The organism is Sphingobacterium sp. BIGb0116, assembly GCF_024808035.1.
In the GTDB taxonomy this organism is placed as follows: domain Bacteria; phylum Bacteroidota; class Bacteroidia; order Sphingobacteriales; family Sphingobacteriaceae; genus Sphingobacterium; species Sphingobacterium paramultivorum.
This window is the reverse complement of the sequence record NZ_JANUDT010000005.1, coordinates 346028-461370: the sequence shown is the minus strand read 5'-3', so window position 1 is coordinate 461370 and position 115343 is coordinate 346028. Positions and strand designations below refer to the sequence as shown.

Annotated in this window: 95 protein-coding genes, 4 tRNA genes, 1 other RNA gene and 1 pseudogene (2 of these 101 running past the window's edge); 55 read left to right on the top strand and 46 right to left on the bottom strand. The window is 38.8% G+C overall.

Going from position 1 to position 115343, the window contains the following annotated elements:
* From ccoG to M2419_RS14875, 5 genes are all read left to right on the top strand, one after another.
* Positions 1-354: the end of a cytochrome c oxidase accessory protein CcoG gene (gene ccoG, locus M2419_RS14895; RefSeq protein WP_153846104.1), read on the top strand. The gene continues 1035 nt to the left of window position 1, outside the view; 354 of the gene's 1389 nt are visible here — the last part of the coding sequence; the start codon falls outside the window, past its left edge; it ends in the stop codon at positions 352-354.
* A gap of 11 nt (positions 355-365) precedes the next feature.
* Complete coding sequence (locus tag M2419_RS14890; protein WP_153846105.1) at positions 366-788, top strand: FixH family protein; 423 nt, start codon at positions 366-368, stop codon at positions 786-788.
* A gap of 9 nt (positions 789-797) precedes the next feature.
* Positions 798-1487, top strand: a complete 690-nt coding sequence (locus M2419_RS14885) for a sulfite exporter TauE/SafE family protein (RefSeq protein ID WP_153846106.1) — start codon at positions 798-800, stop codon at positions 1485-1487.
* Positions 1488-1544: 57 nt separating this feature from the next.
* On the top strand, positions 1545-3008 hold the full coding sequence (gene cls / locus M2419_RS14880) for a cardiolipin synthase (protein WP_153846107.1): 1464 nt from the start codon (positions 1545-1547) through the stop codon (positions 3006-3008).
* A 128-nt stretch (positions 3009-3136) separates the two neighbouring features.
* Complete coding sequence (locus M2419_RS14875; RefSeq protein WP_259255300.1) at positions 3137-5860, top strand: carboxypeptidase regulatory-like domain-containing protein; 2724 nt, start codon at positions 3137-3139, stop codon at positions 5858-5860.
* A 257-nt stretch (positions 5861-6117) separates the two neighbouring features.
* Here M2419_RS14875 and M2419_RS14870 read toward each other — a convergent pair whose 3' ends face one another.
* Entirely contained in the window at positions 6118-6699 is a 582-nt protein-coding gene (locus tag M2419_RS14870) for a thymidine kinase (protein WP_075991734.1), read from the bottom strand.
* A 216-nt stretch (positions 6700-6915) separates the two neighbouring features.
* Here M2419_RS14870 and M2419_RS14865 point away from each other — a divergent pair, with 216 nt between their 5' ends.
* Complete coding sequence (locus M2419_RS14865; protein ID WP_153846109.1) at positions 6916-7953, top strand: hypothetical protein; 1038 nt, start codon at positions 6916-6918, stop codon at positions 7951-7953.
* Between the two features lie 71 nt (positions 7954-8024).
* On the opposite strand, the gene M2419_RS14860 is transcribed toward M2419_RS14865, so the two are convergent.
* Positions 8025-8651 carry a hypothetical protein gene (locus tag M2419_RS14860; protein WP_159729071.1) on the bottom strand — a complete coding sequence of 209 codons (627 nt, stop codon included), beginning with the start codon at positions 8649-8651 and terminating at the stop codon, positions 8025-8027.
* Between the two features lie 186 nt (positions 8652-8837).
* Here M2419_RS14860 and M2419_RS14855 point away from each other — a divergent pair, with 186 nt between their 5' ends.
* A complete protein-coding gene (locus M2419_RS14855) occupies positions 8838-9152 on the top strand; it encodes a YbaB/EbfC family nucleoid-associated protein (RefSeq protein ID WP_153846111.1) in 315 nt (104 codons plus the stop codon).
* Between the two features lie 10 nt (positions 9153-9162).
* Entirely contained in the window at positions 9163-9846 is a 684-nt protein-coding gene (locus M2419_RS14850) for a metal-dependent hydrolase (protein WP_159729067.1), read from the top strand.
* An 80-nt stretch (positions 9847-9926) separates the two neighbouring features.
* On the opposite strand, the gene M2419_RS14845 is transcribed toward M2419_RS14850, so the two are convergent.
* The 3 genes from M2419_RS14845 to M2419_RS14835 form a co-directional block, all read right to left on the bottom strand.
* Positions 9927-10745, bottom strand: a complete 819-nt coding sequence (locus M2419_RS14845; RefSeq protein WP_046671898.1) for a UDP-2,3-diacylglucosamine diphosphatase — start codon at positions 10743-10745, stop codon at positions 9927-9929.
* A 424-nt stretch (positions 10746-11169) separates the two neighbouring features.
* Complete coding sequence (locus M2419_RS14840; protein ID WP_046671899.1) at positions 11170-12033, bottom strand: N-acetylglucosamine kinase; 864 nt, start codon at positions 12031-12033, stop codon at positions 11170-11172.
* Between the two features lie 241 nt (positions 12034-12274).
* Entirely contained in the window at positions 12275-14002 is a 1728-nt protein-coding gene (locus tag M2419_RS14835) for an MFS transporter (protein ID WP_075991739.1), read from the bottom strand.
* Between the two features lie 303 nt (positions 14003-14305).
* Between M2419_RS14835 and rho the strand changes: the two genes are divergently transcribed.
* A complete protein-coding gene (gene rho, locus M2419_RS14830; RefSeq protein WP_153846113.1) occupies positions 14306-15805 on the top strand; it encodes a transcription termination factor Rho in 1500 nt (499 codons plus the stop codon).
* A gap of 74 nt (positions 15806-15879) precedes the next feature.
* Positions 15880-16566 (top strand): CDP-diacylglycerol--serine O-phosphatidyltransferase, encoded by a 687-nt coding sequence (pssA, locus tag M2419_RS14825; protein ID WP_153846114.1) that lies wholly within the window; start codon positions 15880-15882, stop codon positions 16564-16566.
* Here the strand turns inward: pssA and M2419_RS14820 are convergent.
* Together M2419_RS14820 and folK are read right to left on the bottom strand one after the other, a co-directional pair.
* On the bottom strand, positions 16563-16907 hold the full coding sequence (locus tag M2419_RS14820) for an Hpt domain-containing protein (protein WP_153846115.1): 345 nt from the start codon (positions 16905-16907) through the stop codon (positions 16563-16565). The two genes, pssA and M2419_RS14820, sit on opposite strands and share 4 nt — an antisense overlap.
* Positions 16888-17391, bottom strand: coding sequence for a 2-amino-4-hydroxy-6-hydroxymethyldihydropteridine diphosphokinase (gene folK / locus M2419_RS14815; protein WP_153846116.1), 504 nt, complete (start codon positions 17389-17391; stop codon positions 16888-16890). Before folK ends, M2419_RS14820 begins: the two co-directional genes overlap by 20 nt.
* A 222-nt stretch (positions 17392-17613) precedes the next feature.
* On the opposite strand from folK, the gene sppA reads away from it, so the two are divergent.
* The 3 genes from sppA (at position 17614) to M2419_RS14800 (ending at position 21822) form a co-directional block, all read left to right on the top strand.
* Positions 17614-19380, top strand: a complete 1767-nt coding sequence (gene sppA, locus M2419_RS14810) for a signal peptide peptidase SppA (RefSeq protein ID WP_159729065.1) — start codon at positions 17614-17616, stop codon at positions 19378-19380.
* Between the two features lie 216 nt (positions 19381-19596).
* Complete coding sequence (locus M2419_RS14805; RefSeq protein ID WP_153846118.1) at positions 19597-20787, top strand: phosphoglycerate kinase; 1191 nt, start codon at positions 19597-19599, stop codon at positions 20785-20787.
* A 180-nt stretch (positions 20788-20967) separates the two neighbouring features.
* Positions 20968-21822, top strand: a complete 855-nt coding sequence (locus tag M2419_RS14800) for an endonuclease/exonuclease/phosphatase family protein (protein ID WP_159729063.1) — start codon at positions 20968-20970, stop codon at positions 21820-21822.
* Here the strand turns inward: M2419_RS14800 and M2419_RS14795 are convergent.
* A complete protein-coding gene (locus tag M2419_RS14795) occupies positions 21819-24506 on the bottom strand; it encodes a hypothetical protein (RefSeq protein WP_259255299.1) in 2688 nt (895 codons plus the stop codon). The two genes, M2419_RS14800 and M2419_RS14795, sit on opposite strands and share 4 nt — an antisense overlap.
* A gap of 805 nt (positions 24507-25311) precedes the next feature.
* On the opposite strand from M2419_RS14795, the gene mgtE reads away from it, so the two are divergent.
* From mgtE to M2419_RS14770, 5 genes are all read left to right on the top strand, one after another.
* The gene (gene mgtE / locus M2419_RS14790; protein WP_075991745.1) at positions 25312-26688 is read left to right on the top strand and encodes a magnesium transporter; all 1377 of its coding nucleotides are present in this window, start codon (positions 25312-25314) and stop codon (positions 26686-26688) included.
* Positions 26689-26934: 246 nt separating this feature from the next.
* A tRNA-Asn gene (locus M2419_RS14785) sits at positions 26935-27008 on the top strand.
* A 50-nt stretch (positions 27009-27058) separates the two neighbouring features.
* Positions 27059-27132: transfer RNA gene (locus M2419_RS14780), tRNA-Asn, on the top strand.
* 88 nt (positions 27133-27220) lie between these two features.
* Positions 27221-27294: transfer RNA gene (locus M2419_RS14775), tRNA-Asn, on the top strand.
* A gap of 57 nt (positions 27295-27351) precedes the next feature.
* Complete coding sequence (locus M2419_RS14770; protein WP_075991746.1) at positions 27352-28266, top strand: PfkB family carbohydrate kinase; 915 nt, start codon at positions 27352-27354, stop codon at positions 28264-28266.
* Here M2419_RS14770 and M2419_RS14765 read toward each other — a convergent pair whose 3' ends face one another.
* The 3 genes from M2419_RS14765 to murB all read right to left on the bottom strand — a co-directional run bounded on the left by M2419_RS14765 (position 28267) and on the right by murB (position 30332).
* Positions 28267-28512 carry a cytochrome b5 domain-containing protein gene (locus tag M2419_RS14765; protein ID WP_120334911.1) on the bottom strand — a complete coding sequence of 82 codons (246 nt, stop codon included), beginning with the start codon at positions 28510-28512 and terminating at the stop codon, positions 28267-28269.
* A gap of 31 nt (positions 28513-28543) precedes the next feature.
* The gene (locus tag M2419_RS14760; protein WP_159729059.1) at positions 28544-29053 is read right to left on the bottom strand and encodes an RNA polymerase sigma factor; all 510 of its coding nucleotides are present in this window, start codon (positions 29051-29053) and stop codon (positions 28544-28546) included.
* 262 nt (positions 29054-29315) lie between these two features.
* The gene (gene murB, locus M2419_RS14755; RefSeq protein ID WP_159729057.1) at positions 29316-30332 is read right to left on the bottom strand and encodes a UDP-N-acetylmuramate dehydrogenase; all 1017 of its coding nucleotides are present in this window, start codon (positions 30330-30332) and stop codon (positions 29316-29318) included.
* Positions 30333-30436: 104 nt separating this feature from the next.
* On the opposite strand from murB, the gene M2419_RS14750 reads away from it, so the two are divergent.
* Positions 30437-31054 carry a TetR/AcrR family transcriptional regulator gene (locus M2419_RS14750; protein ID WP_153846124.1) on the top strand — a complete coding sequence of 206 codons (618 nt, stop codon included), beginning with the start codon at positions 30437-30439 and terminating at the stop codon, positions 31052-31054.
* Here M2419_RS14750 and M2419_RS14745 read toward each other — a convergent pair.
* A complete protein-coding gene (locus M2419_RS14745) occupies positions 31047-32027 on the bottom strand; it encodes a YpdA family putative bacillithiol disulfide reductase (RefSeq protein ID WP_159729055.1) in 981 nt (326 codons plus the stop codon). The genes M2419_RS14750 and M2419_RS14745 overlap by 8 nt on opposite strands.
* Before the next feature lie 31 nt (positions 32028-32058).
* The gene (locus tag M2419_RS14740) at positions 32059-34251 is read right to left on the bottom strand and encodes an FUSC family membrane protein (RefSeq protein ID WP_220801481.1); all 2193 of its coding nucleotides are present in this window, start codon (positions 34249-34251) and stop codon (positions 32059-32061) included.
* A gap of 387 nt (positions 34252-34638) precedes the next feature.
* Between M2419_RS14740 and M2419_RS14735 the strand changes: the two genes are divergently transcribed.
* The 6 genes from M2419_RS14735 to M2419_RS14710 all read left to right on the top strand — a co-directional run bounded on the left by M2419_RS14735 (position 34639) and on the right by M2419_RS14710 (position 41457).
* A complete protein-coding gene (locus M2419_RS14735) occupies positions 34639-37215 on the top strand; it encodes a phosphoenolpyruvate carboxylase (RefSeq protein WP_153846127.1) in 2577 nt (858 codons plus the stop codon).
* 75 nt (positions 37216-37290) lie between these two features.
* Positions 37291-37833, top strand: coding sequence for a hypothetical protein (locus M2419_RS14730; protein ID WP_159729053.1), 543 nt, complete (start codon positions 37291-37293; stop codon positions 37831-37833).
* Between the two features lie 365 nt (positions 37834-38198).
* Positions 38199-39077, top strand: a complete 879-nt coding sequence (locus M2419_RS14725; protein WP_120334907.1) for an exopolyphosphatase — start codon at positions 38199-38201, stop codon at positions 39075-39077.
* A gap of 74 nt (positions 39078-39151) precedes the next feature.
* Positions 39152-39235: transfer RNA gene (locus M2419_RS14720), tRNA-Leu, on the top strand.
* Between the two features lie 661 nt (positions 39236-39896).
* Positions 39897-40211 (top strand): hypothetical protein, encoded by a 315-nt coding sequence (locus tag M2419_RS14715; protein ID WP_145331062.1) that lies wholly within the window; start codon positions 39897-39899, stop codon positions 40209-40211.
* Between the two features lie 220 nt (positions 40212-40431).
* Positions 40432-41457: a hypothetical protein gene (locus tag M2419_RS14710; RefSeq protein WP_153846130.1), complete on the top strand. Its 1026-nt coding sequence runs from the start codon at positions 40432-40434 to the stop codon at positions 41455-41457.
* Between the two features lie 133 nt (positions 41458-41590).
* Here the strand turns inward: M2419_RS14710 and M2419_RS14705 are convergent, their stop codons facing one another.
* Both M2419_RS14705 and M2419_RS14700 read right to left on the bottom strand, forming a co-directional pair.
* Positions 41591-42043: an SRPBCC domain-containing protein gene (locus tag M2419_RS14705; RefSeq protein ID WP_153846131.1), complete on the bottom strand. Its 453-nt coding sequence runs from the start codon at positions 42041-42043 to the stop codon at positions 41591-41593.
* 4 nt (positions 42044-42047) lie between these two features.
* Entirely contained in the window at positions 42048-42716 is a 669-nt protein-coding gene (locus M2419_RS14700) for a DinB family protein (protein WP_259255298.1), read from the bottom strand.
* Positions 42717-42985: 269 nt separating this feature from the next.
* Between M2419_RS14700 and M2419_RS14695 the strand changes: the two genes are divergently transcribed.
* On the top strand, positions 42986-44971 hold the full coding sequence (locus M2419_RS14695) for a glycoside hydrolase family 97 protein (protein ID WP_182332896.1): 1986 nt from the start codon (positions 42986-42988) through the stop codon (positions 44969-44971).
* A 101-nt stretch (positions 44972-45072) separates the two neighbouring features.
* Here M2419_RS14695 and M2419_RS14690 read toward each other — a convergent pair whose 3' ends face one another.
* A complete protein-coding gene (locus M2419_RS14690) occupies positions 45073-47436 on the bottom strand; it encodes a glycoside hydrolase family 127 protein (protein ID WP_153846134.1) in 2364 nt (787 codons plus the stop codon).
* A gap of 283 nt (positions 47437-47719) precedes the next feature.
* Here M2419_RS14690 and M2419_RS14685 point away from each other — a divergent pair, with 283 nt between their 5' ends.
* Both M2419_RS14685 and M2419_RS14680 read left to right on the top strand, forming a co-directional pair.
* Positions 47720-48310, top strand: coding sequence for a TIGR00730 family Rossman fold protein (locus tag M2419_RS14685; protein WP_153846135.1), 591 nt, complete (start codon positions 47720-47722; stop codon positions 48308-48310).
* Positions 48311-48425: 115 nt separating this feature from the next.
* Complete coding sequence (locus tag M2419_RS14680; RefSeq protein WP_259255297.1) at positions 48426-48842, top strand: hypothetical protein; 417 nt, start codon at positions 48426-48428, stop codon at positions 48840-48842.
* A 255-nt stretch (positions 48843-49097) separates the two neighbouring features.
* On the opposite strand, the pseudogene M2419_RS14675 reads toward M2419_RS14680, so the two are convergent.
* From M2419_RS14675 to M2419_RS14630, 10 genes and pseudogenes are all read right to left on the bottom strand, one after another.
* Positions 49098-49342: pseudogene (locus M2419_RS14675) on the bottom strand (heterodisulfide reductase-related iron-sulfur binding cluster); the annotation flags it as partial.
* Positions 49343-49770: 428 nt separating this feature from the next.
* Positions 49771-50565 (bottom strand): (Fe-S)-binding protein, encoded by a 795-nt coding sequence (locus tag M2419_RS14670; RefSeq protein WP_153846190.1) that lies wholly within the window; start codon positions 50563-50565, stop codon positions 49771-49773.
* 7 nt (positions 50566-50572) lie between these two features.
* Complete coding sequence (locus M2419_RS14665; protein ID WP_153846137.1) at positions 50573-51871, bottom strand: 4Fe-4S dicluster domain-containing protein; 1299 nt, start codon at positions 51869-51871, stop codon at positions 50573-50575.
* Between the two features lie 192 nt (positions 51872-52063).
* The gene (locus M2419_RS14660) at positions 52064-52738 is read right to left on the bottom strand and encodes a TetR/AcrR family transcriptional regulator (RefSeq protein WP_153846138.1); all 675 of its coding nucleotides are present in this window, start codon (positions 52736-52738) and stop codon (positions 52064-52066) included.
* 361 nt (positions 52739-53099) lie between these two features.
* Positions 53100-53669, bottom strand: coding sequence for an OmpH family outer membrane protein (locus M2419_RS14655; protein WP_153846139.1), 570 nt, complete (start codon positions 53667-53669; stop codon positions 53100-53102).
* Positions 53670-53772: 103 nt separating this feature from the next.
* Positions 53773-54306, bottom strand: a complete 534-nt coding sequence (locus M2419_RS14650; protein WP_046671928.1) for an OmpH family outer membrane protein — start codon at positions 54304-54306, stop codon at positions 53773-53775.
* 423 nt (positions 54307-54729) lie between these two features.
* Positions 54730-57294 (bottom strand): outer membrane protein assembly factor BamA, encoded by a 2565-nt coding sequence (bamA, locus tag M2419_RS14645; protein ID WP_153846141.1) that lies wholly within the window; start codon positions 57292-57294, stop codon positions 54730-54732.
* A 113-nt stretch (positions 57295-57407) separates the two neighbouring features.
* Positions 57408-58145, bottom strand: coding sequence for an isoprenyl transferase (locus M2419_RS14640; protein ID WP_153846191.1), 738 nt, complete (start codon positions 58143-58145; stop codon positions 57408-57410).
* Between the two features lie 310 nt (positions 58146-58455).
* Positions 58456-59340: an NAD kinase gene (locus M2419_RS14635; protein WP_153846142.1), complete on the bottom strand. Its 885-nt coding sequence runs from the start codon at positions 59338-59340 to the stop codon at positions 58456-58458.
* Between the two features lie 46 nt (positions 59341-59386).
* Positions 59387-60049, bottom strand: a complete 663-nt coding sequence (locus M2419_RS14630; RefSeq protein WP_153846143.1) for a CBS domain-containing protein — start codon at positions 60047-60049, stop codon at positions 59387-59389.
* A 254-nt stretch (positions 60050-60303) separates the two neighbouring features.
* On the opposite strand from M2419_RS14630, the gene M2419_RS14625 reads away from it, so the two are divergent.
* Together M2419_RS14625 and M2419_RS14620 are read left to right on the top strand one after the other, a co-directional pair.
* Positions 60304-61137 carry a 1-acyl-sn-glycerol-3-phosphate acyltransferase gene (locus M2419_RS14625; RefSeq protein WP_153846144.1) on the top strand — a complete coding sequence of 278 codons (834 nt, stop codon included), beginning with the start codon at positions 60304-60306 and terminating at the stop codon, positions 61135-61137.
* Between the two features lie 5 nt (positions 61138-61142).
* A complete protein-coding gene (locus tag M2419_RS14620) occupies positions 61143-62102 on the top strand; it encodes a GNAT family N-acetyltransferase (RefSeq protein ID WP_153846145.1) in 960 nt (319 codons plus the stop codon).
* Positions 62103-62164: 62 nt separating this feature from the next.
* Here the strand turns inward: M2419_RS14620 and M2419_RS14615 are convergent, their stop codons facing one another.
* From M2419_RS14615 to M2419_RS14600, 4 genes are all read right to left on the bottom strand, one after another.
* A complete protein-coding gene (locus M2419_RS14615) occupies positions 62165-62905 on the bottom strand; it encodes an MIP/aquaporin family protein (protein ID WP_259255296.1) in 741 nt (246 codons plus the stop codon).
* A gap of 9 nt (positions 62906-62914) precedes the next feature.
* Positions 62915-64414: a glycerol kinase GlpK gene (glpK, locus tag M2419_RS14610; RefSeq protein ID WP_153846146.1), complete on the bottom strand. Its 1500-nt coding sequence runs from the start codon at positions 64412-64414 to the stop codon at positions 62915-62917.
* 36 nt (positions 64415-64450) lie between these two features.
* Entirely contained in the window at positions 64451-66028 is a 1578-nt protein-coding gene (locus M2419_RS14605) for a glycerol-3-phosphate dehydrogenase/oxidase (RefSeq protein WP_182332892.1), read from the bottom strand.
* Positions 66029-66247: 219 nt separating this feature from the next.
* Positions 66248-66382 carry a hypothetical protein gene (locus M2419_RS14600; RefSeq protein WP_259255295.1) on the bottom strand — a complete coding sequence of 45 codons (135 nt, stop codon included), beginning with the start codon at positions 66380-66382 and terminating at the stop codon, positions 66248-66250.
* Positions 66383-66477: 95 nt separating this feature from the next.
* On the opposite strand from M2419_RS14600, the gene M2419_RS14595 reads away from it, so the two are divergent.
* A complete protein-coding gene (locus M2419_RS14595) occupies positions 66478-66984 on the top strand; it encodes a thioredoxin family protein (protein ID WP_227550184.1) in 507 nt (168 codons plus the stop codon).
* 536 nt (positions 66985-67520) lie between these two features.
* On the opposite strand, the gene M2419_RS14590 is transcribed toward M2419_RS14595, so the two are convergent.
* Entirely contained in the window at positions 67521-68912 is a 1392-nt protein-coding gene (locus M2419_RS14590) for an arginine decarboxylase (protein WP_153846148.1), read from the bottom strand.
* Positions 68913-69020: 108 nt separating this feature from the next.
* On the opposite strand from M2419_RS14590, the gene argS reads away from it, so the two are divergent.
* Genes argS through M2419_RS14575 form a run of 3 tightly spaced genes read left to right on the top strand, consistent with a single transcriptional unit; the run spans position 69021 to position 73092 of the window.
* Complete coding sequence (gene argS / locus M2419_RS14585) at positions 69021-70805, top strand: arginine--tRNA ligase (protein WP_153846149.1); 1785 nt, start codon at positions 69021-69023, stop codon at positions 70803-70805.
* Positions 70806-70809: 4 nt separating this feature from the next.
* Entirely contained in the window at positions 70810-71886 is a 1077-nt protein-coding gene (locus M2419_RS14580; protein ID WP_153846150.1) for an oxidoreductase, read from the top strand.
* 15 nt (positions 71887-71901) lie between these two features.
* Complete coding sequence (locus M2419_RS14575) at positions 71902-73092, top strand: aminoacetone oxidase family FAD-binding enzyme (protein ID WP_259255301.1); 1191 nt, start codon at positions 71902-71904, stop codon at positions 73090-73092.
* Positions 73093-73181: 89 nt separating this feature from the next.
* On the opposite strand, the gene M2419_RS14570 is transcribed toward M2419_RS14575, so the two are convergent.
* A complete protein-coding gene (locus tag M2419_RS14570; protein ID WP_153846151.1) occupies positions 73182-74234 on the bottom strand; it encodes a YafY family protein in 1053 nt (350 codons plus the stop codon).
* A gap of 151 nt (positions 74235-74385) precedes the next feature.
* Here M2419_RS14570 and rnpB point away from each other — a divergent pair.
* An RNA gene (rnpB, locus tag M2419_RS14565) (RNase P RNA component class A) lies at positions 74386-74765 on the top strand.
* 67 nt (positions 74766-74832) lie between these two features.
* The gene (locus M2419_RS14560) at positions 74833-76224 is read left to right on the top strand and encodes a sigma-54 dependent transcriptional regulator (RefSeq protein WP_153846152.1); all 1392 of its coding nucleotides are present in this window, start codon (positions 74833-74835) and stop codon (positions 76222-76224) included.
* A gap of 161 nt (positions 76225-76385) precedes the next feature.
* Here the strand turns inward: M2419_RS14560 and M2419_RS14555 are convergent, their stop codons facing one another.
* The 4 genes from M2419_RS14555 to M2419_RS14540 all read right to left on the bottom strand — a co-directional run bounded on the left by M2419_RS14555 (position 76386) and on the right by M2419_RS14540 (position 81442).
* Complete coding sequence (locus M2419_RS14555) at positions 76386-77102, bottom strand: HAD family phosphatase (protein ID WP_227550185.1); 717 nt, start codon at positions 77100-77102, stop codon at positions 76386-76388.
* A 28-nt stretch (positions 77103-77130) separates the two neighbouring features.
* On the bottom strand, positions 77131-79032 hold the full coding sequence (locus M2419_RS14550; protein ID WP_153846153.1) for a DUF3857 domain-containing protein: 1902 nt from the start codon (positions 79030-79032) through the stop codon (positions 77131-77133).
* Positions 79029-81002 carry a DUF3857 domain-containing protein gene (locus M2419_RS14545; RefSeq protein WP_153846154.1) on the bottom strand — a complete coding sequence of 658 codons (1974 nt, stop codon included), beginning with the start codon at positions 81000-81002 and terminating at the stop codon, positions 79029-79031. Before M2419_RS14545 ends, M2419_RS14550 begins: the two co-directional genes overlap by 4 nt.
* A gap of 65 nt (positions 81003-81067) precedes the next feature.
* Positions 81068-81442, bottom strand: coding sequence for a hypothetical protein (locus M2419_RS14540; RefSeq protein ID WP_153846155.1), 375 nt, complete (start codon positions 81440-81442; stop codon positions 81068-81070).
* Between the two features lie 478 nt (positions 81443-81920).
* Between M2419_RS14540 and M2419_RS14535 the strand changes: the two genes are divergently transcribed.
* Both M2419_RS14535 and M2419_RS14530 read left to right on the top strand, forming a co-directional pair.
* Positions 81921-82445, top strand: coding sequence for a hypothetical protein (locus M2419_RS14535; RefSeq protein WP_120334876.1), 525 nt, complete (start codon positions 81921-81923; stop codon positions 82443-82445).
* Between the two features lie 103 nt (positions 82446-82548).
* The gene (locus M2419_RS14530) at positions 82549-83448 is read left to right on the top strand and encodes an OmpA family protein (protein WP_153846156.1); all 900 of its coding nucleotides are present in this window, start codon (positions 82549-82551) and stop codon (positions 83446-83448) included.
* 54 nt (positions 83449-83502) lie between these two features.
* Here M2419_RS14530 and M2419_RS14525 read toward each other — a convergent pair whose 3' ends face one another.
* From M2419_RS14525 to M2419_RS14515, 3 genes are all read right to left on the bottom strand, one after another.
* Positions 83503-84135, bottom strand: a complete 633-nt coding sequence (locus tag M2419_RS14525; RefSeq protein WP_153846157.1) for a gluconate 2-dehydrogenase subunit 3 family protein — start codon at positions 84133-84135, stop codon at positions 83503-83505.
* Between the two features lie 4 nt (positions 84136-84139).
* Positions 84140-85876 (bottom strand): GMC family oxidoreductase, encoded by a 1737-nt coding sequence (locus tag M2419_RS14520; protein WP_153846158.1) that lies wholly within the window; start codon positions 85874-85876, stop codon positions 84140-84142.
* A gap of 287 nt (positions 85877-86163) precedes the next feature.
* Positions 86164-87759, bottom strand: a complete 1596-nt coding sequence (locus tag M2419_RS14515) for an ABC-F family ATP-binding cassette domain-containing protein (protein ID WP_259255294.1) — start codon at positions 87757-87759, stop codon at positions 86164-86166.
* Between the two features lie 228 nt (positions 87760-87987).
* Here M2419_RS14515 and M2419_RS14510 point away from each other — a divergent pair, with 228 nt between their 5' ends.
* Entirely contained in the window at positions 87988-89325 is a 1338-nt protein-coding gene (locus tag M2419_RS14510; RefSeq protein WP_153846160.1) for a sigma-54 dependent transcriptional regulator, read from the top strand.
* Positions 89322-91067 (top strand): ATP-binding protein, encoded by a 1746-nt coding sequence (locus M2419_RS14505; RefSeq protein WP_153846161.1) that lies wholly within the window; start codon positions 89322-89324, stop codon positions 91065-91067. The genes M2419_RS14510 and M2419_RS14505 overlap by 4 nt, the downstream gene beginning before the upstream one ends.
* Before the next feature lie 91 nt (positions 91068-91158).
* Here the strand turns inward: M2419_RS14505 and yiaA are convergent, their stop codons facing one another.
* Positions 91159-91626, bottom strand: coding sequence for an inner membrane protein YiaA (gene yiaA / locus M2419_RS14500; protein ID WP_046675653.1), 468 nt, complete (start codon positions 91624-91626; stop codon positions 91159-91161).
* 141 nt (positions 91627-91767) lie between these two features.
* Between yiaA and M2419_RS14495 the strand changes: the two genes are divergently transcribed.
* Positions 91768-93270 carry a hypothetical protein gene (locus tag M2419_RS14495; protein WP_153846162.1) on the top strand — a complete coding sequence of 501 codons (1503 nt, stop codon included), beginning with the start codon at positions 91768-91770 and terminating at the stop codon, positions 93268-93270.
* A 16-nt stretch (positions 93271-93286) separates the two neighbouring features.
* Here the strand turns inward: M2419_RS14495 and M2419_RS14490 are convergent, their stop codons facing one another.
* Positions 93287-93910, bottom strand: a complete 624-nt coding sequence (locus M2419_RS14490; protein ID WP_153846163.1) for a murein L,D-transpeptidase catalytic domain-containing protein — start codon at positions 93908-93910, stop codon at positions 93287-93289.
* A 61-nt stretch (positions 93911-93971) separates the two neighbouring features.
* Positions 93972-95075, bottom strand: coding sequence for a DUF695 domain-containing protein (locus M2419_RS14485; RefSeq protein ID WP_153846164.1), 1104 nt, complete (start codon positions 95073-95075; stop codon positions 93972-93974).
* Positions 95076-95308: 233 nt separating this feature from the next.
* Between M2419_RS14485 and M2419_RS14480 the strand changes: the two genes are divergently transcribed.
* The 5 genes from M2419_RS14480 (at position 95309) to M2419_RS14460 (ending at position 100646) form a co-directional block, all read left to right on the top strand.
* Positions 95309-95815, top strand: a complete 507-nt coding sequence (locus M2419_RS14480; protein WP_088160876.1) for a BON domain-containing protein — start codon at positions 95309-95311, stop codon at positions 95813-95815.
* Positions 95816-95827: 12 nt separating this feature from the next.
* Positions 95828-96247 carry an SH3 domain-containing protein gene (locus M2419_RS14475; protein WP_153846165.1) on the top strand — a complete coding sequence of 140 codons (420 nt, stop codon included), beginning with the start codon at positions 95828-95830 and terminating at the stop codon, positions 96245-96247.
* Positions 96248-96475: 228 nt separating this feature from the next.
* A complete protein-coding gene (locus M2419_RS14470; protein ID WP_153846166.1) occupies positions 96476-97315 on the top strand; it encodes a hypothetical protein in 840 nt (279 codons plus the stop codon).
* 240 nt (positions 97316-97555) lie between these two features.
* Positions 97556-98755 (top strand): tyrosine--tRNA ligase, encoded by a 1200-nt coding sequence (gene tyrS / locus M2419_RS14465; RefSeq protein ID WP_153846167.1) that lies wholly within the window; start codon positions 97556-97558, stop codon positions 98753-98755.
* 133 nt (positions 98756-98888) lie between these two features.
* Positions 98889-100646: an aromatic amino acid hydroxylase gene (locus M2419_RS14460; RefSeq protein ID WP_259255293.1), complete on the top strand. Its 1758-nt coding sequence runs from the start codon at positions 98889-98891 to the stop codon at positions 100644-100646.
* 117 nt (positions 100647-100763) lie between these two features.
* On the opposite strand, the gene M2419_RS14455 is transcribed toward M2419_RS14460, so the two are convergent.
* Entirely contained in the window at positions 100764-101663 is a 900-nt protein-coding gene (locus M2419_RS14455) for a flavin reductase family protein (RefSeq protein WP_159729010.1), read from the bottom strand.
* Positions 101664-101673: 10 nt separating this feature from the next.
* The gene (locus M2419_RS14450; RefSeq protein ID WP_159729008.1) at positions 101674-102648 is read right to left on the bottom strand and encodes a fumarylacetoacetate hydrolase family protein; all 975 of its coding nucleotides are present in this window, start codon (positions 102646-102648) and stop codon (positions 101674-101676) included.
* A gap of 317 nt (positions 102649-102965) precedes the next feature.
* Between M2419_RS14450 and M2419_RS14445 the strand changes: the two genes are divergently transcribed.
* The 8 genes from M2419_RS14445 to M2419_RS14410 all read left to right on the top strand — a co-directional run bounded on the left by M2419_RS14445 (position 102966) and on the right by M2419_RS14410 (position 112904).
* Positions 102966-104123, top strand: coding sequence for a homogentisate 1,2-dioxygenase (locus tag M2419_RS14445; protein WP_075991796.1), 1158 nt, complete (start codon positions 102966-102968; stop codon positions 104121-104123).
* A 31-nt stretch (positions 104124-104154) separates the two neighbouring features.
* Positions 104155-105282 (top strand): 4-hydroxyphenylpyruvate dioxygenase, encoded by a 1128-nt coding sequence (gene hppD, locus M2419_RS14440; protein ID WP_153846175.1) that lies wholly within the window; start codon positions 104155-104157, stop codon positions 105280-105282.
* Positions 105254-106540: a Glu/Leu/Phe/Val dehydrogenase dimerization domain-containing protein gene (locus M2419_RS14435; protein ID WP_228280317.1), complete on the top strand. Its 1287-nt coding sequence runs from the start codon at positions 105254-105256 to the stop codon at positions 106538-106540. The genes hppD and M2419_RS14435 overlap by 29 nt, the downstream gene beginning before the upstream one ends.
* An 818-nt stretch (positions 106541-107358) precedes the next feature.
* On the top strand, positions 107359-108138 hold the full coding sequence (locus tag M2419_RS14430; protein ID WP_259255292.1) for an N-formylglutamate amidohydrolase: 780 nt from the start codon (positions 107359-107361) through the stop codon (positions 108136-108138).
* Complete coding sequence (locus tag M2419_RS14425; protein ID WP_259255291.1) at positions 108128-109960, top strand: flavohemoglobin expression-modulating QEGLA motif protein; 1833 nt, start codon at positions 108128-108130, stop codon at positions 109958-109960. The genes M2419_RS14430 and M2419_RS14425 overlap by 11 nt, the downstream gene beginning before the upstream one ends.
* A gap of 13 nt (positions 109961-109973) precedes the next feature.
* Complete coding sequence (locus M2419_RS14420; RefSeq protein ID WP_159729000.1) at positions 109974-110978, top strand: glutathione synthase; 1005 nt, start codon at positions 109974-109976, stop codon at positions 110976-110978.
* 132 nt (positions 110979-111110) lie between these two features.
* Positions 111111-112094 carry a lipoate--protein ligase gene (locus tag M2419_RS14415; RefSeq protein ID WP_259255290.1) on the top strand — a complete coding sequence of 328 codons (984 nt, stop codon included), beginning with the start codon at positions 111111-111113 and terminating at the stop codon, positions 112092-112094.
* A gap of 42 nt (positions 112095-112136) precedes the next feature.
* Entirely contained in the window at positions 112137-112904 is a 768-nt protein-coding gene (locus M2419_RS14410; protein WP_259255289.1) for a methyltransferase domain-containing protein, read from the top strand.
* Between the two features lies 1 nt (position 112905).
* Here the strand turns inward: M2419_RS14410 and ybaK are convergent, their stop codons facing one another.
* Together ybaK and M2419_RS14400 are read right to left on the bottom strand one after the other, a co-directional pair.
* Complete coding sequence (gene ybaK, locus M2419_RS14405; RefSeq protein WP_159728994.1) at positions 112906-113382, bottom strand: Cys-tRNA(Pro) deacylase; 477 nt, start codon at positions 113380-113382, stop codon at positions 112906-112908.
* 3 nt (positions 113383-113385) lie between these two features.
* Positions 113386-115047 (bottom strand): DNA polymerase/3'-5' exonuclease PolX, encoded by a 1662-nt coding sequence (locus tag M2419_RS14400; protein WP_159728992.1) that lies wholly within the window; start codon positions 115045-115047, stop codon positions 113386-113388.
* 260 nt (positions 115048-115307) lie between these two features.
* On the opposite strand from M2419_RS14400, the gene M2419_RS14395 reads away from it, so the two are divergent.
* Positions 115308-115343: the 5' end (the start) of a peptidoglycan bridge formation glycyltransferase FemA/FemB family protein gene (locus M2419_RS14395; protein WP_159728990.1), read on the top strand. Its footprint extends 1089 nt past the window's final position; 36 of the gene's 1125 nt are visible here — the first part of the coding sequence; its start codon is at positions 115308-115310; the stop codon falls past the right edge of the window.

Genomic DNA, 115343 nt, shown 5'->3' with positions numbered 1-115343 from the left:
CTATTGTTCAATCGTTCTCAGGTGGATGGAAGATTGCTCCGGGCAAAGGGAAGCACCTACCAACTTCGTGATGATAAGACAATAAGCAACCTGTATTCTTTGGAATTGATTAATAAGTCTGGTAAAGAAATGCCTTTTAAATTGGTCTGTGATGATCCGCGTTTAAAGATTCAACTGGTCAATCCTATTCAAAAATTGAGTAAAGATGGGCATGCGACACTGAGCTTTTTTCTAATTATCGCGAATAAGGATGTTGAGACCTATAAAAGTAATATAAAATTAGCTATCTATTCGGGAGATAAGAAAGTGGAGAGTTTAAAAACCACTTTTATAGCACCTCCGGGTATGAATTAAATTGAAAAACAATGAATTGGGGTACAAAGATTTTTTTAACCTTGGCGGTATTTATGTTGTGTATAGTCGGAGCAGGAATATACATGGTGAGTCACGATTCGGATAGTCTGGAAGAAGATGACTATTACGAGCAGGGACTGAATTATGATCAAGCTTACGATAAAAAGCAAAATGTATTGATTATGAAGGAATCACCGACAATAGAAATCAGGCAAGATACCTTGTATATTCATTTTGTCTCCAAAGAAAATAAAGGAAAATTGCTGTTTCGAAAACCTTCGGATAATCGATTGGATAAAGAATTACCATTTCAGACAACCAGTAATTTATATACACTGCCCATTTCCACGTTCGATAAAGGAATGTGGAATTTGTATATTGACTGGAAGAGTGTAGGTAAAGATTTTTTGTTTGAAGAGCATATTTTATTTTAGTTTAAGGAAATGAGCTATACCTATTTTGCATTTTTCATGGGATTGTTTGGAAGCATACATTGTGCGGTAATGTGTGGTCCATTAATTTTTGCTATTGAAGGAAGGCAGGGTTTCGGTTGGAACGTTTTCTTAAATAAGATACTGTATCAATCCGGCAGGGTACTGACTTATGGTTGTTTAGGACTTTTACTCGGTACGATCGGGACATTTGCGCAAATTCAAGGTTGGCAGCGAAGTTTGAGCTGGGCCACAGGTATTATCCTGATCGGAATTGCTTTATTCCAGCTTATTGGTAAGCATAATAGAAAAATCGCTAGCTGGCAGACGAAGGCTGTGCAGCCAATTGTACGCTTATTGTCGAAATGGCTCTATAAACCGGGAGGGAGTTTTATTGCCGGCGTACTGAATGGCTTATTGCCCTGTGGTATGGTCTACATGGCACTCATGTCGTCCATAAATGCAGACAGCCCACAGCAAAGTTTCTTTTTTATGTTGTATTTTGGCTTAGGAACTATCCCGCTATTGTTTGCGTTTTCTTTTCTGGGAAATTTCTCCAGATCTTTCAAAATCGGATTTTCGAAATGGGTTCCCTTTCTCTATTTCTTATTGGGAATATGGTTTATACTCCGGGGTGCCAATTTAGACATTCCGTATTTAAGTCCATTCATTCATGTCGATGGTGCAATAAACTGTGTTTAACGACAAACAATATGTCGATGCTAAGTATTATATTTGGTAAAACCCTTAGCACACAATATGGAGGTACTTCATCATATTTTACAGATTGCATTAGAATATTATTGGATTCCCTTACTCATCCTTTATATTGGTGTAATCGGGACGATTTTGATCGAAAACCGTAATCCATCCAAGACCATTGCCTGGATTATGGTCATTGTTTTCTTACCTGTCGTCGGTTTGCTCAGTTACTATTTCTTTGGTCAGAAGTTTAAGAAGGTCAAAAGGATGAAACGCGTGTATCGCGAGCAGTCCAAAAAGCTACTGGATGCCTGGCGTAAGGAATCCGAAATTATGGAGGAACATATTGATACGTTAAATGAGCGGATCGGTAGTTTGGCCATGGTGTACCGCTACCTTAAAAATCAAAAGATCTCTACATTTTCCCTCAACAACGATGTAACCCTGTTTATCAATGGGGAGGAAAAGTTTCCGGTACTTATTGATCGCCTTAAAGCTGCGCAGCATTCCATTCACATGGAATATTATATCTGGGAAATGGATGGAATAGGGCAGGAAATCTTACATATTCTAGAAGAAAAAGCAAAAGCTGGGGTCACCGTACGTCTGATATTGGATAGTTTTGGTGCTCCTGATGTAATTAAATATTTACGGCGGCATAAACCCGATTTTGTGTTTCAAGCTTTTCTTCCAGTAACCTTCAGTTCCTTGGCGAATAGCAACTACCGAAATCACCGCAAGATAGCGGTGATCGATGGGAAAATAGGCTTTGTCGGCGGAATCAATATTTCAGATCGATATATCAATAATGGAAAAAATGAGGTTTATTGGCGGGATACAGCTATGATGGTTGTCGGCGCGGCCGTAAATACGTTGCAAATCCAGTTTTGGAACAGCTGGAACCAGACAGATGCGGAATCGTTTGAATTGGGCCGAGGTTATTTAAACCGATTTCCACTTACCGATGAAGATGCGAGTGGAGTAGGATTTACAGCCAGTGATCCTGGATCGCCAGCGCCCTTTAATATGGAAGCAATTATTGCCGGTATCAACGAAGCAAAAGAATATGTACAGTTGTGTACGCCATATTTTATTCCCAGCGATCAATTGACGACCGCTTTAATGCTCGCGGTATCTTCAGGTGTCCGTGTGGACTTGATGTTGCCGGCCCAGTCTGATTCGTTTTTTGTACAGCATGCCTCATTCTCATTTATAAAACCACTACTGGAAAGAGGAGTCAATGTATACCTCTATACAAAGGGATTTCTGCATGCCAAAACCATCTGTATTGATGGGAAGCTTGCCTATATCGGTACGACAAACTTAGATATTAGAAGTTTTTATATCAATTTTGAAATCTCGGGAATTGTCTCGGATAAAGCGCTTTGCGACCGTCTTAATGCGCAATTTTTGGCTGATATCGACTTATCAGATCTGATTACAATCCGAAAATGGATGCAGCGAAGCCGCTGGAAAAGAGGAGTTGATTCCATCTGTAGGCTTTTGGCTCCATTGCTTTAAATTATTTTTAAAGAGTCGGTAATGACCCTATGAATAGGTATAATAAATGTTAAAAATACCCCAATAGGGTTGGTCTTTGCTCAAAATTGAATATATTTAGCTATTCATTTTTTATTCTAAGACTTTCAATGAAGCACATAAAACTATTGACTTTATCGATAGGACTGTTAGGGATGGGGACCACTTATGCCCAGACTACACCTACGTTGCCTATTAATACGATCGTAGAACGAGTTCAGAAATATTTTCAGGTCTACCCAGTTGAAAAGGTACATTTACATTTCGATAAGCCATATTATGCGGTGGGGGATACCCTCTGGTTTTCGACCTATTTATCCCGCAATTTGGCCGAATATGAGCCGAGTAAAATAGCTTATGTGGAAGTACTGAACAGTCGTGATTCCCTGATTCAGACACTAAAAATTCCATTGGATAAAGGGGTAGGAAATGGGCAGATTGTACTTGATCCTCAATTTATGTCTCAGGACAATTATCGATTTAGAAGTTACACAAAATGGATGGCCAACTTTGATAATGCCTACTTTTTTAATAAGGTGGTGCCAATCGGTGATGTTATCAATAAGAAATTGATTACGAACATTGAATTTCAAAATAACATTGGTGGCAATAAAACCCAAGCTGTCATACAGTTCCGCGATCGTACGGGAAAGCCGATGATCAATTCAAAAATCAATTGGGAGTTTGTCTCGGGATGGGAAACGTTCGACAAGGGTAAAGGTGAGACTGATGGTCTAGGGAAAGTAACGATAAATTTGTCTGCGAAGGAAAAAGCAAATTTGGAGAAAGGACAATTGAAGATTAGCATTCAAGAGAATAAAAATGAAAAACCTTTGTCTAGTTCTTTCTTGCTAAAAAATGCCTTATGGGATGCGGATGTGCAATTCTTTCCTGAAGGGGGAGATATTATCGCCGGATTGGCAAAAAAAGTGGCATTTAAAGCCCTCGGATCCGATGGAAAGGGTCTAAAGGTAAAAGGAATTATTTTAGATTCTAAGGGTAAATCTGTAGCAGAGTTTGCGGACTTCGGAACTGGAATGGGCTATTTTTCTCTTCTACCGCTCGCAGGAGAAAATTATCAAGCAGTTGTGAAGTTTGAGAATGGACAGGAACGCAAATACAAATTGCCGGCTGTTGTCAATGACAAGGCAAATGTTGTTTTTGTAAAACAGGATGCAACAAATGCTGAGTTTGCCGTGGTAACCAGTGAAGAGAATTTTTCAAAAAACCAGGGGCAATCCTATTATGTTTTAGTTCAGTCGAATGGACATCTCTGTTTTGGCGCGCAAGTGAATTTAAAATCTTCATCAGCATTGGTCAATATTCCGAAAGAGCGTTTACCAAATGGTATTGTCCAGGTAACTTTATTGAGTCCTGATGGAAAGCCTCTCAGTGAGCGTCTGGCATTTGTTCAAAGTGAAAAGCTTTTAAATATTCAGGTTACGAGCGATAAGCAAAGTTATAAGGCCAAAGACTTGGTCAATCTTAAACTTGCTGTAGACAACAATGGACAGAAGTTCCCAGGAAGCTATTCAGTAGCTGTAATAGACGAATCCAAAGTTCCTTATAATGATCAGGCAGATCTATCGATTGTGAGCAACTTTTTGTTGACTTCGGACCTCAAAGGAAATGTAGAGAACCCAAATTCATATTTTGATGAAAAAAATCCCAACCGGGATAAAGCTTTGGATGCTTTATTAATGACGCAGGGCTATCGTCGATTTGACTACCCGACGCTTATATCGGAGAAGTTGCCGCAGATTAGTTTTCTTCCTGAGCAAGGAATCGAATTGTCAGGTATACTTCGGATGAATACGGGACGTCCTTATCCAAATGGTGGGTTACTTTTATCGGTACCTTCCCGTAATATTAAGAAGGACGTTTATACGGATCAAAATGGACGATTCACATTTAAAGATCTTGTGTTCCCGGATTCGTCCAAAGTAACGGTTAATGCCCGATCGAATGACAATTACCGAAGCTTGGTTATTAATATGGACCAGAGCTTTTACCCCGAGATCGATAAGAATAATGGTTATAAGAGTTATTTTGTACCTAATATAGACCAAGCTTTTGCTCCTTATTTGGCGAATAGCCGAAAAGAATATCGAAAATCGATTCTCTTGGATGAGGTCGAAGTGACAGCGGTAGTGAAGAAAGTAATCACCAATAAAGATTTTCCTTCTATTTCGGGGCTGTCCATGCCGGAACACCGTATTGAACCCGAACGTTTGACCGGTTGTAACGTGTTGACCATGTGTCTTCAAACGGTATTGACGGGCATTACTTATGATCCACAGACATTGAAATATTATGTTTCTCGTGATTATAATGCGGGTGGGCGTACACCTGTTCAATTCTTTCTGAACGGTATGGCTATTGATGAGCCCGGATTGAATAGCATCAATGTCGCGGATATCGAAGGTATCGAAATCTTCTTACGTGATGAATTGGGTACAGTCTCCAGAATGTATCAAAATAATGGTGTTGTGTCAATCTATACGAAGAAAGTGGAAGCGAAGAAACCACGGATGTCATTGAGTGAGATTGAAAGCTTATTGCCTAAATCAAATGTAATCGATATGTATCCATTGGGGTATATTAAAGAGCGGAAATTCTATGTTCCAAAATATGATACGCCGGAAAGAAAGGCTGCAAACGATTTGAGAACGACCATTTACTGGAATCCGAAAGTCTCGATCACAGAGACCGGGGAGGCTGCCATTCAGTTTTATAATGCCGACGGAAATGGAAATTACAAGGTAATCGTCGAGGGAATGGATCAAACAGGGAATATCGGCCGTAAGGTAATAAACTACGGTGTTCAGCCTTAAACCTTGTATATAGGAGTTGATCAAAAAAAGAACGCTGTTCTCAGTCAAAGAGAGCAGCGTTCTTTTTTTTGTTAAAAAAAACACCTCCTTGATGGGCAAGGAGGTGCTAACTAACCAATTATAAACCTAAATTATGAAAAGTATTTTGTCGCTATTAATAGCGCTAATCTTCTTATTTATAAAGTATATTTCAAATCCTATGCCAAATAGTGTTTATAGCACTTTTGGCAGATTTTTAGTTGACTTTTTTGATCAGGCTATTTATTCAAGTGGAAATAACAGGGTCTACAACGTGGTTCATAAGCGTCTTTTTCACCTAAAAGTACGGTTTCCGTATCCTTGGTCAGGCGATAGGAATAATTCGCTGGAGCGCCACATTGCATGCAAACCGCATGTACTTTCGTAACGTGTTCGGCTACTGCCATTAGATTGGGAATTGGGCCAAATGGTTGCCCTTGAAAATCCATATCGAGCCCGGCAACAATTACCCGAATACCACTGTTTGCCAATTTGACACACACCTCTGTCAAACCGTCATCAAAAAATTGTGCTTCATCGATTCCGACAACTTGGGTAGATGAGCTTAAGAGTAGGATCGCTGAAGAATGATCAACGGGTGTTGACGGGATGCTATTACTATCGTGAGAAACGACCAACTTTTCATCGTATCGTTTGTCAACAGATGGTTTAAAGATTTCGACATTCAGACGTGCATATTGTGCTCGTTTTAGCCTGCGAATCAATTCTTCTGTCTTGCCTGAGAACATCGAGCCACAGACAATTTCAATGCTACCATATTGAGCGGGGCGCAAAGCCAAATTATGTTCGGAAAAAAGCATTTGATTAATTTAATTTTGTCGGAAGGTCTGCAAATAAGGTGATTTTTGTAAAATGACCTCCCATTATATTCTGTTTTTGACACTGCTAATATCAGAATTAAATATTAAATTTGGGTAGCAAAAAAGTGAACGTAAATCCAAATATTTCTAAATCAAAGGATTGAGTTTTCCACTTTTCGGTCGGTTGAAGGTATAAGTATTATAAATGATTAATTGGTGATTTCAAATAGAATTATGGGTACTAAAGAGGAAATTTTTAATAAGATAGGCGATTTATTACAGGATTTAAATGGACAGTATCTAAGCTTGTCAGAGCAGGGGAGTTTGTCCGAAATTAACGAATTAGTAACACTGGAAGCGAAAGCACAGGCTGTGGCAGCATACATAACTTTACTAAAGACCAAGGCTGTTCTTCAGGAAGGTCAATCGCAGCATGCTTTAAGTACTGCTGCCTTGGACAGTAAGAAGATTGCTTTCAACGATTATTTTACCCCACCTTCTACCATTAGAACATCAGCGCAACAAGTTGTTGCTGAACAGCCTCAAAAAGAGGTTCAAGACGCTCAGCCAGTTGAAGATTTCAGCCGTGGAAATGAAGAAAGCATTGTGGTAAATGAAGAAACTATCGTGGCGGAAAAAGAAGTCCCATTTGTTTCTGAAAGTGAACCTGCAAAATCGGAGGAACCTAGTCCTGAAATTGTTGAACCTGTCATTCCTCCAGTTGCTGCAATTCCCCCGGTTTTTGCAGCTGCCCCAGTGGAGGAATTAGCTTATCAGGCAGAAAAGGACGTCACTGAGCAAGTCGAAGAACCGACTGTCTTCGTTACAGAAGTAATCGAAGAACCAAAAGAAGTCGTTATCGAACAGCCGCAAGAAGTTTTTATTCAGGAAGAAATCAATACGGTCATTGAGGAAGCTCCAGCAAGACCATTGACCTTAAATGAAATTATCTCTCAACAGAAACAAGCCGGCGTGCAGAATCGTGTTTATCAGGTGAATCAATCTGGACATACCGATAAACTCACGGATATTAAAGCAGGGATAAGCTTAAATGACAAACTCTTATTTATTAAGGATTTGTTTAATGGGTATAGTTTAGCGTATAGTGAGGCTGTCGAATTATTGAATAGGTTTACAAGCTACGCAGAAGCGGACGCATTTTTGCAGACAAATTATGCTATTAAAAATAAATGGGCAGATAAGCCGCATACCGTTGAAAAATTATACGACGTCCTGCGCAGAAGATATAACTAAAATCATAAAACATAAAAAAAACAGCTCTTGTTCTACTGGAGCTGTTTTTTTATGCCGATATTTTTGGTTTTTTAGCTTAGTTGAAATTGTAGCCAATCGTTCCCTTCATGACCATATACAAAATACTTTGGCTGAAGAATTTCGGCTAAGGATTCGAGTTCGCTCAAGTAATTGTATCCGGGAATCTTTGCAAATTGTTCACTGGTCATAATAAAGACTTGATCTAGCTCGATAGCTTTGGATGATGCGATAGCTGCCGTATTCAACAATTGTGGGATTTGGATAAATGTCTGTTCCCCATGACCGATGACAATGATTTTATCGGCTTCATTTTCTGTCGTAACTGGAATACCACCTGCAATTTTTATGGCTTCCTGCAGATAGGCAGAACGGTTTATTTCAAGGGGCTGTATTTGGTCCAGTACCAATACCTTGGGCCTGTCAGTAGCCGAAATAAACTTAAGCTTATGGATTAGAATACTTGTTTCGTCTTCAATTTTTTCAACCAGTTCAACTGTTTTATCGATGGCATCGAGATCAGTCCCGATACGTTTGATATAGGAGACCATATCATCGATGTCGACAAGTTGAGGGCGATCTGAAATCAATGTGTCGTAGGTTTCAGCTGGAATAGCTGCCGGATTTAGGTCCAACTGGTCCAAAATATGGGCGACTAGTTTTTCTTGATTGCTTTGCATGTTGCAAAAATACAAAACCTTCCTGACTTCGCAGACACCAAGAGCAATGAAAGCGAACTGAAGGTTCTTTTTGGCCAATAAGATCAGACACTTTCAGAAATAAAAGGGAAGCATTAGCGAAAGTAAATTAGCAATAGTAGGTATGCACAGATTTTTGTAAATTGGCATCAAATAAATGATATAAATATGTTTGACAAATTATTTCAAGCCCAGCAAAAGGCGGAGGAAATCAAAAAAAGATTGGATTCAATTTCTGTGTCTGGTGAAGCGGAAGGTGGTTTAATCCGTGTGATAGCGACAGCAAATAAAGAGATAAAAGAGGTTACCATCGATCCTATATTTTTATCAAACGCAGATAAAGAAGAATTGGAGGAGTTGCTTGTGGTTGCTCTGAATAAGGCAATTGCTCAAGCTGAGAATATCAGCCAGGCTGAAATGCAAGCAGCAAGCAAGGATATGTTGGGTGGACTAGGAGGACTAGGCGGATTATTTAATCAATAGCAATATTATCATGAAAGCGACTTATTACGGACAATCTTGTGTGGAGTTTGATTTTGACGGCACGAAGGTTCTTTTAGATCCATTTGTAAGCTATAATCCACTTGCAAAAGAAATCGATGTAAATACAATTAAACCGGATTATATCTTTTTAAGTCACGGGCATCAGGACCATGTAGCAGATATGGCGACGATTCAAAAAAACAGCGGTGCCACTGTTTTAGCGATTGTTGAAACTGCAGGCTGGGTGAGAAGACAGGGAGTGCCTGACGATAAAGTTATCGAGTTTAACTTGGGCGGAACAGTTCAACTGCCTTTTGGTTCGGTAAAGATGGTATATGCCGCACATACCAATAGTACACCTGATGGTCAATACGGTGGGTTTCCTGTAGGTTTTGTCTTTAATGTAAAAGGCAAGCGAATTTATTTTGCTGGAGACACTGCGTTAACCATGGAAATGAAATTGCTGGCAGACATGAAGCTGGATTGGGCATTTTTGCCTATTGGTGGGCATTATACAATGGACGTGGATGATGCAATTAAAGCCGCTGAATTTGTGAATTGTGCTCGGGTAGTTGGTATCCATTACGATTCATTTCCGCCAATAACGATCGATAAACAACAAGCTTTGGATAAATTCCAAAATGAGGATATTTCATTGTCATTGCCGGAAATCGGTTCGACATTTGAGTTATAAACAATACAACAAAAAGCCGAGCTAGCTCGGCTTTTTGTTGTATTGTTTTCCTGATTTTATGCAGATCTGCGTTGTGTCCATTAAGATATGACAATCTTTTTAAGATCTTCCAGGCTGAAAAGAGGGATATCGATGATTTTATTCTTCAGGATTTGTTCTTTGTTTTCTTCAAAGTAGAACAGCTTCCATTCCCCATTTTTATATTCTAAACTACTGAGATTTTCAATCCAGTCCCCTGAGTTCATATAGGTGCAGGTTCCTTTTCGGGTAATAACTTCTTTGATTTGAGGTTGATGGATGTGTCCACAGATAACGAAATCGTAATTTTTTTCAATCGCTAGTTCAGTAGCTGTATGTTCAAAATCCGATATATACTTGACGGCCTTTTTAACAGAGTTTTTGATCTTTTTAGAAAGAGAGTATTTCTCCTTACCCATTTTATCCAGGCAATAATTAATGATATTATTGAGCTGGATTAATTTGTCATATCCCCATCCACCCAGTTTGGCCAACCATTTAGAATGATGAATGGATGCGTCGAAAACATCCCCATGAAAGATCCACACTTTTTGATTATTGAGTGAGAGAAGTAGTTTATTGCTCAGCTTGATATTACCTAATTTTAGATCGGTAAATTTGCGCAACATTTCATCGTGGTTGCCCGTGATGTAATGCACTTCTGTACCAGAAGAGCTCATGTCAATAATCTTTTTGATGACTTTGAGATGTTCCTGTGGGAAATAGCTTTTTTTAAATTGCCAAATGTCTACGATGTCTCCATTGAGTATCAGTATTTTGGGAGATACGGACTCTAGGTAAAGTAAAAGCTCTTTAGCTCTACTACCGTAGGTACCTAGGTGTAAATCTGAGATTACAAGTATATCAAGGCTTCTTTTCATTTGCAATAAATTTGTTTATTCATCTATGTCTACAAAGATTTATCAACCTTTGTTGATTTTGTTGTCTGTCCGTCTGTTGAGGACTATATTTCACCTTTGACGGATTTGTCTGAAATGAATCGATCATGAACGATCTATTTTACCGTTTTTTGTGTTATTGTATGCCACGATTTTTCATTCAATAAATCTGTTATCTTCTTTTACAAAAAAAAGATACTTTTATTTTGTACCGATGAAATTCCTGTTATTAAATCATTAAAATATCTTGTAAAACGGTATGAATTAGTTTATTGGAAATTAATATTAGCAGGAAATTTTCGTTGAGGAGACGATCAGAAAGACAATGGAGTGGGGTAAGGGCCACAAAAAAAGGTATCCAATTTTATTGAACACCTTTCATTATGTTAAAGATTATTTTTCTTTTTTATTTGGCAGTTGCTGCCGCTCTATCGATGTGGAATTGTACTAAATCGTCAATAGGGGAACGTAAGATCTTACCTACTTTCATTCCATATTGCTCAGCTTTTTCAGCTAATACATTTCTGAAATTATAACCTACTGAACCGATACAGTTGAAAGTATAACTTTGATAATTAGGGTATTTGCTAACAAGGTTTCTGAAAAATGCTTCAAAAGCTTCATCAACGATATTACGTGTATATTCGATATTTACATTGTTGTCATAGACAAATTTGCTAAAGCTAGCACAGAAACGATTTGGCATAGGTTTGGTATAAACCGCGTCCATAATTTCATCTTTTGTCATTTTATACGTGTTGTAGAATACCTCTTTAACATCTTTAGGCATCAAATTACGAACATAATCTGCCAGTAATTTTTTACCGATATAACTACCAGAACCTTCATCACCTAAAATGTAAGCACCTGAGTCGATGTTTAATGTGATTTCTTTGCCGTCGTAGAGACAAGAGTTTGTTCCTGTTCCTAAGATCGCAGCGAATCCGGCTTGAGTTCCTAATAATGCTCTTGCTGCTGCAAGAAGATCGTGTCCTACTTCAACTTCAGCTGTCGTAAATACTTGTTTTAAGGCATCAACTACAATTTGTGCTTTTTCCTTGTTATGAACACCTGCACCATAATAGTTTACTTCTGAGATTTTTTCAAAAGGTAAATCTTGCGGTAGTCCTTTTTTTAGGGAGTTTACAATGTATTCACTATCAACAAAATAAGGGTTATATCCTTCTGTGTTGAAGTAGATTTTTTTATTCGAATCGTCTAACAAACACCAGTTTGTTTTTGTTGATCCCCCGTCAGCAATGATTATCATTATTGAGTAGTTTTAATTGTGTTTATCGTTATAAAATGAGTAATCAATTCATTAATCAATTCCCCGAAAATACATTTTTTAATTTTAAATATCATAATTTATCCACGTATTTTTCAAAAAATAAATTTTTGTACTTTGGTGACTATATAAAAAAACTGGCTTAACGATATTGTTAAGCCAGTTTTTGAGCTGTGTAATAAAATTGTTTAAATAGTGTACTATTTACAATTAGTGAGGGGTGTTAATGTCCCCCTTCAGCCTCTATTTCGTCAATATTGATTCCTTGTTTTGTTAATATTCCCTTAACAAATATCGCAAAGAAAACAACATAACAGAATCCGATTAATGGTAGAATATACGAATTATGAATGCCGATAATATCCGCTAATTTTCCTTGAATCGGAGGAAGAACACCACCACCAAGAATCATCATGACAAGAAATGCCGAACCTTGAGCGGTATATTTACCTAAACCTACAATGGATAAACTGAAAATCGAAGACCACATAATTGAACAAGCAAGACCGCCTGATAAGAAAGCATAGATTGCAATAGTACCCGATGAGAATAGGCCAATTAACATCGCGATGATTCCAAATAATCCGAAAATAATCAATGTACGAGCAGGTTTTTCTTTACTTAGGTAGAATGCTACAATCTGAAGAAGAATACATACTACGTAATAATAGAGATGCGACATTTCAAATCCTGCAAGCGTATTGACTCCGATGATAATGGAGAATGCAATCAGAGGAACGATAATCAATAATCCATTTTTAGCCGATTTACTCAAGTTAAAGGCTGTAATTGCACCGGCCCAACGACCAATCATCATACTCCCCCAATACATGGATACATAAGGTGTAATTTGCGATGATTGCAAGTGACCAAATTCCTTCAATGTCAATAATTCGCCGAGGTTACTACCGATAGCAACTTCGATACCGACATAGATAAATAGGGCGAGCATACCCAAAGCCAATTGTGGATATTTCATCGCACCCCAGCCTTCTGGATTTTTTTGCGCGCTCTTATTGGAGAACAATAAACCACCGATCACAACGACCAATGCTCCAGCCAACCATAACATACGTTGCATTTCGAGTGGTTTGGCAACTTCTTTAATGTGCAATTTGAGTTGGTCAATCTGAACCTGATCCGTTAAACTTGAAACCTGTTTGTGTAACTGCTCTACCTGCAAGGCTAAGTCACTCTTGTAGCTTAAAAAAACAGGTGTGAACATACCAAAAAGTAGTACGGTCATAATGATCAATGTACGTAAAGCTTTATTAGCCTTTTCCATCGGTTCATCACTAATGCCAGCAGGAACTTTTTTACTGAAATTAAATAATGCTGCAGCAAGCAGGAACAATAGACCAACACCTATGTAAAGATACACAACCTTGTTTAGAGGAAGGTTGGCGATCTCGGAGTCAGAAATAGGTTCAAAAGTTCCGAATAAGGAAAATCCGATAACAAGAGGTCCTATTGTTGTACCAAATGAGTTGATACCACCGCCTAGGTTCACGCGGGAAGCACCCGTTTTTGGATCGCCCAATAAAACGGCAAATGGATTTGCTGCAGTTTGTTGTAATGAAAAACCAAGGGCTACAACGAATAGTCCCAACAACATACCAACATACAAATTTACTTCGACAGCAACAATCATGGCTGCTGCACCCAAGGCCGAGAAAAGTAAACCGTAAACGATACTCTTTTTATATCCCCATTTTCCAACCAGGTCCTTTCCTCCGATTGAACTGAAAATAAATAGTAACAATGCACCAATATAATAGGCTGTATAAAAAGCAAAGTCTATTAACTGGGATTGAAACTGGTCTAAATGAAAGTAATTTTTGCAGAACGGTATAAAAACACTGTTCCCTGCCGCAATGAACCCCCAAAAGAAAAACACAATAATCAATGTGTAGAGTGCGGGGTAATTGGTTTTAGTTTGTTGCTGTTCCATATAAGGGATCTAAAAACTTAAATTTTGAAAGGTACGAACTTATGAAAAAAAATATAAAATTCAATCTAAAAATGTTGTTAAATCGTTTTACTAGCTACAATAGTAAATATTTTTTTTGAAATATTTTGAAATAACAAAATTTGTTTTTTTCTTTGTCTAGGTTCTCAATATTTAATCCACTTCGGGTTTAAAAGAAATCATTAAGTTCTTCATCACACTTAATCATGGAAACTTGTTTAAGTGTGTAATCAGAATTCAGAAAAAAGCTCAAAAAAAAATCCAAAAATCATACACAACACATTAATGGATATTAACGAATTAAACGCTAAACTCGTATCGGAATTGCGCGAGATTGCTAAATTGATCGGTATCGCAGATGCTGATAAATTGCGTAAACAAGAATTAATCGAAAGAATTAGCAATACTGGTGGGGAAGAGGAAGCAGCTCCAGCGCCAGCTGAAAACGCAGCTAAAGTAGAGGAAGATAATCAGGAACATGCTGAACGTACACGTAAACGTGTCCGGACTGTAAAAACAGCGGAACCTGTCACGGTAAGAAAACGTGAGGTTTCTGAGCATGACGAAACTCCGGTTGTAACCGAAGATGCTCCATCAGCAGATAAAGGTCCCCAACCTGAAAAAGCAACACAAACTCCTAAAGCAGAAAACACTTCTTCAAGTACAGATTTCGATAATGTGATCGTTAATGAGGGTGTATTGGAGATCATGCCTGATGGTTATGGCTTCTTACGTTCATCAGATTATAACTATTTGACTTCTCCTGATGATATTTATGTATCACAATCTCAGATCAAATTATTTGGTTTGAAAACGGGAGATACGGTACGTGGTTGTATCCGTCCACCTAAAGAGGGTGAAAAATACTTCCCTTTGGTACGGGTTGAGGCTATCAATGGGCAAAATCCTGCTGAGGTTCGTGACCGTGTGCCATTTGATTATTTGACACCATTGTTCCCTGATGAGCGTTTAAATTTGGATATGGGCGTTGGAAATTACTCTACGCGCATCATGGATTTATTTACGCCTATAGGTAAAGGCCAACGTGGATTAATCGTTGCTCAACCGAAAACGGGTAAAACAAACTTGTTAAAAGAGGTTGCAAATGCTATTGCAAAGAATCACCCAGAAGTTTATTTGATTATCTTATTAATCGATGAGCGTCCTGAGGAGGTTACTGATATGGCGAGAAGCGTACGCGCTGAAGTTGTTTCTTCGACATTTGATGAGCCAGCTGACCGCCACGTGAAAATCGCGAATATCGTGCTTGAGAAAGCGAAACGTATGGTAGAGTGTGGACATGATGTCGTTATTTTGTTAGACTCAATCACAAGATTGGCTCGTGCATATAACACGGTTGCGCCTGCGTCAGGTAAAATTTTGTCAGGTGGTGTGGACGCTAACGCTTTACATAAGCCAAAACGTTTCTTTGGTGCTGCCCGGAATATCGAAAACGGTGGTTCATTGACAATTTTAGCAACAGCATTAACAGATACAGGTTCTAAAATGGATGAAGTTATCTTTGAAGAATTCAAAGGTACAGGTAATATGGAATTACAGTTGGATCGTAAGTTGGCTAACAAACGTATCTTCCCTGCGATCGATATCACAGCTTCCAGTACACGTCGCGATGATCTATTGACTGACAAAGATACATTACAACGTATTTGGGTACTTCGTAACCACCTATCTGATATGAATTCTACAGAGGCCATGGAATTTTTACAAGGTCAATTGCGTGGAACTAAATCAAATGAAGAATTTTTGATCAGTATGAATGGGTAATCCCATCAAATTTTGATATTTTAGCCATCATTTTTAATCGAATGATGGCTTTTTTTATAAAATAGATCCTGTAAATGAAAAAACATATCCCAAATCTACTGACTTGCCTAAATTTATTTAGTGGCTGTATCGCTGTATTGATGGCATTGCAAGGCAATATTCAAGTGGTTACTATTTGTGTCTTTGCGTCCGGGATATTCGATTTTTTTGACGGAATGGTGGCGCGGCTTCTTCATGTTAAATCGCCAATCGGAAAGGAGCTTGATTCGTTGGCCGATATGGTCAGTTTTGGTTTTTTACCTGGGACAATCATGTTTACCTTATTGACAAAGGTATTTCCTGATGGCTCTCTGTTGCCTTATTTAGGGTATATCATTACTGTTTTCTCAGCCTTACGTTTAGCAAAGTTCAACCTGGATGAGCGTCAAACTTCTGATTTCATTGGTTTGAATACGCCAATGAATACATTTTATGTGCTTTCATTGCCTTATATAGCAGACAAGTATCCGCAATTGGTTTTAAATCCGATTGTATTACTCGTTAGTATTCTTCTAACCAGTTATCTTTTGGTGAGTGAAATTAGGTTGTTTTCGATGAAATTTAGTTCGATGGACTGGAAAACGAATAAGTTTCGCTTTATATTTTTGATCTTGACGCTGATCTTGTTTGTTGTTGGTCAATTTATGGCTTTACCGATTATTTTAGTTTTATATTTCCTATTGTCGGCATTGCATTTCAATAAAAAAAACGATCTGGTTTAGATCGTTTTTTCATATTGTTCCAATTCAAAAAGGAGCTCTTTCATTTCGATATCTATAATATCAAAGGTGGCTTGAAGCCCCTCGAGAGATTCCTCATTTTTTGCATTGGCCTCTAATTCCTCAAATTTTTCTTTTAAGTGAAAGGCACCGATATAGTCCATTGTCGGTTTGATATGATGGGCTGTATCACCAATCTTTTGAAGATCACCTTCAGCCAGCGCTTGTCGGAGCTTGTCGAGATCTACAGGTGTTTGAATAAGATACATGGATACAAATTGTTTGATTAATTCGTGGTTGTCAAACATGTTTTGGCGGATCAGTTCAATGTCGATATGGTTCATCGTCGCTAATTTTCTTTACAGGTAAGTCGTCTGTGCATTTATCCAATAAATATACGTTATTTTTTTTGTAAACGGGGTGGATATAGCCAGGGGCTATTTCTACTAATGGTTCGAGCGTGAACCTCCGTTCGGCGATGTAAGGGTGTGGAATCTGCAGTGAGGGCAAGTCGATGATTTCCTGGTTAAAGTAGAGAAGGTCGATGTCAATTACTCTTTCTCCCCATTTTTTGAAACGTATACGTCCTAATTCTTGTTCGATATGTTGTGTTAGATTTAAGCATGCCAAAGGCTGTAACTCGGACGTTACTAAAACGACCTGATTCAAAAAGGCCGGTTGGTCTTCAACTCCCCAAGCCGCTGTTTCATAGATCGACGATGCTTCAATAATTGCTCCAACGTGTGTTTCAAGTTGTTTTCTTGCTAGATTAAGCTGTTGAAAACGGTCTCCAAGGTTAGTGCCCAAAAGTATATAAATCTTATTCATAATGCTAAATTAAGCTTTTGTTGATTTTAATGGGAAGAAATGCGGGTATTAATTGTAGGTGAAAAAGTGAATTTCCGTCGGCCAGAAGCCCTAATTTCGTGGAAAAAAATATGTTGTAGTTGAAATAAAAGACTGGGTGAATAAAAAATATTGCGTTACCTTTAGTGAAAAATAAGTCTTTCCACTGGAAGATAGGTTATGGATCGGATTTAATTACAAAATATGAAATCATTTTTTAAGTACGTACTGGCAACAATTACGGGGATTGTGATCTCTTTTGTTGTGTTGTTTATTGTTTTGATGGGAATTATTGGGGCGATCATCAGCTCGGCGTCCTCTGATCAGGAGATTGTTGTTAAAAGCAACTCGGTTTTATACCTATCTTTTGATTATGATATTACAGAGAGAAGTGAAGCTAATCCTTTGGGTAGTCTCAATCTTCCAGGCTATTCTACCAAAAATATTGGGCTAGACGATATTTTGGCGAGGATCAAGTATGCAGCTACGGATGGGAATATTAAAGGGATCTATTTAGATGCTAGTCATATCGGTGTTGGTTTTGCGAGCTTAAAGGAAGTAAGGGACGAACTTTTGGCCTTTAAGAAAACCGGGAAATTTGTTGTTGCTTATAATGCCGGGTATGACCAAAAGGCCTATTATGTAGCGAGCACCGCTGATAAGGTGTATGTTAATCCACAAGGGACGATTGATTTTAGAGGTTTGGCAAGTTCTACGATGTTCTATAAGGACCTCTTGGATAAGGTTGGGGTAGAGATGCAGATTGTGAAGGTGGGTACATTTAAAAGTGCTGTTGAACCTTACTTTTTGAATAAAATGAGTGATCCCAATCGCTTACAGGTAACATCATATTTGGGAAGTATATACGGTACTTTTATCAATGAAATAGCGGCGAGCAGAAATATTGCTGCCGATTCATTACGGGCTATAGCGAATGACTATCGTGTTCGGGATGCGGACGATGCGGTAAAATATAAGCTTGCGGATGCCAAGCTGTATAAAGACGAACTTTTGTCAGATCTGAGAAAGCGTTTGAAAATTTCGGAAAAAGATGAAATATCGTTTGTTTCCCTACTGGATTATAATAAAAAGGTAAAAGACGATGCGAGTGGATCTGAAGTCGCGGTTCTTTATGCTGCTGGAGAAATTGTTGACGGTGAAGGAACTGGACCTGGCCAAATTGGCGGTGATAAATTCTCCCGCGAACTACGAAAATTAAGAGAAGATGATGCGGTTAAAGCTGTTGTTTTACGTGTCAATTCACCCGGTGGATCTGCTTTAGCGTCAGATATTATTTGGCGGGAGGTTATCTTGACCAAGAAAGTTAAACCTGTCATCGTTTCCATGGGAGATTTAGCTGCATCAGGAGGGTATTATATCTCGGCGGCAGCCGATTCGATATTTGCTGAGCCAACCACGATTACGGGATCAATTGGCGTATTTGGCGTGATTCCTAATTTCCAGAATCTGATGAACAATAAGATTGGAGTACATTACGATGGTGTAAAAACGGGTAAGTTTGCCGATTTGATGACTTCTTTTGATCGACCGTTGACAGCCGAAGAAAGAGACATCATCCAGCGAGAAGTTAATAAAGTATATGGTACATTTACGAAAGTTGTTGCAGACGGCCGTAAATTATCCATTGCTGATGTTGATAGTATTGGACAAGGAAGAGTTTGGACTGGTGCACAAGGAGTGAATAATAAATTGGTTGATCGTCTGGGGAACTTGGATGCGGCTATTCAGGCTGCCGCTAAAAAGGCAAACTTGAGTAAATATAAAGTGTCCCAGTATCCAGAGAAAGAAGATCCTTTTACCTCAATATTGAATAATTCAAAAGAAAAAGTTCAAGTTTGGGTAGCAAAAGAACAAATGGGTGAATATTATCGTTATTTTGATGTCATGAGAAAAGCTACTGCACAGACGGGTGTGCAGGCGAGATTGCCTTATAGCGTTGAGATTCATTAGTAATCGCCTCGTAAAGAAAATTCAATCGTTGTATGACTCTAGGTTATTATGGTTTATAACGATGTAGGCAATTCTTACTTTGTGTCATGAGAAGATTTATGCAAGGTAAGAATTGCTGTTAATAAATAATTATTTCTAATGAAAGCAAATGCTTTTTTTTATATTTAGCTGTTCGTTTGACAAAACGACCTAATCCCAAATCAATAAAGTTACACAATGAAAACAGTAGACGATTTAAATTTTGCAGGTAAAAAAGCCTTGGTACGCGTGGATTTCAACGTGCCTTTGGATGAAAATTTCAATATTACGGATGATAATCGTATCCAGGGAGCGGCTCCAACAATAAAGAAGATTTTGAGTGATGGTGGAAGCGTGATATTGATGTCCCATTTAGGAAGGCCAAAAGATGGTCCTACTGATAAGTATTCATTAAAACATATTGTTGCTCATCTTTCACAGGTTTTAGGTACTGATGTTCAGTTTGCCAATGATTGTATCGGCACAGAGGCCGTAGAAAAGGCTGCAGCGCTACAGGCTGGTCAGGTTTTATTGCTTGAAAACCTTCGTTTCTATAAAGAAGAAGAAAAAGGAGATGTTGGATTTGCAGAAAAGTTGTCCAAATTAGGTGATGTGTATGTAAACGATGCTTTCGGCACAGCGCACAGGGCTCATGCTTCGACAGCAATTGTTGCGCAATTTTTCCCAGGAGCTAAATATAGCGGTTACTTGATGGCAGCAGAAGTTGGAAATGCAGAAAAAGTATTAAACAATCCGGTTAGACCTTTTACTGCTATTATGGGGGGGGCAAAAGTTTCTGATAAAATTCAGTTGATTGAGGCCTTATTGGATAAAGTTGATAATCTTTTGATCGGTGGAGGTATGGCTTATACGTTCATCAAAGCTAGAGGGGGCGAAATTGGTAAGTCATTGGTTGAAATCGATAAACTTGATTTAGCGAATGAGTTGGTGAAAAAAGCGAAGGAAAAAGGTGTAAACCTGGTTATTCCTACGGATGCTCAGATTGCAGATGCATTTTCAAACGATGCTAATGTATATGATGGGCCAAATGATCAAATTCCGGCAGATTTGCAAGGTCTTGATATCGGTCAGGAGTCTGCAGCAAATTTCGCTGCGATCATCAAAAATTCTAAAACGGTTCTTTGGAATGGTCCGATGGGTGTTTTTGAATTTGATACTTTTGCGAAGGGTACCAAAGCTGTAGCTGATGCTGTTGTTGAAGCAACGAAGAATGGCGCATTCTCTTTAATAGGGGGTGGTGATTCTGCTGCTGCGGTAAGTAAATTTGGTATGACTGAAGATGTAAGTTACGTCAGTACAGGTGGTGGTGCACTTTTGGAATACATGGAAGGAAGAGTTCTTCCAGGTGTGAAGGCACTTGAAGATTAATATAAATCAAATTTTTAGAAAGGGACAACAATAGGTTGTCCCTTTTTTATTAAAAAAGATCTGTATTGTGTACTAAACTATTGATGTAATGTCAGATTAAATCAATTATCTGTTAAATGTTTGTGTAGTACTGGTGAGTTTTTATTGTATTTGCTAAATTTATCATGACATGGGTTATATATGCAGATATTGATGGATGCTAATAAGAGTAAAGAAAAAGGTAATTCTGGTTTTTTTTCGGTACTGACGTATAATGTAGCGGGGTTGCCCGGGATTATTTCTTCTGCGATTACAGGCAGAAGTAGAAGTATTGCTGAAATTGGAAAGAAGATCAATCCTTTTGATATTGTTAATGTACAGGAGGATTTCAATTATAATAGAAGTTTATATTGGGGCGGGAATTTACATCCATATCGCACAAGAACAAAAGGGCGCGTTCCCTTTGGTGATGGTCTCAATACCTTGTCTCATTTTCCAATGACCGATGTTGTTCGCGTGCCTTGGAAGAAACGTACGGGAGCAGATTTTCTAACACCGAAAGGCTTTACCCTAGTTCAGATAGAAATCGTTCCTGAAGTCTGGTTGGATGTTTATAACGTTCATGCGAATGCGCAAAATAGCAGGAAAGCTTCAAGTGCACGTCGGGATAATCTCAATCAGCTACGTGATTATATCGGAGAGCATTCGAGTGATAGGCCTCTTATTGTAATGGGCGATTTTAATGCACATTATAGTTTTTGTGATGATAACCTGCATGATTTTATGGATTCCACAACATTGGTTGATAGCTGGGTTGAGCTCGAAAATGGAGGCTTAGTGCCAGAGGTGCGACATGAGTTTAAGCCTCCACATATGTTGTCTATCGGCAATCAGAGCGAATCTATCGATAAGATTCTTTATCGGAGCAGCAGTCACGTAAGTCTTACTGCCCGGGATTATAATATAGAAAATAACCTATTCACCAATATTAAAGGGCTGCCCTTATCGGATCATTATGCTTTGGCACTGAATTTTAACTGGGCGATTCATCTTTAATAGGTGTAGTTTAAACTGAATGTTGGAACTATGCGTTGCGTTGTTGTGTTGTCATTGATATAGGTGCCTTTAACGACGAATTCGAAATCTGGAAGTGGGTATCTGAAAGCATTGAAATCAAGCGAGAGATAGGCTCCAAAACTTTTTGGTGAAATCTCCCTGTGTTTGTGAATGTTTTGATAATCGGCAAATATTCCTCCTTTTACACGTTTAATATAAGCTAAGGATCCTAATCCAAGGTCGGGATAAGCTATGGGGAAACGATAGTTGACCAATACCGTGTTTTTTATTTTTTCATATTTGTAGTAGCTAAATCCACTCACTAAAGGGATATCGTTGATATATTGATAAATTCCTGATCCTGTTTGAGCGCTCAGTCTGATTTGAAAGCCGTGATTGCTCATGAATCCAGGTAGATAAAATACTGTTCTTGCCGATAGAATTTCACCTTTTGCATTGTTTTCGAATGGAGTATGCCGATAGGTGATGCTAAAATTTTGCCCCCATCTTGGGTAGAGATCCATGTTGGCCATACGCGCATTGCGATTAAGGTAAAGCTGGTATGTTAATGGAAATGCAGTCTCGTAATTAAAGTTTTTGACATCTGTTCGGCTAAGATCATAGCGTCTTAGATAGGCTGTTGCCAGGTTGAATCCAGTGGAATAGACGTAGTCTCTTCTGTAAAAGGAGAGTGGGATAGAGATCTGTGAGGATATATAATGCTCGCGCCAGTCGAAACGGATGCTACTGTCTGGTTTATTAGGGATGCTTGCTGCTGCGATTTGCCCTCTGTTTTCATAACGTAGTGAGAATTTTGGGAGGTACTTGTTATAGGTCAGTTCTGCCGAGTATACTCCTTTTCGAATGTCGGTGTCATATTCATATCCCAGTGCAATTTGTGTGGTGTTTAAGATGTTGTTTGATAACCAGAAAACTCCGGGCTTAAAATTGTCGAAGCTTTCAAAATTGCTGCTACTTAGCGAAAGACTATGAAAATTGAAGGTTCTACCTAGTCCACGATAGGAAACAATTTGGTAGTGCTGACTAGTATCTACTGAGACTGAAGCGATATTTTTTACACTGTCTCTGGTCAATGCCGTGGCGTAATAATGGGAAAAATAATCCGTTTCTGGAGCGATATCAAATGCTGTATCTATAGGTGTTTGGGCAATCTTGTAGCCATTGTACTGGTAGTCGTTGAAGAATAATTGTCTTGTATCCTTGTCGTAAAAAGGGTTGAACGCGCCAAACTGTGCCTTTGTCAAAAGCTGTTTTTTGCCAGATAAGAGGTCGATGCTGTAAATGTTATCGATACCATTGAAGTTAGCTTTTGTGATAATTTTCATACCTGAAAGGTATTGCGGTCTTTCATATTGTTGGTTACCCCATGGTGTTAAGTTGGTGATTTTGTTATTATTCAGGTCAATTTCACACAATGCGGTTCCATATTGGGACAATCGTATACCTATTATTTTATCTCCTTGGGAGTTGAAAGCTGGGTGTTGGAGCTGTTCGGCATTGCCTATTTTAATCCGTTTGATGATACTGTTGTTTTTAAGGCTTATAAGCGTCAGATAGCTGTCGTTGGATAAATCTACCTCAACACAGGCGATGGTTTCGTCTAGTGGGCTAAAAATAGGTGAATAATATCTCGTCTGTTTACTGAGCTGGTTAATTTTCCCTGTTTTGAGATTCATGATATTGATGACGCTGTATGTTCTCTTGTTGAAACGCGGATCTTTATGAAGCTCATCCCATAAGATGTAATTGCTGTTTACGTCAAAGTGTGGCGTCAACTGTATGCCGGTTTTGACGAGCCTATTTTCTGTGTTTGTTACCGCATCATAGGTGTAAATTGCATTGGTCTTTTGTGGATTCTGTCTAATAAAATAGATCAGACCATTCTTGTGTTTCGGCAATAAATTACTGTTGTAATAATTGTTGTTTTTTTTGTTTATTTCTGTGTACTTCTGGTATTGATAATCGCTTGTTTTTTTATTCCATATGGCATCTAAATTTGCTATTGTTTTGTTGTATAAATAGGCACTATTTCCACCTATTTTTTTCTTTAAAACGCGATTGATATTATAGGGGTATAGCGGTTTTTTGTTAAGCTCTGAAAAGAGGTCGGCTTCATAATTCGAGGGTAATTCTGATTTTAAAGTGGAGGTCATCAGATAGCCGATTGTATAGTAACTTGGGACAATATCTTTATAGGATCCCAGTAAATATTTATTAAAACTATAGTTGTGATTCGATTGAAAGTTTGCTTTGATTGGCATTTCAAAAGCGGGTAATCTTCCTCTTCCTCCCTCCGAATATATCGTTTCAGTTAGCGTCGCATCCCCTTCGAAGTACCAAGAAGGGACGGTCAGTCCATAGTAGGCTAGGGCTAATTGTTCAAAAAATGGGGCGCGTAATTTTCCTGTCAATTTGTCAAATTGACTTACGTGCCTTGACTCGTGTAGGATCAAATTGGGTAGCCAGGTCTGATTGTCTGGCTCTGCTCCGGCGGTGCTGTACAGTTCAGATTTACGTGGAGACAGCTGTACAAAACCATTCGTTTGTAGATTCGTGTTATGGATAATGAATGGAATTTTCCGCGGTGTTATTTTGTAATTTCTGGAAGTTGTACGCAGCGATCGGTTAACCTGGTCAGCTAGGGTAGGGGCCTTGCTCTTCATTTCCTCGGGGAAAATAAGTTGAAAATTCTTCGTTTCAATCTTATACCATTTTTGGCTTAAAGGGGCCTGGCTGTCTTCAAAAAATTGAGCGGAACTTTTTTGTGAATATATTATTAATGACAATAATGATAATGTATTGATAATTATGTTTTTATGTCTCATTAATTTCTGTATATCGTGTGTTTGCTATTTTTTTTAGTTTTATTATTGTTACTTATATGAACTTTAAGTTCTTTTTGAAATTGCTTTATCTTTGAATAATAGGTTTTTATGTTTTTTGTGTATTATTTTTTTTTTGCTATTTTTTCTTTTAAATAACCTGGTAATATTGGGCTGTTCTGAAAAAATGCGCTAAATTGAACAGGTTAAAGCATACGACGAATATACTTAAATAATTGGCGATTCTAAGACTGTGCCGGGAAAATTTGTTTGCTTTTTTTGTGGAAAAATCTGATGACTATGGGTTGTTGCTTTCGGGTGTCTCTTGGTGAGATGGGTGTCGTCTGATTTATTTTATTCAATAAAAAAATAGATCGGTAATTAGACGATAAATTTCATCGTCTAACTTTTGCCTAGAGCTGTTGAAGTTGTTGGTGAGAACGGTTTTCTCTTTAATTTTGATTGGTGACAAAATGTCTTGTTTTTAATTTAAGCATTGAACGATGCGTGGGGAATTTATCCCAATAACTGCGACACACAGCAGGTTTTTATTATTTATTTTTTTATGCAGAATTTACTTTAAAAAAGCGATTTTTGTAACATATAAATTTTGTGTAGATGTAGGATTTTTAAATTGATAGGAGATATGGAAGAACTGGAAATGCAGGTGAATCAAATAGAGCAATTGATAGCAAGTGGAGATCTTGTTGGGCTGGAAGAATTTTTGAATGAATTAAATATTTCAGAAGTAGAGGAGCTGATTGATGAGTTGCCCGAGCATGGTTCATTATTTATTGAATCATTAAATTTGAATCGCGCAGTTAACGTTTTTCGTATTCTGGATTTCCCTACTCAAAATAGGATTTTTAAGAAGCTTTCTAAAGCGAAAATTAGCGCACTAATTAACGAGTTACCCCCCGATGATCGGACTTCTTTTTTTTCAGAAATGAAGGACGATATTAAGCATTTAATTTTACTATTACCACCCAAAGATCGTGTTGAAGCATTGGCGTTGTTGGGCTATCCAGAAGACAGCGTTGGGCGTCTAATGACGCCTGATTATATTACCGTAAAAGAGCATTGGAGTATTGAACGAATATTGGGACATATTAGACGTTATGGAAGAGATTCGGAGACGATAGATGTACTCTATGTGATTGATGGAAATGGGAAGTTGGTTGATGATATTAGGATTAAAGATGTGCTGATGGCGGAGCCAGATAGAGTTGTTGGCGAACTGATTGATCATCGTCTGATTTCGCTAAATGCTTACGATCCCCAGGAGGAAGCGATCAACATCTTCCGGATGAATAATCGAGTGGCCTTGCCTGTTGTCGACGAACAGGGGGTTATGTTGGGGATTGTGACTGTCGATGATATTCTTTGGGTAGCAAACGAGGAGTACACGGAAGATATGCAGCGTATCGGGGGAACGGAGGCTTTGGATGAGCCTTACCTGGATGTGTCGATTAAGAACTTGGTCAAGAAGAGAGCAGGTTGGCTTATTGTGCTTTTTCTGGGACAACTTTTGACCGCTACAGTTATTGAGCACTTCGAGGAGCAAATGGCAAGTGCGATTATGTTGTTTGCGCTGATGCCTGTTATTATATCCAGTGGTGGGAACAGCGGTTCGCAAGCGTCAACATTAATTATTCAGGCGATGGCCTTGGGGGAAGTTACCTTGGGTGACTGGTGGCGTGTGATGCGAAGAGAAATTCTGTCGGGTTTACTGCTGGGACTTATTTTAGGAGCGCTGGGTTTTATAAGGATTATGGCATGGCAGTCTTTTGCGCATAGCTATGGTGAGTATTGGGTGTTGGTTGCTTTGGTTATCTCTTTATCCTTGGTCGGTGTCGTTCTCTGGGGATCGTTGACGGGGTCTATGTTGCCTTTTGTGATGAAACGGCTTGGGGCCGACCCTGCGAGTTCTTCAGCGCCCTTTGTATCGACATTAGTCGATGTTACAGGTTTGCTGATTTATTTTAGTGTGGCTACGCTTATTTTGAAAGGTGTACTGCTTTAATCGTGCTGAATTTACAATATTGCCCACTGATCAGCTAATTGCTAGTGAAGGTAAAAGAAGGATAATGTTGGTTTAAGTGCTGAAAAGGGGATTTTGTATAGCTGTTTGAGAAATAAAAATAAATTATTCTAATTGGAATTTAGGAAGTTGTAAAAAATGTGCTCAAAAAATTTGTAGTATTCTAATAATCTTCCGATACTTGCATCACGGAAACGCGATAGGGTCTCCGGAAAAATTGAAAAACACTCCTGAATAGCTCAGCAGGTTAGAGCATCTGACTGTTAATCAGAGGGTCGCTGGTTCGAGCCCAGCTTCAGGAGCAATTTAATAACTTACATAACCGGGGTTTTTAAAATATTCAATTTTTCATTCCTGAATAGCTCAGCCGGTTAGAGCATCTGACTGTTAATCAGAGGGTCGCTGGTTCGAGCCCAGCTTCAGGAGCAACAATGCAAATATTTTATTTGCAAATGATATTAAAATGTACTACTTTTGTACACTCTATGAGAAAGGAATTTCTCGAAAAATAAATTCCTGAATAGCTCAGCAGGTTAGAGCATCTGACTGTTAATCAGAGGGTCGCTGGTTCGAGCCCAGCTTCAGGAGCAATATTGAAACCGGCTTTACGCCGGTTTTTTTGTTTACCATGCTTATTAAAAAACTATGAGTTTAGTAATTATTGGTACGGTGGCTTTCGATACAATAGAAACACCGTTCGGTAAAACTGACAAAATTCTAGGTGGTGCCGGTACATTTGCTAGTCTGGCGGCATCATATCTATGTGATCAAATCAAATTGGTCAGTGTTGTTGGGGAGGATTTTGGAAATGACAATCTCGATCTTATCAGGAACCGTGGTATAGATGTTACGGGTGTTCAGGTGATTACTGGTGGGCAAACTTTTTCCTGGTCAGGCAGGTATCATAACGATATGAATAGCCGTGATACCCTGGCGACAGACTTAAATGTATTAGCTGATTTTGATCCAATTATTCCTGAAAGTTACCAGGATTGTGAGTATCTTCTCTTGGGTAATCTTACACCTCAAATACAATTGACAACGTTGGAGCGCTTGGTACACAAACCTAAGCTGGTTGTTCTGGACACCATGAACTACTGGATGAATGTTGCGATGGATGACTTAAGAAAGGTGCTTCTAAAGGTTGATGTGTTAGCCATAAATGATTCAGAGGCAAGACAACTGTCAGGAGAGTATTCTCTGGTTAAAGCTGCAAAAGTCATTTTAGCAATGGGACCTAAATATTTAATTATCAAAAAAGGTGAACATGGTGCGCTTCTTTTTGGAGAGAATCAAATTTTTTCTGCTCCAGCTCTACCATTAGCAGATGTGTTTGATCCAACTGGTGCGGGGGATTCCTTTGCTGGAGGTTTTATTGGCTATCTTGCCAAAGTAAAAAGTATAAACTTTACAAACATGAAGAACGCGTTGATTTTTGGTTCTGCGCTAGCTTCATTCTGTGTAGAGAAATTTGGAACAGATCGTTTGGTTGATCTTACCGAAGAGGACATACAAAAGCGTTTGAACGCTTTTGTTGCCCTATCTCAGTTTAATTTATAATCATTGATCTTTCAGTTTTCCAACGATCTGAAATTTTGAAAATACAGATTCTGAATGAGGGGCTTCTTGGAGCTCCTCAGTTAGATCTTGTCCGGCCCAATGTTCGTAATGCATTCCGTTTTTCCACAGTCTACTTTCTCCGACATCATAGATAAATCCGCGATATGCAACCCAGATCTGTGGTTTGTCCTGACCATTACGTAAAGCCAATTGGCTTTTGCTGTATTCCGATAATTCTTCTGCCATTCGTAATTGTAAAAAGGCGAAGATAGAAAAACTAGGCTATTTTATATGCCGATAGCGATCTTTTCATTAATTTTCTAGCGACATGTATTCTTGTTTTTACCGTTCCGATGGGGATATTTAAATGTTCAGATATCTCGTGGTATTTAAACCCTTCAAAGTACAGTGAAAATGGGATGTAATATTCTTCGGAAAGACTAGATAAAGCTTCATGGATGTCTTCCATGACAAATTTGCTTTCGCCCTGATTTGAGGAGGCGGATAATAGCAGGTTAGAGTTAGAAATATCCTCGTCTTTCGTGATGAAAGAGTTGGTTTTCACAATACGTCTATAGTTATTAATAAACGTGTTTTTCATGATGGTGTAAAGCCATCCTTTCAAATTGGTTCCTTCTTTGAAATTTTTAAAATAGGTCACAGCTTTCAGGATAGTGTCCTGAACGAGATCGTTGGCATCTTCGTAATCACTGGTAAAATTTCTGGCGTAGAGTTTTAATGAGTCCGATTGCTCAATAACCATTGTGTCAAATTCATTCTTTGTCATAGCTTAATGAATTATAACTGTTCTTTTTACAAAACAGTACGTTTATAAAATGCGGTTCATTAAGTATGAGGCAAATAATGCGCCAAAAATGGCAAAATTAGATTTGTTAATATAATTTTAAGATTATTTTAAGCAGGGCAAACGTTTGCGTAGACTAACTTTAAGTAAATAAAATTAGCTCAAAGTGATGTTTTACTAAAGTGAAGCCTGTTTTTCTTTTACTTTCAGATTTAAAAAAAATATTTTTACTTTTTTTAAATCTTTACAGTAAATTAACTTCACGCTCCAGCTTAATGCCAAATTTGTTGGCTACATCACTTATAATTTGTTCCGATAGATTGTAAATTTCCTGCCCTGTAGCGTTTTGTCTATTTATTAGTACAAGTGCCTGATTTTTCCATACACCTGCTTGTCCATATTCTTTTCCTTTCCAACCGCATTGTTCTATTAACCATCCAGCAGCCAATTTTGTTTCATTATTGGGCATTGGATAATGCGGTATTGTGGGATATTCTTTCTGAAGAGGCTCAAAAGTCGATGCTGTAACTACGGGGTTCTTAAAGAAACTTCCGGCATTTCCCACTGTACTTGGGTCAGGGAGCTTTTCTACCCGGATTTTGGAGACAATGGCTGCGATATCGGCAATACTTGGGTTCGTTATATTTTCTTTAGCGAGTTCGGCTTCTATTGCACCATAAGTTGTGTTGATATGAGCTGTTCGGCTAAGCTTATAGGTTACCTCGGTAATGATAAACCGTCCTTTGTATGCTGTTTTGAAGATGCTGTCGCGGTAGGAGAAATTGCAATCTTCTTTTTTGAATGTGGCAAAGTTGCCGGTATGCGTATCGAAAGCCTGACATTCGTGAAAGACATACATTAACTCGGTACCATAGGCACCGATGTTTTGCACAGGTGAAGCCCCGACAGTACCGGGAATTAGGGCCATGTTTTCAATGCCAGCGTAATTATGTTCGATACAATACCAAACGAAGTCATTCCAGATTTCTCCAGCTTGCGCTGTGACATAAACATCATCGCCATCAATTTTCGACTGTATGCCCTTACTGGTCATGCGAATAATGTAGCCGTCGAATGCTTTGGTGAAAAGGACATTGCTACCGGCACCAAGAACAAAAAAGTTCTCCTTAAAAATATCATTTTTAAAAATTTCGGTCAATGTTTCATTGTCATTCACTTCGATTAGAAAATTTGTCTTTTCTTCAATTCCAAACGTATTGAAAGCTTTTAAAGATATATTCGATTGAATGTTTAACTTCATATTGACTTTAGTTTTCAGAAATTCAAAAAAATCAGCTATCTTTAGCATGATAATCGGTAAAGATAGTATAAACCGTTTATTTAACGATAAAAAATATAAGTTTAATGGGTAATGCAGATGTAAAAAGAATCAAAATTCTAGAAGCTGCGACGAGGCGCTTTGCACATTTTGGAATGGCTAAGACAACGATGTCGGAAATAGCCAAAGATCTCAATTTCTCAAAAGCATTGCTGTATTATTATTTTCCGGATAAGAATAGCTTATATTCTGCAGTTTTCGAATACGTTATTGATAAAATGATCGAGGATCTCGAGGATGTCATTGCTAAGGGTGGTGACTTTGAGGAGATCATGATGTATTCTATTGACATGCGGGTCAAGATTATCAATCAATATTATAATTTATTTGAATACACCATGAAGATGGTGAAAGAGCTTCCTGATGAGTTGGAGCAGGTGTTCAAAGAATCTTATCTACGTGAAGTAGAAATTATTGAAAAGATTCTCAATATTGGTATCGATGCCGGCGAGATACAGGTTGAAGATATCAATGAAACTGCGCGAATTCTTCTGTATTCACTATTCGGTATGCGTATGGGCATTTTAAAGGACATGAAAAACATGTTGTTCCCAACAAAAGAAGAATTCGATCATATTCTCAGTTTACAGAAGAAAATGATGAAAATCTTCTTAAATGGTTTACGTTTTCAAGTCGTTAAGTAAGTGTTGAGCGAATATGTCCGATAATCTGTTTGGCATGAATTCGTGAATTTTCAATAAACCAAAGGTGGGTATTTAAGCCACCGCAAACGACACCTGCCAAATAAATCCCGGCTATGTTGGTTTCCATTGTTTCTTCATTATGGCTAGGAATGCAAGGTGCCTCTTGGGGAATATCAATTCCAATCTTTTTTAAAAAATCAAAATTTGGGCGATAGCCGGTTAAAGCCAGTACAAAATCATTATCGAGTTCGACGATACCGTCTGGTGTTTGGATATGTGCAGTAGTCGGAGTAACTTCTGTTAAGTGGCTATTATAATACACATCGATTTCACCAGCAGCAATTCGATTTTCAATATCAGGTTTTACCCAATATTTTACGCGACGGCTGATTTCGCTACCACGGATTACCAAAGAAACTTGCGCTCCTTTTCGGTAGGTTTCAAGCGCTGCATCAATGGATGAATTACTGGCGCCGACAACGATTACCTTCTGGCTGCTATAATAATGTGGGTCATCGTAGTAATGCCTAACTTTGGGAAGTTCTTCGCCCGGGATATTGAGCAACATCGGTATGTCATAAAAACCTGTGGCAATGATGACTTTCTTGGTCAGGTACACGCTTTTGTTGCTACTGACCAGGAACTCCGTATCCTCTTTCTTAATTTCCAGTACTTCTTCAAAAAGATGGGTATCCAGAGCGAACTTTTGCTGTATACGTCGGTAATATTCCAAAGCCTCCATGCGTTTTGGCTTGGGGTTGGTTGTGACAAAGGGAATATCACCTATTTCTAATCTTTCGGAGGAAGAGAAGAAGGTCATATTTTGGGGGTAATTATACAGTGAGTTGACTAAACAGCCTTTTTCAAGAATAAGATAGCTTAAATTTGCTTCTTTGGCTTCTAAGGCGCAAGCTAAGCCAATTGGCCCGCCGCCAACTATAATCAGGTCGTACCGTGTTATCGTATCGCTCATGGTATAAATGTCGAGAATTTTAAAGAATAAATCAGCTTAAAGCTTTAGACAGTTCATTTTCTGACACTGCTGTGCTTTTAGCATGAAGGTCCTGAACTATTTTATGTAGGTCCTGTGAAATTTTATTTAGGAAGTCCAGCTGTTCGGTCAATAGCTGCCCATCAACCGAACTGACATCTGTATTATCAAATTGGTCGTTGGGAATTTCGATCGCCAAAGGAATAAATGCATTGACGCTATCGTCAGAATGTAGCAGCTGAATGGACTGCTCCAAGGAGCTTAATATTTTTCGGATTGTCCGGACATGGTCCTTATTGATATAATTATTGTCCATTTCATCGAGATGGTTCATTAATGTCACCGAAAAAGAAGCTAAAATATGGTTGAATATGACGAATTTATTGACTTCCTTACTATATTTTTGACGTTTCTTGGGTTCGGTAAGCATGCGCTGGAACGTCGAACCCATATTGGCTGTTTCAACGTAGACTGCCTTGCGGGTTAGTTTGTAATCCGTGATGGAAGGCGCTTGGCCTGCAATTTCTTTCAATGCCTGAAAGATGTAATTGTAGTTGGCAATGAGTAGCTTTCGCATGGATTCCTTGACTTGCATGCTTTCCCAATTTGGAAAAATAATATAACTGGATAAGAATGCAATCATGCCCCCGATAAAGGTGTCCAATATTCGTTCTTTCGTGACGTCCAGGGTATTGGCGCTGACGAAGCTCAGCATTATTAATACATAAGGTGTCATAAAAAGTACGGCAATAACATAGTTGACGCGGAATAAACTATATGCCGTCAGAAAAAAGAATACCAAGAGAACAAATAGTATAGTTGGGTCATGTATGGTTAACAGGATGAGGGCTCCGATGAGTCCACCTATTGTTGTACCGATGAGACGCTGGATATTTCTCTCCTTTGTGAGTCCGAAGCCAGGTTTTAGGATAACCATGATGGTTAGGAGGATCCAGTATACATTATTGGTGATATTGGTGACCTCAAACACGTAATAGGTGACCGACATGACAATTGCCATACGGCAGGCATGTCGAAAGATGGTGGATTTTAGGGTAAGATTTTCGCGAAACTTTTTAAAATCAATTGCAGAGCTTTGAACAAAGCGTTTTGCGTCGTCAATTTCTTTTCGTTTGACATCGTCAGGTTGTAGATGCGAGTAACCATAGATATTTTTGATCCGGCGAACCAGATCACGTAAATTGATCAACACCTTGCGTAAAGCAAATGTGCTATATTGTTGATTTTTATCTAGTTGATCAATTTTAGTATGAAGACGACTGAGATCCGAGTCGAAATCGTACAATGGTTTTGGCTGTGTATTTGTATTAAGCTGGTAGGCTAAATTGTCAAGCTCATTGGTATATTTTAAAATCACATTTTTGAAGTCTTCCAAAATGCCAGTAGGTCCAAAGCGTTCGCTAATGGTATTGTAATCATAGTGCGCCGCCATACTTTGTTCAAAGAGATCGACAATATCGTTGAAAACGAGGGTTAAATAACGTCCTACCTTTGTGGTGTCTTTAATCGATCGTTTACTTTGAAATAATACATCCCGTAGGTTTTCCTGATGCTGATTGACTTCAACTTGTTTGTCGATTAGTTTGAGGTAGTTTTTATCATTATCAATTTTAGCATCGTAAAAATTAGCTTTTAGCCGGATGTAATCAGCAACATAGCGAATTGTTTCTGATAGTTCCTGTTCGGCCAGCCTGTAAGGGCGTGCTTGGGTGATGGAAAGACTAATAGCGATATACCATAAACCACCTAAAGTATAGAAACCTAAATAGTTGATGGCCTCTGCAAGAGGGTAGTGAATCTGCACATGGATCAACATCATCAGGATGCACATGAGACCGACGTTGGCGGCTCTTCCATTGAAAACCGCAAACATGGCAAATATAAAGCAGGCTACGCCGATAAAAATTGCCAATAGATATACATTTTGATTAACTATATTGGTTAAAATAAAAGTTAAAGTAGTCAATATCGCACCGGCAATCATACCTTTCCTTCTATGGCTAGGCGCACCGGGGGTATCCGATAAGCCTACTAAGAGCGCTCCCAGAGAGACTATGGTTCCATTGGTAAATTGCCCGATGGTTGCAAAGATCAGGACAGGCACGATACATCCGATGGTAATTCGGAGTCCATCTGCAAAATATTGGCTATAGAAAAAACTTTTTATTTCTTGTGTCTGTTTCATAATGTGTATAGTACAAACTTAGATAAATTGCTTTTCATATTAAAAACAATTGTTCTGCTATGTTTGCTCTTTTTTGTACTGATGATAGCGATATAGCTGGTTGATTCCTGTCTGATCAAGAAAGGTTCATTTTGTAGCCGGGCTTTATGAGGTAGGGGATCGACACTGGTCGTTTCCATATTGTACTATGTTAATGTGTTAAAAATGAAAAATTACTAAAATTTGTTAGTATGTTTATAAAATTTCAATTGTTTTTTTGATTAATTTATACTTTTTTATTTGTTTAGATATAATATTGTTATATTTGGGGCCATAGGGTAATTTCAGAGACATTACAAAATTTCAAGAGTCACCTAAACTCTCTTGACCACTTTCAAAGATTTAAATATGAAGCAAAGTAAAAATGAAGCCGTCTTTCAGGACGAGGTATTGACACGCTTTGAGCTTTTCAAAAGTTTGTTTTTAACATTGCCATTTCAACGTGTTAAAGATACCGGTACTTTATTACCATTTTTTGCAAAGCAATGTGAAAAGGGTGTGGATCAGCATTTAACTCCTGATGAGATCATAAAGAGTTTCTTCGATCAGCATGAGGAATTTTCTTCGGAAGAGCAACGTATTGATTTGTTATTTCGATTTGTTCAATATATAGAGCGTCAGGTTGTTTTATTTGATGCGATCGAAGATTCGTCATTTCAGATGGTGGGTCGTGGCGATGATGAAAATGTCTTAGGGGCATTAATTAAAAACGCCGAAGGTAACGAAGATATGCGCCGTAAGATTGTGTCAAAATTGAAGGATTTTTCTGTACGTCTTGTATTGACTGCACATCCTACTCAATTTTATCCGGGACCGGTATTGGGTATTATCAACGACCTGATCGATGCAATCAAGACCAACGATATTCATAGTATCCACCTGCTGTTACAGCAATTGGGTAAAACACCTTTCATCAATAAAAATAAACCTACTCCAGTTGATGAGGCTGCGAGCTTAGCTTGGTTTTTGGAAAACGTGTTTTATAAAGTGGCATCGGAGATTCAATCCTTCATTGATGATGAATTGGATGTTGATACCGAAGAGGTAAAACAATTGATTGAGCTTGGCTTTTGGCCGGGAGGTGACCGAGACGGGAATCCTAACGTAAGTGTTGATAGCACCAAGAAAGTTGCCGCTTTGCTACGTACTATCTTGTTTAGATGTTACTATAGAGATTTCCGTATCGTTAGACGACGCATCACATTTAGAGGTGTGGAGGAGTATATGGAAAATCTGCAGACATTGTTCTACGAAAATAGTTTTAATCCGGTCGAACATCCTGCAGACGAAACCGATAATATTATCACGAATCTAAAAGCAATCAAAAATGTTTTGGAGGAATATCACAATGGACTTTTTGTAGAGATCGTTGATGATCTACTCCGTAAAGTGATGACTTTTGGTTGTTTCTTTACCACATTGGATATCAGACAAGACAGCCGCATATTACGTGAGGCTACCAATTATCTGATTCAGCACAACCAGGAAAAGACTGGAATGCCATTGGATTATCTGGAGCTTAGTGAAAATGATAAGCAAAAAGCATTAAAATTCAAAGAACTTGATTTAACGGTGGGAGAGGATGCGGATCCGTTAACGAAAGATACTTCGGGCGTGATAAAATTATTAAAGGAGATTCAACGTTCCGGTTCTGAGCGAGCTGCACAACGCTTTATTATCAGTAATTGCCAGCAAGCAAGTGATATTTTGGGACTGCGTCAATTATTTTTATGGTCCGGATGGAAGAAGGATGCTTTAACGATCGATTTTGTGCCCTTGTTTGAGACCGTTGATGACTTGACGAGAGCAGCGGACGTGATGAAAACCTTGTATAGTAATAAGGAGTACAAGGCACATTTGAAACGAAGAGGAAACAAACAGACGATTATGTTGGGTTATTCAGATAGTACCAAAGACGGTGGATATCTGATGGCGAACTGGTCGATCTATCGTGCGAAAATCGAACTTACGGCGATATCACGCGAATACGATGTCGATTTGGTATTCTTTGATGGCCGCGGTGGGCCTCCAGCACGTGGTGGTGGTAAAACGCAACGTTTTTACGCATCTATGGGTAAGGAGATTGCCAACGATCATATTCAATTGACGATTCAGGGACAGACAATCAGTAGCCAGTACGGATCTTTAGATACAGCGCGGTTTAATATTGAGCAACTTTTGCATGCCGGTATTATTTCAGATTTAAAGCAACGTGTGGGCGATACTTTAACCAAGCATCAACAGGAGATCATTGATAAGCTAGCTGAGTTGAGTCATCATAAGTTTATGGATCTACGCACGAATGAATTGTTTTTACCATATTTGGAGACGATGTCGCCATTGAAAGCGTTATCCTCGATCAATATTTCAAGTAGACCTGTAAAACGTAACTCAGGCCGTGAATTGCGACTGGAAGACCTGCGGGCGATTAGCTTTGTAACTTCATGGAGCCAGCTGAAACAAAATATTCCTGGATTTTATGGTGTCGGAACAGCATTGCAATGGGCTGAAAAAAATAACCTCTGGAAAGACGTGCAGCAATTATATGTTTCATCGGGATTTTTCCAGACATTGATCGACAACTGTATGATGTCGATGACAAAGTCAAACTTTGATATTACAGCATACATGAAAGATGATCCTATCTATGGTGATTTTTGGAAAACTTTGTATGCCGAGTATCAGATAACAAAAGAATATTTGTTAAAACTGAGCGGAACCTCAAAATTGATGGAGAACTATCCTGTGGATCGTGAGTCTATTTTAGCGCGCGAGGGGATTGTATTACCGTTATTAGTTATACAGCATTTTGCGATTCGTGCATTGAATTCGGATCAGCTGACTGATGCGCAACGTGAAGATTATTCGAAGTTAATAGCGCGTACAATCTTTGGCGTGGTGAATGCCGGAAGAAATGTTGCGTAATTTTTCTTTCTTTTCACGGATAGGGTTTCGGAGAACATATATTTTATCTACTTTTGTATAGTTAACAAAATTGATATGAAGATTAATAAGTTATTTATTGTTGCGGCTTGTGCGGGTACATTATTTGCATCTTGTGGTCAAACAGCTGCAGATAGACAGCGTCAATACTCTAATGCATCCTTAGCGGATGGTGATGCTTTCGCAATGATTAAATTCGTTGGCGAAAATGGAAACTACTTGGTAAATCTTGCCGATGTAGCTGCAAAACAATCTACCTCAACAGAGGTGAAAAATGTAGCCGCAAAGATTAAAGAGGCTTACGCAACAGTTTTACCAGAATTGGACAATTTAGCAAAAGAATTGCATGTTGGCGAGGCGCAACGTGGTGTGCCTGCATTTCAAGTTCCAGCTTCAGTTGGTTCGGACAGCACAGCGGCATTCAACGATAAAGCATTTTTAGCACTTGTGGTTAAAAAACAAGGTGAGATCAATACAAGATTGTCTCATGAAGAACACAATACAAACAAGGATGTTATTCACCTTTCGGAAGAGTCTTTGAAAAAAGTGGAAGAGATCTACAAATTAGCTGGCGGTAAAGTTGAAGAACACCATCACTAAGAAATAAGATAAATAGAAGGAAAGGAGTATTCATTAAAATGAATATTCCTTTTTTTATGAGTTTTTTGCTGGCAATAATGGATTTTCTGTATGGAATTGTGATAGGTACTGCGTTTCGATAGCATGTGCTAGTTGTATCCTGAGTCAGTTGATTGTCAGCGAGATGATTTTGTCGGGAAATGAGTTTATATTTTTGATCAATAGGAATTTTAGTTGTTTTACGACAATATCAGGTGTTGTGCACGCAAGAATTCCTTGTAATAATCGTTTGTTATTTGTTAAATTAATGATAACTTAACATTTGTATAACATAGTTTTTAATAACTGTGTTTATTTTAGCGTAATTTAATGAAATCGTATATAAAGTGAGATACGCCGCAATAGATATAGGCTCCAATGCAGTCCGTCTTTTGATAGCTGACATTATAGGACAGAAAGACCAATATAATTTTAAGAAAAATACACTGTTACGTGTTCCACTCCGTTTGGGAGATGACGCGTTTATTCATCAGGAAATTTCACCAAGGAAAGCCGAGAGTTTGATCAAAACGATGAAGGCTTTTCGGGAGTTGATGGATGTTTATCACGTGGAGGATTATATGGCCTGTGCGACGTCGGCCATGCGTGATGCGCGAAATGGGGCTGACATTGTTGCGGAGGTCAAGAAAAACGGTATAAACATCGACATTATCGAAGGGGCAAAGGAGGCTGAGATTATTTACAATAGTCATTGGGATAATAAGATGGAAAAGGACAAAGTTTACCTTTACATTGATGTTGGTGGCGGTAGCACTGAATTATCGTTATTCGCCAATGGTGTTTTGGTTAATTCTAAGTCTTTCAACTTGGGTACGATTCGTATTTTGGACAATCAGGATAAGGCAGAAACCTGGGATGAATTGAGGGAATGGGTACGTAGCAATACGCATATGTATAAGCAAGTCGTTGGGATCGGTACTGGCGGTAATATTAATAAGCTTGCACGCCTCTCTAATGAGAAGCTGGATAAACCATTATCCTATGCCAAATTAAAAGCGGTATATGAACATTTATCTTCCTTTTCTTTAAAAGAGCGCATTATTTTATTGGGGTTAAACGAAGATCGTGCGGATGTAATTATACCTGCAAGTGAAATTTTCCTGACGATTATGAAGTATGGCCGTCTAAAACAAATCATTGTTCCAAGGGTTGGACTTGTTGACGGTGTAATTAGAACCTTGATCAATAGGAATTTAGTGAAATAATGCTTTAAAAAGCAATTTTCGACTTGTAAAAGAGCGAAAAATCTTTATTTTTGTGATACCAAAGGTGAGTATGAGCCCAGGTGGCGAAATTGGTAGACGCACCATCTTGAGGGGGTGGCGCTCGCATGGGCGTGGCAGTTCGAATCTGCTCCTGGGCACTTAAGGAGACACTAGTCAATAGTAGTCTCCTTTTTTTATGAACAAAATATATCTCACATCCAAGGCATATGATAAATTTGATAATAATAAAGCTTTATTGGTTTATTTGGATAAAAATTTACATCGGGGCCGGTTCTAAGTTTATGGACCTAAGTCTTATAAGAAGCTATTCTGTAATTTGCTCGTGGTGTTTATCTTGTATAGATAGGTTTTCCAGGAAACCAATTAGCGCCATTACCACCACAGGTAAATACTTTCTGCTTTCTCTATTATTTTCCATTTTCTTATAAAAAGCAATGTTTACGGTTCGCTATTCTAATTTTTAACCCCATTTGCGCTAGTATATTTGGGCATTGTTAACGAATTTGTCCGATGCTGTAATAATTGGGCTGCTGAACTGTAGTTTATTTTGAATCAGACCCCTAAATACAAATAATGCTAGAGACATACAATGTATAAAAATAAGACTTGCTGTCATGATTAACCTATATAGTACAAACAGTCGTATTACGAATAATAGACTAACAACCACGAATAATGAATAAGTTGCAACAAATAATAAATAACCGTAAAATTAGTTAAAGGCGTTTCTATTTTTACTTCCATAAAATAAAGACCTGCTTCAAAAGCATGTTATGGTTTAACAAAAAAATAGAAACAATGAAAAAATTAATGATGAGTTTGATGGCCGTTGCGCTGCTATCTACAGTGGCTTCTGCAAAGACAACAGAAAAGGCTCCAAAAGAAAATGTCAATGTTAAAACGACGACTTACCGCCTTCCTAAAACGAACACCCTCGTGAAGGTCACCGAAGAGGTCAAAGAAAGCAAAGGCCAATTAACGCATTGTGTTTTTGTATTGAGTTTTTATGACTATGATACGGCACAATTGGTCGGTACACATACTTCAGACACCTATACGAGTGGCGGTTGTGGATCGTTCTTTAGAGCGTGTAGAGCTTTTTGGGGTGTTTAATGCAGTCGATCGCTCTTGATTTCAACCAGCTGAGAGGCTTCTGCATTTTCACGGTGTTACAAAAGATTAAATCTAAGCGGGGTGAAAACCCCGCTTTTTTTGTTTTGGACTGATGAAAAAAAATGTTATCTTCGATTATTATATTTAATTTATCAGATAAAAAAGTGCGAGCGATCCCTGTTTTTAATGATAACGGAATTTGAAACCGAAGAACTTCAATATGCACACTAGAAATTTTTTACTTCTTCTTAGCTCACTGATATGGCTAAGTTGTACAAAAGATCCCATCGAGCCAAAGGTAGAGCCCCCAGAGGTGGTGCCTACAGATACCACCAAAAATGAACCCACTGTTCCGCCAGATAAGTATGAAATTCGAAAAGTAGAGTTTCAGATGAATAAACTGTTCGCTGATGACTATATTGATGAAAAGGTTTTCCTGGGTGGACTTTGGAGCCTCAAAGATACCCTTGAAGGTCCCCAGCTAGAAAGCCTGGAAGCAAAAGCAAAAAAAGTTAAATTCCATTTTTTGTCTGATAACGATTTCTCTGTAGATATGGGGTTCTTTGAACCCAGCTATGCGAATGGCCTTGCTTATGCCAATAAGTTCGAAAAATCGAAACAGGCGAGCAGCATGAATTTCTCCTCCAGTACTTTTGAAGATTACGCCGAAATACAGGGATTTCTTGGTAATTCGAAGGATGTAAAAAAGGCCCTATCCCTTGTGAGACATGCAGATTCAACGACGATCAGTAAACCCAATAGTACACTTCGGATAGGCAATGTCAATAAGCTTACAATATATATTGATTATACGGAGTATTATGAAGCTTATCCAACATCGGAAGTAGAGGCATTAACCAAAGCCGGCTATTCTCCTTATGTGCTTGCTTCGGTGACTTATGGTACTCATATGATTCTGATGGGAGAAACTGATTCAACACGGGTAAGGCTCAATACAGCGATAGACAAAATATTGGAAAAGAAAGCGCTGGATGACATAGATACCAAAGTCCTGGATTGTAGTAGTCTGCTGATCTACTATCGTGGTGGCGGGAAGAACAGTTTTATTCAGTATCCAAAAGGAGCCCAGGCTATTGGGGCAGCACTCCGCGATATGCTCCTTTATGTGAGTCAGACGGAAAATATCTTTAATTATCCACTTACTTATGACTTCATGAGCCTGAAAGACTATAGTACCTTAAAGTATTATAATATATTCGATATTAGGGTTAAAAAACAAAAGTAAACGAGCGAAAAAACGGCATCGGTTAAATACAAAAACGGCATCTAAATCTAGATGCCGTTTTTGTATTTAACCGACAAGCTGCTGAACTGTGTATTGATATCGCAAAGCTATTCAATACGTAGGGGTATTTTACTTATTCCGTTTCACTGATTTCCTTTAGCCGTTGCAAAGCATCTGGCCAAGCTTCATTAAAGTAATCGATGTATTCGTCGTTTGTATCAACATCCACTTTCAATAATGTTTGTCCCTCGATGGCTGAAAAAGAATAGTTTTCTAACGCTCCTGCCCAATCTTCAACAGTTGGTCCGGATAAAATTTCCTGGCCCTTATCTAAGATGCCAAGGTGGCGAATAGATACATATGAATTTGGAATATATTCAGCAATCTCTGCTACCATTCCGCCTTTTTCACCATTTTCATTGACGCCGGTAAAATGAATTCTTTGTCCCTTTTCCCAAACGCCTTCGAAATCAGAACTCGGATTGAACGCACTGGTCCATTGTTTGTACGTTTCTTTATCGAGCATTGTTTTAAAAACCCGCGACACAGGAGCATCAATCTTAATTTGATAGGTCAATTTCTTCATCTTTCTATTGTTTTGGAAAATTGGGATCGGCTTTTATTTCAGCGATCTGTTTGGTATGACGTGCACAATGTGCAGCAATAAACATCAGGGCTTGGTAACCATCAATTGGACCGGTTGGGGAGTCGCTGACATGATTTCTAAGATCTTCCGCATCAGCTTTTTTGATATAATCAAGTACTGGCTGACGCGCGGCATTGAAATCAGCGAGTGCTGTTTTCACATTTTTATAAATCTCCTCCGGTTGGAGTTCCTTGGGTGCCTGATATTTGTGACTCCTGTCTGTGAGTGCATTCTTGAGATTGTCATCGGTCATCTTGATCTCTTTCCGCCTTTCAGGTTGTGGATCTTGATCCAGGCCTTTTTTTGCCATGTCAAATATCATTCGTTCTGAACGAATGATATGTTCAAGGCATTGACTGATGGACCATTTGTCAGGCGCTGGTTTAAATTGGAGCTGCGCTTCGCTTAAACCCGCAACCTGCTTTTCAAGTTCCGCAGTTGTTTGATTAAAGTATTGTAATAGCGAGTCGGTTCCCACATAATTACGTTTTAAGCTCTGTTTTTTTAATATCAGCGCAATGTTTTCGTTCTTTTGCTCGAGCAATAATCGTGATTTAGCTGACAATGGAGCTAAGGAAGCAGTTGCTATACTTGCAATTGCTATCATGTTCATAATTAGATTCATAGTTTAATACGTATTAAAATCGTAAAAATAAATGTCACTACTTCTTTACAATTATAACACATTTTTGTTTTCTATATCTTTCCATAAGGCAAGAAAAGGTGGGGAGGCCGGCTCCCTAATCAGAAGGTAATAATTCCTTAGATAGTGGCATCAATTGCTGGATAAGGGACGTATTGTATAATAAGTGTTTTTTGTACATTTATTAAAATAAAACCTTATCTTTAACGTAATAACTAACCTACTATTTGAGTTAATCTATGTTAAATCACAATTATACGCGCTATTTTGGACGTTTACCATTAAAACCTTGTGTTTTGGTATGTATCGTATCTTTATTGGGCACAATTGCTGTAGCGCAGCAGACATCGGTATCTAGTCCTGATGGAACTTTGACCGTTAAGTTGGATCTGAAAAATGGCAATCTATTTTATGAGGTTGAACTGGAAGGGAAAACGATGTTGGAAGCTTCTCCGCTTGGGCTTCAAAGCAAGACGATAAATTTAAGTGATAATTTGCATCCAGTAGCAGAAAAAAGAGCTGAAATTTCGACCAATTATAACGAGTCAAAAATCAAACGCAGTCAGGTAGCGTATAAAGCGAATGAATTGCGTTATTTGTTGGAGAATGCTTCAAAGCAACAGATTGAGGTTACTTTCCGTGTTAGCAACAGCAATATAGCATTCCGATATTATGTGCCTCAGGTAGGCGAGCCGGCCAATTTTGCATTAATAAAGGAGGAGAGTGGTTTTAAATTTCCACTCATTACAACAACATTTTTAACAGCCCAAGCTTCCCCGATGATAGGCTGGATGAAAACAAAACCAAGTTATGAAGAGGAGTATCAGGTAGATCAGGCCTTAGGGGTACCTTCGAAGTATGGTGTTGGATATACTTTTCCTGCGCTCTTTCATGTTGGGGATCGTGGATGGGTACTCATTTCGGAAACGGGTGTATCAAGCGCATATTGTGCATCCAAGTTAAGCGAAGGTACGAAGGATGGCCTTTATAGTATTGCTTTCCCGGAAGAAGGGGAGAACAATGGCATTGGACGTGCAGCTCCCACAATTTCATTACCCGGTTATACACCTTGGCGCACACTGACTATCGGGAGCAATCTAAAACCCATTGTGGAGACGACCATTCCTTTTGATGTTGTAGAGCCGCAATATCCGGCGTCGAAGAAATACGAATTCGGACGGGCGACGTGGAGTTGGCTGGAATGGCAGGATGGTAGTATTAATTTTGAAGACCAAAAGAAGTTTATTGATTTGTCAGCTTCAATGGGTTATGAATTTGTATTGATCGACAATTGGTGGGATACAAAGATCGGTCATGAAAAAATTGAACAATTGGTGGCTTATGGAAAGGAGCGGGGTGTAGGTATTTGCCTGTGGTACAATTCGAACGGATTCTGGAACGACGCACCGCAAACACCAAAAAATAAAATGAATACTTCGATCGCACGTAAAGCCGAGATGCAATGGATGCAGCGTGTGGGCATTAAAGGAATCAAAGTTGATTTTTTTGGAGGTGATAAACAGGAAACACTTAAGCTTTACGAAGATATTCTTTCAGATGCAAATGATTATGGGTTAACAGTTATATTTCATGGATGTACTTTACCGCGGGGTTGGGAGCGTATGTATCCGAATTTCGTGGGTAGTGAAGCTGTATTGGCTTCCGAAAACTTGATTTTCACACAACATGCAAATGATACGGAGGCATTTAATGCGACTTTACATCCATTTATTCGCAATGCCGTGGCGGCAATGGATTTTGGTCCGGTTTTGCTGAACAAACGTCATAACCGTGAGAATAACGGTGGTACTATTCGCAAAACGACAGAAACATTTCAATTGGCAACCGCGATTTTATTTCAGACTCCAGTGCAAAATTTTGGATTGACACCCAATAATCTACAGGAAATGCCAACCCATGTGATTGATTTTATGAAACAGGTACCTACAACCTGGGATGAAACAATTTTTATTGATGGTTATCCAGGTAAATATGTTATACTTGCCCGGAGAAAGAGTGATACATGGTATATAGCGGGTATAAATGCCGAGGGCAAAGAAAAGATTGTATCGGTGAATTTGCCCATATTGAGTACGGATGCGGTACAGCTAATCGACGATAACATCGCCCGGGAATCAAAACAGAAACAAATTCGACTTTCCAAAACAAAGACCATCAAATTGACATTGCAACCTGATGGCGCGATTGTTTTAATCGGAAAATAAATAACAGCGCTCTTCTGACGAATTGAATCATTCTTGATAAACTGAATTACTCCAGGCTAAGTGAATCAATCTTGACTAATGGAAACTACCGCACAGATCCATTAGTCAGGACGAAGAGTTCGGATTTCTAGGATCTTGTGGCTTGTAGATCCTGCCCCGGCCTTAATTTTTAGTTCTATTTTGGTTTTACCTGTACCATCAATGGGAAGCTTTATACGTATTGTTTTAATGGTTGGCTTCTCGTCCTTGTCTTCCATTGTGCAGATAGTTTTACCATCGACCACAACCTCAGTTACCCTTGATGAGTTGTCTGCCAGCAATTTGATTGCTATCAGTTGGGTCTCGGGCGTTATTTTCATCACATAACTAAACCAGTCTTTTGTATCGCGCCAGCGTGTATCGCCGAATGCCCCAGCATTGCTATTTTGCTCGTGAAAAAAGTGATCTGATTCCGGCTGTTGCTCTCCAGCGACGACCTTATCGACTGTTTTGGCAGCTAGTGCTAAGCTTTCTATTTCATCACTGTTCATTTTCTCCTGTAACGCCTCTAGTTCCTTTTCTGTTGCTTGAGGCCAATAGATCATATAACGGGAATCATGAATACCGAAAAAGGGTTCTAGTTCCATTTGAATACCTTTTTTTTCCAAATAAAGATCTGAGAGCGTAAAGTGTAAGGGCTTTGATGCTATTGGTTTTACAAGTGTCGGAATATTGTTCGGTTCAGCTTTAAGAATTGGGAGATCACGTAAAGGGATTTGTTTTCCCGATGCAATGTGCCCCATTCGGCTGTCATCGGCCTGAAGTCCCAAAAGATCTTCCTGTCCAGTACGGGCACCCATAACAAGAGGTCCATATAAAATACTATAATAATTGCTTTTATCAGGCAACTGCTCAGTATGTATCCCCATAGGCAATTCAAGACTGACGATATCACCCTTTCGCCATGTACGTTTGATTTGGATATGCTCATTCGTTGAACTGAAATTGTGGTAGGGCTTTCCATTGATCAATACATGCGGAGCTGCGGTCAGCCAGTTGGGTTTACGAATAAACAAGCTGAATGAAGTCGGTTTTTTGGGGTTGATTCGAATGCTTGTGTTGGCTTCTGTCGGAAAGCTCGTTTCTTGAATGACTTCGGTGTTTTTCGCTTTCCAATCCAAGCGTGAAGGAATAAACAAATTGACGAATAAGTCATTGTTGCGTTGTGCATAGATCATTTCACCATATTTGGCGTGGTTTTCCATCCCCGATCCAACGCAGCACCACATACTTGTCTGTGTTTGTGAATAAACGCGATAATGCCCCGGACGGATTTGTGTGAAATAAACTAATCCACCATGTTCGGGATGTTGTGTCGATAAGATGTGGTTGTAAAGAGCACGTTCATAAAAATCGAGGTATTTTCCTTGCGGATCAGTTTGGTAGAGCATTTTTGTGAGCCGTAACATATTGTACGTATTGCAGGTTTCAGGTCCCTCAATGCTATATAACATCTTTGAAAAATCGTCCGTTGGGTTAAAATGCTCACTCACACTATTTCCACCAATAGCAATCGAGCGATGTTCGACAACATTATCCCAAAAGTACCGAACAGCCTCAGCCCATTTTTCGTTGTGGGAAAGGTCAGCGATGCGTTTAAAACCGAGAACTTTTGGAATTTGCGTATTTGCGTGCAATCCTGTTAAATGATCTTTATGCGCTAATAAGGGCTCAAGTATGGATTGATGACTGAATTTACGAGCCAGCTCGAGATAAGTTTGATTTTGGGTAATTGCAGCGACATCAGCAAAGGTTTCGTTCAGTCCACCGTGTTCACTTCGTAACATCTCCTGTATTTGAGCTTCGGAAAGTTGACCAACCAACTTAAGCGCCCAATCAGTCATCTGAATAAGCATGTCTTTCGCAGATTCATTGCCTGTCAACAAGTAGGCATCTCGCAGGCCAGCATAGGTTTTGTGTATATTATATAGCGGTACCCATTTTCCATTCAAGTTAAAGCTACCGGCGTTGATCCGGCCTTGTTGAATCTCTGTCCAACTAATTTTACCCCCAGGTACCCCGCCAATGTATCCGTTTCCATTTGCTTCCTGACAACGTTTCAAGTTGGCCAGCATGTAATCCAGGCGTTCCTTGATGCGAAGATCTCCTGTAGCGGCATACATATGAGCAAGCGCAGATAGATAATGACCTCCGATATGGCCATCTAATCCTGTATTTTCCCAATTGGTATAAGAGTCTTTTTTAAGCGGTAAATTGGCTTCGCGTAAAAATGGAGCCAACAATCGATCCGGGTCCATTTCCAATAAATAAGTGATGTCCAGGTCTTCAGCATGTTTAAAAACTCCAGGTAACAACCTTACATCTCTTAAATCGAAATAATTTAATTGCGGAGTTGTTTGAGCAGATAGCGCCAGACTAAATAAGCTTAAGAGAGCACTGTGCAAAAATTTGTTTTTGAAGATCATATGGACTGAAATTATCATTTGTTATTAACAAGATCTGATGAGCTTGTCTGGTTAGCCGTTATGTATAAAAAAGACCGGTAAATCAAAGATATTAAATGTGTTATTTATTTTAAGTGTTTTTTTTACATTTATCTATACGAGAGAAAAAGGATGGATAGTTTTAAGTTGTATTTACTTGATAATTAGTGTTTTGTTTGTTTTGTACTTAGGGAGGTGAAATGTTGGCCTGCTGGTAAGATCGCAATAAAAAAGCTGATCCGTTTATTTTTAACTATACTTGTATATGAAGAAAGTTAATAGTATTGTTATTTTTTGTGCTTCCAGTTTAGGGAATTCGGCCGTGTATGAAGAGCAAGCCTCCTATGTGGGAAAGGTTTTGGCTGAATATGGTATCCGTTTGGTTTATGGTGGTGGAAGGGTCGGCCTAATGGGGGCTGTTGCGAATGGAGCTCTTGCGCACGGAGGTGAAGTAATAGGTGTGATTCCCGATTTTTTGAATTCGAAAGAAAGAGAGCACACGGGCGTAACAAAACTGATTACTGTTGATACCATGCATGATCGTAAACGAATTATGAATGATTATGCCGAAGGGGTAATCGCACTGCCGGGCGGTTTTGGTACCTTGGAAGAACTTTTTGAAATGATTACATGGGCTCAATTGGGTTTACATAAAAAGCCAGTTGGTTTATTAAATATCAATGGATTTTATAATCATCTAATTCAATTTATTGATCACATGGTCGAAGAGGGGCTTCTTAAGCAGGAAAATAGAGCAATGTTATTGGTCGCTGATACGATTGAAGAGCTGATCGAGAAGATGCAACAGTATGAAGCACCACTGGTTCCAAAATGGATTGAGAAGGATGAAATTTAGGACTTCAATAAATTCTTATGTCATCTTAATCCCGCTCTTATTTCTGACTAATAGCATTCTCATCGCTTTTTAATTTCGATTTAGAGATTTGTAACAGAATTTCTTATTCCTCCATATGTTACAATCTCGGGGTTTTCTAGCCTGTATTTTCATCCTTTCTCCGTTTGGGCTTATTGCTCAAACAGTATCTCAGGATACCATGAAATCGTTCAGAATTGACGAAGTCGAAATTAGTTCGAAGTATTACAAAAGATATAATCCGAAACAACTGTCGGAAGCATTGCGGCTAGAAGCCTCATTGTTAAATATACCACAGCATATTCAAGTGGTGAACAGCGAGATTTTTAGGGATCAAGTGGTACTCAACCTCAATGAAAGTGCTACCCGAAACAGCAGTGGTACATTTCGGGAGGAACTGCATAATGGTATATCTCCAGATATCTATTCGCGTGGCGGCTATATCAGCGCGCAGCGTAATGGCGTTGATATGCGTCCATTGGGAAAAGGGCCTAAGTATCATTTTTTTCAATGATTAATTTTTGAACAACATTTTAGAAGAAATGAACAACAATGAATTGGACTAGAGGTGATATCTTTGTTATGGCTAGATGTTAGAGTTGTTTGATCAGCATAAATACAGCGCTGATCTTCGATTCGGGGGAATCCCTTATATTTTAACCGGCTTTGGGATTCCCCTAATTTAAGCGTGGATAGGAGATATTCTTCTCCCTACACAAAAGGCCCGATCATCCGATCGGGCCTCTTTTTATTTCGTAATTAATGTAATTTACAATCGATTTGCTCGGGCAGTGATTTCCGCAATGTCCACACTTCAATCTCAGATTCTTTTTCTTTTGTTTTCACGCCATCTTTTAACATCGTCATACAGAGAAAGGACATGCTGCAACGACAACTTGAGGTTGTGCATCGATGCTCCTCGATACGTTCGATGTTAATGTCTTTTGCTCCGGACTCTGGTTCTTTGAACATTTGTCCGCCCCCAGCACCACAGCAAAGTTCATTGCTCTTACAACTTATAGGCTTAATGGCAAGGAAAAGGCAGACAGAATTATAAATCTATTGTAATGAGCGATCGAATGACCACTTATGAGATAAAGCAGGTGCTATCTAACGCGACGAGAAAGGTGCTTTTAGGTTTGTTACTTAGTTGAATGCCTGGAAATAAATATCATTTTTTTTCAATGATTAATTTTTGAACAACATTTTAGAAGAAATGAACAACAATGAATTGAACTAGAGGTGATACCTTTGTTATGGCTAGATGTTAGAGTTGTTTGATCAGCATAAATACAGCGCTGATCTTCGATTCGGGGGAATCCCCTATATTTTAACCGGCTTTGGGATTCCCCCAATTTAAGCGTGAACAGGAGATATTCTTCTCCCTACACAAAAGGCCCGATCATACGATCGGGCCTCTTTTATTTCGTAATTAAAGTAATTTACAATTGATTTGCTCGGGCAGTTATTTCGGCAATGTCCAACACCTCAATCTCTGATTCTTTTTCTTTTATTTTTACGCCATCTTTTAACATCGTCATACAGAAAGGACATGCTGCAGCGACAACGTGTGGCTTTGCATCGATGACTTCTTCGATACGTTCGATGTTAATGTCTTTTGCTCCAGGCTCTGGTTCTTTGAACATTTGTCCGCCCCCAGCACCGCAGCAAAGTCCATTGCTCTTACAACGTTTCAGTTCGATCAGCTGGGCATCCAAGCTTTCCAATACTTTTCTCGGTGCCTCATAGACCTCATTTGCACGACCAAGATAACAGGGATCATGATACGTTATCTTCTTTCCTTTGAATACGTTGTTATCCGCTGGTTTTAATTTTCCTTCATCGATCAGGTTTTGGATCAATTGTGTATGATGAATGACCTCATAGTTGCCACCTAGGGATGGATACTCATTTTTCAATGTATTGAAACAGTGTGGGCAAGCCGTTACTATTTTCTTGATTTCATAGCCATTGAGTACTTCGATGTTCATCATGGCCTGCATTTGAAATAGAAATTCGTTTCCACTTCTTTTGGCAGGATCACCCGTACAACTCTCTTCTGTACCTAAGATGGCATATTTTAAACCAACATGTTGTAATATTCTGCAGATATCGCGCGTAATTTTCTGTGCACGTTCGTCAAAACTCCCTGCACAACCTACCCAAAATAGTATATCAGGAGTTTCTCCTTTGGCCAACAGTTCAGCAACTGTGGGAACTTTTAATTCATTTTCCATCATAAAACTATTGTTGTTGAGTCCAATTGGCGCGGTCCAATTGCGCATATTTCCATGGGGCACCATTGTTCTCAATATTTCCAAACATATTGTTAATACTCGCAGGAGCTTGTGATTCTTCCATAACAGCAAAGCGACGAAGTTCAATAATAATATCCAGTGGATTAATATTGACTGGGCATTGTTCTACACATGCATTACAGCTTGTACAGGCCCATAACTCTTCTCGACTGATATACGTGTCAATTAAAGATTTTCCGTCATCCTGAAAGCTTCCATTTGTTTTGATATTCGTACCGACTTCAGTGAGGCGATCCCGTGTATCCATCATAATTTTTCGTGGAGACAGCAGCTTTCCCGTTATATTTGCGGGGCAAGAAGATGTACAACGTCCACATTCAGTACAGGTGTATGCATCCAATAGGCTCTTCCAGGTTAAATCCTGAACATCTTTGGCTCCAAAACGTGCATTTGCATCTGCTGGAGGTGGGGTGAAACTCGGATCAAGCATTGCCTTAACCTCATTGGTCACAGCTGGCATATTGGATAGTTTGCCTTTTGCGTTCAGATTAGAAAAATAGGTGTTCGGAAAAGCCAAAATAATATGAAGATGCTTAGAATAGGGGAGGTAGTTCAAGAAGGCAAGTACACCTAGGATATGAAACCACCAACAAGACCGCTCTATTAAAAATAAGGCCTCCGTCGAAGTTGGAAGGTATGGAAGAAGATGGTGGCTTACTGGAAAGGAACCTACCGATTTAAAATGTGCGAAGCCATAGAGCTGCAATTTAAGATCAGAAGCGTTCATCAGCAGGAAAGCCGACATTAAAAGAATCTCTGTGATTAAAATAATATTTGCATCCGTCTTGGGCCAATGTTTCAATTCTACACTATTTAAGCGAGCTACTTTAGCGATATTTCTCCGAATTAAAAAGATGACACAGGATACCAGTACACCCAGCGCGAGCCATTCAAATGCCCCAATTAGGAAATTATAAAAACTCCCTAAAAATGAAAAGATACGATGTGTACCAAAAAGACCGTCTATGACAATCTCCAACATCTCAATATTGATGATGACAAATCCGAGGTATACAAATAAATGTAGGACTGCGGGGAAAATTCGCTTGAACATTTTCTTTTGTCCAAAGGCGACGAGGAGCATCATTTTCCAACGCTCTGGGGATCTATCCGAACGATCTGCCGGTCTACCCAGCTTGATATTACGATAAATCTGTTGTGCATTTTTGCTAAAAAGGAACAATGCCACAGCGAAACAAACCGCAAATATTAGTTGACCTATCATATGCCTGGATCTTGGTTATAAACAAATATACTATATTATTTTGTTATGCTAACATAGTAAAAATAAATCAAAAATAGAGACCTAAGGTGATAATTTATTGGAAATTTCTAATGGTAAGTATAGGTTGTAATGAAAAACGTCCAAGAAGAAATTATTCTTCTTGGACGTTTTCTCTAGTTATATCTGAGTAGACTATAGCTCAACATCAGAAAATGTCTGTTCTAATATTTTACGCATTGTTTTTTGAATTCGTTCTTTTCCTGCTTCGGTATTTACATCAATACCACAAAAGGTACTTCCGGTAGATTTTGCCTGAAGACTCAAATAATAAATTGAACTGACTAAGATTGCCAATGTTGCTCTAAGGTCGTTTTCGGAGTTTTCGAATTTTGAATCGACATGCTTAAATAGTTCTTCGCCGAGCAATTCTCTTCTGTCGGCTATATTTTTAAGCGCTTTTGTCTTTTCGCCCAGTCCCCAATGAATGACTTTTTGCTTCGTCTTATCCTTCAAAAAGGTGTTAAATTGAGAATTAAGCAATTCTTCTATCAAGGAAACACTGATGGAACCCGGATTTGTGATCATTTGTTCCAATACGCCCTTATCTCCGATTTGCCAAAAATCTTTTTGTGTCAGGTAAGCTTCCACCAGTTGATCGAGACCGCCAAAATAATTCCATATTAATGCTTTGTTCAGTCCACATTCCAAAGCAATATTAGGTCCATTCAATGCATGGTATCCTTTTTTCTGAATTACCTTTCCGACAGCAGCGATCATTCGCGCCTTGGTGCGTTCCTTGTCGCGTATAGGACCGGAAGTTACCTTTCTTTCTTTTTTAGGGTTATCCTCAATTACTTTCTTTTTCATGCGAATAAAATCATTTTAACGACGAAGCTTTCCTGAGTACCTTACATTCGTCAGTTAATGAACAAATTTGGGACCATGAAGTTTTCATTAGGGTAGATATGTTTGTTTTCCGAACCAATATCTACAATTTAGCTGGTAAATGCAAGAAAATCAAGCAGCAGATTTTTATTTACACTATAATTTGACTGATTCGATAAGCTTTTGAGTTTACCTTATTCTTTTGGCTGTAGAACTGGAGCGTATTTGGTGCTGTCGGCGGTGTACGCTGATTGCGATTCACTTACCTTTGGGAAAATAGATAGGCAATAAAAAAGGGATTATCTATATAGGTAATCCCTTTTTTATTGCCTTGTATGCTAGCTTATTTTCTTGCTGGAGCAGCAGCAGGAGCAGCTGTAGCTGAAATACCTAATTTTGTTTTTACAGCAGCAGTTAAATCTTCTCCACCTTGGAAATAAGGAATATTTGTGCTTGAAATATCAAATACATAAGCCATACCTTTTTCTTTAGATACAACATTGACAGCATCGCCAACTTTTCTATGTATAGGTGCAATTAATTCTTCTTCTTTTTTGTTCAAGTCTTCTTGAGCGGCTTGTTGTGCTGTTTGAATACGAGCCTGAATATCTTGTAATTCTTGACCTATTTTGTTGATTTCTGGATCAACAGTTTCTTTATTTGCTTCACTTCTGTTACGCAATTTATCGTTTGCTTCTTTTTGTTTTGTTTGATAAATGGTAACCATATCTTGAATTTCTTTGGTTTTACCATCACTCAATGTCTTCAATTGCCCTTCAGCTGCTTTAAATTCAGATGTAGACTGAATAATTTCAGCAAAATTGATATGACCAATCTTTTGTTGCGCATTTGCGAATTGAGTTGAGAAAAATACTGCCACTAAAGCAACCGCACCCTTTAATAAATTTTTCATGCTTTTCATTTTAATCTAATGAGCCATCTTTATGGCAATCTTTTAGTTTTCTAATTAATTACTACTATTATTATTTGTGTCCACAATGATAATAAACTCCCGCTTAGTTTGCAAGACTCGGATTAGGTTTATATCCTAATTTTGTAATGACATCATTACTTTTATTCAATTTTGGATTGGCATAGAGAAAAGTAGACTCATTGCCCTTGTCCATAATAAAATCAATTCCCTGCGCAGAAGCAACATCTTGGATAGCTTTTGCTACACGATCTTGAATAGGCTTCATCAATTGAGTACGTCTTTTAAAAAGGTCACCTTCAAATCCAAACTTTTGTTTCTGATAGTCTTTTACTTCTTTTTCTCTTGTCACGATTTCATCCTCACGGCGACGACGCATATCTTCATTTAATAAAACCTGGTCCTTTTGATAAGCCTGATATAGTTTTTCAATCTCAGCATATTTCTGATCCACTTCTTCCTGCCATTGCTTAGATAGGTCATCTAACTGTTTCTGTGCAGTCGTATATTCAGGAATATGTTTTAGGATATATTCTGAATCAGCATATGCAAGTTGTTGGGCAAATGTCGCTGTAGCACTCACGACTACAAAAGCTATAACTAACAATATTTTTTTCATATTTCCTGTAAGTTTTTATAGACTATACTTTTTATTATTTAACACTAATTTACCTTATGACTTCGGATTATCCCAAAAGTTTAATTCGAAAAAACCGCTCTACGTAAATTTACGGCTCAAAAATAAGAAAAAAGAAGCAATCTAATAGATATTTCTCGGGTTTAACACTATTTAACTTGTTGACGAATGCTCCAATGCTAGTACCCTGAGTGCTGCCTATGGCCTCTTTTTTTCGATGATCATAACCGCACTCAATATAAGAAAATTTATAAGATATTTCGGGTGATTTCGCATTGAAACAGATCAGGTGGAAATGAAAGAAAATACATGATTTACTGGAAAACAATCTTAAAACAAAAAAGCTATCTACAATTTCTTGCGATAGCTTTTTATTTTATTTCGATATGATTGGATCAACAAAGATTAGAATCCACCCATATTTTGCATGATACTAAATGTAAAGTTTTGTTTCCATGTACTGCTTGGTAAGCCCGGGATAGGGTCGAATGCATGGCCGTAATCTATTCCTAGCATACCGAAGATAGGTAAGAAGATACGGGCACCAACACCTGCAGAACGACGTACTTTAAATGGATTGTATTCTGTGAACTTGTTCCAGGTATTTGCCGCTTCAGCGAAAGCCAATACGTACACTGTTGCCTGATCATTTAACATAACCGGGTGACGTAATTCCATTTGATATTTCGTATAGATTGGACTACCTGAATTTCGTGCCACATTCACATTTTGTGTTCCTTCAGGAATGATTACACCATTTGCATAACCACGTAATGCAACAATTTCAGATCCTTGTAGGTAATCAAACCCTTGCATACCATCCCCACCGACTTTGAAACGCTCGAAAGTCGATATTTCAGTTTTGTTGGAGTATTTACCCAAGAAGCCAAATTGAGCTTGTGCTTTGAAAACAAGTTTACCAACGATTTTTGCGTACCATTGCGAGTCAAATTTCCATTTGTGGTATTCTGTCCAACGGTAACGTTCCTGAGCCGAACCATTTTTATAATCAATGTTGTTGAACAATGAATATGGAGGCGTCAATTGCACCGAGAATTTGATGTTTGAACCTGAAGTAGGATAGATAGGAGCATCGATCGAATTACGGCTAAACTCTTGCGTCAAGTTGATGTTATAGGCAGTACCATTATCAAATAGGAAGTAATTTCCATAGTTCTGAAGCTTATAACGTTGGAATGACAAGGATGTATTTGCCTGGAACCAGTTGTCTGGCCATTGTAAGCGTTTACCCAATGTTGCGGTAATACCAGTCATCCAAATACGGTTCAACTCGGAATCCTTAACAATTTGCTCGCCAGTATAGTAGTTAAAACCACCATATGATGAACTCGAGGTATAGGCGCTCAAACCAAAATAAATTGGTTTTTTACCACCCAACCAAGGCTCGGAGAAAGAGAAACTATACGATTGATAACGTTTACCCGAAGTTTGACCACGGACACTCAACTTTTGTCCATCTCCACGTGGTAGCGGTTTCCAGGAACTTTTGTCAAAGAAATTGCTGGTAGAGAAGTTGTTAAATGTTAAACCCAAGGTTCCGATGATCTGACCGGCACCATAACCACCCGAAAGCTCGACCTGATCCGAAGGTTTTTCAGTAACATTATAAACAATGTCCACTGTACCATCCGCGTAATTTAAATTTGTCGGTACTGGGTTTGTTTTTTGTTCATCAAAATTTCCCAACTGCGCAATTTCACGCACACTGCGCATAATTTGTTCTTTTGAGAATTTTTGACCAGGTTTTGTATAAATAGAACGTAATACAACACGGTCGTTGGTTACATCATTACCTTTAACAATAACGTTATTGATGGTATATTGAGCACCTTCATATACACGTAAATTCAAATCGATTGTATCGTTGTAAATACGCGTTTGTTCAGGGTCTACTGAGAACGTAAGATAACCATCGTTCATATAGATTGAAGAGATGTCATCACTATTTTTTGTAGGACCCATCAATTTTGCTGTTAATTTTTCTTCCGAAAAAACATCACCACGTTTGATACCTAAAATTTTATTCAGTAAGGTGTCCGAATATTTAGCATTACCTGTCCAAACAATATTACCTACATAATATTTAGGACCTTCATAGATGTCAAAGTTAACCAACACATTTTTTTCACCCTCGCGAATAACCGTATCTTTCAGGAGCGTCGCATCACGATAGCCTTTGGCGGCCATTTTCTTGATTAGGTTTTCTTTACCTTCTTTGTATTTTTCTTCCTTGAATTTTCCAGGACCGAAAATACGGTACCACATTTTTTGCTTGATTGGCTTGGCCATTTTTCTCAACTCTTGCTGAGAAAAATGTTCATTCCCTGTAAAAGTCATTTTTTTGACTCTTACCTTATGTTTCTTATCCACATCGGCAATAAGTATTTCATTATTAGCCTGTGCTGAGTCTTTCACCGTTTTTAGAGTGATCTCCGGATATAAAAAAGCTTTTTCTTTTAAGAACCGTTGGATTGTAGCACGTGTGGTGTTCATCAAGTTTTCGTTGACAATCTTACCGGTGTTGCTATTTAAACGTTTGCGAACTTCTTCGGTCTGGCTTTTACTTAGACCATTGATATCAATACGAGTTAAACGAGGACGTTCTACTACACGGATGGTCAAAAATATATTTTCACCTTCAATTTTATCTGCCCATAATTCGACATCATCAAAGAGGCCTTGAGCCATCATATCCTTCACTACTTTTGCAGTCGCCTCACTTGGAACTTCCAAATATTGACCTACTGACAATTTAGAGATCGTAATTAATACATTTTTATCTAAAAATTGTGTTCCAGTTATATCAATAGCACTAATTACATAGTTTTTAGGATTGAGATAGCTGATTTTTTCTGGGTCATTTAAATTAAACGCACCTTTGTCTTGTCCGTAAACAAGCTGCATTGATGAGAGGCCAAAAAATAGTATTACGGGTAGTATACGCTTCATTTATCTATAATTATTGGCGCTAAAGTACACCAATCGTTTGTTAATTTTTGTTAATTAAGAAAATTTAACCAGCTTGCTTTTTTTCAAATCAGTGGTCAAATTTAATAAAATCTTTATAACTGTTCACTTGTTTTTCCAAACCTTCTTTCGCGTTGCTGATAATCGACGATGGATTTAAATAAATCTTCTTTCGTAAACTCAGGCCACATCTTATCTAGGAAGCATAATTCTGAATAGGCAATTTGCCAAAGTAGGAAGTTGCTTATTCTCAATTCTCCGCTGGTACGTATCAGGAGGTCAGGATCGGGTAGGTTTTGTGTATAAAGATTTGCAGCGAATAACTCATCGTTAATTTCGTCTGCATTGAGTTTTCCGTCTTTTACTTGTTGGGCTAGATTTCGAGCGGCGTCCACAATTTCTTGTCGGGAGCTGTAGCTCAAAGCTAATGTCAATGTACAGTGTGTATTTTCTTTCGTTGCTTCAATGGTCTCCTGCAGCTTTCTTTGTGCATTTGAGGGTAATTTGGTGATATCACCAATGACATTCAAGCGGACGCCATTCTCCTGAAAAGTTTTGATTTCTTTTTTAAGGGAACTAACCAATAGTTCCATCAGTGCCATCACTTCAAGTTTAGGTCTATTCCAGTTTTCTGCAGAAAAAGCATAAAGTGTCAGAAATTTAATATTGGCTTTTACACATCCTTCTAATGCTTCTCGTACTGCTTTTACACCATTTTGATGCCCAAATACACGAAGTTTCCCCTTCTGTTTTGCCCAACGGCCATTGCCATCCATGATGATGGCTATATGCTGTGGCAATTTAATAGTATCTATCTGATCTAAAAAACTCATTTTTGCTGTTTTCAATAAAATTAACACCTTAGCCATAAATGCTATTTTGGCGTTTTAAAACCTATTTTTGGTTTCCTGTATTGCTATCAATGATTATTGTTTGTTTAACGTACTTTTCATTGATTAATTATTGCACCTGGATTTCTATTATGGATATTCTTATTCCGTCTTCCTTTATTTCTTCCAAATATCGATTTTTAATTGGAAATTCAGAAGTACAATATGTAGAAAGATTGTTTGAAACATCTTCATCTAGCAGATTATCTCCTTTTCTTCATGCAAAGCGAGGCTGTGCGAAGCTACTGATAGCCTAATAGTTTCTGACATCGATGCCCCAAAGTAATTTTTCACGCAGCGTGCTGAAAAAGCTTTCATGGGGGAGTCTAATGAGATTAATCGTAAATGGAGCCTGTTTAATAGTTAATTTTACAGATGTATCAATGGACTCGTTTTTGGAATCACAGCTAAGGATGTATTGATTGCTTCGACTCTCTATTTCCAATTCAAGGGTAAACTGATTCGAGATGACAATGGGTCTCACATTGAGGTTGTGCGGGGAGATGGGGGTAATGACAAAATTGCCACTTTCCGGCATAATAATAGGTCCGCCGCAACTCAATGAATAGGCTGTGGATCCGGTAGGTGTAGCGATAATTAGTCCATCAGCCCAGTATGAATTCAGTAGTTCGCCATTGATGCGTGCATTGACGGTAATCATGGCCGAGCTGTCATACCGAAATACGGTAATATCATTGAGCGCATAGTGATTGCCTTGAAACAAATTAACCTGTTCAGATTCAACAGAGAGCAATACGCGCTTCTGTATCGTAAAACGCTGGTTCAGTATATCGTCGATGGCATCCTCAAAATCATTTTTATTGATGGAAGCTAAAAAACCGAGGCGTCCAAAGTTTATCCCTGCAATTGGAATTCCAGAGTCTTTAATCAGGGAAACAGCAGATAACATGGTTCCATCTCCGCCCAGACTTAACATAATGTCAATATGGTCTTTGATTTCTTGATATGTATTGTATGTTGAGAAGTTAAAGGCGCATTCAAATTGTGATATCAGAAATTCATGAAATGGATCATAGACCCAGATCTCAATATTTTTATCGACAAGATATTCAAATAAGTGTTTCACATGTGGTATAACAGAGGGTTGAAACTCTCTTCCATATATTGCGATTCTCATATTGTTTTCAATTTATGGGGCAAAGATGAGAAAAAACTAATCCTAATCAAATGTTAATATAATTCATAAGCTGCTGATAACGGTCGGCAGTGTCGTCAAATGCAGCTATGGTATTATGGGTTTCAAGAATTAAATAGTTGTGTCTTAGGAATGAATTCAGTAATGCATTGATGTTTGACTTGTCAACTTTAATGGTAACTTCAATGTTGTCACTTTCCAAATTTATTTTGGTCGCACAATTGAGGATTCTGCAATTGTCACTTTCAACAAGGTGCGCAATCTGTGAAAGTGAAAAATCATGTAGGCCAATTGCCAAAACAATAATAGCCCCAGATTCATTTTGCGATTGAATTGAACTTATTGCCTTTAATATATCTAATTGTGTTGACACACCAATATATTTGTTGTCTTGATCTAAAACAGGAATGATTGTACTATTATACACAGTTATCATCACCAATGCATCGTAGGGGTGTTGATTGAACTTCAGCTGTATGGGGGCTGTATTTATTTTTATGGAAGAAAGGGGAGCATCTTCATCTTCCGCATCCAATAAGATGGTTTCATTAACCAGGCCAATATACTCATCTCCATTTAAAACGACTAATTCTTTACAAAGCATATCCTGAAGCTTTTCGAGCGCCTGTTGTATTGAATCAGCATTTTGGATGCTGAAATCTGCGTTTGAAAGAAATTGACCTATTAGCATATCCAAACTTAATAAAAAAACTATGTGAAAAGAAATTTTACGGGGTGAGATTTCTACCTAATTCTTTGAGCTACTGTAGCGCTTCAGACACGATCTATAAGGAACACATTACATAATTGCAAATAAGTACAATTTTAAAGTTTAAAATTGTACTTTTATTACCATTCTGTTATTATTTTTGTCAGCGAATTGAGAAAGGCTTGAATAGGGCCCATGGTAAAGATATAGTATTTCTAATCGGAAAAATAGGATTGATGATCACAAGCGAGAATAAGAAATTTATTGATATACGTGAAGTTATTCACAAAAAGAATGCGGGGCTTGCTAAATGGATTCCGTCTTTTTTACTAAATTATTTAAAAAGGACAATTCATGAAGATGAGATAAACGATATTATGACGCGCTTTGCGGATCTTCAGGGCCTGGATTTTGTCGATGCCTTGATCAATGATCTGGATGTCAAGGTCAATTTGTATGGCGCAGAAAATATTCCGGTATCTGATCCTGTGATTTTTGCGTCTAATCATCCTTTGGGTGGATTGGATGGTATCGCATTCATGCATGCTATTGGCAAGTACAGACGTGATGTGAAATTTTTGGTTAACGATATCCTTCTCAATATAGGCAATTTGAGACCTTTGTTTGTCGGAGTAAACAAGCTTGGCGGGCAGGGGAAGCAAGCTATTTCCGCTATTGAAGAGGCTTATGGTGCCGATGACGCGCTACTGGTATTTCCTGCAGGTTTGGTTTCCAGAAAACAAAACGATGGCCGTATAGAAGACCTAGAATGGAAGAAAAGTTTTATTAGCAAAGCAAAAAAATATAAAAAAGATATCATTCCGGTCTTGATAGACGGTAAAAACTCTAAGTTTTTTTATAATTTTGCAAGGCTTAGACAGAAATTAGGTCTTAAGGTAAACATTGAAATGTTATATTTACCTGATGAAATGTTTGCCCAACGCGGACATACCGTCAATATTATAGTAGGAAAAAGAATCCCTTATACAGCGTTTGATCAATCAAAAAACGAAAAAACTTGGGCTGAGGAAGTGAAAAGAAGGGTTTATGGATTGGCTCAAGAAAAATAGAATTTATGCAAGAAATTATACCTCCAGTTGATAGAGAATTATTGAAGACCGAATTGAATAAAGAGGTCTTTTTAAGATATACCAACAATGGAAATAACGAGATATATTTAATCAACTATCATAATTCGCCAAATGTCATGCGGGAAATTGGGCGTTTGCGGGAGTTGACTTTTCGTGGAGCAGGCGGAGGTACAGGACTTTCAATTGATATCGATGAAAATGATACATGCGAAGATTGTTACGATCAGCTGATCGCATGGAATCCCGAAGATGAAGAAGTGGTTGCCGGCTACCGTGTCATCAAATGTGCTGACGCTGGAGAGGTAAACGGTGTGCCCAATTTATCAACAGCACATTATTTTCAGTTTTCCGATTTGTTCTCAAAAGAATATTTACCCTATACCATAGAATTGGGGCGCTCTTTTGTTCAACCGAAGTATCAACCCGCAATAGACAATCGAAAAGGAATTTTTTCACTGGATAATCTATGGGATGGCTTAGGAGCCTTGGTAATGCTTAATCCGGAAATTAGATACCTCTTTGGTAAGGTGACCATGTATCCGCATTACAATAAAGATGCCCGAGATATGCTGCTTTATTTTATGGATTATTATTTCCCGGACCATGATAACTTGGTGCTTCCTCTTCCGGAGTTAGAAATAAAGAACGATTACGATCGTTTTATTGGTATTTTTGACGGATTGGATTATAAGGAAGGGTATAAGGTGCTAAACAGTCATGTAAGGGCATTGGGAGAGAATATCCCGCCGTTGATCAATACCTATATGAACCTGTCGCCTACCATGAAATCTTTTGGTACAGCGCGTAATAATGAATTTGGTACAGTGGAGGAAAAAGGTATTTTAATTGTAATCGATGATGTGTATCCGGTGAAGAAGGAACGTCATATGAATACGTTTGAGCGGGATCGTGAATACGGTCACAGAAAGCCCAAACGCGGATAATAAACTAAAAGGGGGATTCAATTTTTGAATCCCCCTTTATTTTGTGAGTACAGCGACCTTGATTAGGCCGGTTTTATACAGGTATAAAGAGCAAAGGCTAAAATAGCGCCCAAGATAGGTCCTAGGATTGGAATCCAGGCATAAGACCAGTCGGAGCTTCCTTTTCCTTTGATCGGCCACAGGGCATGAAATAAGCGCGGTCCAAAATCCCGGGCAGGATTGATGGCATATCCCGTAGTTCCACCTAGCGAGAGGCCGATGGCCCACACTAGAAATGCAATGGGGATAGCACCAAGAGAGCCCATGCCAATAGGAGCTGTTTTTCCGTCGATGGTAACATCTTGACCTGTTATAAAGAAAATAACAAAAATCAAAACAAAGGTTCCAATAATTTCACTTGCCAGATTTGTTGACGTATTTCGAATGTTGGGTATCGTAGCGAATACACCAAGTTTGGTGGTTGGGTCTGCTGTTGCATCGAAATGGTCTTTGTGCATGATGTAGGTTAACATGGCGCCACAGAAACCACCGGCAATTTGTGCGAGAATATAGCCGGGTACTTCCATCCAAGGGAGGCCATGATTAAGAGCGACGGCAATGGTTACCGCAGGATTTAGATGGGCTCCGGTATAGGGGCCGGCAAATACAACACCTACATAGACTGCAAGTGCCCATGCGGTGGTGATTACAATCCATCCTCCATTTTCTCCCTTTGTTCCTTTTAAGATAACGTTGGCCACAACCCCGTTGCCTAAAAGAAGGAGAAGTGTTGTGCCGATAAATTCTGCTAAATAATGGTTCATGCTTGTTGGTTAGTTTTCGGTCCAGTACTGTAATGCTTTGACCCCCTTGGTCCAGAGCTTAATGATCTTTTTTGTTTGCTCTTCTTGCTCTGCTTCAGGTTCAAATATACGATCCTGTGCCCAAAACTTTGATATCTCATCCTCATTTTTCCAGAATCCCACGGCCAGTCCTGCGAGGTATGCTGCCCCCAACGCTGTAGTTTCTGTAATTTTAGGGCGTACAACCTTGCTGTTAAGTACATTGGCCTGAATCTGCATGAGTAGATTATTTGCTGTTGCACCGCCGTCTACACGTAGTTCTTTGATCGGTATGCCACTATCAGCTTCCATTGCTTGCAGTACATCACGTGTCTGGAGGGAGATTGCCTCTAGTGAGGCACGTGCTATATGCCCATTGGTTGTTGCACGCGTCAGGCCAAATAGCGTCCCTTGTGCACGAGCATTCCAGTACGGCGCTCCCAGTCCAGCAAAGGTAGGGATGAATGTGACACCGCCATTATCTTTTTCTGTAAGAGCTAATTGCTCTACGTCCGCCGATTTGTAGATGATGTTGAGATTGTCGCGTAGCCATTGGACCAATGCGCCACCGATAAAGATGCTTCCCTCCAAGGCATATTCTGTTTTCCCGTTAATTTTCCAGGCAACAGTTGTTAAAAGATTGTTCTTTGAACGGATTGGTTTATCACCGATGTTCATTAACATAAAACATCCGGTGCCGTACGTGTTTTTGACCATTCCCTTTTCAATACATTGCTGTCCGAAAAGTGCTGCCTGCTGGTCGCCGGCAATTCCTGCTATCTTGACTTTATGTGCAAAAATGGTTGTCCGGGATTCCCCATATACTGCACTGCTTTCTTTTACTTCGGGCAGCATGGCAGCGGGGATGTCAAATAATTCTAATAGCTCCTTATCCCATTCCATGCTATGGATGTTAAAGAGTAAGGTGCGGGAAGCGTTTGTTACATCCGTGATGTGAGCGTCGCCACGAGTGAGGTTCCAGACGAGCCAAGTATCTATGGTTCCACAGATTAATTCCCCGTTTTGTGCTTTTTCCCGGGCACCCGCCACGTTATCCAGAATCCATTTTATTTTGGTTGCAGAAAAATAAGGATCTAATATCAGGCCTGTTTTTTCCTGGATCAGCTCATGTTTTCCGGAGTTACGTAACTCGTCGCAATAATCTGCTGTGCGTTTATCTTGCCATACAATGGCATTGTAGATGGGTTTTCCTGTTTCTTTGTCCCAAACAACCACAGTTTCGCGTTGATTGGTAATACCAATGGCGGCAATATTTTTGCCGTTTAATCCTGCCTTTGTAGTTGCTTCTGCTGTGACACCTGCCTGCGTTGACCAGATTTCATGTGGATCATGTTCGACCCATCCCGGCTGTGGGAATATTTGTGTAAATTCCTTCTGGGCAATGGAGACTATATTTCTGTCCTTATCAAAAATTATAGCTCTGGAGCTGGTGGTGCCTTGATCCATTGCCAAGATGTATTGTTGTTCCATAATTGAGTAATTGAGTATTGCTGGTTATTTTTTGTATTACTTTAAGATATAATTTTTTGCAACTTTTTGAAAATGCGCTATTTGATCATTTTGCCAGTCTTGATCTTTTTCCAGCTCCTGTGCGAGTATTTTTGCGACTTCAGGAGCAGCTTCAATTGCAGCTTTTGCATCAAGAAATAGTATCCGTACCCGACGGGATAGGACATCTTCCACAGTCCTGGAAAGTTCATTGCGTGCTGCCCAAACAACTTCAGCCTTTTTGAATTCAAGATGTGCTATTAATTTTTCGTTCCATTCGGGATTTTCCTGAGCCAATGCGTTGATAGCTTCTTGGTCGGCGCCATAAATATACATATGATTGCTTCTGTCTGATGTTGGAATGGCGCTATAAATCTTTTGAGTGGCAGACCGACTTTCTTTTTGTGGTAAACAACCAATTTTTATCGCTTTGTCGATGGTATCTTGGCCCATTCGACGGAATGTTGTCCACTTTCCGCCAGTTAAAGTAAGTAATTTGGAGTCGCTGACGATAACCTTGTGGCTTCGTGAAATCTCTTTGGTTTTGTTGGAGTTACCTGTAGGGGCTGCCAGTGGACGGAGACCGGCGAATACGGCCAATGCATCTGCTCTTGTTGGTTGTTTTGTCAAGTAGCGTCCCGCAGTTTTCAGAATAAAATCGATCTCCTGCTCCAAAGCTACCGGTTCAAGGCTATGTTCGTCTATCGGTGTATCTGTTGTTCCCACAATGACTCGATTGTGCCATGGTACCAGGAAAAGGACCCGTCCATCATCCGTTTTTGGAATCATAATGGCATCGTCGCCTGGGAGAAACGACTTGTCAAATACAAGGTGAACCCCTTGGCTGGGGCGTACCATTTGTTTTGCTTCCGGTCTGTCCATTTTTAGGATGTCATCGACAAATATTCCTGTAGCATTGATAACAGCCTTCCCTTGTATGGTGAAAACTTCACCCGTTTCGGTATCATTAGCGATGACACCATTTATTCGTCCATCGCTGTCTTTGGTGAGGTTATTGACTCTTACGTAATTTAGCGCGACGCCGCCCATTTGAATACAGGTTTGCGCAACGTTGAGCGCAAGTCTTGAGTCGTCAAATTGTCCGTCTTGATAAACCACGCCACCATATAACCCTTTAGGTCGCACAGTGCTTATGCGGTTAAGGGTTTCTTCTTTGTTGATATGAATGGATTTTCCCAAACTTAATTTACCTGCCAGCAGGTCATATATTTTCATTCCAATGGTATAGAATGGGCCATCGAACCAGCTGTAGTTGGGGATGATAAAGGATTGATTTTTGACAAGATGGGGAGCGTTTTTTTGAAGTAGACCTCTTTCGTGAAGTGCTTCTTTAACCAGGGAGATGTCGCCCTGAGCCAAGTAGCGTACACCACCGTGAACAAGCTTCGTTGCTTTGCTTGAAGTGCCTTTTGCAAAATCAACCTGCTCCAGCAAAATTGTTTTGAATCCTCGGCTTAAGGCATCTAATGCAACACCTAATCCGCTGGCACCGCCACCTATGACGATAACATCCCATGCGCTCGTCTCTCTTATTTTTTCTATCAGTTTTGACCTTTTGAATTCTTGGTGTTTCATTTTGTTTCGTTTTGGCCTGTTGTGGTGAACCTTCTATATGGGTATTTCAACTTCTTTTATACTAAGTTATGCTATATTTGTTGAATTTTAAAGGAAATTAAATAATATTTATGTTAAGGTAAGGTGTTTGTTTTTGTTTTGTTTTGTTTTTATTTCTGCAAAAGGAAGTCTTTCTAGTTTTTACAAGTGACAGGATATGGCGTATAAACAGTTGTTTTTTTACTTCTCCCCAATGGAGGTGTCTTTAATAATGACTGCATTCTGATCGCCTAAGCTGATGTGTTTACGACTTAATCGCGTTTTTATAAATCCGCTGAAATATGGTCCATTGTGATCTTGGCTGTTTTTTTTCATGGTCAATAGCTATATAATGTTTAACCATTATGTGCTGCTTATGTTTTGGTTTGGGAAAATGATTTTGTAATTTTAGATCACTATTTAATTTATTTATGATGAGAAATATAAGATTATTACTGTGTGGAGCTATCGTGTTTTTTGGGACGGTACTCGTACAGTCCAAAGCGTTCTCACAGCAGATTGCTACAGCTCAGGATGTTTCAAAGCCTTACAATCCAGACGCTAATGCACAGAGTGATATTGATCAACTATTGGTTCAGGCAAAGAAAGAAAAGAAAAATATCATCATCCAGGCTGGTGGGAATTGGTGTGTCTGGTGTTTAAGGTTTAATGATTATATCCATAAAACGGCAAGTGTAGACAAGTTGTTAAAGAGTCATTTCCTCTATTATCACCTCAATTATTCAAAAGAGAATAAAAATGAGGCTGTGTTTCAAAAGTATGCTCCTGAAGGGAATAAACTAGGTTATCCATTTTTTATTGTTTTGGATAGAAATGGAAAAACATTGCATGTACAGGAGAGTGGCAGCCTGGAAAAAGGGAAGGGCTATGATGAAGAAAAAGTGCTTAATTTCTTTAAAGCTTGGGTCGCAAAATAAAAATTACCGACTATAATATTGCTATTCTGCACTAAATTAACAGTAGTGCGTAAATAAAACAAAAGCCCCTTTTAAGGGGCTTTTGTTTTGATGTAATAAATTGGAAGATCGGATAAGGGTTTACTCCCGTAAAATTTAGCATTTCTTTGTACAGCAAGTCGGGAAAGATTGGTGATCAGCATACTAAATTATCCGAATTTCCGCATAGGCTTAATCGGAATTAATAGGTGTTTTATACGCATTCATCCGAATGAGGTCCCTATGAAGTCCCTATTAGGTACGGATAAAGTCCGTGTTATCTTTAAACTTAATTCAAGGATTACCTTTGTTGTTTCCAGTGATGGATGTCGGGTTGTGTCTATGACTTTGGTTTTCGAATTTGATTTAATCCAGATTTTCAGTTATAGGATAGGCTGAAAATAAAAAGGTCTCGTTCCTAAGATCGAGACCTTTTATATGGGCTTAAAACCAATCTTTTTCTACAAGGATATTTTAATCCCGCAGTTAAAAAGAGGCCTTGCTCTTGGTGGGATATCTTATTGATAGCCTAATAATTTCATGACTTGTTTGGAGTTTTGCTCCTCACCAAACACCTCATAGTTGAATGTTTCATCTCTATTGCGGCGTACAAGCACATGTTTAGGTGAAGGAAGTAAGCAGTGGTGGATTCCTCCATATCCGCTTAATACATCTTGATATGCTCCTGTATGAAAGAAGCCCAAGTACTGCACCTTACGGGTCTTCGGCATAAATACCGAGTTCATGTGCGCCTCCTGATTGTAGTAATCCTGTCCATCGCATGTGATTCCACCTAAATTGACGCGTTCATATTCTGAATCCCAGTTATTGATCGGCAATAGAATATATTTTTGGTTCAATGCCCATACATCCGGTAAATTTGTAATAAATGAACCGTCAATCATAAACCAACGTTCGCGATCGTTTTGTTGCTTGCGTCCCAAAACTTTATAGAGAATACCTGATGCTTCAGCAACAGTATATTTGCCAAATTCGGTAATAATATCTGGTTCCATTACCTCATGGTGCGCACAGATTTGTTTGATCCGATTGACAATCTCATTGACCATATATTCGTAATCAAAGTCGTGTACCAGTGAGTCCTTAAATGGCATCCCACCACCGATATCTAGGGTATCTAAATCCGGGTTTACTTTCTTGAATTTACAATATAAAGTAACGTATTTCTCTAATTCGTTCCAGTAATACGGGGTGTCAGAGATGCCTGAATTAATGAAAAAGTGAAGTAACTTTACTTTAAAGTTTGGATTGTCGGCGATCTTGTTGTTATAGAATTCAACAACGTCTTCTTGGCGAATTCCCAGGCGAGATGTATAGAACTGAGAATCTGGTTGTTCTTCAGAAGCAACTCGGATCCCTAAAGCACAGGGCTCATCCAGTTCGATTTCATCATCGTAAAGGTTAAACTCCTCTTTGTTATCCAATACAGGTATAATGTTGGTGTATCCATCATGGATCATGTCAATAATATACTGTTTGTACTGATAGGTTTTGAATCCATTACAGATGACTGTAATGTCTTTTGTTACTGTTCCCTGTCTTTCCAATGAATCAATCATCGGCATGTCAAATGCAGATGAAGTTTCTAAGTGGATATCATTTTTCAAGGCTTCCTCTACGATGTGCTTGAAATGGGATGATTTGGTACAATAACAATATTTGTAAGATCCACGATAATTATGTTTCAGAATTGCGGTCTGAAAGAGGATTTTCGCTTGCTGAATTTTTTTGCTGACGATAGGCAAATAGGTAAAACGTAACGGTGTACCGTACGTTTCTATCATTTCCATTAAATTCAAATCGTGGAAATACAATTCGTCGTCGATGATTTCGAATCCGTCTTGCGGAAAACCAACACTTAAGTCAAGAAATTCCTGATAGCTCTGCATTTTTTATTATTTTTGCAAAGATATACTTTAATGGTGAATACCTAAATAAGGAATGTTATTTATTTCCGATTCACTATCAGGAAGTTGTAAAAATTACAAAATCATTAAATGGCAAATTCTATTCAAAAGCGACTTGTTGAAGTCACTGTACAGGCAGTAAAAGAGCTTTACAATGCAGATATTTTAGAAAATCAAATTGCTTTACAAGCTACCCGAAAGGAGTTTGAAGGACAAATTACAATCGTAACTTTTCCCGTAACGCGCTTTTCGAAATCTTCTCCGGAACAAACCGGAAAGGAAATTGGTGCATATTTGCAACAGCATATCGCTGAAATATCGGATTTCAATGTGATAAAAGGCTTTTTGAATATTGTTCTTTCCGATGCTTACTGGATCACGTTGTTGAATCAGACCATAACGGCGAAGGACTTTGGTATATTTCCTGCGAATGGAAAGAAACTGATGGTTGAATACTCTTCGCCAAATACCAATAAACCCCTGCACTTAGGGCATATTCGTAATAATTTATTAGGATATTCTGTTGCGGAAATCCTAAAAGCTTATGGTTATGATGTAATCAAAGCAAATTTGGTGAACGATCGTGGTATCCATATTTGTAAGTCCATGTTGGCTTGGCAAAAATTTGGTAACGGTGAGACACCCGAGTCTACTGGACTTAAAGGAGACCACCTTGTCGGAAAATATTACGTTGTCTTTGACAAAGCATATAAACAGGAAATCGAGGCATTGAAGGCTGAAGGGCAGACCGAAGATGAGGCAAAGAAAAATGCACCTTTGATGAAGGAAGCACAGGCGATGTTGCAACAATGGGAAGCTGGTAATGAAGAGGTGATCTCACTTTGGAAAACCATGAACAGCTGGGTGTACGCTGGGTTTGAAAAGACCTATAAACAATTAGGCGTCGATTTCGATAAATACTATTATGAATCCAATACGTACTTGTTGGGTAAAGATATTATCCAGGAAGGTTTAGATAATGGGGTTTTCTTTAAAAAAGAGGATAACTCCGTATGGATTGATCTAACTGCAGAGGGACTGGATCAGAAGCTTGTGCTTCGTGGCGACGGTACTTCTGTCTATATTACACAAGATTTGGGGACAGCACAGTTGAAATATGATGAATTCAAAATGAATGATTCTATTTATGTTGTCGGTAACGAACAGGATTACCATTTCAAGGTATTGTTCTTAATCTTAAAAAAACTTGGTAAAGCTTGGGCTGACGGATTGTTCCATTTATCGTATGGGATGGTCGATCTTCCTTCCGGAAAAATGAAATCACGGGAGGGAACAGTTGTTGATGCGGATGATTTAATGGCTGAAATGCTTAAAACCGCACAGGAACGTACTGAGGAGCTTGGCAAGACTGAAGGATTGGACGAGGAATCAAAAGCCGTTCTTTACGATACGATTGGAATGGGCGCACTTAAATATTTTCTATTGAAAGTGGACCCTAAAAAACGCCTCTTGTTTGATCCAAATGAGTCTGTCGATTTTCAAGGTCATACAGGACCCTTTATTCAATACACACATGCCCGTATCAAATCTGTTTTGAGTAAAGCTGAATTCGATTTTGATAGTGCTGTGTCTGTACCGGCGACGATTTCCTCTTACGAACGTGACTTAATTCAACAGCTGGGTGCATTTCCGGAGATCATTGAAGCTTCTGCGCAAGAGTTCAGTCCTGCACAATTGGCAAATTATATCTATGAGGTAGCTAAGTTTTATAATAAATTCTATCATGAAGAAACCATCTTGAAAGCGGAAGATCATGATGTGAAAAACTTTAGATTGCACCTTTCGGCTTCTGCGGCAAAGGTTATTGCCAAAGGGATGAACTTATTGGGTATTCGAGTACCTGAAAGAATGTAATGCTATGAAGAAAATTCGCGTAGGACTTATTGGTTTTGGAATTTCAGGTCAGGTTTTTCACGCTCCCGTGATGCGTTCGATAGCTGAACTGGATCTTGTTAAAGTGACCGCTCGTAAAGCAGATCAGCAAAGTTTGCTAAAGGAACGCTATCCACTGGCAGAAATTGCTTTATCTGCAGATGATATTTTTAATGATGCAACCATTGATTTAGTCGTGGTTGCAACGTCCAATGAAATGCATTATCCTTTTGCAAAACGTGCTTTGGAATCAGGGAAACACGTTGTTGTAGAAAAGCCCTTTACGAATAGCGTTGAGCAGGCCGATGAGCTTATCGCTCTGGCTAAGGAGAAAAATCTGATCTTGGCACCCTACCATAATTTAAGGTTCAACTCAGACTATCGGACCTTGGAGAAAGTGATCAAAAGTGGGCGGCTGGGACGGATTGTAAATTTGGAATCTAGGTTTGATCGTTTTCGTAATTACTTGCGACCTAATGCATGGCGAGAAGAAAATTTGCCGGGTTCTGGTATATTTTATGACCTAGGACCACATCTCATCGACCAGGCTTTGCAGTTATTTGGAAAGCCGTATGCTGTCTTTGCAGATTTGGCTGTCCAACGGGATCATGCGAAGACCATTGACAATTTCGACTGCCTATTGTACTATGATAACTTACGGGTATCCCTGAAAGGTTCTATGCTTGCAAAAGAACCCACGCCACGTTATCGTGTCTTTGGAATGAACGGAAATTTTGTAAAATATGGTGTCGACCCACAGGAAGCCTTACTGCGTGATGGTAAATTTCCTGATGAGGATCCAACCTGGGGACAAGAAGATCCGAGTCTATACGGCAAGCTTAATATTGTTGAACAGGGGAATGACATTGAAGAAATGATTCCTTCTGAAATAGGTTCCTATCCTGATTTTTATCAGAACGTTGCAGATAGTATATTGGGAAAAACTACCTTGATCGCATCGGCAGAGCAGGCACGGGATGTCATTAAAATTATTGAATTGGGATATCAGAGTCAATTGGAACGAAGAGTTGTTTCTGTTGAAAATACATTGATTGCTTATTAGATTGTTGCTGTGAGTATAATATACGATGCTATTATTATTGGGGGCGGAGCCTGTGGTTTGATGTGTGCAGCCCAAGCAGGGCTTATTGGAAAGAAGACCTTGGTCCTTGAACGAAACGATAAGGTTGGTGCGAAGATCTTGATTTCCGGAGGTGGACGCTGCAATTATACAAATATCGGTAATAGTCCCGCTAATTTCATTTCTGAAAATCCAGATTTTTTACATGGTATATTCAAACAATGGACAGTGGACGATACCATTACATTTTTTGAACAGTATGGTATTGTAGGGCAGGAAAAAACGCTGGGCCAGTTGTTTCCAGAGACCAATAAAGCAAAAGATATCGTTGCTGTATTTTCAAAAATTTTATACGAGACAGGGCAGGATATTGCATTGAATACCTTGATGAAATCTGTAGAAAAAAACGATAATGGCTTTGTGGTAACAGTCGAAAATGCAAAAGGTGAGTCCCGATATCATGCACATAAAGTTGTTATTTCTTCCGGTGGGCTTCCGGTCCAAAAACTCGGTGCTTCGGACTTTGGATTACGCTTAGCCAAACAATTTGGTTTGAATGTAGTCGGTACAGCGCCTGCACTAGTCCCTTTGACAATAACTGGAAAAGATGCTGATTGGTATAGTTCTTTGGCTGGAAATTCGGTGTTCTCGAAAGTTTCTGTTGCCGGAATGTCTTTTGAAGAGAATATTCTCTTTACGCACTGGGGGCTAAGCGGACCTGCAATTCTTCAAATATCAAGTTATTGGAGGCCTGGACAGGAGATTACGATTGATCTACTGCCTAATTTTAATTTAGATAATCTGATTAAACAAGAGCGACAATACGGAGGGAAACGACTTGTTTCACAATTGCTAAACGATTATTTCAGCAGAAAATTGGTCGATGCCCTTGGGAAATTTTTAGCCTTGGATACCAAAATCGCGTCACTTAGTAAAGCTGATGCGAAATTGATTGTCGACACTATCCATCGCTTCAAGGTAAAACCTGCGGGAGATAAGGGGTATGATAAAGCGGAGGTCATGCGTGGAGGAGTTTCAACGGAAGAGCTAAACCCCAAGACCTTAATGTCTAAAAAAGTTGAAGGCCTTTATTTTGGAGGGGAGACTGTTGATATTACGGGATGGCTTGGCGGTTATAATTTCCAATGGGCTTGGGCAAGTGGTTATGCCATCGCCCAAGATATTTAGGCATTTTGGGGGTAGTGAGAGGGGCCAATCTATTCCGGAAAAAATGGGTTAAGCAAGATCATTGATAGAAATATTATTCGATAGAAATATTATTCATTTTGTGAATTTGACGTTTTATCGACAGATTTCTCAGCATAGAGTTGTGTGGCAGCAGCCAAGCGCTGTTTTATTCTCGTTTGTAAATTTCTTGGGGAGAGTACTTTAATGGATTCGCCAAAACCTAAAATTTCTCTTTCCAGTTCAAAGTTAAGTACAACATCAATACGAATTAAGATTGAGCCATCCTCCTTTTTGTCTAAAATCTGCTGTGAAGAATGTAAGGGTTTTGTTGCTACATAAGGTGCATTTTTTGCATTGACTTCCAATATCACCCGGTGGCCGCGGTCCTTTTGTGTCTTCGTTACGCCTATGGTATCCGAAAAGTAACGTTCGAAATCGACGCCTGTATATTCCTTGTATGAATTTTTGCCCATTTCCTCAATGGCATTGATCCGATCAAGCGCTAGTGTCATCAATCCTTCACTCTTTTTATGCTGACCAATTAGAAACCATCGATTACGATATTCTTTTAAGAGATAGGGCGAGAAAACAAGATCCTGCTGTTGTGTTGCTTTGAACGATTGGTAGCTGATCAGGAGTGGTGTTTTTTCACGAATGGCTTGATGCAGTGGACTGATAAAAGTAAGGCCTTTTAGCAGATTGTTGCTTTCCATTTGTATAATAGAAGGTGAATTGTCCTTTTTTGTATGGATGCTATCTTCAAGTCGTGCGACGATATCGCTCATTTCATCAAAGCTGGAGAAACCGCTCACATGCTTAAGTACCTCTACAGCCTCCTTCATTTTTTGCATGTCACCGACAGAAATCGGTGAATTGCTAATGCTATAGTTGGGATCTTCATAGGTGTAGAATTTGCGGTGCAAGACGACAATAGGCGCATTGTAGCCGAGCTTATTGCTACGCATGAGTTGAATATCTCCTTGTATGGTGCGTTTACTTATCCCATTTTTGATTCCTTCAAATTCATAGAGTGCATCGGAAACCTTTTCCATAAGATCTTCCAAGGTCCATTTCCGATGTCGTAAACGAAGACAATGGTCAATCGTTTTATAACGTATAAGAGCTAGTTTATTGAGTGCCATGTTTTTTTTGATAGATTGAAAATACAAAAACTTTCTTTATCTACGCAAGGTAATTGCGTAGATTTTTGTGCCTGTGAAGCAAAATGAATAGTCTTTTCGAAATTGAAAAGAAATTCGGGTTTATCCGAGTAAAATAGCTACTTTTGCGCAGAAGCAAACTGGTTCTATCGCTGCTCTTTTTTGAGAGGAGAGGAAAGTCCGGGCAACATAGAGCAACACGCTTCCTAACGGGAAGGCTGCTATGAAAATAGTAGACAGAAAGTGCCACAGAAAATATACCGCTTTTCGGAGTAAGGGTGAAAACGTAAGGTAAGAGCTTACGGTCTTGTATGGTGACATATATTACGGTAAACCTCGTGTGTTGAAAGACCAAATAGGTTGCGAAATTCGAAGGCTGCTCGTCTTCTTTCAATTTATTGGAATTCGTAATGGGTAGGTTGATTGAGTTTGTCAGCGATGGCAAATCTAGATAAATGATAGAAATTCCACTTCGGTGGTCTACAGAACCCGGCTTACAAGGTTTGCTTCTTTTTCGCTAATTGCTAAAAAAACCTTATATTGAATCCCGTAATTGAAAAAATAGCATAACTCTCGATTTATGAGTACAATTTTAATCATTGATGATGAGCGCGCCATCAGAAGTTCGTTGCGTGATATCTTGGAATATGAAGATTATACGATTTTAGATGTCGACAATGGCCGGGATGGATTAGATATTTTAAAAAAGGAAAAAATAGATCTTGTTCTTTGTGATATCAAGATGAATACGATGGATGGGATGGAAGTTTTGGCGGAAGCACACCAAAGCAGCCCGGATATCCCTTTTATTATGATCTCTGGACATGGTACGATTGAAACAGCTGTTGAAGCAGCGAAAAAAGGAGCATTTGACTTTTTAGAAAAACCGCTGGACCTAAACAGACTATTGATCACGGTTCGTAATGCACTGGATAAAAGTTCCCTAGTCACAGAAACCAAGGTCCTGAAACGAAAAGTTAGCAGCTCGAAAACAAAAGATATACTAGGTGAATCGGGGGCCATCAAACGTATTAAGGAAACAATTGACCGGGTTGCACCAACAGAAGCCCGTGTATTGATTACCGGGGCGAATGGCTCGGGAAAGGAATTGGTTGCACGCTGGTTACATGAAAAGTCAAATCGTGGACAAGGCCCATTGATCGAAGTGAACTGTGCCGCAATACCTTCTGAATTAATCGAATCAGAATTATTCGGGCATGAAAAAGGATCCTTCACGTCGGCTATTAAACAACGTATCGGGAAGTTTGAACAAGCTAGCGGTGGAACATTGTTCTTGGATGAGATCGGAGATATGAGTCTATCCGCGCAAGCTAAAGTGCTAAGGGCATTACAGGAACATAAAATCACGCGAGTTGGGGGCGACAAAGAAATTGACGTCAATGTCAGGGTAGTAGCTGCGACCAATAAGGATTTATTGAAAGAGATAGAAGATGGTAATTTCAGAATGGACTTGTATCACCGTCTATCTGTCATATTGATCCATGTGCCAGCGTTAACTGATCGTGTCGATGACATTCCTCTATTGTCCACAAACTTCTGTGAAGAAATCTGTATGGAATACGGGATACCTGTAAAGGAGATTACTACTGCTGCAATGCGGGAATTGAGTCATCTTCCTTGGACAGGTAATATTCGGGAATTGCGCAATATGATTGAACGTTTAATTATTTTGAGCGACAGGTCGATTACCGATAAAGATGTTGTTGCCTTTGCTAACCCTTCCCGCGAGCCAGTGAATGGTATAGCCCATGAAAAAAGTGCAACGAATTACGGATTAGATATGGACTCCTTTGATTCGTTTCAAGATTATAAAGATCATGCGGAAAAAGAATTTATAAAATATAAATTGGAAAAAAATAATTGGAACGTCTCCAAGACGGCCGATGATTTAGATATTCAACGTAGTCACCTGTATAGTAAAATAGAGAAGTTTGGTCTAAAAAGAGATTAACCGTTTAGTGAAATTTCAGTCTAGCAGCTGTGAGCGAAAATTGCAGTTCACTCGGACAAAGCGATAAAAAAAAGAGATTCGTTATGGAATCTCTTTTTTTTATCGGTAGAGAGGAGACATCCGAAGTTATCGGACTAAGTGTCGTCAACCCCTCAACCGGGTTATAATTCTTGTGTTTTTAAAATTGCTTTTATATTGGCAACTGATATTTCTGTATAATTATTTATATAATCATTACTTGCAGGTAATTCTTCTTTTTTATGGGTTGAAAGTACGGCGACAACTTTCATTTCAGCATTTTTCGCCGCGGTAATACCAGAAAAAGAATCTTCAAAAACAATACAGCGGTCAACAGGAATTTGCAGATTTTCCGCAGATTTTAGGTAAACCTCAGGATGTGGCTTATGTAGTTTTACGTCTTCGCTGCTTAGTGTGGAAGAGAATAGCTGACGTATATTCAATTCATCCAAAATTAAGTCCATATTCTCTCGGGGAGCAGATGTCGCCACAGCAAGCTTAAAACCGTTATTTTTTAATTCCGTTAGAAACTCAATTAAGCCCTTAATAGGAGCAACGTGTTCTTTATAGATAACTCTAAAAAGTTGCTCTTTTTCAAATTCAAGCGTTCGTAGTTCCTCAGGGGATATCGGACGTTGAAAGAAATGCTGCATGATGTAACTGTTATGCTTACCATACATGTGCTGTTCAAATTCCTCTTCTGTAGCCTGTTGCACATTGTGGTTTTTAAAAAAAGCTCTAAAAGCTTCCGCATGGAAAGGGTTGGTGTGGCTTATGACACCGTCCATGTCAAATATCGCTGCGTATTCTGTCATTGAGCTAATATACAATAATTGCCTTGTTTGATCGATTTTACTCATTCATATTCTGGTAAATATTTTCTTCCGACTAGAGAAAGCTGAGATTAAAGCGCCCTTTGTCGCAATTACTTACGTCATTATGAAATTGGAAAAAGTCTTCATAATCATTGGCAGGATAGCTGCCTTCAAAAAGTTCCAATTTTCTGTAGGTGAATAGTTTATTGTCCTTTACTTCTGACCTAAATTCATACTTTCCAAATGGTTTCTCAATAATTTTCTTCTCAGGAGTTATGTTTTTGAGCATATTTTCTGGGAGGGCGATGCTAATGCTATCGATATCAGCGTAACCCCTTTCAATGAAAATATCTTCCGTTCTATTTCTACTTTCTGCAATATTGGAATGTGTATTGAATAAATTAGGCTGGATCAAAAGTTTATTACCATTTTTCACAGCGTAGTTTTTGATAAAAATATTCAGGTTCTCCTCAATAAATGGATTTTCCTCCTTATGTTCAATATAGTTTACCTGATTGAAATTGATATTGTCTATATTATAATATTCCGTGAGAAGTTTATTCTTATCATTATTGCTGGCTAAAAGCACGTCCATATGGTTCTCATATTGGGCTCCATAGAACTTGGTATTTAAGGTGCCCTGGATGCTTCCGTCTTCCGAAAGTTTTAGGTCGGCATAGCGCAGTTGAAGATTGGTTGAGTTAATATATTTCGGCGTATGCATGATAACTCCGCCATTTTCGGTGCAAGCAACGACATCTCTATCGTCGGTAAAGTCGCTAAGAAAACCAAATGGTAGGTTTTGGCTCGTACATTCCAGCCAAGTCGTATCATTTTTGAATGGAATACATAAAATGACGTGATTTCCGTCCTGGGCATTTGCAAAGGTTTTGTGAAAACTTTCTTTGCGTCTGCCTGCTTCGACAATACAGTAATAGGAAGGGATATTGACCGCCGACAACATGCTTCGCATGTAATTCGCCAGTGCTTTACAATCACCATAGCCCAAGCGGTCAACCTCAGAAGCAGGAAATGGTTCTAAGCCTCCAATGCCGATTTGAATACTGATGTAACGTGTGTTTTTTTGTAAATAATTGTATAGAATCTTTGCTTTGTCTTTATCTGAGCTTGCGTCTTTTGTTAATGCTATAAATTTTTGTTTAGACGCTTCCGTCAAATCTTCTTTTTTGTTCAATAGGCTATTGGATACCCATTGGCCAAATTCTTTCCAATCCCCGAAATTTCCAGTCTTACCATAATAAATAAAATTTTTGGGAACGATGAGTACATTTATTCTTTTCAGGTTAGGATTGGGGCTATAAGATTCATCCTTTTTTGCAGCGATCTGTTCAGTATTCCATGTCTTACTTTCAGTCTTGTCATTTTTCTCTTCTTTGATACTTCCTTTATAATTCGTTGTTTCAATTCGGCATTCAGTGCCAATTGGTGCAATAAATTGAAAGCTGCTTTTTTCTACGGATACATTACTTGAGACCTCAGGAGTCCAAGATGGAATGATCAAGTTTTGTTTACTTCTAACTTCGTATTGGTATTCGACGGTATAGGGATAGCTATGATAGTCAGGTACATATAATTTTACCCGAGAATCGGCGAACATCGTACTGTTGTCCACAGCGCTAATATCTTTGAAATCTTTCGTTGCAATTTTCTTTTGCAATATCCCCATTTCATTATAGATGGCTCCCTTAAGGCTCTTAATTTCGCTAGATTTATTATAATAGACCGGAAGTGAAGCATAGCGGTCCCCATTTTTATTGTAAACTGTGATAGCACAGGTTATGGTTGTGATGACCTGTTCGGGAGACTTCATTTCTACCACAGTTTTATCATTGCGTACAGTTGCTACTGCTCTGCTCTTTAATGCACTTGGAATATTGGCGACGTCGTAGTTATCTTGCCCAATTGCGAGGATCGGGAGCAGGAAGTATAGTAAGTTGATGAATACGATTTTCATTTTTTACCGATTAATTTTATGTCTAGCTTTTGTTGTTGAATAATACGTGAATACAATTCTTTGAGGGAAAAATATTCATCGACTGAAAATATAGGTTTGTTAAACGCAAGGCTTTGTAGTATTTCAAGTTGATTGCCATTGACCTGCGTTACATATCTATATTTTGCAGTTGACTCAGGGAGTGCTAATGATGCATTCTGAGGCTTCTCAGCAATTTCATAGCGATCGGGGATTGTCAATTTGACTGAGTATAATGTTTTGGATTTAAAACCCATATCGACTGGATAAGTTCTTTCCTGTGCTTTAAATGGATTGTAGGAAATCCTGTCAATAACATTGGGCGCTAGCAATAATATGTCTTGTTCCATCTGTTTGGAGACATCTACGATGACATCAAATTCCTCTATCAATAGCTGATCAATTTCTTCAAGGTTTTGGATACTTGATTTTGTTAAAGTTACGTTGGGCATTTCTTCGTCCAGTTTTTCCCAGTATTCCTCCAAAGAATTGAATTTGGCGATATGTTGGCGCTTTAAGAAGGCTTTGTTACCCCTGCTACTTATGGTCAGTTTTCCCTTAATTTTAGATTGTTCATCTAAAGCTCCCTCCAATACGTAGCTCACATCGGAAGATTCTTCTACCGTAAGCGGAAACCAATCCGAGTTCTTTTTGGAGTAGATAATTCTTCCCCGTTCATTTAAACATTGTAAAGGCAGTTCTCCAAAAGGTAAATATGAATTGGAGGCATCTAGTTTATATTTTACACCATCTATATTTACGCAGGCGATGACATAGTCGAAGTCAGATAATACGGGAAATAAGGCATTGGGAGTTCCGTTTCGTCGCGTTGAAAGAATAATAGGGTAGGCCTCCAGATCTGCAGTTAATAGCGCGGTTACTAGCGCTAAATTGATGTCGCCAATATTGCCAGTTCGTTTTTCCAATGCTTTTTCAATGCCAGATTCTGCATATTTGCCTAAATAGTTATTCCATTTTATTTGTTTGTTGATATAGTTATATATCTTCTTTGCTTTTTCTAATTTGGTGTCAGTAGGAGAAACAATTGTTGCTAAACTGGCTTTGAATAAGTCTGTTTTTTTTAATTGGCCACCAAAAGCCTTTTCATTCATTAGGTCCGTATCTACGTCTTTCCAGGTTTTGCTAAATGTCTTCTTGCTACCTGTACTCGGATAAAAGATTGATTCAAGCTCATAATAGATAGCAGATTTGAAATTGGTTGGCGAAGTCATGTAGTCCTCTTCAACAAATGCCGGAATGTTCTTCATTGTATAGGTCAATTTTGAACAATCCATTCGCAGTCCATCCAGGAAAATATATTCTTTCAATGCTTCGGCTTTTTGATCGGCAAGTTTGTAAGGACCACGTAAAACTACATTGTAGGCGAAAGAAGCAGGAATAATAGCTATATATTGGCTTTGTATTTTGGGAATATCATCTTGAAATTCCCATGTTTTGAAATTAAATAAATCCTGCTCTAGCGTCCGATAGGACACTTCAATAATAGATCCTTCTTTAATATTCGGAAGGGTGAATTTATTAAGGTCCAGATAGGGCGCGTAATTTTCCCTGAAAACTTTCTTATTTTCAAGTTCCGTTTTCTCGATCCTGCCATTTTCTAAGTTATATGTAACAGCCTTTAGTTCGTCAAAATAGTCACGTATGTAACTTCCGCGTTTATACGAGGGAATTTCAAAATTAGCTTTTTTAAACCCCTCTTTGTTATTGATCCGGATAAGTACATGGTATTCATGTTGAAGTTTTATACGATTATCATAATCATCAACAAAAACAGAACTCCGTCCAAACTCATTGAGCACAATAGCATTGGCATTACTATCCAGGTCTGTTTTCGAGAAATCCGAAATAGAAACTTTACCAAAGTCAAAAGTTTGGGCTATACTATTTGTATAAATAGAAAATATTAAAAATAGCGTTAAAAACTGGCGCATAACTATAGGTGTAATAATTCACGAATATAAGTTTTTAGCCAAAATTAAACGATACTTCAGAATAATTATTTGTCTAGTTGCAAAAGATTATTAATAATTTCGGTGATGTTATCGATATCTTCACCATCTTCCAGCATAGAGAATGCAAGATAGGTGGCGTAGATTTCCGGACTGAATTTTACGTGCTTATCAGCAATAAACCTATCGATCTGTTCTTCATTACATTCAAAATTGATACTCTGTAATTCATTGAAAAGATTGGTTGAAATGGTCTGATGATTTTCACCACAGGCAAATCCTGCAATGATATGGAATAGAAACTTATCGGTTATTTCGTCATCTTCCTTTTTGAACATAGCACGAATATGCTTATAATCGAATTTAGTTTTTGCGCTATTCACAATAGTGTCCCAAATCTGATACTCTGCTTTTGTCTCCATAGCTCGCTTTAAATTTATATTGGTATAACCAATATAGCAAAAATAATTTGATTTTTGGCAAGGATAATGAAACTTATTGGCCTACTCAAAGGAGCTGTAATAAGCGGATTATCTGTCGGTATAAAATTCACCAGATCGTCAGGTAAAGGACGGGATGTCAATCATGATGAATAACTTAGGCTTGTAATAAGGTGAAAACAATCTCTCCTAAGAAGCAGCCTAATATAACGCCAAATAGAATCGACAAAATCACTTTTAACCATACTGGGCTTGTTGCTAAAATTAGTTTCATGCCGCAAAATTGCTTTAAAAATATGCTTGAATGAAGACTTTTCTCTTATTTAAAGCTAGCTGTGGCGATACGATGACATGAATTTTTGGCTTTGTGGTATGATAATTGAAAATTAATATTTGAATTCGATTTTTTTAGTAATTTAAGTCGGAAAATGAAATTGTTGAAATAGCCTGATTTATAATTATGATAACACGAATAGTATTGACAATTGCTCTATTTACTTTAACAAAAGTTGGGCTTGGCCAACAGGTGAATATTGATAAAATTCGAAAAGAATATGCGGAGGCCGTGAAGGATGAGGATCTGTGTGAACATAATTTAGAGGTGCTGACGGAAGGTGCCAAATCACCGACCGAGAAAGTATACCTGGCCGCTTATCAAATACTTTTAGCGAAACATATAGGCAATCCTTTTAAGAAAGTTGGGCAGTTCAAAGAGGGCAAAAAGCATTTGGAAGAAGTGATTAAGGAAAATCCAAATCATATTGAAGCACGGTTTATACGTTGGAGCGTACAGGTGCATGCGCCTTCTTTTTTGGGATATAACAATAATATCCTTGAGGATAAAAATTTCCTTGTTAAAAATCTTTATAAATTACCCAATGAAGAGGCTAAATCAATTATTTATAATTATCTCAAAGGCGCAAATCCCTATCTTAAAGGTGGGCAAGTATTTAGCGCTACAGAGCTGAAGGAGCTAGCCCAATAGGACGTTAAAGGTTGTTAATTTGACAAGACTGTGGGGTATTTTGGCTAGAATATTGCGTATCTTGCTGTATGAATTAATTCAACATCTACAAAAAGAGTATATCATGAAGAATTTAGTTTTTCCAATGACTGTATTAACGGCCAGTTTGTTTGTTATCGGATGTGGTGTCAGCAAAAAGCAATATGCTGGTTTACAGTCCGACTATAGTAAATTACAAACGGAGCACAGTCAATTGACCAAACAATATCAGGATGGACAGCTTCAATTGGCTGAAGGTCGGACACGGATCAAGAGTTTAGAAGATCAGTTGGCTTCCGAAAGGCAAAATAATACGGATCTCCGATCGGCTTATGCTGCTTTGCAGAAATCGCTAGATAACAGTATTAATCAGAATTCACAGGGAAATATTAATATTTCCAAGTTGGTTGATGAAATTAACGCTTCAAATAAATATATTAAGCATCTTGTTGAGACGAAAAACAAATCCGATTCCTTGAATCTGGTATTGACAAATAATTTGACAAGATCGCTTAGCCGCGAGGAATTGCAGGAAGTTGATGTACAGGTATTAAAAGGGGTAGTTTATATCTCACTTGCTGATAATATGCTTTACAAATCCGGTAGCTATGAAATTAATGATAGAGCTGATCAGACATTAAGTAAAATTGCGAAAATTATCCAGGATTATAGAGATTATGAAGTATTGATTGAAGGTAATACCGATACCGATCCAATTTCTAAACCTAATATTCGGAATAACTGGGATTTAAGTACCCTGAGAGCCTCTTCTGTGGTACAGGCTTTACAAAATAAATATGGTGTGGATCCTAAACGCTTAACTGCAGGCGGTAGGGGAGAATATAATCCAATTGCAGATAATACGACCGCGCTAGGTAAGCAACGGAATAGAAGAACGCAGATTATTATCACCCCTAAATTGGATCAATTTATGGAGTTGATTGATAAAGCTCCGGAAGCTACCGAAGTACCATCGGCACAATAGATTTTAATGAGGTAAATAAAAAAATCCTTTCCGTTTTCGGAAAGGATTTTTTTATTATCCAAAGAATTTACTTGGATCAAAACCATGCTCTTTCAACACATCATCTGGTACACCATTCCAGACTCCGGGTTTATTTCCGGCATAGCCAATATCTTTTACACCCATTTCACTCGTGTAAAATCCTGAAGAAGTCAGGTTGCGCATCAATGAAAAGAAGGCAGCACCTTGTTTCATTTCTGGTTTTGCCAAATCAGGGTAGGCGATATCATTCACCAATGCAAGTTGATCTTTTGCGCCGCATTTGATAAATACTGTTCCGTAACGCTTTTTGGATTGGAGGTCGAGCCAACGAAGTCCGCCACGCATAGGGATTTTATTATCAGGCAAATCTTTTACGATAAATTCGATAAAATCGGGTACTCCCGCTTCCGAAGCGCTTCCTGAAATGTTATCCTTAGGAATAATAATATCAGCCAAAACAGTGATTGTAGCCATTTCATGTTCGTCAAAAAACTTTTCGGCGTATAATTGTTCCGTACGTTCGTATTCAAAATCCTGGACTCCAGGTAATTTTTTGCTATTGTCTGCTACTGCATTTTTAGCATCTTTTGAATTGCAAGCTGCGGTTAAAAGACCAGATCCAGCTGCAATTAATCCTAATGCTCTTAAAGATTCTCTTCTATTCATGCTTTTAACCGTTTAATTTTTTCTTTTCTTGAAGTATATATTCTGCTGTCCGCATTGATAAAGCGAGTATTGTCCAGGTCAGATTTTTGTCACCTTGTTGTACAAATGGTCCCGCATCCACGACGTAGAGATTTTTACAATCGTGCGCTTGTCCCCATTTGTTCAAAACGGAGGTTTTAGGGTCATTTCCCATTCTTGTGGTACCACCTTCATGAATAATTTTTCCGGGAGCTTCCAGTCCATACAATGTATCTGCTCCTGGTATTTTAGAAGTAATTACAGCGCCCATTTCGTGCATAATAGACTGAAATGTCTCTTGCATATGTTTGGCTTGTGCTATTTCTTCATTAGCCCATTTGTAGTTGAAACGTAGCACAGGAATTCCGAATTTGTCGACTTTATCGGGGTCAATTTCACAGTAATTGTCTTTTCTTGCCAATGCCGTTCCCCGGCCTGCCATACCTACATTTGCACCATAATAGCTACGGAAATCTTCTTTTAATGTAGTACCATAACCGCCTTTGGCTTTTGACTTCCCATCCGAATTTTTCGCAAGGTCATTTACTTTCGGTACCCAATTCAAAAATCCATAAGAGGGCATATGTAAACCACCACCATATTCGATGTGGTAACCTCTTGGGAAATTCAACTTGGCATTATCTTCCCACCATGGTGAATAAATATGGACACTCCCAACGCCATCCTCATTATAACGCTTCCGGTCAAGTAGTTGTGGTAAAAAGCCCGATAAACTGGCCCCTGTAGAATCGTGGAGATATTTTCCGACTAAACCGCTGCTATTACCAACACCCCCAGGATGCGATTTTGATTTGGAATTTAACATGATCCGCGCGCTTTCACAGGCGCTAGCACCCAAAATAACGGTTTTTCCCTTAACGGTATATTCTTGCAAATCCTTGGTGTTTACATAAGAAACACCAACTGCAATTCCTTCATCATTTGTAATGACTTCTCTTACCATTGCATTGTCTATCACCTTTAGGTTACCCGTTTTCATCGCTGGAATAACCAGACAAGATGAAGAAGAAAAGTCCCCATAAACTTTACATGCACGACCACATTGGCCACAGTAGAAACAGGTACCTCGATCTTTAATATCTTTTGATACTTCGGTTAGCACGGCTCCTCTTCCGGGAATCACTGGAACTCCAGCTTTTTTGGCACCTTTTGCAATATATAATTCGTTTAAGCGTGGCTTAGGTGGTTTCATAAAAATACCATCGGGTTCGTTATGAATACCTTCTGCCGTGCCATATATTCCGATCATTCGATCTACACGGTCATAAAATGGCTTAACCTCTTCATAAGTGATAGGCCATTCGTCCGTTACTCCATCCTTTGGCTTGAAATCGTCAGGTCCCATACGTAATGAAATTCGACCCCAGTGGTTGGTTCTGCCGCCCAGCATACGTGCTCTAAACCATTCAAATTCAGTTCCCGCTACCTTGCTGTAGGGTTCACCTTCGATTTGCCAGCCACCGAAGGCGGCGTCAAAATCCCCGAATGGTCTTGTGGTACCGGCACCTCTTCTTGGAGATTCCCAAGGCCAGCGTAGTTGTAACGAATCTTTTGCTGGGTCATAAAAAGGACCTGCTTCCAGCATCAATACTTTAAGCCCCGCATGTGCAAGTATATAACCTGCCATACCACCACCTGCGCCGGAACCAACTACGATGGCGTCAAATAATTCGGGATTTTCTTTAATTTGATAATCTGACATAATTAAATGAAGTAATTAATTGAGAGGCCTGTGCGATACATTTGCCCTAAGGCTGCTATGTAAATGAGAAGGTTCAATTAATTTAATGGTTATTGTTTCATGTTTAAAATCATCGTGAATATATCGATAAAAATTCGTTTTTTTTAAATTAATTTATCGATTTAGCAGATTTTAAATAAAGAATATGGGATTGTTACAAAAGATACCGTGTTTTATTGAAATTTTAGGTAGTGCAGTCATTCACAACTGCGTTTATTCCGTTGCAACGAAATAAACGCAGTTGTGATTTACAGGTCTTTTAGTTTGATAACTTTGTTGATATGGATTTCCTGTAGAAAGACCGCATCATGTGAAATGACGACTAGTGTACCTTTAAAAAGCTGAATCGCTCGGGTTAGAATCCGGATATTTTGAAGATCTAAATTGTTTGTTGGTTCATCAAGAATAATTAAATCTGGAGACTGTTGCTGAATGGTGAGGCAACATAATATCAGACGCATTTTTTCACCACCACTCAATAGTTGGCAGGGTTTATCCCAATCGTCTTTTCCAAATAAGAACCGATTGAGCCTAATTTTGATCTCATGTTCAGGTAGCGCGTCGCTATTGAATTGCTGGGCCTGCTCGTAAATACTTAGATGCGAAGACAAAATGGAGTATGTTTGATCTAAATATATCGAACGAAATGATTGGCGTTCAATTTTTCCTTGTACAGGTGTCAATTGGCCGAGTAGAAGTCTGACCAATGTCGTTTTACCAGATCCATTCTGTCCTTGTAGTGCGATACGATCTCCACTGAATAATTGAAAGTTGATATTAGCTGGCCAGAGTTCTTGTGAGTCATACTTGAAATTGACATTTTCGACTTTGACCATACTCTTTCCGGTTGGAAAGGCACTGTTTCCTAAATCTATTTTAATCTCATCCAGTGCAGATTGTGAACCTCGGAGTTCCTGTAGATCGGATTTGATATCTCCAATTTTGTCCTGATGCACATTTTTTATCTTGGCGGTACTCTTTTCAGCATTATTGCGCAGTGTATTCATCATGATGCGTGCCACACCTGCCTTTTCCTGTTTTTTTTGACCGCGGTTGTTTAATCTATTTTGGCGTTCGATTGTTTCTCTTTCTTTCTCCTTTGCAATTTTGATCGCCCTTTCCTTGTGGTGAATATCTTGTTTTAACGCATGGCGCTCGGTCTCTTTTTGAGTTTCGTAAAAGGCATAATTCCCCCCATATCGCTTGATGCCCATTGGGGTCATTTCGGCCATGTCATCCAGTAAATTAAGCAGGGTTCTATCGTGGCTGACAATAATCACTGTGTTTTTGCTTGATTGAATCCAATCGTATAGTAGCGTTTTGCTATCCATATCCAAATGGTTGCTGGGTTCATCAAGAAGAATAAGTTCGGATCGGTGAATGTGGATTCCGGCCAATAAGACTTTTGTTTTTTGTCCACCACTAAGGGACGACATCTTCTGTGTCAACTGGATATCGTGCAGATCCCATTGCTCGAAAGCTTCTTGGCAGCGTTCCTCCAAGGTCCAATCATCTTGAAGTCTATTGAAATTTTCTTCAGACGCATCGCCAGCTAATATGGCGTGGAGTGCATTTAATTTTTTGGCAATGCCAAGTGCTTCGGCGACTGTATTATCCTCAAATTGTCCCACAACTTGAGGGACATAATAGGTGCTGGTACTGACTTGTACGCTGCCACTGGAAGGCAATAGTTCTTTGGCAATCAGTCGCAATAAAGTTGATTTACCGACACCATTGTGGCCGATGAGCGCTATTTTCTCTTGCGCATTGATGTGTAGATTTATGTTCCCAAACAATAAATCTTTATTCGGATGTATATAAGAAAGTTGTTGTAATGAAAGCATGTTGAAATTCTTTAAATGTTAGAAAAGACCATTTGGACAGGTATTGTCAATGGATGGTATTTATTTCGTTCTAAAGAATTTTAATCTTACATGCAGTTTTAAGGATGTTGAGAGAAGCAAATATAGCCTTTTTATTTTGATGACGGGAAAGTTTTTGAGGAATAGTCAAATTGTTTATTTTTCTACTATTTGCTTCGGACAAATTGTACTTTTGAAAAAACGAATATTGTGAATAGAGTTCTCCTTATAGATGACGAAGAGAAACTTCGGAAATTGATGGCCAAAATTATTAGCCTGGAAGGTTTTGATGTGATTGAAGCTGCTGATATTAAATCGGGGTTGAAAAAGCTTGAAGTCAGCGATGTGGACGTTGTACTTTGTGATGTCAAACTGCCTGACGGTAATGGGGTAGAAACGGCCAAATTAATTAAAGAGCGGTATCCAATTGTAGAGATTATTCTATTGACAGCATACGGGAATATACCGGACGGTGTTCGGGCGATAAAAAATGGTGCTTTTGAATATATTACCAAAGGAGATGACAATAATCGCATTATACCCCTACTTTATAAAGCCAGTGAAAAGGTTGCATTGGCAAGAAGGGTACAACAGTTAGAAAAGCGATTAGGAGATAAACTTTCTTTCGATAAGATTATTGGAAAATCTAGTGCAATAAAGGCTGCCATTGGCATGGCACAAAAAGTTGCCGTTACAAATACAACGGTCTTGCTCACAGGCGAGACTGGTACCGGTAAGGAGGTTTTTGCACAGGCAATCCATCAGGCGAGTTCCAGGAGAGAGCGTAGTTTTGTGGCCATTAACTGTGCCGCATTTACAAAAGATCTGCTGGAAAACGAGCTGTTTGGGCATAAATCCGGTGCCTTTACCGGTGCTACTAAAGATCAGCGGGGTTTATTTGAAGAAGCACATTTGGGAACTATTTTTCTGGATGAAGTCGGGGAGATGGCTGTGGAACTTCAGGCCAAAATTCTCCGTGTTTTGGAAACGGGCGAGTTTTTAAAAGTAGGTGACTCCAAACCAACGAAAGTGGACGTACGCATCATAGCCGCGACCAACAGAAATCTCGAAACCGAAATTGCATCTGACCATTTCAGGAGTGATCTATTTTATAGGTTGTCCGTTTTCACGATTGAATTGCCACCACTGCGTGAGCGCATTGAAGATATAGCAACTTTGGCACAATACTACGCTGATATCTTTGCTTTAAAATCCAACTTGAAACCCTTGCGGATGACCCCTGAGTTTGTGCTGGCATTGGAAAATAACCTATGGCGGGGAAATATCCGTGAACTGAAAAATGTGATTGAGCGCAGTGTGATTTTGAGCGAGGGCGGCATATTAGGTGTTGAGGGACTTCCTTTCGCTGAACGTGACTATAGAGAAGGGGCAAGCGTCTTATCAAACTTTTCAATGTCCAATATGGAGAGGCAACATATACAACGTGTATTGAAACATACGAATGGAAATAAAGCTGAAGCTGCTCGATTGTTAGAAATCGGCATAGCTACCTTGTATCGAAAAATTGAAGAATATAAAATCCAATGAAACTTAAAGCAAAGCTGACATTCGGGGTAGGATTTTTATTTTTTATGATCTTACTGCTTGCGATAGTAAGTGGGTATTATGTTTATCGATTAAAAAAAGATACCAATAATATTTTAGTCGACAATTATAATACGTTGCATTATTCCAGAAATATGCTGTTGGCCTTGGAAGATCTTCATACGAATGGGAAGAGCATTGCGCTATTTGAACATAATTTAAGACTCCAAAAGCGCAATGTAACTGAGCCTGGAGAACGAGCGGTGACCGAACGTGTAGATCATCACTTTTTGAGTTTAACGAAACAGCTGAAAGATTCTACAATTGCTGCTGACTTACACAAAGATATATTTCAGCTAATGTATCTCAATATGCAGGCAATTGAAAACAAAAATAATATCGCCAATGCAACAGCTGAAAAAGCTATTTTGGCGATCTCCATTGTAGGTGCGATCTGTTTTATGATTGCGTTTGTATTGCTTGTCAATCTCCCCCTGGCCATTGCTGGTCCCATTGTACAATTAACCGATAGTATCAAACAGATTGCTGCTGGGAACTATAAAAGGAGACTTCATTTTAAGCGAAAGGATGAATTTGGAGAAGTGGCGCAATCGTTCAATACAATGGCTCAAAAACTCGAGGAATATACGGAAAGTAAATTGGGTAAGATCTTGCAGCATAAAAAGAGAATTGAAGCGCTTATTGATAATATGCATGATGCCGTTATAGGGATAGATGAGGAAAAAAGAGTGCTTTTTGCAAATGAACCCGCTTGTTTGCTCTCGGGGTTAAAACACGCAGAATTTGAAGGGCAAAAATTAGCGGAAATAGCTTCTTCCAATGATTTGATTCGTAAGCTTCTCGATAGGATCAACGCTTTAAACCAGCAATCCGAGCATCTGGGTTTGGTTCAGATCTTTGCCTATGGAAAAGATAACTACTTTGAATTGGAGGTCATTGACATCAATGTTATACCAACGGGAGAGGAGAGTTCGCAGTTTATTGGACAATTTATTTTGTTGAGGAATGTGACAAGTTTTAAGGAGCGTGATGTCGCAAAAACAAATTTTATTGGAACGGTATCTCATGAACTGAAGACACCAATCGCATCAATACGTATGGGGATCCAATTGCTCGAGAATAAGCGGATTGGGGAGTTAAATGAAGAACAAAAAGACTTGCTTGAAGGAATTGCTGATGATACAGAGCGGCTTCTGAAAATTACGGGGGAACTTTTGGATATTGCACAAGTGGAGAGCGGTACCATTCAGATGAAGCTGAATCCGGCGACAATCGGACCGATTATAGATTATGCCCTTTTAGCCAATCGTTCAATGCTTGACCAAAAGAAAATTCAACTACAGGTTGAACTGGAAGAGGAACTGCCAATGGTTTTTATTGATAACGAGAAGACCGCATGGGTATTGACGAATCTACTGTCCAATGCAATTCGTTATTCCGATGAAGGGGGGGCGATTTGTCTTGCTGTCAAAAGAATGGGCGCCAGGGTGCTTTTGCGTGTTGAAGATCAGGGACAAGGAATCCCGGTACAATATTTAGCGAAGATTTTTGATCGGTATTTCCGTGTTCCAGGGGGTACAAAGGAAGGAACAGGTTTGGGGTTAAGCATAAGCAAGGAATTTATCGAAAGCATGGGGGGAGAGATTGATGTGCAAAGTGTTTTTGGAACTGGAAGTACATTTTTCGTTTACCTTCCTATTGCACCGCTTAAACAATCCACTTAAAAAAAGGAAGAGCTTAATGAAAAGCTCTTCCTTTACGAGGGATTGAAAGATCCTGCAGCTTGCTACGCAGAGGCTGCAGGATCGGCACCCGCTAAAGTTTTATTTCATTGTCATCGATAAGTTTTGCATCACGTGTATTTTTTTGTACTGCGATAGCTGAAAAAATACTCAATGAGAAGGACATTGCATAGAATCCTTTTTCACTTAGGAGCAGATCCGCATTCCATAGGCCTACAGTTAATAGCACGACGGCAGCAATTGTTGCAAACCAGCTTAAACCATAGTACAATTCCGTAACAGCTAGTCCTTCTGCTTTATCTCTTACACTTTTTTGAACGGAGATAACCGCAAATAGCGCAAATAGTAAAATTGTAAAATAATAACCTTTTTCGTTTAATGCCATTGTTGCATTCCATAAGCCTACACAATAGCCAACGGTACCAACCAATAATGCGGTCCATGAGGCTCCGATAAATGCTCCTGTTGGTTTAAATGGATTTCTTTTGTCTAAATTTCTTTCAGCCTTTTTTTCTTCAATCATGTTTTTTAGCGGTTCCATAATTTTCTTGTTTTAGTTTTAATTTGTTGTTGTTTTATGATTCAAATATCGATAGGAACTAATTATTTTAAAACTTGAATTTATAAGAATACTGATGATATAATTTTGTTTAATATATTTGTTTAATTCTAAATTTAAGCTATGGCGGACGCGATATCGGATCTACTATTATTATTGAATAAAGATGATATTAGGGATTTTAAAACCTTTTTGAAACAAAAGAATAAGCGAAATGATGTGAAAAATATCAAGTTACTTGAGATTATAGAAACTGATGATATAAATAAGCTAAAAAAGTTATATGATCCCAGTAAAAACCGGGATGCTTATCACGCATTGAGGAAAAGGCTTCATGATAGTCTTTTGTTTTTCCTTTCAAATAAGGTTTTTGAACGAGACAACAGTGAAGCCCACGAAGCGTTGAGATTATTTGTTGTGGGTCGTTTTCTATTGGAAAGTCAGTTCATTAAGATTGGATTCAAATGCCTTCAACGAGCTGAGGACAAGGCTCTTGTTCTGGAGCAGTTTAGTTTGCTGAACGAAATCTTGCAAATCAGACTACAATATGCACATTTAGATTTGAATGTCAATTTAGAATTGCTTATCGATCGTTTTACCGAAAATCAGCAAAAACTGCAGCAAGAAGCAAAATTTCAGATTGCTTATGCGCTATTGCGCTCAGCATTGCAGGATATTCATTTGAAAGCAAAAATAATTGATATCAATAAGTTGATTTTGAGTGTACTGAGTAAATACAGTATTTCTTTGGATGATCTCTTATCATTTAAATCACTCTATCAACTTCTGTATATTGCAAATGAGTATGCCGCAATACATCAAAACTATACACTGGTTCGTTCTTTTTTAAAAACAGCAGACAATTTTTTGATGAAGTATGATGAACAATCGGCGCATCAGCTATTTTACTATCTTCATATTTTGTATTATCTGGCCAATTTTAATTTGAGGAATGGATTCTTTAACGAGAGCATCGTGTATTTAGAACGCTTGAATAAAGTTTTATCTCAAGGAAATACGGTTTTTCGAGCCCAGTTTCAGCTGCGGTGCCATTTGTTGATGGCATTGAATTTCCATTACCTCGGCGATGGAATAAAAGGTCTTTCCGTGTTGAGGGCGGGGATTAAACAAGCCGCACCAAAATCAAATGAGGTTGATCTTGCAGATCTACAGTTATGTTTGGTAATGTTTTTAACGCAATTTGAAGATAAAACAGCATTGATTGAGCTTCGACAGTTGATTCGAACAGATGCTTGGTACGAGAAGAAAATGGGCATGTTGTGGACGATTCGGAAGAGTCTGCTCGAAATTCTGATCCATATTCAATTCGATCACATCGATTTGGCAACCTTGAAATTAAAAAGCTTTGTCGGTAGGTATAAAAAATACTTGCTGAATGTCAAGGAAAACAGAGTGATTGATTTTGCCAAATTGATAGAGAAATATCTTTTAAATCCAGCAGTTATTCAAGGGAAGTCCTTTCGGGCAGCTGTTCAGGCTATGGCGGAAGACAAAGAAAATAAGGATTTATTTGTTATGGGATTTATTGCTTGGTTGAAAGCTCTTAGTGTATCTCAAAGTCCGTATCAGGTTTTATTGAATTTGATCAAAGAAAATAGCCGGTGATCAATAATAAAGGTGATCAATAATAAATATGTAAGACGATTTGTTTCTTTGAGGAGTCAATCAGGTTCTGTAGTCTTTTGTAGAATTCGACGTTTACCATAGGACAGCCTTCACTGAGACATATTGGATCTACTTGTTCATCGTAAGGCATGCGGTCATATTTGTGTAGAACGATGTTTCTAGCATATGCATTGCTATTGGAGCTATCTAAGCCATATAATTTATATGCTTTTCCAAATTTACCGTTATACGAGCTGCCGATAGCATAACTGCCTAGCGACGTCGCATGAGAGTTATCCGTATTGCTAAATTGCAAAAGATTCTTTTTTCCGGTTTCCGAGCCGGATCCATGCGCCACTAGCCCCTGATCCAGAATCCGATCTGTTTTTAGATCTACGACAAAAAAACGATTTCTTCCCGAGGGTCTTTTCATATCCAAGAGAAAGGATATGTCACTATTATACTTTTTGTTATTTACGATGCATTTTTTTACTTTCTTTATCGCCATCGTATAGCGAAAAGCGTCTGAAGGAGCATTTTCTTCCTTATCAACAACGGCTAAAAGCGTGTTTTTTTGAATGGTTTTGTATGTGATAAGGCCAATCCCAAGGATAATAACCAAAAGAATGATTTTATTCATATAAATAAAGCATATTTCATAAAATAGTTTTATTGAAACTTATGTCTGCTGTTCGAGAGATCTATTCTATTTGTTTATAAAATCGTTCGAAGGTTTTCCAGTATTTATCTTTGTAGATGCTATAATCAATTTGAAGATTGTCCCTGTATTCTTCGATTAATCGATCAATCGTTCGTGAGGCTTTTCGGAATTCTGTACAAGCCAAGTAAATTTCCCTTAGGTTATCGGCAGTTTCTCTGCCGATATTAAGAAACCCAATATCACTTGGAAGACTATCCATTAATTCCTCTTCAAATTTATCCATTAAGTCGTAGTTCTCCTGATCGGGCATGCCATTGGTTGCTGTTCCGTCATAGCTAATCTTTAATGTAACTATCCAAGGGTGAGAAGATTTTCCATCCCAGTCTAATAACGTTGTATTTACGATAGCAAAGATAGGTAAGTCGTTCTCCAGGATGCCTTCAAAAGCAGTGTATGTGTCATCTGCGGCCCGGTGTCTAACGTCGGTATATTTTTCCACAAATTCCTTTTCTCGCCAGATCAAATAGTCTTTTAATTTAAGTAGAGGAATCAGCTCTTCTGTTGCGAGTTCTTTTGAGGTTACATTCAAGTTGTCTATGGCTATGATCGAGTTCAATTCACCAATGTAATTGTCGAGAAATATTTCTATCCCATGGGAAATATTAGCTTTGTTCTCTTCCGTAAAATCGGGGTGAACAATAATAATATCGACTTCATCCGGATGGTATCTATGTTGAATGGGATAAAAAAACATATCCTTGATGTCGAAAGTGAATCCATACATCGTGATTTTGAATTTTTCCATATCCGCAATAGCGGGTTTTAATGCAGTAAATTTCCAATGCGCCAATGCTGGAGCAGAAGCGATCAGATGTTCCACAAACGCAATGTTTTTGATGGCACCATCTGGCGTGACTACAAGTTCTGCAGTGTCATCATCGTACATTCCCGTTAAGAAATACAGTTCCTTGCGAAGAGCGTCGATCTTCGGCGAAAGTTTGCTGAAAAAATTCTGATCAATTTGTTCTCCATTCTTGACGATTTGAAAAAATGCGTGTTCGTTTTTTGTAAACCAATCCCAAAAATCCGCTATACTGTCCTTTTTATTTTCTTTTTTACCAAAAATATTGTTCAAAAATCCCATAATTAATAGCTGTTTGATTGAATCATCAAAGTGCGTATCTGTTTCTTAAAGTGTTTTTTATAACCACAGAGGAGAAAATGATCCGAATAAAATAATCATGAATACCTCTGCTCCTAAATTTAATTATATAATTATAATCCGGCAAGGGAATTTAAGTTTAAAAATAATTGGACAAACAATTGCGTATGGAGTTTGTTAGGATTATTGTTGAATTATAAATTAAAATTGGTCTTATGAAATTTAGCAAATTAACATTTTGTCTATTGGCAACTACAGTTGTGCTTTCCTTTACGGCTTGCAAATCAGGTTTATCTGATGAGAAGTTGGAAGAAAAGATCGAAAATGCACTTACCGGTCGTAAAACCGTGGACGTCGACGTTAAAAAAGGGGAAGTTATCTTAAGTGGTACGGTTGCTTCCGAAGAAGAAAAGCAACAAGTGGAGTCTATTGCTAAAACAGCAGGCGATAAGGACATCAAGTCTATTCAAAACAATATTATCGTTAGCGCCCCAGTGTCGTCGACTCCAGCTCCTATTGAGGTATCCAATAATGATGCGGTGCTTGGAGCAGCAGTGAATACGTTTATGAAGGATTTTCCTACGGTACAGGCAAGTGTAAAGGATGGTGTGATCGCTGTTACAGGTACTTTGGAGCAACCTAAGATAATTACCTTAAAACAAGGTTTGGATAACTTAAATCCCAAGAAAGTGGATCTAAGCGGTATTGTTGTCAAAAAATAAAATAGTGAAATTATGTCATTGCAAGAAAAATATAAGGTTCTTTTAGATACGGCACAATCTTCAGGTGTAAATGACCTGAACTACGCCGAAATGGATGGAGTATTGCAAATTCGTGGTACAGCACCAGCAGCAGATGTGAAAAATAAGCTCTGGGAAATCTATGGTAATATAGATCCTAATTTCCAAACCGGAGATGTGGTCTTAAATGTGGATGTGGCTACGGAAGTGCCCGGAAGCCAGGTGAAAGTTATAACAGAAAATAGCAATTTGAACATTAGAAAAGGCCCTGGTACAGACCAGCCTATCGTGGGAAAAGCAGCTAAAGGAGAAATCATCACGTTGATTAGTAAGGCTAATGATCAATGGTGGTTGGTCAGAACCAAAGATAATGAAGAAGGGTATTGTTATGCACAATATTTAGAGTCTGTTTAGTTCTCGAATGTTATTCGCATGATGGGTACCAGTACCAATTGGCTTTGAAAAAAGGGGAGTTATTGATAAATAACTCCCCTTTTTTCATTTCACGATTAAGCTTGTCTGTTCTGTAATATGGAGGTACTACAGCATCTATCGTATTGGGGAATTATTTGGAAAATCAACCGGATTTTAATTTTTGGTGTAATAATTGTATCATTATGATTGCAACAATTTTATTACATTATGTCGAAATCACGTTTTATCATATCATTATGCTTGTGTTTAGCTGTTCAGTTGGGAGTTGCGCAAGAGTATGTTCGCTTGGACAAAGATAGTTATCAATTGCATTTATCAGAATATCCAAAAGATACAATCCGGGTACTTGAAAAAGGTAAAGAAACGAAGTTGAAACAGGGTAAATATATTCTGCAAAAGAATCAATTTATGGGACTTTCCAATGCATTTATTACGATTAATCAGGATGGCATTGTCGATGGTGATTTTAAAATTGAAAAAGATGGGCGTACCGGTGATGTTATCGTAAGACATGGTGTATTGCAGCAAATGACTGTGAAATCTGCTGCGTTACCAGACTTTCAATACACCATAACGGATAGTTCAAGTGTGCAGCGTAATTTTAAGAACGGGAAAATCAGTCAGGAAAAAACGGTATTCTACCGAGCTGCAAATAGTGGTAAAAAAGTGACAAAAGTCTTCTTTGATAATTACTATACGGTTGAAAATGATTTTGACCATACCCGAGCTGACTATCGATTAGACAATACCTTAATGTACAGCGCCAAATTGAATTGTGGTGGGCAGATACAGGAATCAAAGTCATTTGATACCAATGGTCAATTACTAAAACATACCTATCGGAAAGCTAAAATTGATTACACTGATCTGTATCAGAATAATAATCTCGTTGAGCGGAAATATAACCTTGATAACTGCTTTTACCATGAGTATTTTAAGAATTCATTGTTAGTGCAAAAGGTCGTGGAGAAAAAGGATAAAGGGAATACAGAAAAGTATGTTTATAATGGAGCCGGAAAATTGATAAACAAAAATACCGGCGGATAATTTAAAAATGCATATCGAATCAAGTATGGATGCTAATATTTTTGCATTTTAAAAATATAGCGCTACCTTTGTCAAGCAATGAAGAAAATGAACAACATATTACGTCTTCCATTTTTCTTTAATTATTATCGCCCGATAATCGTTCGGGACCCCTATGCCTATTAAATTAAGAAATTCAAATTATTATTTATAGCTAAGCCCGAACATAACGTTCGGGCTTTTTTTATTTTATATAACACCATGTTAAAAGAGTTAGAAGAAAATATCGAAATTATTTTACCGAAGGAGGGACTTGCGTCGAAGTTGAAGGAGGCCGAAGAAAGGAACCGACCATTGATTATAAAACTTGGTTTTGATCCAACAGCGCCGGATCTTCATTTAGGGCACGCTGTAGTGTTAAAGAAACTACGGCAGTTTCAGCAGCTGGGGCACGAAATCGTGATCCTCGTTGGTAGTTTTACAGCTCGGATCGGCGATCCTACAGGAAAAAATAAAGCCCGTAAACCTTTATGCCAGGATGCGATAGCGCACAATGCGGCAACTTACATTGCGCAACTGTCTAAAATTATTGATGTTTCAAAAGCGAAAGTTGTTTTTAATGGAGACTGGTTGGATCAACTAAATTTTACAGAAGTTATCCAGCTGGTATCGAAAGTCACCGTCGCTCAATTGATGCAGCGGCATGATTTTAATAAGCGTTTTAACGAAAACCAATCAATAGCCATGCATGAATTGCTTTACCCGATATTGCAGGGCTTTGACTCTGTACATGTCAATAGTGATATCGAAATGGGGGGAACGGACCAACTGTTTAATTGCGCGATGGGCCGGCAGCTACAGGAATCTTTTGGACAGGATCCACAGATAGTACTGTGTATGCCCTTGTTGCGCGGGCTGGACGGAAAGGAAAAAATGAGCAAATCATTAAACAATACGATCGGTCTTTTGGATGAACCGAATGAAATGTTTGGTAAAACCATGTCTATTCCTGATCATTTAATTCCAGAATATATTGACTTGACAACTGATTTCAATCAGGAAACCAAACTTTGCATGAAGACCCGTATTGAAATGGGCGAAAATCCAATGGAAATTAAGAAACTTATTGCACATAATCTAGTTGCCCAATACCATGGCGACGAGTTTGCGATGCGTGCGGTTGATTTTTTTGTTAAGCAATTTCAGAGCAAGAAATTAGAAGAAAAGGCTTTTGAGGAGGTGTCGGGGCAAGTATTGCGCGAACAGTTTGGTGAACAGATTAAACTGGTCGATCTATGTCATTTCCTAAAGGGGGCAACAAAGTCAGCGATGCGAAGATTGATTATAGGCGGTGCAGTGCAGATCGACTCAATAAAACAGCTGAATCCGGAGCTGATGCTTGATTTGAATACGTGTTTTAAAATTAAATTAGGTAAAAGAGCTTATTTTAGAGTTATCTAGTAAGGTTTGTGAGGGTATACTTTTTTAATATTTTGCTAAAAATAGTGAAATAACATCGTGGTTCTTTCTTAAACCATAAATAATTTCTACCTTCATATAGGAGTCTCATACTTTATTTTCATACCAATTATAGATGGAAACATATAATAACATTGTTTTGGAGCGGTTGCCCAAACATTTGAAACGCTATGTAGTAGCCCAACGATATGAACGTTACACCGCGCTGGATCAAGCATTGTGGCGTTATGTCATGCGTCAGAATTATTCTTTCTTGAAAGATGTAGCCTATTACCCTTATATTCCGGGATTGAAGAAAGCAGGATTATCCATCGCGACCATCCCGAACCTACAGGACATGAACGATAGTCTAAAATTAATTGGCTGGGGAGCTGTGACTGTGGATGGATTTATTCCGCCGGCTGCTTTTATGGAATTTCAGGCGCACCGCGTACTAGTTATTGCTGCAGACATACGTCAATTGGAACATATCGAATATACACCGGCACCAGATATTATTCACGAATCTTCAGGACATGCACCTATAATCGGTGAGCCAGATTACGCTACATATTTGCAGTACTTTGGGGAGGTTGGTACGAAAGCACTTTCTTCGGGCAAAGATTTTGAACTCTACGAAGCTATTCGCCACCTATCTATTTTAAAAGAACACGCTACAACAACGGCGGCTGAGTTGGCGGAAGCAGAGAAAAATTTGCAGATCATTCAAGATAATATGGGCGAGCCTTCGGAGATGGCATTGTTGAGCAGGTTGCATTGGTGGACTGTGGAATACGGACTTATTGGAGATCTTCATAACCCCAAAATTTATGGAGCTGGTTTACTGTCTTCCATTGGAGAAAGCGCAAGCTGCATGAAGGAAGATGTGCCTAAGTTGGCGTATGGTTTAAATGCAATCGAATATCCTTATGATATTACCAAACCACAACCACAGCTATTTGTTACACCGGATTTTGAACACCTAAAGCTAGTATTGGATAAATTTGCTGATACCATGGCTTTTCGCGTAGGGGGCAAACAGAGCCTTGACAAGGCAATAGACTGTAAAGCTGTTTGCACTGTGGAATATAGTTCTGGTTTGCAGGTGTCGGGCATTTTTAAGTTGGCCAACGCGGATAAAAATCTCTCTTATATTCAAACACAAGGACCTACAGCTTTGGCGGTAGCAGGTAAACAGCTTGAAGGCCACGGTATAATTTATCATAGCGAAGGGTTTGGCTCTCCAGTAGGACACTTGAGCGGTGCAGATCGTAACTTAGCCAATTTTGATGAAGCAACATTGATTCAATATGGTATAGTGGAAGGGCAGCAGTGTTCGTTAAACTTTGCTTCAGGGATTATTGTATCGGGAATTGTTCAAAAGATTGTACGTCAATTTGGCAAGATTGTTTTGATTTCATTTATAGGATGTGAGGTATACCGTAGCGATAGGGAAGAGGTGTATTTTAAACCTGAATGGGGAATATACGATATGGCTGTCGGAGCGGAAATAGTATCTGTATTTGCAGGCGCTGCGGATAAAGATGCCTATGACGCGCTGGAAGAACAGCTGGATCAGGATCTATCTTCAATACCTACCGAAACGGAAGATGTAAAACTAGTGAATTGTCATGCTGCGATACGGAATTTGCGGGACAACGGTTTTGATCAAAAAGTCTGGCTGGAGATTTTCAGTCAATTGGGACCGGAAAATGCAGATCATTGGTTAGGTTTGGTTGAATTATTTGAAATTTCCCAGGCTAATGATGGAGCGGAATTAACTACTCAGGCCGAACAGAGGCTCTTGGAATTTATTATCCTATATCCAAATTTGAAAAAACTGATTGATGATGGATTACGTGTTGCTAAGGAGGAAGATTTAAATAACCACTAAAAAGTGGTTTGCGTGAGATGGACTTCTAACATTAAACGGTAGAAGAAAACATTGAAATTTAAAAAAGAGAGCTATTAGACCTATGTAGAGCTCTCTTTTTTTACTGTCTATTTTAAGCTATGCCTGCAAAAGTATTTGCCAGGCTTGATCAAGTTTGCCCGCATCTAATAGTTGGGCAGCATATTCGTGAACTTTTTGTGTGAACTTTGATGGGCTGTCTTCAAAGTTTAGCTTCAGATAGTTGAAGTACTTATCTTCTTGCTGTGGGTCTTTTAATGTTGGTCGTGTTTCTACGTTAGCCAGCAACCCCAAGTGATTTCCGGTTAATACATTCGAAAATCTAATTTTTTCTGGAAGTTGGTCTATGCCAATTCCCAGGCTACGGAGGGGCTTCGGTACAATAAATAAGTTTTCGTCGGTTACGCGACAATACCAATCACCACCGAGCCGGGCTACCAGATCCAAATCTTTTTGTTGAATGGTATTGTTCTTGCCCAATAAGTGTTTATGGACATGCATATAGAGGATCTCGGCGATAACGAGATTTCCAGCTCCTGGCTCATCGCTTAATGCGACAACCTCTCTGACCCGACATTCCAGCTGGACTGGGGATTCGGCTACACGAGGTGGTGCAACTCGAATAGAGGGGATGGGCGTAAAACCCGACTTATCAAATTCATTTATTTCCTTGCCATATTCGGTACTGGCAAGTGATTGTTGCTGGACCATATCGTAGTTAACAATATTGATGACAACTTCATTAACCTCCTGTATATTATCCAATGTATGTTTGGTACTACCATCACGCATGCGTCGTAATGGAGAGAAAACACAGATTGGCGGCTGATGGGACATCAGGTTAAAATAGCTGAAGGGGCTTAAATTTATGTTTCCATTGCTATCGATCGTGCTTGCAAAGCAAATTGGCCGCGGTGCAACAGCGTACTTAATTAAATTATCTATAATAGCTTTGTCTTTAACAGATTCAAAGGTGATGGTTTCAAAGGAAGCGGTCATATCCGTAGATTTATGAATGGTATAATACAATAGAATTGGAAAGTTTTCCGAGCGCTGTGATTTCTAGTTCAATCTCATCGCCAAGGTCGAGCCATTGGTCTTTATGATTAGGATCCGCTATGCGTGCCGTGCCATTGAGCTCAAGAAAGCAGCCTGTTCCGACTGTCCCAGAACCGATTATATCACCAGGGGAAATTTGTACACCATAGGAAACCCGTTCAATAATTTCTGCAAAAGTCCAGTGCATACTCGCAAAATTACCCGCTGAGACTTGCGTGCCGTTTACTTTACAAGTCATATTGAGCTCATAACAGTCGCCAATATGTCCTGCCGCAGGTTGAACCTTATAAGGTTCCAATTCATCCTTTGTCACCAAGTAAGGTCCAATTGCTGTTGCAAAATCTTTGCCCTTGGCAGGGCCCAAACTCAATTTCATTTCCTCCATTTGAAGTTTTCTGGCACTAAAATCATTCATAATCATATAGCCAGCAATATACTCATCCGCCTGAGCGGCAGGAATATTGATTCCTGGTTTGTTGATGACTATTGCAATTTCTAGTTCAAAATCCAGTTGATTTAAATGTAAGGGCATACATTGAACAGGACCAGGTCCCTGTATGGACTGATGGTTGGAGAAATAGAAAACAGGAAATTCATCAAATTCGGGGATCATATCTAATCCGCGGTTTCTTCTTGAGGTTGCGACATGCTGTCGAAAAGCGTAAGCATCACGAAAAGATGTTGGCTGTGGTACGGGGGCGATAAGTTGGATATCGTCTAGTAGACGATAGGGCCTGTTCATAGCTCCTTGACGCAAAGCTGTTTCAAAGATTTGTAGCTGATTCATGGTATCTTCGCCACCTTTGAGGAAGTCCGACATCGTTGTGGGAAGGTTTTGATCGATGACTGAGCAACTATAAAAGCGGTCGTCTATAACAATGCCCAATTCTTGTTGACCATTTTTAGTGCTAGTGACAATTCTCATATATGAAGTGTTCTATTTGGTTATTCAATGTTGTTAGCATTCGACACAAATATATTGTATAAGATTTGAAAAAAATATTTCTTCTCTTGAAAATAGAAAAATATTCTTACCTTTATTAAAGCATTATAAACTATAAAAAATGATCAATCGTGGTGTACATCGCTTTGCGTCCTCCATGCCCTATGTTGCTTTTAATAAAGCAATCATAGCTGATATCGTTTTTGCACAATACTAATCTTCTCTTTTACTACTTGCCGATAGTTCTATTGGCAATTTGGATATTCATTTAATTTTATAACCGTTTAAATCGTAGAATTATGCCATTTTATGTTAAACAAGGGCAAATTCCAATGCAGCGACATACTGTTTTTAGAAAGCCCGATAACACGCTTTATGCCGAGGAATTAGTATCCACACATGGTTTTTCCAGTCTTTATTCCTTAGTGTACCATTGTCATCCACCCACACTCGTTAAACAAATAAGAGAGCCTTATGATGTGTCTCCCCGGATTGCCCGCGACAAACATCTTAAACATACCAGTCTAAAGGGATTTCAGGTACAGGCAAAAGATGACTATCTCGAAAGCAGGACACCAGTGTTGGTTAATCAGGACTTACATATATCCTTAGCAGCTCCCCGTCGGTCGATGGATGACTATTTTTATAAAAATAGCCAGGCAGATGAGATTGTCTTCATCCATCAGGGGATGGGAAAACTCAAGACTGGATATGGGAGTATCCCCTTCAAGTATGGAGATTATTTGGTAATACCCCGAGGAACGATTTATCAAATGGAATTTGAACAGGAAGATAATCGATTGTTTATTGTTGAATCATTCTCTCCCGTACGTACGCCCAAACGTTATCGCAATGAATTTGGTCAATTGATGGAACATGCGCCCTTTTTTGAGCGGGACATTCGGGTACCTCAAAATTTGGAAACTTTCGATGAACTGGGTGACTTTGAAGTGAAGATCAAGAAGCAAGGGATGATTTATCCATATGTTTATGGGAGCCATCCATTTGATTTTGTTGGTTGGGATGGCTATCATTTTCCATGGGCATTTTCGATTCATGATTTCATGCCGATAACAGGTAAATTGCATCAACCGCCACCCGTTCACCAGACCTTTGAAACAGATAATTTTGTATTATGCAGTTTTTGCCCTCGTATGTATGATTACCATCCTCATTCGATTCCTGCTCCATATAACCATAGTAATGTAGATTCAGATGAAGTCCTATATTATGTGGATGGTGATTTTATGAGTCGAAAATCCGTGGAAAGGGGACAGATCACGTTACATCCAGGTGGTATACCGCATGGACCTCATCCTGGGACGGTGGAAAAAAGCATTGGGCAAGTGAAAACCGAGGAGTTGGCCGTGATGATCGATCCTTTTCGACCATTGATGTTGACCCAAGAAGCACTCGATATAGAAGATCCAGATTATTATAAATCTTGGATGAGTTAGGAAAAATGAAAGAATAACCTTTATATAAATTATGGCAAATACATTTGCAGAAAAGATTGCCCAAGCGCAAGATTTTCTACCTATTAATGGCACAGATTATATTGAATTTTATGTTGGCAATGCCAAACAGGCCGCACATTATTACAAAACAGCTTTTGGTTTCCAGTCGGATGCGTATGCCGGACCTGAGACAGGCGTTCGAGACCGGGTATCTTACGTGTTAAAACAAAATAAAATACGTTTAGTGCTTACCACAGCGTTGAAATCTGACCACCCTATAACAGAACATGTTAAAAAACATGGTGATGGTGTCAAAATATTGGCGCTTTGGGTAGATGATGCACGAAAATCATTTGAAGAAACAACAAATAGAGGGGCGAAAGTCTATCAGGAACCACAACTTCTGAAGGATGAAAATGGAGAAGTTTGGACCGCAGGCATTTATACCTATGGCGAAACGGTCCACATGTTTGTTGAACGCCGCAATTATTCTGGCCCGTTTATGCCAGGATATGAAAAATGGGAAAGCGATTACAATCCAACGGAAACTGGACTGCTTTATGTTGATCATTGTGTGGGTAATGTTGGCTGGAATAAGATGAATGAAACCGTAAAATGGTATCAGGATGTGATGGGGTTTGTCAATATTTTATCTTTTGATGACAAGCAAATTAATACAGAATATTCAGCTTTGATGAGTAAAGTGATGAGCAATGGAAATGGTTTTGTTAAGTTTCCGATAAATGAGCCTGCCGAAGGAAAGAAAAAATCGCAGATAGAAGAATACCTTGAATTTTATGAGGGTGAAGGTGTACAGCATGCGGCTCTAGCAACCAAAGATATTGTGGCCACCGTGCGGGAACTTAAAGCAAGGGGGGTAGAATTTTTGGGTGCTCCTCCCGAAGCATATTACGATATGTTGCCCGAACGAGTTGGAAAAATTGATGAAGAGATACGGATCATCCAAGAACTGGGTATTCTAGTTGATCGTGATGAAGAAGGTTATTTGCTACAAATTTTTACAAAACCGGTAGAGGATAGACCGACTTTATTTTATGAAATCATCCAACGTAAGGGGGCACAAAGTTTTGGCGCAGGAAATTTTAAGGCTCTTTTTGAAGCAATAGAACGTGAACAAGAACGCCGAGGAAACTTATAGAAGTATGGAAGGGATGAAGGAATTATTGCGGGCTTTTGAGCATAAAAGTCCGGAAATTGTTTTCGAATGGAAAGATAGTGAAACTGATGCCAGGGGATGGATTGTTATCAATTCCTTACGTGGAGGTGCTGCTGGCGGGGGGACCCGAATGCGGGCTGGATTGGATAGGCATGAGGTAGAATCTTTGGCAAAAACAATGGAGGTCAAATTTACGGTATCTGGCCCTGCAATAGGGGGGGCAAAATCTGGAATTGATTTCGACCCACATGACCCAAGGAAAAATGAAGTTTTAGAACGTTGGTTTAAGGTTGTCACACCGCTATTGAAAAACTATTATGGGACAGGTGGAGATTTGAATATTGATGAAATTCATGATGTAATCCCGTTGACGGAAGAATATGGACTATGGCATCCACAAGAAGGAATTTTGAATGGTCACTTTAAGGTGAATGAAAGCAATCGTATTCATCAAATTGGACAATTGCGTTATGGGGTTTCCAAAGTATTGGAAGATAGCTCCTACAGCCCAGATCTGAAGCGCAAGTACAAAGTGGCAGATATGATCACGGGATATGGCGTGTCAGAGTCAATTCGTCATTATTATGAACTTTTTGGCGAAAATTGCTTTGGGAAGCGAGCGGTAATTCAAGGTTGGGGTAATGTTGCTGCCGCTGCGGCATTTTATCTGTCTAAACTTGGTGTAAAAATAGTTGGTATAATTGATCGAGTCGGCGGACTGATCAATCCGGAAGGATTTGGAGAGGAAGATATTACCCGTTTGTTTTTAGAGCGCAAAGGCAATGAGCTTTGTTCTCCGGATTTGATTTCTTTTGATCAGATACAGAAAGAAATATGGAGCCTGGAAACGGATATTTTTGTGCCTGCTGCGGCCTCCCGCTTAGTGTCAAAGGATCAGATCCAACACATGATAAATCATGGGCTTGAGGTGATCGCTTCAGGTGCCAATGTACCATTTGCAGATCAAGAAATATTTTATGGGCCTGTTATGGAATTCGCAGATCAGCATGTTGCGGTTATACCTGACTTTATTGCCAATTGTGGTATGGCGAGAGTATTTGCTTATTTAATGCAACGTAATATCGAAATTAGTGATGATGCAATTTTTTCTGATGTTTCCAGCGTAATTTTTGAAGCATTAAAGAAAATTAGGTCGGTTTCTTCCAAAAGGACGCATATATCATCGAGAGCATATGAGCTTGCATTGAAACAGTTGGTGGAAACCGATAACGAACAATAAGAGGCTAAATTCTAATTTGCTTTTGCTATAACGCTATAAAAAAAACACTTGAAGCGGGGAACTTCAAGTGTTTTAACTAACCAATTATTAACCTAAATTTATGAATGCTTAAAACATAGCAATACCTATGCCAAAACTTATTTTCTTAGCATGAACATATTGTCATTTTTTTGTTATTAAAATTTCTGCCTGAAATTTGATTTTTTTGAAGTTTTGTTGAAAGATCAAAACGGGGTAGACTAAAAACAAATTTCTTTGTATAGTTTTCAAATACTGGCCCACTTGATGAAATTTTTTGTTTTTTATTTGCCTTAAAGTGCTGATAAACAAAAACTCCCGAAGCGGGGAGCAACAGGAGTTTTCCTAACCAATTATTAACCTAAATTTATGAAAAGTACCTATATAACGTAGTAAGTTCAAAAAATGTTTCAACCGATTATAGTTTTTTTTACTTTTTAACATTTTTTGACTATTTGCTATTGATTTTCAATAAAATGTACTACTATTTATTTTGTTTTCTTTTTAGGGGAAATAAAAAACCTGTTAGCGGGGACTAACAGGTTTTTTATAAACTAACTAAATTATTAACCTAAATTTATGAAACTACAAAATAATATTCAAGAAGGATGCCAATGTGCTGACCCCGTTAGCTGTTTAACGATTTTTAACAGCATCTTTTCGGATAAGAAGGGGAGCCCCTAATTCTCAAGACAATCCAGTTAATTTTCAAACCTTTTGTTGCTCATAAGCGTTTATCTAAACAAAAAGGTCAGCAATCAATGCTGTCTATTTGACGTAAACTGTTTAAAAAAAGGTACATGTCTTTAACATATCGCTATCAATTTGAAAATTACGATAGCCCATTTTGGGCTTTTGCCATTCATGATGGCCATCAGGTCGATGCGCATTTGATGCCCTACATAAATATTGCAGACGAGGAACGATTACGCGAAGAGGATCCTTATACGGCTATTTTGGCCGAATTACCTTGTAATCGATTTGTATCTGGAACCTCCAGGTTTCAACTGGATCTTAATCGAAAACGAGAAGATGCTATTTATCTTACACCAGAGCAATCTTGGGGGATGCGGGTATGGCGAACAGATCTACCCAATGAACTAAAAGATCAGCTGTATGCAGTCTATGATGGCATATATGATGAAATAAGCCAAGCGATTCAGCGCACGATTGATCGTTATGGCTATTTTATCATGTATGATATTCATAGTTATAATATGCGTCGCGGTGGGGCTGAAACCAGTTTGAACAATGCAACCGACCCTCAGATCAATATTGGGACACAACATAATCACAAAAAATGGCGAACGCTGACTGATCAGGTTTTGGAAGCACTACAGACTGGAAAAGATGGACAAGTTTACGACGTCCGTGAGAATGTAAAGTTTAAGGGCGGATTCCTTTCTGCGTATTTGAATGATAAGTTTGGTGATAAAGGCTGTATTTTTTCTATCGAATTTCGGAAAGACTTTATGGACGAATGGACTGGGGAAGTATATCCGCAAAAGCTTCAGGAGTATAAACAACTTCTCTTGCACAGCATTGGAACACTGGAAAATTATTTTGCCTATGAAAGATAATGCGAAACAACTTGCTGGCATTTTAAAAATGATCAAAAATAAGGAGGTTTTCCACGTACAGATTCCGCCAAAAAACAAGCTGGTATTTAATCAAGTTGTTCCTTATCTGTTTTTATACAGACAGTTTTTTAGTCAAGATCCTATGCTGGCAGAGTTGGTTAAATCAGAACCAGCTTATTTTAGGGTAAGAGATCCGCAGATGAATGTTTCTGAATGGATCGCTCCAATCCTCAATCAACTTGTCGAAGAGTTTGGTGCTTGTTTGATTATTGAAGCTTGGGCAGCAGATTCAACACAGGAGGAAGATATTCAAATTCATATTGCGCGGAAAAATGTACAGGCTATCGCTCAGTATCTAGGTAAGCAACTGACAACAGAAGAATCGATTTCCAAAGTGGAGATACTGACAGATTCCAAAACAAATGCAACGCAAAGTTTATCCCCTTCGAGTGTACAGTTGGATAATCTGAACACCAATATATTTTACATGGGGCTGGAGATAAAACCGAAATACCTTTTAGGGGTAGATCAGCAAATTTTACCGATCGATCTGCGTCATTTCCGTGAAGCCATATCCAGGAGTCTGTCGAAAACATTCTTTGAATTCATACGTATACATACCTTATCTAAACCTACGGCATTTAAAATAAGCCAGCCTAAAAAGATGCTTCCTTTAGCTTGGGAGATTGATCAGAAGTTAGCGCGGGAAAGCCAACGATTTGATTTTTTATTATTGGTTACACCAACAAATTCTTACGATGCCTGGCAGCAATTTAAGAAGGGGAATTACCGAAAAACTCCTGTGTTTCGATATAGGCCCATGCCTATTGATCCAGATATTATCAAGAGAAACCTCTATAACTTGCATATCGAAGATTTATTTGATCCTTCCATTGCTTATTTGTTTCGTGATAAACGCAAGGAGCTTGATCAGATGATGACCATGTTGAGTGAGCGGGGAAAAGAAGGATTTTTGTTGGGCAGTATGCAGGTTTTTGGTACTGTCAATGAAAAATTGTTGGAAAAGGCTCAGGCAATTTTGACAATTACGACAACGGATCGAGAAGTGAGAACGAAAGAAGAGGATATTGTCTATGCCGAAGAGTTCGCTAAGCTCGCCCAGGAAGAATTGGATTATCTGAAAAACCAAGATCCAAGCTTTGGCACCACAGTGAGGCTACGGGATGATATTTATGGCGTGATGGTAAATCAAGGCGTACTCAATATAAGTAAGCAGTATAGTTTGCCAAGGAATAGGGTAAAGGCATTGATTCAACATGAGGTCGGTACACATATTGTTACTTACTATAATGGGAAGCAACAGCCGTTCAGTCTCTTTAGATTAGGGGTTCCCGGTTATGAAAAACTTCAGGAAGGCCTCGCTGTACTTGCTGAGTATTTGGTGGGGGGCCTGACAAATAATAGACTACGTATTCTGGCAGGCAGAGTTATCGCTGTCCATCACATGCAGCAGGGCAGTTCATTTATTGATACATTTTCAGTATTGGTAGACAAGTACCAATTTTTGACCGAAACAGCTTTTCAAATGACGATGCGGGTCTATCGAAGTGGTGGGCTTACCAAAGATGCATTATACTTGAGTGGTTTAATCGAATTGACTAATTATATCAAGAGCGGGCGAGATCTATCCCTGTTGACGATGGGTAAAATCCGCGAAGATTATATACCAATCGTTGAAGAACTCATGTTAAAGGGCGTCTTGAAGGCTCCGGTCCTGACACCAAGGTATCTAATGGATCCATACAAGGATGCCTTGTTACATCTCAAAAAAAGTAATGGAATATTTCAAATGATTCAGTAATCAGATATTTTATATGAAGATAGCATTCGTGATCAACCAAACCCATAAAGAAACTGCTCGTTTCACGACGACTGTTTTGGCATTGAAAGCCCATCAAATGGGACATGAAATTTATTATATTGGCTTGGCCGATTTCTACTATGAGTCAGCCCATATTGCCGCCCATGTGCGAAAAGTACTCCCTGATCAGATGCTTACCTCTACCAATAGCCTCATGGAAGTATTGCGCGCAACAGAAAAAACGAAGATGATTTTGGAAGATATGGATGTGGTCTGGCTACGATTTGATCCAGTCCTCGATATGGTTAGCCGACCTTGGGCTGCCGCTTCAGCCCTACAATTTGCCGCTCTCCTAAAAGAAAAAGGTGTATTGGTTATCAATGATCCCGATAGCCTTAGTCGGGCCAGTAATAAGTTATATCTCGAGGGATTTGATGAATCTATTCGACCTAAAACAATTGTAACCCGAAACTATGCCGATGTCATTGAATTTTTTGAACAACAGAATAAACTTATTATTTTGAAACCCTTGAAGGGGTCCGGCGGTAAAAACGTATTTTTAATCAATAAGGATAATCAGCAAAACCTCAAGCAAACTGTAGAAGCTATTGCCCGAGATGGTTATGTGATTGGCCAGGAATATCTTCCGGAAGCTGCCCGCGGTGATATCAGATTCTTTTTACTAAATGGAGAGCCTATTTTGATTAATGGTAAATATGCTGCTGTTCATCGCGTGCAACAAGGGGACGAGATTCGGAGCAATGTGCATCAAGGTGCAAAGACCCAAGCAGCCATTATTTCACCGGAGTTATTGCTTATGGTCGATAAGATCCGGAATAAATTAGTTCAAGACGGAATGTATTTTGTTGGTTTGGATGTGGTAGGAGATCGTATTATGGAAATCAACGTATTTAGTCCGGGTGCATTATGCCAGACGGAAGAAATTGTAAAAGAGGATTTTTCGGCGCTTATTATTGAAAAATTAGCGGAGAAAGTTGCTTTCAGAAAACGAGGTTGATGACAGTTGTATCGATGAAAATTGATGTTGTTGAAATCGCTGCGGGATTGCTAAGCTAATGATTTGCGGTAATTATGAATTTGAAATGAATTACAGGAATTAAATTCTTGTTATTTTTGAAAAAAGAAAAATATGCTGATTATCGATTCTCCATCCCGCAACGCCTATTTTAACATCGCTTCAGAGGAGTATTTATTGGGTAAATTTCCGGAAGAGGATATTTTTTTACTCTATGTAAATGACCCTTCAATTATCGTGGGTAAATTTCAGAATACCTTGGCCGAAATCAATCTTGATTATGTCAACGATCATCAGATTAAGGTTGTGCGACGAATGTCTGGTGGTGGTGCTGTTTATCATGATGCTGGAAACTTAAATTTTTCTTTTCATACCTTATTGGGAAATCATGATTTTATGGATTTTTCGACCTTTACCCAGCCGATTGTACATATTTTGAACAAATTGGATATCCCTGCAAAATTAGAAGGAAGAAATGACCTCCTAGTAGATGGGAAGAAGTTTAGTGGAAATGCCAAGCTTGCAAAAAATGGGAAGATGATTCAACATGGTACGATATTGATTGATTCGCAGATGCAGGTATTAAGTGATGCTTTAAAGGTCAATCCATTGAAGTTTGTAGATAAGGCGGTAAAATCGAATCGCGCACGTGTCACAAATTTAATTGAATATTTACCTGCTGGTTTTACGACTGAAGATTTTAAGGAATTGCTGATTGAAGAAATAAAACTTGAGAATCCGGCGGCCAAAATGATTGAGTTTACCGCTTTGGATATTGAAAATATAGAAAAATTGGTCGAAGAGAAGTATGAAACATGGGATTGGAACTTCGGTTTTTCGCCAAATTATAATTTTAAAAAAGCAATTAAGATCCCCGCGGGATTCATCGAGTTGCATTTGGATGTACATAAAGGATACATTGAAAGGGCTAAAATTTTCGGTGATTTTTTTGCATCCCGATCAATTCATGAACTTGAAAATTTATTGATTGGTGAAAAGCATGAGGTAGGAGAGATTGATACCTTATTGAAATCAATTGATTTGACGACGTATTTTGGTAAAGTTGAACCCGCAGAAATTCTTACCTTGTTTAAATAGAAAATGTAGTATTGCCCGATATGGGTGTTAATTAATAAATATATGCCTTGGAATCCAGATATATACAATCAATTTAAAGATATTCGTTTTAAACCGTTTTATGATTTATCTGAACTAATTACTGCCGATAAAATGGAACATGCAGTCGATTTAGGTTGCGGTACAGGTGAACAGACAGCTATCTTAAGCGAACAATTTTCTCAAGCGACCTTTCTTGGGGTAGATTCTTCTGCGGAAATGCTTTCTAAAAGTCATAAGTTGGAAACGGAACGTCTAAAATTTAGGCAAAGTTCCGTTGAGAACTTCCTTGCAGAGCCAAAAACCTGGGATCTTATATTCAGTAATGCTGCTTTACAATGGCTGGAAGATCATCAGGTTCTTTTTCCTCAGCTTATTTCTAAGCTTAATGTTGGCGGGCAATTGGCGATACAAATGCCTTATCAGCCCGAAAATATACTAAATAAAATTTTATTTGAATTGGCGACGGAAGAACCCTATCGATCCTATTTAAGGGGCTGGAATAGGCCTTCTTCGGTATTGGATATGGATACTTATGCGCAATTGTTATTTGATAATGGCCTGGATCAATTAAACCTTTCTCTTCGTGTATATCCACTCATTGCTGCTGATGCAGACATGCTTTACAATTTTATTGCTGGGTCTGCTTTGATTCCTTACATGGAACAATTGGAGGAAGATAAGAAGTCTGTGTTTGTAACTGAATTTAAAACACGCATCAAAAAACATTTTACTAAATTTCCAGCGATCTATTCTTTCAAGCGCATTTTATTATATGGGCGTAAAAGGTAATTCACATATCGATCAGATCGGACCAATGGGCAGCTGTAATCGTCGCTAGGTCTGTTGGGGCTAAAATAATCTGAAGCCCCCTTTTTCCCGCGCTTACCGAAATCGCTGTCTCCAATTGTGCGGCCTCTTCAATAAAGGTTGGGAACTGTTTTTTCATGCCAATAGGTGAACAGCCACCACGAATATAGCCGGTCACCGTTAAAAGGTCTTTCATCGGGAGCATTTCACAGTTTTTATTCCCAGAGGCCTTCGCTATTTTTTTAAGGTCGAGCTGTGCATTTCCAGGAACTACGGCAACAATATAAGGATCTTTGTTGCCTTTTAAGACCAAGGTCTTATAAAGTCTCTCGGGTGACAGACCTAGGGTTTGGGCGACATGCTCAGCACTGACGTCCTGTTCGTCTACCTCATATGCTCTGAGTTCATACGTTATTTTTGCCGTGTCCAACAGCCGAACAGCATTTGTTTTACTCGACATACCCTAGCCTTGTTTTTTCTTATTAAAATAGGTCGTTATGGCATCTAGCGCGTATGCATTCAAACAGTTGCTTGCTTGCAGACCACCCTTTTGAGCCACCAATACACCATATTGCATATCGTGCAATCCCTCTGTACGATGGGCATCGGGATTGATGGAAAGTAAAACTCCTTTCTCTACTGCATAACGGTGCCATCTCCAATCCAGATCTAATCGTAAAGGATTGGCATTTATCTCAATGACAACGCCATTTGCCGCACAAGCATCGATTACCCGTTTAAAATCTAACGGATATCCGGCTCTGCTTAATAATAGTCTTCCTGTTGGATGGCCTAAGATTGTTGTATACGGATTTTCGATCGCTTTGATTAGTCTTGTTGTGGCTTTGTCTTCGTCCATTTTCAGATTGGAGTGGACGGAGGCGACAACGAAGTCAAACTTAGCCAATACCTCATCGGGATAGTCTAATGAACCGTCACCTAGAATATCGGATTCAATTCCCCTGAAAATTTTGAATGGAGCCAATTTTTCGTTTAATGTAGCAATCTCATTCCATTGTTGTTCCAACCGCTCAATGGAGAGGCCGTTGGCATAGACTGCAGTTCGCGAGTGATCGCATATACCCAAATATTCTAGCCCCAGGACATCTTTACAATGTAATGCCATTTGCTCGAGGCTATGTACGCCGTCACTATAGGTGGAGTGATTGTGGAGTGTTCCCCTGAGATCTTTGTATTGAATCAGCTTTGGCAGTGAATGCGTTTGAGCCTGCACTATTTCATCTAACCCCTCTCGTAATTCGGGTTCAATATAATCTAAACCCAAGTTACGGTAAATGGCCTCTTCACTGGAAAGTGAAGGGAGATCTGGTAGAATATTAAATAGGAGATCGAGATGTGCAGTGGATCCGGTACTAAGAATCAGGTCGCGATAAAAATCATTGATATTGCTACTGAAGACTTTGAAAGTAAACCCCAATTCATCGGTCAGTTCTATGGAGTTTTCTGTTTTTTCCACTAAAGTAAGTCCATCAAGGAATTTTTCGACGTTGTCTATACTTTCCGATATTAAAAGATCTACGGTGCTCAAAACCTCGCATTTTCTTCTGAAATCTCCTGTATATGACAGCAGGGAAGAAGGGAAATGCAATTTCAATTCGTTGAAAAATTTTTCTGCCAGCGGAAGCACTTTCGCATATAAAAACCATCCTTTGTTGGAAATAGAAAACTCAATGGATTTTTTGATGTCTTCCTGCGTTTTAAGACCAAACCCTTTTGCTTCTACGAGACGGTTTTCATTACAGGCGTAAAGTAATTCGCCGACACTTTCAATCTCGAGTTCTTTCCAGATAATTTGAATCTTTTTAGGGCCAAGGCCCTTAATATTTAACATTTCAATAATACCGGCTGGTGTGTTTTCAATAAGCTCCTCAAGCTCTTTGAAAGTTCCTGTAGCAGCGACTTCTTTGGCTTTTTCAGCCGTGCTTTTTCCTATTCCAGGCTGTGCACTCAAATCTTCAAGACTAGCCTCGTCAATACGGAAAGGTAGCTTGTCCAACTTAAAAGAGGCACTTGCAATGGATTTTGTTCGAAAAGGATTTTCGTTGTGAAGCTCCATCAATTGGCTACATAATTTGAAAATTTTTGAGATCGCTTTATTGTCCATCGTATTTGAATTGTTAAGCTACAAATATCTTAAATTTTAGGTCAAAATAACAATTCAAATACGGATATTATAGCGTTAAATAATGTAAAAAAGCTACTTTAAATGCCTGTTTTTCTCTATTTCTTGAAATTAACAACAAAGTGACAAATGCATATGCGCTTAACCAAACATTTTGGCTATGTTTGCCGTTTTTGGGTGTTAAAATTGTGGTTATTTTGTGCATATCTTATAAAAACAACCCTATTAAATAGTAAAATATCATGATAGCAGACATTAGTGACAAAGAAATCAGTGGG

Coding starts and splice junctions, on each gene's coding strand:
- M2419_RS14800 (WP_159729063.1), top strand. CDS start 20,968: ATGCAGATATTGATGGATGCTAATAAGAGTAAAGAAAAAGGTAATTCT.
- M2419_RS14590 (WP_153846148.1), bottom strand. CDS start 68,912: ATGCAGAGCTATCAGGAATTTCTTGACTTAAGTGTTGGTTTTCCGCAA.
- M2419_RS14845 (WP_046671898.1), bottom strand. CDS start 10,745: ATGAAAAGAAGCCTTGATATACTTGTAATCTCAGATTTACACCTAGGT.
- M2419_RS14540 (WP_153846155.1), bottom strand. CDS start 81,442: ATGGAGACAAAAGCAGAGTATCAGATTTGGGACACTATTGTGAATAGC.
- M2419_RS14805 (WP_153846118.1), top strand. CDS start 19,597: ATGAAAACAGTAGACGATTTAAATTTTGCAGGTAAAAAAGCCTTGGTA.
- M2419_RS14595 (WP_227550184.1), top strand. CDS start 66,478: ATGATGAGAAATATAAGATTATTACTGTGTGGAGCTATCGTGTTTTTT.
- M2419_RS14560 (WP_153846152.1), top strand. CDS start 74,833: ATGAGTACAATTTTAATCATTGATGATGAGCGCGCCATCAGAAGTTCG.
- M2419_RS14600 (WP_259255295.1), bottom strand. CDS start 66,382: ATGAAAAAAAACAGCCAAGATCACAATGGACCATATTTCAGCGGATTT.
- M2419_RS14680 (WP_259255297.1), top strand. CDS start 48,426: ATGTTACAATCTCGGGGTTTTCTAGCCTGTATTTTCATCCTTTCTCCG.
- M2419_RS14765 (WP_120334911.1), bottom strand. CDS start 28,512: ATGGCAGAAGAATTATCGGAATACAGCAAAAGCCAATTGGCTTTACGT.
- bamA (WP_153846141.1), bottom strand. CDS start 57,294: ATGAAGCGTATACTACCCGTAATACTATTTTTTGGCCTCTCATCAATG.
- M2419_RS14855 (WP_153846111.1), top strand. CDS start 8,838: ATGTTTGACAAATTATTTCAAGCCCAGCAAAAGGCGGAGGAAATCAAA.
- M2419_RS14860 (WP_159729071.1), bottom strand. CDS start 8,651: ATGCAAAGCAATCAAGAAAAACTAGTCGCCCATATTTTGGACCAGTTG.
- M2419_RS14415 (WP_259255290.1), top strand. CDS start 111,111: ATGCTGATTATCGATTCTCCATCCCGCAACGCCTATTTTAACATCGCT.
- M2419_RS14505 (WP_153846161.1), top strand. CDS start 89,322: ATGAAACTTAAAGCAAAGCTGACATTCGGGGTAGGATTTTTATTTTTT.
- M2419_RS14455 (WP_159729010.1), bottom strand. CDS start 101,663: ATGACCGCTTCCTTTGAAACCATCACCTTTGAATCTGTTAAAGACAAA.
- tyrS (WP_153846167.1), top strand. CDS start 97,556: ATGTTAAAAGAGTTAGAAGAAAATATCGAAATTATTTTACCGAAGGAG.
- hppD (WP_153846175.1), top strand. CDS start 104,155: ATGGCAAATACATTTGCAGAAAAGATTGCCCAAGCGCAAGATTTTCTA.
- M2419_RS14885 (WP_153846106.1), top strand. CDS start 798: ATGAGCTATACCTATTTTGCATTTTTCATGGGATTGTTTGGAAGCATA.
- M2419_RS14820 (WP_153846115.1), bottom strand. CDS start 16,907: ATGAACCATATCGACATTGAACTGATCCGCCAAAACATGTTTGACAAC.
- M2419_RS14740 (WP_220801481.1), bottom strand. CDS start 34,251: ATGAAACAGACACAAGAAATAAAAAGTTTTTTCTATAGCCAATATTTT.
- sppA (WP_159729065.1), top strand. CDS start 17,614: ATGAAATCATTTTTTAAGTACGTACTGGCAACAATTACGGGGATTGTG.
- M2419_RS14715 (WP_145331062.1), top strand. CDS start 39,897: ATGAAAAAATTAATGATGAGTTTGATGGCCGTTGCGCTGCTATCTACA.
- M2419_RS14475 (WP_153846165.1), top strand. CDS start 95,828: ATGTCATTGCAAGAAAAATATAAGGTTCTTTTAGATACGGCACAATCT.
- M2419_RS14695 (WP_182332896.1), top strand. CDS start 42,986: ATGTTAAATCACAATTATACGCGCTATTTTGGACGTTTACCATTAAAA.
- pssA (WP_153846114.1), top strand. CDS start 15,880: ATGAAAAAACATATCCCAAATCTACTGACTTGCCTAAATTTATTTAGT.
- M2419_RS14400 (WP_159728992.1), bottom strand. CDS start 115,047: ATGGACAATAAAGCGATCTCAAAAATTTTCAAATTATGTAGCCAATTG.
- ybaK (WP_159728994.1), bottom strand. CDS start 113,382: ATGTCGAGTAAAACAAATGCTGTTCGGCTGTTGGACACGGCAAAAATA.
- M2419_RS14840 (WP_046671899.1), bottom strand. CDS start 12,033: ATGATAATCATTGCTGACGGGGGATCAACAAAAACAAACTGGTGTTTG.
- M2419_RS14580 (WP_153846150.1), top strand. CDS start 70,810: ATGAAGAAAATTCGCGTAGGACTTATTGGTTTTGGAATTTCAGGTCAG.
- M2419_RS14660 (WP_153846138.1), bottom strand. CDS start 52,738: ATGAAAAAGAAAGTAATTGAGGATAACCCTAAAAAAGAAAGAAAGGTA.
- M2419_RS14615 (WP_259255296.1), bottom strand. CDS start 62,905: ATGAACCATTATTTAGCAGAATTTATCGGCACAACACTTCTCCTTCTT.
- M2419_RS14430 (WP_259255292.1), top strand. CDS start 107,359: ATGTCTTTAACATATCGCTATCAATTTGAAAATTACGATAGCCCATTT.
- M2419_RS14850 (WP_159729067.1), top strand. CDS start 9,163: ATGAAAGCGACTTATTACGGACAATCTTGTGTGGAGTTTGATTTTGAC.
- M2419_RS14835 (WP_075991739.1), bottom strand. CDS start 14,002: ATGGAACAGCAACAAACTAAAACCAATTACCCCGCACTCTACACATTG.
- M2419_RS14445 (WP_075991796.1), top strand. CDS start 102,966: ATGCCATTTTATGTTAAACAAGGGCAAATTCCAATGCAGCGACATACT.
- M2419_RS14760 (WP_159729059.1), bottom strand. CDS start 29,053: ATGACAAAGAATGAATTTGACACAATGGTTATTGAGCAATCGGACTCA.
- M2419_RS14710 (WP_153846130.1), top strand. CDS start 40,432: ATGCACACTAGAAATTTTTTACTTCTTCTTAGCTCACTGATATGGCTA.
- M2419_RS14515 (WP_259255294.1), bottom strand. CDS start 87,759: ATGCTTTCATTACAACAACTTTCTTATATACATCCGAATAAAGATTTA.
- M2419_RS14690 (WP_153846134.1), bottom strand. CDS start 47,436: ATGATCTTCAAAAACAAATTTTTGCACAGTGCTCTCTTAAGCTTATTT.
- M2419_RS14635 (WP_153846142.1), bottom strand. CDS start 59,340: ATGAGAATCGCAATATATGGAAGAGAGTTTCAACCCTCTGTTATACCA.
- M2419_RS14410 (WP_259255289.1), top strand. CDS start 112,137: ATGCCTTGGAATCCAGATATATACAATCAATTTAAAGATATTCGTTTT.
- M2419_RS14550 (WP_153846153.1), bottom strand. CDS start 79,032: ATGAAAATCGTATTCATCAACTTACTATACTTCCTGCTCCCGATCCTC.
- M2419_RS14555 (WP_227550185.1), bottom strand. CDS start 77,102: ATGAGTAAAATCGATCAAACAAGGCAATTATTGTATATTAGCTCAATG.
- M2419_RS14730 (WP_159729053.1), top strand. CDS start 37,291: ATGAAGATTAATAAGTTATTTATTGTTGCGGCTTGTGCGGGTACATTA.
- M2419_RS14485 (WP_153846164.1), bottom strand. CDS start 95,075: ATGGGATTTTTGAACAATATTTTTGGTAAAAAAGAAAATAAAAAGGAC.
- rho (WP_153846113.1), top strand. CDS start 14,306: ATGGATATTAACGAATTAAACGCTAAACTCGTATCGGAATTGCGCGAG.
- folK (WP_153846116.1), bottom strand. CDS start 17,391: ATGAATAAGATTTATATACTTTTGGGCACTAACCTTGGAGACCGTTTT.
- M2419_RS14535 (WP_120334876.1), top strand. CDS start 81,921: ATGATAACACGAATAGTATTGACAATTGCTCTATTTACTTTAACAAAA.
- M2419_RS14530 (WP_153846156.1), top strand. CDS start 82,549: ATGAAGAATTTAGTTTTTCCAATGACTGTATTAACGGCCAGTTTGTTT.
- argS (WP_153846149.1), top strand. CDS start 69,021: ATGGCAAATTCTATTCAAAAGCGACTTGTTGAAGTCACTGTACAGGCA.
- M2419_RS14770 (WP_075991746.1), top strand. CDS start 27,352: ATGAGTTTAGTAATTATTGGTACGGTGGCTTTCGATACAATAGAAACA.
- M2419_RS14460 (WP_259255293.1), top strand. CDS start 98,889: ATGGAAACATATAATAACATTGTTTTGGAGCGGTTGCCCAAACATTTG.
- M2419_RS14605 (WP_182332892.1), bottom strand. CDS start 66,028: ATGAAACACCAAGAATTCAAAAGGTCAAAACTGATAGAAAAAATAAGA.
- M2419_RS14450 (WP_159729008.1), bottom strand. CDS start 102,648: ATGAGAATTGTCACTAGCACTAAAAATGGTCAACAAGAATTGGGCATT.
- M2419_RS14870 (WP_075991734.1), bottom strand. CDS start 6,699: ATGCTTTTTTCCGAACATAATTTGGCTTTGCGCCCCGCTCAATATGGT.
- cls (WP_153846107.1), top strand. CDS start 1,545: ATGGAGGTACTTCATCATATTTTACAGATTGCATTAGAATATTATTGG.
- M2419_RS14735 (WP_153846127.1), top strand. CDS start 34,639: ATGAAGCAAAGTAAAAATGAAGCCGTCTTTCAGGACGAGGTATTGACA.
- M2419_RS14655 (WP_153846139.1), bottom strand. CDS start 53,669: ATGAAAAATTTATTAAAGGGTGCGGTTGCTTTAGTGGCAGTATTTTTC.
- M2419_RS14665 (WP_153846137.1), bottom strand. CDS start 51,871: ATGATAGGTCAACTAATATTTGCGGTTTGTTTCGCTGTGGCATTGTTC.
- yiaA (WP_046675653.1), bottom strand. CDS start 91,626: ATGGAACCGCTAAAAAACATGATTGAAGAAAAAAAGGCTGAAAGAAAT.
- M2419_RS14745 (WP_159729055.1), bottom strand. CDS start 32,027: ATGAGCGATACGATAACACGGTACGACCTGATTATAGTTGGCGGCGGG.
- murB (WP_159729057.1), bottom strand. CDS start 30,332: ATGAAGTTAAACATTCAATCGAATATATCTTTAAAAGCTTTCAATACG.
- M2419_RS14795 (WP_259255299.1), bottom strand. CDS start 24,506: ATGAAGAGCAAGGCCCCTACCCTAGCTGACCAGGTTAACCGATCGCTG.
- M2419_RS14470 (WP_153846166.1), top strand. CDS start 96,476: ATGTCGAAATCACGTTTTATCATATCATTATGCTTGTGTTTAGCTGTT.
- M2419_RS14420 (WP_159729000.1), top strand. CDS start 109,974: ATGAAGATAGCATTCGTGATCAACCAAACCCATAAAGAAACTGCTCGT.
- M2419_RS14570 (WP_153846151.1), bottom strand. CDS start 74,234: ATGGCACTCAATAAACTAGCTCTTATACGTTATAAAACGATTGACCAT.
- M2419_RS14620 (WP_153846145.1), top strand. CDS start 61,143: ATGCAAGAAATTATACCTCCAGTTGATAGAGAATTATTGAAGACCGAA.
- M2419_RS14650 (WP_046671928.1), bottom strand. CDS start 54,306: ATGAAAAAAATATTGTTAGTTATAGCTTTTGTAGTCGTGAGTGCTACA.
- M2419_RS14520 (WP_153846158.1), bottom strand. CDS start 85,876: ATGTCAGATTATCAAATTAAAGAAAATCCCGAATTATTTGACGCCATC.
- M2419_RS14495 (WP_153846162.1), top strand. CDS start 91,768: ATGGCGGACGCGATATCGGATCTACTATTATTATTGAATAAAGATGAT.
- glpK (WP_153846146.1), bottom strand. CDS start 64,414: ATGGAACAACAATACATCTTGGCAATGGATCAAGGCACCACCAGCTCC.
- M2419_RS14705 (WP_153846131.1), bottom strand. CDS start 42,043: ATGAAGAAATTGACCTATCAAATTAAGATTGATGCTCCTGTGTCGCGG.
- M2419_RS14545 (WP_153846154.1), bottom strand. CDS start 81,002: ATGCGCCAGTTTTTAACGCTATTTTTAATATTTTCTATTTATACAAAT.
- mgtE (WP_075991745.1), top strand. CDS start 25,312: ATGGAAGAACTGGAAATGCAGGTGAATCAAATAGAGCAATTGATAGCA.
- M2419_RS14875 (WP_259255300.1), top strand. CDS start 3,137: ATGAAGCACATAAAACTATTGACTTTATCGATAGGACTGTTAGGGATG.
- M2419_RS14670 (WP_153846190.1), bottom strand. CDS start 50,565: ATGGAAAATGAATTAAAAGTTCCCACAGTTGCTGAACTGTTGGCCAAA.
- M2419_RS14685 (WP_153846135.1), top strand. CDS start 47,720: ATGAAGAAAGTTAATAGTATTGTTATTTTTTGTGCTTCCAGTTTAGGG.
- M2419_RS14525 (WP_153846157.1), bottom strand. CDS start 84,135: ATGAATAGAAGAGAATCTTTAAGAGCATTAGGATTAATTGCAGCTGGA.
- M2419_RS14425 (WP_259255291.1), top strand. CDS start 108,128: ATGAAAGATAATGCGAAACAACTTGCTGGCATTTTAAAAATGATCAAA.
- M2419_RS14630 (WP_153846143.1), bottom strand. CDS start 60,049: ATGCTAATAGGTCAATTTCTTTCAAACGCAGATTTCAGCATCCAAAAT.
- M2419_RS14700 (WP_259255298.1), bottom strand. CDS start 42,716: ATGAACATGATAGCAATTGCAAGTATAGCAACTGCTTCCTTAGCTCCA.
- M2419_RS14625 (WP_153846144.1), top strand. CDS start 60,304: ATGATCACAAGCGAGAATAAGAAATTTATTGATATACGTGAAGTTATT.
- M2419_RS14750 (WP_153846124.1), top strand. CDS start 30,437: ATGGGTAATGCAGATGTAAAAAGAATCAAAATTCTAGAAGCTGCGACG.
- M2419_RS14640 (WP_153846191.1), bottom strand. CDS start 58,145: ATGAGTTTTTTAGATCAGATAGATACTATTAAATTGCCACAGCATATA.
- M2419_RS14490 (WP_153846163.1), bottom strand. CDS start 93,910: ATGAATAAAATCATTCTTTTGGTTATTATCCTTGGGATTGGCCTTATC.
- M2419_RS14890 (WP_153846105.1), top strand. CDS start 366: ATGAATTGGGGTACAAAGATTTTTTTAACCTTGGCGGTATTTATGTTG.
- M2419_RS14480 (WP_088160876.1), top strand. CDS start 95,309: ATGAAATTTAGCAAATTAACATTTTGTCTATTGGCAACTACAGTTGTG.